This is a genomic window from Vibrio sp. ED002 (assembly GCF_023277445.1).
In the GTDB taxonomy this organism is placed as follows: Bacteria; Pseudomonadota; Gammaproteobacteria; order Enterobacterales; family Vibrionaceae; genus Vibrio; species Vibrio jasicida.
Genome location: NZ_CP080238.1, coordinates 3,171,931 through 3,287,273 on the forward strand (window position 1 = coordinate 3,171,931; position 115,343 = coordinate 3,287,273).

Annotated in this window: 110 protein-coding genes and 1 riboswitch (2 of these 111 only partly in view); of the genes, 69 read left to right on the forward strand and 41 right to left on the reverse strand. The window is 45.7% G+C overall.

The window, feature by feature from the left end:
- A protein-coding gene (locus ITG12_RS14760) for an NnrS family protein (protein ID WP_038879240.1) crosses the window boundary here: on the forward strand, nt 1–722 show its 3' portion. It extends 463 nt beyond the left edge of the window; the window shows 722 of its 1,185 coding nt (coding positions 464–1,185); the start codon falls outside the window, past its left edge; its stop codon occupies nt 720–722.
- Nucleotides 723–1,042: 320 nt separating this feature from the next.
- Here the strand turns inward: ITG12_RS14760 and mltC are convergent, their stop codons facing one another.
- The 5 genes from mltC to ITG12_RS14785 all read right to left on the reverse strand — a co-directional run bounded on the left by mltC (nt 1,043) and on the right by ITG12_RS14785 (nt 7,485).
- Nucleotides 1,043–2,155, reverse strand: coding sequence for a membrane-bound lytic murein transglycosylase MltC (gene mltC, locus ITG12_RS14765; RefSeq protein ID WP_038879054.1), 1,113 nt, complete (start codon nt 2,153–2,155; stop codon nt 1,043–1,045).
- Nucleotides 2,156–2,333: 178 nt separating this feature from the next.
- Nucleotides 2,334–3,893, reverse strand: a complete 1,560-nt coding sequence (gene glpD / locus ITG12_RS14770) for a glycerol-3-phosphate dehydrogenase (protein WP_038879056.1) — start codon at nt 3,891–3,893, stop codon at nt 2,334–2,336.
- Between the two features lie 179 nt (nt 3,894–4,072).
- A complete protein-coding gene (locus ITG12_RS14775; RefSeq protein ID WP_038879059.1) occupies nt 4,073–4,864 on the reverse strand; it encodes a DeoR/GlpR family transcriptional regulator in 792 nt (263 codons plus the stop codon).
- Nucleotides 4,865–5,054: 190 nt separating this feature from the next.
- Entirely contained in the window at nt 5,055–6,572 is a 1,518-nt protein-coding gene (gene glpK, locus ITG12_RS14780) for a glycerol kinase GlpK (RefSeq protein WP_038879061.1), read from the reverse strand.
- A 58-nt stretch (nt 6,573–6,630) separates the two neighbouring features.
- Complete coding sequence (locus ITG12_RS14785) at nt 6,631–7,485, reverse strand: MIP/aquaporin family protein (RefSeq protein WP_005436583.1); 855 nt, start codon at nt 7,483–7,485, stop codon at nt 6,631–6,633.
- A gap of 869 nt (nt 7,486–8,354) precedes the next feature.
- On the opposite strand from ITG12_RS14785, the gene glpT reads away from it, so the two are divergent.
- The 4 genes from glpT to ITG12_RS14805 all read left to right on the forward strand — a co-directional run bounded on the left by glpT (nt 8,355) and on the right by ITG12_RS14805 (nt 12,230).
- A complete protein-coding gene (gene glpT / locus ITG12_RS14790) occupies nt 8,355–9,722 on the forward strand; it encodes a glycerol-3-phosphate transporter (protein WP_038879065.1) in 1,368 nt (455 codons plus the stop codon).
- Between the two features lie 53 nt (nt 9,723–9,775).
- Nucleotides 9,776–10,831, forward strand: a complete 1,056-nt coding sequence (gene glpQ, locus ITG12_RS14795) for a glycerophosphodiester phosphodiesterase (RefSeq protein WP_248873172.1) — start codon at nt 9,776–9,778, stop codon at nt 10,829–10,831.
- A 484-nt stretch (nt 10,832–11,315) separates the two neighbouring features.
- Nucleotides 11,316–11,582, forward strand: coding sequence for a YqaE/Pmp3 family membrane protein (locus ITG12_RS14800; protein WP_038879070.1), 267 nt, complete (start codon nt 11,316–11,318; stop codon nt 11,580–11,582).
- On the forward strand, nt 11,583–12,230 hold the full coding sequence (locus ITG12_RS14805) for a hypothetical protein (protein ID WP_248873173.1): 648 nt from the start codon (nt 11,583–11,585) through the stop codon (nt 12,228–12,230).
- A 238-nt stretch (nt 12,231–12,468) separates the two neighbouring features.
- Here ITG12_RS14805 and dapD read toward each other — a convergent pair whose 3' ends face one another.
- The 5 genes from dapD to ITG12_RS14830 all read right to left on the reverse strand — a co-directional run bounded on the left by dapD (nt 12,469) and on the right by ITG12_RS14830 (nt 17,363).
- Nucleotides 12,469–13,500 carry a 2,3,4,5-tetrahydropyridine-2,6-dicarboxylate N-succinyltransferase gene (gene dapD / locus ITG12_RS14810; RefSeq protein ID WP_005391708.1) on the reverse strand — a complete coding sequence of 344 codons (1,032 nt, stop codon included), beginning with the start codon at nt 13,498–13,500 and terminating at the stop codon, nt 12,469–12,471.
- A gap of 289 nt (nt 13,501–13,789) precedes the next feature.
- The gene (locus tag ITG12_RS14815; RefSeq protein WP_038879079.1) at nt 13,790–14,773 is read right to left on the reverse strand and encodes a GGGtGRT protein; all 984 of its coding nucleotides are present in this window, start codon (nt 14,771–14,773) and stop codon (nt 13,790–13,792) included.
- A 23-nt stretch (nt 14,774–14,796) separates the two neighbouring features.
- Nucleotides 14,797–15,489 (reverse strand): iron-sulfur cluster assembly scaffold protein, encoded by a 693-nt coding sequence (locus ITG12_RS14820; protein ID WP_005386501.1) that lies wholly within the window; start codon nt 15,487–15,489, stop codon nt 14,797–14,799.
- Nucleotides 15,490–15,749: 260 nt separating this feature from the next.
- A riboswitch (Fluoride riboswitch) is annotated at nt 15,750–15,824 on the reverse strand.
- Between the two features lie 156 nt (nt 15,825–15,980).
- On the reverse strand, nt 15,981–16,280 hold the full coding sequence (locus ITG12_RS14825; RefSeq protein WP_038879081.1) for a YebG family protein: 300 nt from the start codon (nt 16,278–16,280) through the stop codon (nt 15,981–15,983).
- 165 nt (nt 16,281–16,445) lie between these two features.
- Nucleotides 16,446–17,363: a LysR family transcriptional regulator gene (locus ITG12_RS14830; protein WP_005427361.1), complete on the reverse strand. Its 918-nt coding sequence runs from the start codon at nt 17,361–17,363 to the stop codon at nt 16,446–16,448.
- Between the two features lie 112 nt (nt 17,364–17,475).
- Between ITG12_RS14830 and ITG12_RS14835 the strand changes: the two genes are divergently transcribed.
- The 8 genes from ITG12_RS14835 (at nt 17,476) to ITG12_RS14870 (ending at nt 30,064) form a co-directional block, all read left to right on the forward strand.
- Nucleotides 17,476–18,450, forward strand: coding sequence for a TDT family transporter (locus ITG12_RS14835; RefSeq protein WP_038879083.1), 975 nt, complete (start codon nt 17,476–17,478; stop codon nt 18,448–18,450).
- Nucleotides 18,451–18,798: 348 nt separating this feature from the next.
- On the forward strand, nt 18,799–19,047 hold the full coding sequence (locus tag ITG12_RS14840) for a GlsB/YeaQ/YmgE family stress response membrane protein (protein WP_005436595.1): 249 nt from the start codon (nt 18,799–18,801) through the stop codon (nt 19,045–19,047).
- 22 nt (nt 19,048–19,069) lie between these two features.
- Nucleotides 19,070–19,348, forward strand: coding sequence for a hypothetical protein (locus tag ITG12_RS14845; RefSeq protein WP_146075866.1), 279 nt, complete (start codon nt 19,070–19,072; stop codon nt 19,346–19,348).
- A gap of 232 nt (nt 19,349–19,580) precedes the next feature.
- On the forward strand, nt 19,581–23,054 hold the full coding sequence (gene recC / locus ITG12_RS14850) for an exodeoxyribonuclease V subunit gamma (protein WP_038879242.1): 3,474 nt from the start codon (nt 19,581–19,583) through the stop codon (nt 23,052–23,054).
- Nucleotides 23,055–23,344: 290 nt separating this feature from the next.
- On the forward strand, nt 23,345–26,983 hold the full coding sequence (recB, locus tag ITG12_RS14855; protein ID WP_248873174.1) for an exodeoxyribonuclease V subunit beta: 3,639 nt from the start codon (nt 23,345–23,347) through the stop codon (nt 26,981–26,983).
- The gene (gene recD, locus ITG12_RS14860) at nt 26,983–29,142 is read left to right on the forward strand and encodes an exodeoxyribonuclease V subunit alpha (RefSeq protein WP_039978117.1); all 2,160 of its coding nucleotides are present in this window, start codon (nt 26,983–26,985) and stop codon (nt 29,140–29,142) included. Before recB ends, recD begins: the two co-directional genes overlap by 1 nt.
- A 160-nt stretch (nt 29,143–29,302) precedes the next feature.
- Nucleotides 29,303–29,686 (forward strand): hypothetical protein, encoded by a 384-nt coding sequence (locus ITG12_RS14865; RefSeq protein ID WP_039976920.1) that lies wholly within the window; start codon nt 29,303–29,305, stop codon nt 29,684–29,686.
- Nucleotides 29,687–29,851: 165 nt separating this feature from the next.
- The gene (locus tag ITG12_RS14870; RefSeq protein ID WP_227742658.1) at nt 29,852–30,064 is read left to right on the forward strand and encodes a hypothetical protein; all 213 of its coding nucleotides are present in this window, start codon (nt 29,852–29,854) and stop codon (nt 30,062–30,064) included.
- 58 nt (nt 30,065–30,122) lie between these two features.
- On the opposite strand, the gene ITG12_RS14875 is transcribed toward ITG12_RS14870, so the two are convergent.
- Nucleotides 30,123–30,308, reverse strand: a complete 186-nt coding sequence (locus tag ITG12_RS14875) for a hypothetical protein (RefSeq protein WP_005427310.1) — start codon at nt 30,306–30,308, stop codon at nt 30,123–30,125.
- A gap of 253 nt (nt 30,309–30,561) precedes the next feature.
- On the reverse strand, nt 30,562–31,899 hold the full coding sequence (gene argA / locus ITG12_RS14880; protein WP_039976922.1) for an amino-acid N-acetyltransferase: 1,338 nt from the start codon (nt 31,897–31,899) through the stop codon (nt 30,562–30,564).
- A gap of 164 nt (nt 31,900–32,063) precedes the next feature.
- On the opposite strand from argA, the gene ITG12_RS14885 reads away from it, so the two are divergent.
- From ITG12_RS14885 to csdE, 4 genes are all read left to right on the forward strand, one after another.
- A complete protein-coding gene (locus ITG12_RS14885) occupies nt 32,064–32,519 on the forward strand; it encodes a DUF2850 domain-containing protein (RefSeq protein WP_038864621.1) in 456 nt (151 codons plus the stop codon).
- 283 nt (nt 32,520–32,802) lie between these two features.
- Nucleotides 32,803–33,915 (forward strand): murein transglycosylase A, encoded by a 1,113-nt coding sequence (gene mltA, locus ITG12_RS14890; RefSeq protein ID WP_039976925.1) that lies wholly within the window; start codon nt 32,803–32,805, stop codon nt 33,913–33,915.
- Nucleotides 33,916–34,017: 102 nt separating this feature from the next.
- Nucleotides 34,018–34,827, forward strand: coding sequence for a tRNA cyclic N6-threonylcarbamoyladenosine(37) synthase TcdA (gene tcdA, locus ITG12_RS14895; protein WP_005427322.1), 810 nt, complete (start codon nt 34,018–34,020; stop codon nt 34,825–34,827).
- Nucleotides 34,828–34,847: 20 nt separating this feature from the next.
- Complete coding sequence (gene csdE / locus ITG12_RS14900) at nt 34,848–35,276, forward strand: cysteine desulfurase sulfur acceptor subunit CsdE (protein ID WP_039976929.1); 429 nt, start codon at nt 34,848–34,850, stop codon at nt 35,274–35,276.
- A 95-nt stretch (nt 35,277–35,371) separates the two neighbouring features.
- Here csdE and csdA read toward each other — a convergent pair whose 3' ends face one another.
- The 4 genes from csdA to ITG12_RS14920 all read right to left on the reverse strand — a co-directional run bounded on the left by csdA (nt 35,372) and on the right by ITG12_RS14920 (nt 38,974).
- The gene (gene csdA, locus ITG12_RS14905) at nt 35,372–36,583 is read right to left on the reverse strand and encodes a cysteine desulfurase CsdA (protein ID WP_248873175.1); all 1,212 of its coding nucleotides are present in this window, start codon (nt 36,581–36,583) and stop codon (nt 35,372–35,374) included.
- Nucleotides 36,583–37,182: a DJ-1 family glyoxalase III gene (locus ITG12_RS14910; RefSeq protein WP_039976932.1), complete on the reverse strand. Its 600-nt coding sequence runs from the start codon at nt 37,180–37,182 to the stop codon at nt 36,583–36,585. Before ITG12_RS14910 ends, csdA begins: the two co-directional genes overlap by 1 nt.
- Complete coding sequence (gene panE / locus ITG12_RS14915; RefSeq protein WP_248873176.1) at nt 37,179–38,069, reverse strand: 2-dehydropantoate 2-reductase; 891 nt, start codon at nt 38,067–38,069, stop codon at nt 37,179–37,181. The genes ITG12_RS14910 and panE overlap by 4 nt, the downstream gene beginning before the upstream one ends.
- Nucleotides 38,070–38,176: 107 nt before the next feature.
- Nucleotides 38,177–38,974 carry an outer membrane protein OmpK gene (locus ITG12_RS14920; RefSeq protein WP_038864630.1) on the reverse strand — a complete coding sequence of 266 codons (798 nt, stop codon included), beginning with the start codon at nt 38,972–38,974 and terminating at the stop codon, nt 38,177–38,179.
- A 323-nt stretch (nt 38,975–39,297) separates the two neighbouring features.
- On the opposite strand from ITG12_RS14920, the gene ITG12_RS14925 reads away from it, so the two are divergent.
- Genes ITG12_RS14925 through ITG12_RS14940 form a run of 4 tightly spaced genes read left to right on the forward strand, consistent with a single transcriptional unit; the run spans nt 39,298 to nt 42,539 of the window.
- Nucleotides 39,298–39,894, forward strand: coding sequence for an LON peptidase substrate-binding domain-containing protein (locus ITG12_RS14925; protein WP_038864631.1), 597 nt, complete (start codon nt 39,298–39,300; stop codon nt 39,892–39,894).
- Nucleotides 39,891–41,249, forward strand: a complete 1,359-nt coding sequence (locus ITG12_RS14930) for a DUF4397 domain-containing protein (RefSeq protein ID WP_038864632.1) — start codon at nt 39,891–39,893, stop codon at nt 41,247–41,249. The genes ITG12_RS14925 and ITG12_RS14930 overlap by 4 nt, the downstream gene beginning before the upstream one ends.
- 46 nt (nt 41,250–41,295) lie before the next feature.
- Nucleotides 41,296–41,880, forward strand: coding sequence for an RNA polymerase sigma factor (locus ITG12_RS14935; protein WP_038864633.1), 585 nt, complete (start codon nt 41,296–41,298; stop codon nt 41,878–41,880).
- Nucleotides 41,877–42,539 (forward strand): ChrR family anti-sigma-E factor, encoded by a 663-nt coding sequence (locus tag ITG12_RS14940; RefSeq protein ID WP_038864634.1) that lies wholly within the window; start codon nt 41,877–41,879, stop codon nt 42,537–42,539. Before ITG12_RS14935 ends, ITG12_RS14940 begins: the two co-directional genes overlap by 4 nt.
- A gap of 63 nt (nt 42,540–42,602) precedes the next feature.
- Here the strand turns inward: ITG12_RS14940 and ITG12_RS14945 are convergent, their stop codons facing one another.
- The 4 genes from ITG12_RS14945 to ITG12_RS14960 form a co-directional block, all read right to left on the reverse strand.
- Nucleotides 42,603–43,955, reverse strand: a complete 1,353-nt coding sequence (locus ITG12_RS14945; RefSeq protein ID WP_038864637.1) for an MFS transporter — start codon at nt 43,953–43,955, stop codon at nt 42,603–42,605.
- A 71-nt stretch (nt 43,956–44,026) separates the two neighbouring features.
- The gene (locus ITG12_RS14950; protein ID WP_038864639.1) at nt 44,027–44,572 is read right to left on the reverse strand and encodes a peptidylprolyl isomerase; all 546 of its coding nucleotides are present in this window, start codon (nt 44,570–44,572) and stop codon (nt 44,027–44,029) included.
- Nucleotides 44,572–45,141, reverse strand: coding sequence for a YajG family lipoprotein (locus ITG12_RS14955; protein ID WP_038864641.1), 570 nt, complete (start codon nt 45,139–45,141; stop codon nt 44,572–44,574). The genes ITG12_RS14950 and ITG12_RS14955 overlap by 1 nt, the downstream gene beginning before the upstream one ends.
- 39 nt (nt 45,142–45,180) lie before the next feature.
- A complete protein-coding gene (locus ITG12_RS14960; protein ID WP_248873177.1) occupies nt 45,181–46,338 on the reverse strand; it encodes a methyltransferase in 1,158 nt (385 codons plus the stop codon).
- Nucleotides 46,339–46,542: 204 nt separating this feature from the next.
- Here ITG12_RS14960 and bolA point away from each other — a divergent pair, with 204 nt between their 5' ends.
- The 9 genes from bolA to nqrM all read left to right on the forward strand — a co-directional run bounded on the left by bolA (nt 46,543) and on the right by nqrM (nt 54,591).
- Nucleotides 46,543–46,851, forward strand: a complete 309-nt coding sequence (gene bolA, locus ITG12_RS14965) for a transcriptional regulator BolA (protein WP_005427328.1) — start codon at nt 46,543–46,545, stop codon at nt 46,849–46,851.
- Nucleotides 46,852–47,322: 471 nt separating this feature from the next.
- The gene (locus ITG12_RS14970; protein WP_038864644.1) at nt 47,323–48,663 is read left to right on the forward strand and encodes a Na(+)-translocating NADH-quinone reductase subunit A; all 1,341 of its coding nucleotides are present in this window, start codon (nt 47,323–47,325) and stop codon (nt 48,661–48,663) included.
- 3 nt (nt 48,664–48,666) lie between these two features.
- Entirely contained in the window at nt 48,667–49,908 is a 1,242-nt protein-coding gene (locus tag ITG12_RS14975) for an NADH:ubiquinone reductase (Na(+)-transporting) subunit B (protein WP_005436648.1), read from the forward strand.
- Entirely contained in the window at nt 49,898–50,683 is a 786-nt protein-coding gene (locus tag ITG12_RS14980; RefSeq protein ID WP_038864645.1) for a Na(+)-translocating NADH-quinone reductase subunit C, read from the forward strand. Before ITG12_RS14975 ends, ITG12_RS14980 begins: the two co-directional genes overlap by 11 nt.
- Nucleotides 50,683–51,315: an NADH:ubiquinone reductase (Na(+)-transporting) subunit D gene (locus ITG12_RS14985; protein ID WP_005436651.1), complete on the forward strand. Its 633-nt coding sequence runs from the start codon at nt 50,683–50,685 to the stop codon at nt 51,313–51,315. The genes ITG12_RS14980 and ITG12_RS14985 overlap by 1 nt, the downstream gene beginning before the upstream one ends.
- Before the next feature lie 7 nt (nt 51,316–51,322).
- A complete protein-coding gene (nqrE, locus tag ITG12_RS14990; protein WP_005436652.1) occupies nt 51,323–51,919 on the forward strand; it encodes an NADH:ubiquinone reductase (Na(+)-transporting) subunit E in 597 nt (198 codons plus the stop codon).
- Between the two features lie 33 nt (nt 51,920–51,952).
- Nucleotides 51,953–53,176 (forward strand): NADH:ubiquinone reductase (Na(+)-transporting) subunit F, encoded by a 1,224-nt coding sequence (nqrF, locus tag ITG12_RS14995; RefSeq protein ID WP_038864647.1) that lies wholly within the window; start codon nt 51,953–51,955, stop codon nt 53,174–53,176.
- A gap of 155 nt (nt 53,177–53,331) precedes the next feature.
- The gene (locus ITG12_RS15000; protein ID WP_038864649.1) at nt 53,332–54,336 is read left to right on the forward strand and encodes an FAD:protein FMN transferase; all 1,005 of its coding nucleotides are present in this window, start codon (nt 53,332–53,334) and stop codon (nt 54,334–54,336) included.
- 21 nt (nt 54,337–54,357) lie between these two features.
- Nucleotides 54,358–54,591 (forward strand): (Na+)-NQR maturation NqrM, encoded by a 234-nt coding sequence (nqrM, locus tag ITG12_RS15005; RefSeq protein ID WP_005427386.1) that lies wholly within the window; start codon nt 54,358–54,360, stop codon nt 54,589–54,591.
- Between the two features lie 69 nt (nt 54,592–54,660).
- Here the strand turns inward: nqrM and ITG12_RS15010 are convergent, their stop codons facing one another.
- Nucleotides 54,661–55,875 (reverse strand): diguanylate cyclase, encoded by a 1,215-nt coding sequence (locus tag ITG12_RS15010; RefSeq protein ID WP_038864651.1) that lies wholly within the window; start codon nt 55,873–55,875, stop codon nt 54,661–54,663.
- 197 nt (nt 55,876–56,072) lie between these two features.
- Between ITG12_RS15010 and dinB the strand changes: the two genes are divergently transcribed.
- The gene (gene dinB, locus ITG12_RS15015) at nt 56,073–57,101 is read left to right on the forward strand and encodes a DNA polymerase IV (protein ID WP_042603798.1); all 1,029 of its coding nucleotides are present in this window, start codon (nt 56,073–56,075) and stop codon (nt 57,099–57,101) included.
- On the opposite strand, the gene ITG12_RS15020 is transcribed toward dinB, so the two are convergent.
- The gene (locus ITG12_RS15020; protein WP_248873178.1) at nt 57,098–59,023 is read right to left on the reverse strand and encodes a RecQ family ATP-dependent DNA helicase; all 1,926 of its coding nucleotides are present in this window, start codon (nt 59,021–59,023) and stop codon (nt 57,098–57,100) included. The two genes, dinB and ITG12_RS15020, sit on opposite strands and share 4 nt — an antisense overlap.
- 91 nt (nt 59,024–59,114) lie before the next feature.
- Here ITG12_RS15020 and ITG12_RS15025 point away from each other — a divergent pair, with 91 nt between their 5' ends.
- Both ITG12_RS15025 and ITG12_RS15030 read left to right on the forward strand, forming a co-directional pair.
- The gene (locus tag ITG12_RS15025) at nt 59,115–59,594 is read left to right on the forward strand and encodes a GreA/GreB family elongation factor (protein WP_248873179.1); all 480 of its coding nucleotides are present in this window, start codon (nt 59,115–59,117) and stop codon (nt 59,592–59,594) included.
- Between the two features lie 59 nt (nt 59,595–59,653).
- Nucleotides 59,654–60,397 (forward strand): YggN family protein, encoded by a 744-nt coding sequence (locus tag ITG12_RS15030; RefSeq protein WP_038864657.1) that lies wholly within the window; start codon nt 59,654–59,656, stop codon nt 60,395–60,397.
- A 77-nt stretch (nt 60,398–60,474) separates the two neighbouring features.
- Here the strand turns inward: ITG12_RS15030 and ITG12_RS15035 are convergent, their stop codons facing one another.
- Nucleotides 60,475–63,015, reverse strand: a complete 2,541-nt coding sequence (locus tag ITG12_RS15035; RefSeq protein ID WP_248873180.1) for an Ig-like domain-containing protein — start codon at nt 63,013–63,015, stop codon at nt 60,475–60,477.
- Between the two features lie 359 nt (nt 63,016–63,374).
- Between ITG12_RS15035 and ITG12_RS15040 the strand changes: the two genes are divergently transcribed.
- A complete protein-coding gene (locus ITG12_RS15040; protein ID WP_248873181.1) occupies nt 63,375–64,739 on the forward strand; it encodes a sodium-dependent transporter in 1,365 nt (454 codons plus the stop codon).
- Between the two features lie 92 nt (nt 64,740–64,831).
- On the opposite strand, the gene ITG12_RS15045 is transcribed toward ITG12_RS15040, so the two are convergent.
- The 5 genes from ITG12_RS15045 to tsaA form a co-directional block, all read right to left on the reverse strand.
- Complete coding sequence (locus ITG12_RS15045) at nt 64,832–65,023, reverse strand: DUF4250 domain-containing protein (RefSeq protein WP_042600065.1); 192 nt, start codon at nt 65,021–65,023, stop codon at nt 64,832–64,834.
- Nucleotides 65,023–65,229 carry a YaeP family protein gene (locus tag ITG12_RS15050; protein WP_038864665.1) on the reverse strand — a complete coding sequence of 69 codons (207 nt, stop codon included), beginning with the start codon at nt 65,227–65,229 and terminating at the stop codon, nt 65,023–65,025. Before ITG12_RS15050 ends, ITG12_RS15045 begins: the two co-directional genes overlap by 1 nt.
- A gap of 113 nt (nt 65,230–65,342) precedes the next feature.
- The gene (locus ITG12_RS15055; RefSeq protein ID WP_248873182.1) at nt 65,343–66,011 is read right to left on the reverse strand and encodes a tellurite resistance TerB family protein; all 669 of its coding nucleotides are present in this window, start codon (nt 66,009–66,011) and stop codon (nt 65,343–65,345) included.
- 162 nt (nt 66,012–66,173) lie between these two features.
- Nucleotides 66,174–67,889 carry a proline--tRNA ligase gene (locus tag ITG12_RS15060; protein ID WP_063344108.1) on the reverse strand — a complete coding sequence of 572 codons (1,716 nt, stop codon included), beginning with the start codon at nt 67,887–67,889 and terminating at the stop codon, nt 66,174–66,176.
- Nucleotides 67,890–67,999: 110 nt separating this feature from the next.
- A complete protein-coding gene (tsaA, locus tag ITG12_RS15065; RefSeq protein ID WP_248873183.1) occupies nt 68,000–68,695 on the reverse strand; it encodes a tRNA (N6-threonylcarbamoyladenosine(37)-N6)-methyltransferase TrmO in 696 nt (231 codons plus the stop codon).
- Nucleotides 68,696–68,822: 127 nt separating this feature from the next.
- On the opposite strand from tsaA, the gene ITG12_RS15070 reads away from it, so the two are divergent.
- The 3 genes from ITG12_RS15070 to ITG12_RS15080 all read left to right on the forward strand — a co-directional run bounded on the left by ITG12_RS15070 (nt 68,823) and on the right by ITG12_RS15080 (nt 71,027).
- Entirely contained in the window at nt 68,823–69,083 is a 261-nt protein-coding gene (locus ITG12_RS15070) for a type B 50S ribosomal protein L31 (RefSeq protein WP_038864672.1), read from the forward strand.
- 3 nt (nt 69,084–69,086) lie between these two features.
- Nucleotides 69,087–69,212, forward strand: a complete 126-nt coding sequence (ykgO, locus tag ITG12_RS15075; RefSeq protein ID WP_005380299.1) for a type B 50S ribosomal protein L36 — start codon at nt 69,087–69,089, stop codon at nt 69,210–69,212.
- A 228-nt stretch (nt 69,213–69,440) separates the two neighbouring features.
- Nucleotides 69,441–71,027 carry an AbgT family transporter gene (locus ITG12_RS15080; protein ID WP_038864674.1) on the forward strand — a complete coding sequence of 529 codons (1,587 nt, stop codon included), beginning with the start codon at nt 69,441–69,443 and terminating at the stop codon, nt 71,025–71,027.
- Between the two features lie 55 nt (nt 71,028–71,082).
- Here the strand turns inward: ITG12_RS15080 and ITG12_RS15085 are convergent, their stop codons facing one another.
- The 3 genes from ITG12_RS15085 to ITG12_RS15095 form a co-directional block, all read right to left on the reverse strand.
- Complete coding sequence (locus ITG12_RS15085) at nt 71,083–71,808, reverse strand: MipA/OmpV family protein (RefSeq protein WP_248873184.1); 726 nt, start codon at nt 71,806–71,808, stop codon at nt 71,083–71,085.
- Nucleotides 71,809–71,900: 92 nt separating this feature from the next.
- Complete coding sequence (locus ITG12_RS15090) at nt 71,901–72,344, reverse strand: YaiI/YqxD family protein (RefSeq protein ID WP_038864678.1); 444 nt, start codon at nt 72,342–72,344, stop codon at nt 71,901–71,903.
- Entirely contained in the window at nt 72,341–72,634 is a 294-nt protein-coding gene (locus tag ITG12_RS15095) for a hypothetical protein (RefSeq protein ID WP_038864680.1), read from the reverse strand. The genes ITG12_RS15090 and ITG12_RS15095 overlap by 4 nt, the downstream gene beginning before the upstream one ends.
- A gap of 905 nt (nt 72,635–73,539) precedes the next feature.
- Between ITG12_RS15095 and ITG12_RS15100 the strand changes: the two genes are divergently transcribed.
- Nucleotides 73,540–74,025, forward strand: coding sequence for a GNAT family N-acetyltransferase (locus tag ITG12_RS15100; RefSeq protein ID WP_248873963.1), 486 nt, complete (start codon nt 73,540–73,542; stop codon nt 74,023–74,025).
- On the opposite strand, the gene ITG12_RS15105 is transcribed toward ITG12_RS15100, so the two are convergent.
- Nucleotides 73,985–74,284 carry a DUF3301 domain-containing protein gene (locus ITG12_RS15105; RefSeq protein ID WP_248873185.1) on the reverse strand — a complete coding sequence of 100 codons (300 nt, stop codon included), beginning with the start codon at nt 74,282–74,284 and terminating at the stop codon, nt 73,985–73,987. The two genes, ITG12_RS15100 and ITG12_RS15105, sit on opposite strands and share 41 nt — an antisense overlap.
- A gap of 13 nt (nt 74,285–74,297) precedes the next feature.
- Nucleotides 74,298–75,335 (reverse strand): DUF3549 family protein, encoded by a 1,038-nt coding sequence (locus tag ITG12_RS15110; protein ID WP_248873186.1) that lies wholly within the window; start codon nt 75,333–75,335, stop codon nt 74,298–74,300.
- A gap of 76 nt (nt 75,336–75,411) precedes the next feature.
- Here ITG12_RS15110 and ITG12_RS15115 point away from each other — a divergent pair, with 76 nt between their 5' ends.
- Nucleotides 75,412–75,726 (forward strand): YqcC family protein, encoded by a 315-nt coding sequence (locus tag ITG12_RS15115; protein ID WP_038864800.1) that lies wholly within the window; start codon nt 75,412–75,414, stop codon nt 75,724–75,726.
- Nucleotides 75,727–75,731: 5 nt separating this feature from the next.
- The gene (gene truC, locus ITG12_RS15120) at nt 75,732–76,499 is read left to right on the forward strand and encodes a tRNA pseudouridine(65) synthase TruC (RefSeq protein ID WP_038879143.1); all 768 of its coding nucleotides are present in this window, start codon (nt 75,732–75,734) and stop codon (nt 76,497–76,499) included.
- A gap of 94 nt (nt 76,500–76,593) precedes the next feature.
- On the opposite strand, the gene ITG12_RS15125 is transcribed toward truC, so the two are convergent.
- The 3 genes from ITG12_RS15125 to map all read right to left on the reverse strand — a co-directional run bounded on the left by ITG12_RS15125 (nt 76,594) and on the right by map (nt 80,730).
- Entirely contained in the window at nt 76,594–76,977 is a 384-nt protein-coding gene (locus tag ITG12_RS15125) for a DUF3461 family protein (RefSeq protein WP_038864687.1), read from the reverse strand.
- A 149-nt stretch (nt 76,978–77,126) separates the two neighbouring features.
- Complete coding sequence (gene glnD, locus ITG12_RS15130) at nt 77,127–79,751, reverse strand: bifunctional uridylyltransferase/uridylyl-removing protein GlnD (RefSeq protein WP_248873187.1); 2,625 nt, start codon at nt 79,749–79,751, stop codon at nt 77,127–77,129.
- Nucleotides 79,752–79,851: 100 nt separating this feature from the next.
- Entirely contained in the window at nt 79,852–80,730 is an 879-nt protein-coding gene (gene map / locus ITG12_RS15135; RefSeq protein ID WP_038864689.1) for a type I methionyl aminopeptidase, read from the reverse strand.
- A 395-nt stretch (nt 80,731–81,125) separates the two neighbouring features.
- Between map and rpsB the strand changes: the two genes are divergently transcribed.
- The 21 genes from rpsB (at nt 81,126) to ITG12_RS15240 (ending at nt 103,992) form a co-directional block, all read left to right on the forward strand.
- Complete coding sequence (gene rpsB / locus ITG12_RS15140) at nt 81,126–81,854, forward strand: 30S ribosomal protein S2 (protein WP_038864690.1); 729 nt, start codon at nt 81,126–81,128, stop codon at nt 81,852–81,854.
- Between the two features lie 131 nt (nt 81,855–81,985).
- Nucleotides 81,986–82,831, forward strand: a complete 846-nt coding sequence (gene tsf, locus ITG12_RS15145; RefSeq protein WP_038864691.1) for a translation elongation factor Ts — start codon at nt 81,986–81,988, stop codon at nt 82,829–82,831.
- 153 nt (nt 82,832–82,984) lie between these two features.
- Nucleotides 82,985–83,716, forward strand: coding sequence for a UMP kinase (gene pyrH, locus ITG12_RS15150; RefSeq protein ID WP_005436777.1), 732 nt, complete (start codon nt 82,985–82,987; stop codon nt 83,714–83,716).
- A 98-nt stretch (nt 83,717–83,814) separates the two neighbouring features.
- Nucleotides 83,815–84,372, forward strand: coding sequence for a ribosome recycling factor (gene frr, locus ITG12_RS15155; RefSeq protein WP_038864693.1), 558 nt, complete (start codon nt 83,815–83,817; stop codon nt 84,370–84,372).
- 96 nt (nt 84,373–84,468) lie between these two features.
- The gene (locus tag ITG12_RS15160) at nt 84,469–85,224 is read left to right on the forward strand and encodes an isoprenyl transferase (RefSeq protein ID WP_042600058.1); all 756 of its coding nucleotides are present in this window, start codon (nt 84,469–84,471) and stop codon (nt 85,222–85,224) included.
- Between the two features lie 12 nt (nt 85,225–85,236).
- Nucleotides 85,237–86,079 (forward strand): phosphatidate cytidylyltransferase, encoded by an 843-nt coding sequence (locus ITG12_RS15165; protein WP_042600057.1) that lies wholly within the window; start codon nt 85,237–85,239, stop codon nt 86,077–86,079.
- A 52-nt stretch (nt 86,080–86,131) separates the two neighbouring features.
- Complete coding sequence (gene ispC / locus ITG12_RS15170; protein WP_248873188.1) at nt 86,132–87,337, forward strand: 1-deoxy-D-xylulose-5-phosphate reductoisomerase; 1,206 nt, start codon at nt 86,132–86,134, stop codon at nt 87,335–87,337.
- Entirely contained in the window at nt 87,337–88,695 is a 1,359-nt protein-coding gene (gene rseP, locus ITG12_RS15175) for a sigma E protease regulator RseP (protein WP_039976966.1), read from the forward strand. The genes ispC and rseP overlap by 1 nt, the downstream gene beginning before the upstream one ends.
- A 44-nt stretch (nt 88,696–88,739) precedes the next feature.
- Entirely contained in the window at nt 88,740–91,154 is a 2,415-nt protein-coding gene (bamA, locus tag ITG12_RS15180; RefSeq protein WP_038864709.1) for an outer membrane protein assembly factor BamA, read from the forward strand.
- A gap of 13 nt (nt 91,155–91,167) precedes the next feature.
- The gene (locus ITG12_RS15185; protein WP_038864801.1) at nt 91,168–91,677 is read left to right on the forward strand and encodes an OmpH family outer membrane protein; all 510 of its coding nucleotides are present in this window, start codon (nt 91,168–91,170) and stop codon (nt 91,675–91,677) included.
- A 6-nt stretch (nt 91,678–91,683) separates the two neighbouring features.
- On the forward strand, nt 91,684–92,715 hold the full coding sequence (gene lpxD, locus ITG12_RS15190; protein WP_039976967.1) for a UDP-3-O-(3-hydroxymyristoyl)glucosamine N-acyltransferase: 1,032 nt from the start codon (nt 91,684–91,686) through the stop codon (nt 92,713–92,715).
- Nucleotides 92,716–92,889: 174 nt separating this feature from the next.
- Entirely contained in the window at nt 92,890–93,342 is a 453-nt protein-coding gene (fabZ, locus tag ITG12_RS15195) for a 3-hydroxyacyl-ACP dehydratase FabZ (RefSeq protein WP_009707417.1), read from the forward strand.
- A gap of 1 nt (nt 93,343) precedes the next feature.
- The gene (lpxA, locus tag ITG12_RS15200; protein ID WP_248873189.1) at nt 93,344–94,132 is read left to right on the forward strand and encodes an acyl-ACP--UDP-N-acetylglucosamine O-acyltransferase; all 789 of its coding nucleotides are present in this window, start codon (nt 93,344–93,346) and stop codon (nt 94,130–94,132) included.
- Between the two features lie 138 nt (nt 94,133–94,270).
- Entirely contained in the window at nt 94,271–95,410 is a 1,140-nt protein-coding gene (gene lpxB / locus ITG12_RS15205; RefSeq protein ID WP_038864715.1) for a lipid-A-disaccharide synthase, read from the forward strand.
- Nucleotides 95,411–95,419: 9 nt separating this feature from the next.
- Nucleotides 95,420–96,058 carry a ribonuclease HII gene (gene rnhB, locus ITG12_RS15210; RefSeq protein WP_038879157.1) on the forward strand — a complete coding sequence of 213 codons (639 nt, stop codon included), beginning with the start codon at nt 95,420–95,422 and terminating at the stop codon, nt 96,056–96,058.
- A gap of 76 nt (nt 96,059–96,134) precedes the next feature.
- The gene (gene dnaE / locus ITG12_RS15215) at nt 96,135–99,614 is read left to right on the forward strand and encodes a DNA polymerase III subunit alpha (RefSeq protein WP_038864719.1); all 3,480 of its coding nucleotides are present in this window, start codon (nt 96,135–96,137) and stop codon (nt 99,612–99,614) included.
- Nucleotides 99,615–99,660: 46 nt separating this feature from the next.
- Nucleotides 99,661–100,620, forward strand: a complete 960-nt coding sequence (gene accA, locus ITG12_RS15220) for an acetyl-CoA carboxylase carboxyl transferase subunit alpha (RefSeq protein ID WP_038864720.1) — start codon at nt 99,661–99,663, stop codon at nt 100,618–100,620.
- Nucleotides 100,621–100,725: 105 nt separating this feature from the next.
- Entirely contained in the window at nt 100,726–102,072 is a 1,347-nt protein-coding gene (tilS, locus tag ITG12_RS15225) for a tRNA lysidine(34) synthetase TilS (protein WP_248873190.1), read from the forward strand.
- Between the two features lie 64 nt (nt 102,073–102,136).
- Complete coding sequence (locus ITG12_RS15230; RefSeq protein WP_038879163.1) at nt 102,137–102,451, forward strand: cytochrome c; 315 nt, start codon at nt 102,137–102,139, stop codon at nt 102,449–102,451.
- A gap of 222 nt (nt 102,452–102,673) precedes the next feature.
- The gene (glnB, locus tag ITG12_RS15235; protein WP_005436810.1) at nt 102,674–103,012 is read left to right on the forward strand and encodes a nitrogen regulatory protein P-II; all 339 of its coding nucleotides are present in this window, start codon (nt 102,674–102,676) and stop codon (nt 103,010–103,012) included.
- Between the two features lie 134 nt (nt 103,013–103,146).
- Entirely contained in the window at nt 103,147–103,992 is an 846-nt protein-coding gene (locus ITG12_RS15240) for an endonuclease/exonuclease/phosphatase family protein (protein ID WP_248873191.1), read from the forward strand.
- A 17-nt stretch (nt 103,993–104,009) separates the two neighbouring features.
- On the opposite strand, the gene ITG12_RS15245 is transcribed toward ITG12_RS15240, so the two are convergent.
- The 3 genes from ITG12_RS15245 to gloB form a co-directional block, all read right to left on the reverse strand.
- Entirely contained in the window at nt 104,010–104,696 is a 687-nt protein-coding gene (locus ITG12_RS15245; RefSeq protein WP_038864728.1) for a YIP1 family protein, read from the reverse strand.
- Nucleotides 104,693–106,279: a LysM peptidoglycan-binding domain-containing protein gene (locus ITG12_RS15250; protein ID WP_248873192.1), complete on the reverse strand. Its 1,587-nt coding sequence runs from the start codon at nt 106,277–106,279 to the stop codon at nt 104,693–104,695. Before ITG12_RS15250 ends, ITG12_RS15245 begins: the two co-directional genes overlap by 4 nt.
- 252 nt (nt 106,280–106,531) lie before the next feature.
- Entirely contained in the window at nt 106,532–107,290 is a 759-nt protein-coding gene (gloB, locus tag ITG12_RS15255; protein WP_038864732.1) for a hydroxyacylglutathione hydrolase, read from the reverse strand.
- Between the two features lie 36 nt (nt 107,291–107,326).
- On the opposite strand from gloB, the gene ITG12_RS15260 reads away from it, so the two are divergent.
- Nucleotides 107,327–108,082, forward strand: coding sequence for a class I SAM-dependent methyltransferase (locus tag ITG12_RS15260; RefSeq protein WP_038864734.1), 756 nt, complete (start codon nt 107,327–107,329; stop codon nt 108,080–108,082).
- Here the strand turns inward: ITG12_RS15260 and rnhA are convergent.
- Nucleotides 108,079–108,543, reverse strand: a complete 465-nt coding sequence (gene rnhA, locus ITG12_RS15265; RefSeq protein WP_038864736.1) for a ribonuclease HI — start codon at nt 108,541–108,543, stop codon at nt 108,079–108,081. The genes ITG12_RS15260 and rnhA overlap by 4 nt on opposite strands.
- A 58-nt stretch (nt 108,544–108,601) precedes the next feature.
- Here rnhA and dnaQ point away from each other — a divergent pair, with 58 nt between their 5' ends.
- From dnaQ to ITG12_RS15300, 7 genes are all read left to right on the forward strand, one after another.
- A complete protein-coding gene (gene dnaQ, locus ITG12_RS15270) occupies nt 108,602–109,318 on the forward strand; it encodes a DNA polymerase III subunit epsilon (protein WP_038864738.1) in 717 nt (238 codons plus the stop codon).
- Between the two features lie 15 nt (nt 109,319–109,333).
- Complete coding sequence (locus ITG12_RS15275; protein ID WP_248873193.1) at nt 109,334–110,584, forward strand: TIGR03503 family protein; 1,251 nt, start codon at nt 109,334–109,336, stop codon at nt 110,582–110,584.
- A 221-nt stretch (nt 110,585–110,805) separates the two neighbouring features.
- The gene (locus ITG12_RS15280) at nt 110,806–111,420 is read left to right on the forward strand and encodes a hypothetical protein (RefSeq protein ID WP_248873194.1); all 615 of its coding nucleotides are present in this window, start codon (nt 110,806–110,808) and stop codon (nt 111,418–111,420) included.
- Between the two features lie 8 nt (nt 111,421–111,428).
- Nucleotides 111,429–111,869, forward strand: coding sequence for a DUF488 domain-containing protein (locus ITG12_RS15285; RefSeq protein WP_248873195.1), 441 nt, complete (start codon nt 111,429–111,431; stop codon nt 111,867–111,869).
- An 83-nt stretch (nt 111,870–111,952) separates the two neighbouring features.
- The gene (locus ITG12_RS15290; RefSeq protein ID WP_248873196.1) at nt 111,953–112,471 is read left to right on the forward strand and encodes a DUF4326 domain-containing protein; all 519 of its coding nucleotides are present in this window, start codon (nt 111,953–111,955) and stop codon (nt 112,469–112,471) included.
- Nucleotides 112,472–112,706: 235 nt separating this feature from the next.
- On the forward strand, nt 112,707–113,099 hold the full coding sequence (locus ITG12_RS15295; protein WP_248873197.1) for a DUF1353 domain-containing protein: 393 nt from the start codon (nt 112,707–112,709) through the stop codon (nt 113,097–113,099).
- A 343-nt stretch (nt 113,100–113,442) separates the two neighbouring features.
- Nucleotides 113,443–113,706, forward strand: a complete 264-nt coding sequence (locus ITG12_RS15300) for a DNA polymerase III subunit epsilon (protein WP_248873198.1) — start codon at nt 113,443–113,445, stop codon at nt 113,704–113,706.
- A gap of 105 nt (nt 113,707–113,811) precedes the next feature.
- Here ITG12_RS15300 and fadE read toward each other — a convergent pair whose 3' ends face one another.
- Nucleotides 113,812–115,343 carry the 3' portion of an acyl-CoA dehydrogenase FadE gene (gene fadE / locus ITG12_RS15305; protein ID WP_248873199.1) on the reverse strand. The gene runs 913 nt beyond the window's last position, so only the last 1,532 of its 2,445 coding nucleotides appear in the window; its start codon lies off the right edge, out of view; its stop codon occupies nt 113,812–113,814.

Here is a 115,343-nt window from a genome sequence, read left to right on the forward strand (position 1 = left end):
TCTTTGCTAACTTTGCCAGTTACGCAACGGTGAAAGGCATGCCGCCATTTACCTCGTCTGCAGTATGGCAAGCGATGCTTTGGTGGTTCACTCTGCTGCTTTCCGTCATGGGTGGACGAGTGATTCCATTTTTCACTGCTCGTCGATTTAACTTTGAAAAGGCTCAGCCGCTAATGTGGTTAGATTGGCTAGCAAACCTACCTTTGGTCATGTTGTTCGTGTTGAGCTTCTTCCCTGTGACGTTTGCGGAACTTGGTCAGCCACTTATGTTGTTTGCCGGTGTGGCGCAGTTGGTTCGATTCCTGCGCTGGAAGCCTTGGCTGACACTTAGCGAGCCGTTGGTGTGGTCTTTACATGCAGCTTACTTGTGCTTGCCTTTGAGTCTGATTCTACGTGGTAGTTGGGATAATGCGTTTGCTAATCATAACTTGATTCACCTATTTGCTATCGGAGCATTAGGAGGCTTGATCTTAGCAATGATTTCTCGAGTGACCATGGGGCACACCGGTCGCATGATTTACAAAGGCCCAAACATGAGTATCGCTTTTGCTGCCGTGATTGGCGCGGCTTTAGCAAGAAGCTTAGGCGTGATTTTTGACCCTGCAAACATGCTACTTTGGATTGATGTCAGTGCCGCCTTGTGGATTCTGGCTTTCGGTATGTTCGTATGGCGATTCGGAATGATGCTGTTGAAACCAAGAGTGGATGGTCATCCCGGATAATCACAGTTCAGAATTGATAAAAGAAGGGCTCAACCAATGGTATGAGCCCTTTTTATTTGAGCTTGCTTCCGCAAATGACCCACAATTAGTAAGGTAATTGTTAAGAATGTGAAAAACGTTGAATTCTATAGTGGGATTTGAGCGTGCTAGAAGGTGCGGACTCCGCTACTCTGTAGATGTTATTACTCGTATGCACACGAGTGATTAACTAGCCAATTGACGTTTAAGACCCATAGGAGTCTCTCGTGTAATTACATGGCCGCTTAGTTCTATCCCTCCGTGGAACTAAGCGGCGTTTTTCGTTCTGTGGCTAGATAAAATTAGATATTCCCTTCGCTAAAGTCTTTCTGGAAATACAGCACCTTTTGCAAGTAGCGTCTTGCTTCCCCTTTTGGATGTTGAGTGGTTAACGCATCATAAACCTGAGTCGGGTTAAGGCTGTTAAGCTCATTCATCGCGCGTTTTCGGTCACTATTGAAGGTAGAAAGCACGCCGCCAGTACCGCCGTTATAGGCGGAAATCATACTAAAATGCTTCGAGGTAGGGTGTTTCACATCGCGAAGATAACGGTTCTTCAAGATGTAGAAGTACGCCGCGCCTGTATCAATGTTATTGGCAGGATCGAACAAGTACTCTTTGGTTGGAATGCCCGGTTTGTTTTTCACCAAATTAAACACATCTGCCCCCGCTGTTTTGGGGATCACTTGCATCAAGCCGTAAGCACCGGCATGAGAAACCGCATAAGGATTAAAGCTACTTTCGGTTTTGATCACGGCAAAGATAAGGTCTTCTGGCAATCCATACCGTTTAGCAGCATCGCGAATCAAGCCTGCATATTGATACTCACGTTGCTCTAGGTGATCTTTCACCATATTGATTTCGACATAGTAAGCACTGCCGCGTTTGATGGCTTTCTTTTGTAGCTTATTCTCGATCAGGTAATCCGAATAACGGTTAGCACGCCATTCCCACTCTATTGGTTTACCATCTTGATCAAGCACTTGGCCAAGCAAGAAGGGTTTTCCACGCAGAGCCGCTTCTTTGTCACTAAACAATTCTGCATGAGCTGGATCGGCAGGCATGAGCAGAGTTTGAACGATGGCTTTTTGCAGCTTCTCCGTTGGGTGGTACTGAGAAATTGTCGAAACATAAATCTTACCCGTCTCGAAGTCGATGTGTGCTCGGGTGTTGTAACTGTCAAGGTACTTCACGTAACGGTGTTTGCCTGCTTCAACGAACTCATCTTCACCCCAGCGATCTTTGGCTTTTTGAGCGATGTAAGCCAGTAACTGTTTGATGTTGTCTTCGTTCGATGCGCTTGGCGGCTTTACATAAGGAGGAACGTAGTCATCACATGCGCATGGTGGTGTTTCTTCAGGAGCGACAGAACAACCACCGAGAAGGAGTAAGCTCAGGATTAGCGATTTCTTCATCGGATACCGATTAAATTAGAGGTGAGGGCAATTGCCGACTGAAGAAAATAATAAGTAAGAGTGCTAATCGCCTGAAATTAAAACTTTTTGTGCTTTCGATAGAAGCGTTTGATGCTGAGTATTCACCGGAAAAAGAAAAAGCCTGCGGGGTGCAGGCTTTGTATTAGGAGAGTCCAATTTAACTTACTTGTGAGAGGCTAACGACTTTCTGTTGCAGCTTCTCTTTTAGATATTCTGCCAGTGCGATTTTCTCCTCTTCGTTCATGTATAAACCAAGTTTTGTGCGACGCCATAAGATGTCTTCATCGGTTAGCGCCATTTCGTGATTCATCAAGTAATCAATTTCGCGTTGATATACGCCGCTTGCTTGCTCTGAGAAGCAATGACCAAGATCTTCTACGCTGCTAGTGTCTTCCATTAGGTCCCAAGTTTGTGTACCAAACTGAGTCACATAGCGCAGCAACATCGCTTCTGATGCCCATGAGTATTTCGCATGAATCATCTTCGCCAATTGCTCACGGCTACAACTGAAGTTACCGCCAGGAAGGGTTTGGTTTGCTGTCCAATCTTTACCCATTTCAGGTAGGAATGGGGCAAGTTTCTTCATTGCTGCTTCACCAAGCTTACGGTAAGTCGTGAGCTTGCCACCGAACACTGAAAGTAAAGGTGCGTGGTCGTATTCCGCGTCCAGTTCTAGTGTGTAGTCACGTGTGATCGCTTGCGGTGAGTCAGACTCATCATCACACAACGGACGTACACCACTGTAAGTCCATACCACATCTTCGCGGTTTAGCTGGTGGACAAAGTGTTGGTTAACGATATCGATCAAGTAATCGACTTCATCTTCGGAGATCGCGACTTCACGCGGATCGCCTTTGTATTCCACATCTGTGGTACCAATGATCGAGAACTTATCTAAGTAAGGGATCATAAATACGATGCGGTTATCTTTGTTTTGTAGGATGTAGGCTTGCGGCTCGTTGTGGATACGAGGAACAACGATGTGCGAGCCTTTTATCAAACGAATGTTGCGAGGGGAGGTTTGCTCTAATCCTTCATCAAAGAACTGTTTCACCCATGGGCCTGCAGCGTTAACCAGAGCTTTCGCTTTGCGTTCGAAACGTTGGTCTGTGGTGACGTCGTGAATAGTGACATGCCAAATGCCGCCTTCACGGTGTGCTTTTTCTACGCGACAGTAGTTGCGAACTTCTGCGTTATTCTCTTTTGCAGCCAGAACGTTCAACAACACCAAGCGTGCGTCATCTACCCAACAATCTGAGTATTCGAAACCGGTTTTCATTTCAGGTTTTAGTAGACCTGATTTTGCTAGGTTGACGGTTTTGCTGCTTGGAAGAGTGGTTCGTTTACCCAAGTTATCGTAAAGGAACAGGCCACAGCGGATCATCCAAGCTGGGCGTAAAAATGGACGATGAGGTAAACGGAAGCGCATTGGCAGAGCCACATGAGGCGCTTTACGTAAGATCACTTCACGCTCAGCGAGCGCTTCCGAAACCAAACGAAACTCATAGTGTTCAAGGTAACGTAATCCACCGTGGATCAGTTTTGAACTTGCAGAAGAGGTTGCCGATGCGAAGTCGTTAGCTTCGTACAAACCGACGCTTAAACCACGGCCAGCAGCATCTGCAGCAATACCTGCCCCGTTAATGCCGCCGCCGATCACGATCATGTCTAGAGTAGGGGATGAATTCGTCGTGGAAGCATTTTGTTGGATACTCATAAATTTGACCTCTTGGTGAGCGAACGAGCATTTTAGAATATGATTTTATCCTAGCTTAGGTTTCGTTTGTGGTCATTATTTATTTTCGTTTGTGAGCGTTTTGTGTGATTTGGGCACAAAAAAACCTCTGCCTAATTAAGACAGAGGTCATTTATGCGCGTAAATAGTGAGTGTAAACGCTATTCGGTTATGGCTCTTTCCATTTGCGTATCAACCACTTCGAGCGGAACTGCTGCTTCTTTTAGAATCGCGAGAATCTCTTCTGGTGGTTGTTTGTTGGTAAATACCATGTTCAATTGCGCGATATTGCCCAGTTTCACCATCGCATTACGACCAAACTTCGAATGGTCAACCGCAAGGAAAACGCTGCGGCTGTTATCGATAATCGCCTGTTTAACGCGAACTTCGTGGTAATCAAAGTCCAGCAGTGAGCCATCAAAATCGATACCACTGATACCCAAAATGCCAAAATCAAGGCGGAATTGCTTGACGAAATCGAGCGTCGCTTCTCCAACAATGCCGCCGTCACGGTTGCGAACTTCACCGCCCGCCAAAATCACTTTGATTTCTGGGTTTGGTAACAGAATGGTGGCAACATTAATATTGTTGGTCACCACGCGAAGCTGTTTGTGATTTTTATTGAGCGCACGAGCAACCGATTCTGGTGTCGTTCCGATATCAATAAACAGAGTTGCGCCATCGGGAATATGTTTAACCAACTCGTCAGCAATTACGTCCTTTTCGTTGAAGTTAAGTGCTTTGCGCGTGTTGTAGGAGGTATTCTCTGAACTAAGCGGAATCGTTGCGCCACCATGATATCGGCGTATTTTGTTTTCATCTGCTAGGTCGTTGAGATCGCGACGAATAGTTTGAGGGCTGACATTAAATTTTTCTACTAGCTCATCCGTGCTGACATAGCCTTGTTTTTTCACCAACTCAACAATCTGTTGGTGTCTTGGTATTTGCTTCACTTAGCACTCCCTTGTGCACTGGTAATCGCCAATGCTTCAAATTCGAATATAGAAACTCGCTCTATTGTGCTCGAATTGGCGCATTGTGAGAAGTCGTGGGAATAGGGAATCCGCGATCGAACGCAAAAAAAGAGCGCCAACTCGGCGCTCTTTACGATTAATCAGGGGGAAACTAATCGTTTATCAGAAATTAATCGTCTTCGTCGTGAAGCTCAGACCAGGTTTGAGCACACTTAACTGCGCGCTTCCAACCTTTGTAACGACGGTTACGTTTCTCTTCATCATCGTGTGGTTCGAATGTGCGATCGAGCACTGCTTTGTCTTGCAGTTCATCAATGCTATCCCAGAAACCAACCGCTAGACCAGCTAGGTAGGCTGCACCCAAAGCGGTCACTTCGGTCACTTGAGGACGATGAACTTCGGTATTAAGAACATCAGATTGGAACTGCATCAGGAAGTTGTTCGCCACTGCGCCGCCATCCACACGAAGATTCGCGAGTTTAATGCCCGAGTCTGCTTGCATTGCGTCTAGCACATCACGAGTTTGGTAAGCGATACCTTCCAAAGTTGCACGGATAATGTGGTTAGAGTTTACGCCACGAGTTAGACCGACAATCGTACCGCGAGCGTAAGCATCCCAATATGGTGCGCCCAGACCAGTAAACGCAGGTACAACGTAAACACCATTTGAAGTATCTACTTTGGTCGCAAAGTATTCTGAATCTTCAGCACCAGCCAGAATCTTCATTTCGTCACGTAGCCATTGAATTGAAGCACCACCCATGAATACTGCACCTTCAAGGGCGTAAGCTGGTTCACCTTTTGGACCACATGCTAGCGTAGTCAGCAGGCCATTTTTCGATGTGACCTTCTCTTGACCTGTGTTCATCAACAAGAAACAACCTGTACCGTAGGTGTTCTTCGCTTGGCCAGCTTCAACACACATCTGACCGTAAAGCGCGGCTTGTTGGTCACCTGCAATACCCGCGATTGGGATGCGAGTACCGCCTTTACCACCAATGTTAGTTTGACCGTAGATTTCTGATGAGCGTTTGACTTCTGGCATCATCGACACTGGAATACCTAATTCATCCAGCATTTTCTGATCCCAGCATAGGTCGTTAATGTTGAAAAGCATAGTGCGCGAAGCGTTGGTGTAATCGGTTACGTGAACGCGGCCTTGTGTCATTTTCCAAACCAGCCAAGTATCCACTGTACCGAATAACAACTTGCCCGCTTCCGCTTCTTCACGCGCGCCTTCAACGTTATCTAGAATCCACTTCACTTTTGTGCCAGAGAAGTAAGGGTCTAAAACCAGACCTGTATTGTCGCGAACGTAATCTTCTAGTCCGCGCGCTTTTAATTCTTCACAAATATCGGCAGTACGGCGACATTGCCACACGATCGCGTTGTAAACCGGCTTGCCTGTTTCTTTGTTCCATACAATTGTGGTTTCACGTTGGTTGGTAATACCGATACCAACAAGTTGGTCGCTACGGATACCGGTTTTTGCAAGTGCTTCAACCAAAGTAGAGCTTTGAGTTGCCCAGATTTCCATTGGGTCATGTTCAACCCAACCAGCCTCTGGATAAATCTGAGTAAATTCTCGCTGAGCGACGCTTACGATATTCGCGTCATGATCCAGAATGACAGCACGAGAGCTTGTCGTGCCTTGGTCTAGGGCAACAATGTATTTTTGCTCAGTCATGGTAAGAATCCTTTTGTTTCGTTATTTATATTTTAGTAAATGTTCGAATGAGTTGGTTTTAAGCTTGAGCTTGTTCTGCTTCTTCTTCGGTCTCGCACTGGTTAGGGATAGTACAGCCATGACCTTGTTGTGGCAGATATGCAGCAATCGCTTTCGGGTACAACCAACCACCGAAGCAAGCACCTGCGATAGGAGCAAGAATTGGAACAATAAAGTATGGGATTTCACGCGCACCGGTCAGTGCGTAATCCCAGCCGGCAAAGTAAGCAAACAGTTTAGGGCCGAAGTCACGAGCAGGGTTCATCGCAAAGCCAGTCAGTGGGCCTAAAGAACCACCGATAACCGCAATGAGAATACCGATAAGTAATGGGTTCATAGCGCCGCGAGGTGCACCGTTGTTCTCATCACCAAGAGCAAGAATGGCAAACATTAGCACTGCAGTAATCACGAATTCCACAGCAAAAGCGCCAAAGAAAGAGAGAGAAGCGTGTGGGTAAGTCGAGAAAATACCTGCTGTTGCTAATGCGTCTTGGCTGCTACGAACGAAATTGTGTGCGATTTCGTAATCAGTAAATAGGTTGCTGTACAAGCTGTAAACCAAAGCGGCAGAGCAAAATGCACCGAGCATTTGCGCAATGATATAAGGCACCACTTTCGCCTTATCGAATCCATGGAACATCGCCAGCGCGATGGTAACTGCAGGGTTGATGTGTGCACCGGATACGCCCGCAGTACAGTAAATTGCAATGGCGACGCCAAAGCCCCATACAATACTGATTTCCCATTGACCAAATTGAGCTCCGGTCAAAACGAGTGCAGCAACACAGCCTACGCCAAAAAAGATAAGTAATCCGGTACCGATAAACTCGGCCAAACATTCTCCGAGCAGTGAGGGGTGTTTGTTCGTTGTCATGTTAAGAGTCCTTTAATATTTATGCTTATCTAGCACGGTTCTATTGTGCATATATAAACGTTTGCGAAAACAAACGAGCGTTAAAAGTGAGCGTTTGAGCATAAATTTGTTAATCAAACTCTTCGTTTTTGTTAATTGACGCATCTTTTGCTCAAAAAGGAAACTCGATAAAACGATTCAGAAGCTTCTACTTCTATTTTTCGGCCTAAAACTACCGATGTGAAAATCAATGCACAAACTGGTAAGAGGAGTTTTGTGAAGCTGCTTCGCGAATGGTGGGAAATTACTCAGATTACTGGTTGAAAACTACCCCTAAAGAGCTAGCTGACACTAATGATGATAAGGGGGAGGCTGATATTGATGAGCTCGTTGCTCTGAGTTAAACCACCGTTAAGAATGAAGAAGTTTATTTGTGGTTGATACGACGTCTTTTACTAGAGATTTGTTTTGAATGCGCTTTGGGATTGGTTGGCTGATGTCGATGCTAATTGTTAACGAAGTGACATTGTTGCAACACGTCATGCTGGTCTTTAATTACTTAAATAGCGTGTTTTATCTCTTCAACCTCTACCTTTTATCCATTTATGTGGTCATTTGAGCGCTTGGTTTACTTAAGATAGCGATGATTTTGTTCGTTTGCGCACTTCATGCTCTATATAGACAGTAACGGAATGTGGGGGAAATGGAAGCACTGTCTAATTAAATGCTTCTAGTTTGCTGTATTTACTGAAATTTAATTCCTATGCAACATTTATCACAGAAATAAAAATTGTATTTCATAAAATGCATTAACTTTCGAACGAAACTCCTTTTTGCTCGTTCGCGATTTATTACTCCCTACCATCGCTCACATAATTAATGAGGTTCCTATGTTTGGAATATTCAAACCTAAGGCGCATATCGATCGCTTATCGTCCGATAAGATCGACGGCACCTATTCCCGCTTACGTTGGCAACTCTTCATCGGTATCTTCGTCGGTTACGCTGGCTATTATTTAGTGCGTAAAAACTTTAGCTTGGCGATGCCTTACCTTATTGAGCAAGGTTTTAGCCGTGGTGACTTAGGTGTTGCTTTAGCTGCAGTTTCCATTGCTTACGGTTTATCAAAATTCTTAATGGGCAGTGTTTCTGACCGCTCTAACCCTCGTTATTTCTTAAGTGGCGGTCTGTTAATGTCTGCGCTTGTGATGTTCTGCTTCGGCTTTATGCCTTGGGCTACGGGCAGCATTACCGCGATGTTTATTCTATTGTTCCTAAACGGTTGGTTCCAAGGTATGGGATGGCCTGCCTGTGGTCGAACCATGGTTCACTGGTGGTCACGTAAAGAACGTGGCGAGATCGTATCGGTTTGGAACGTGGCGCATAACGTAGGTGGTGGTTTAATTGGTCCACTATTTATTCTTGGTCTTTGGGCATTTAACGACGATTGGCGCACCGCTTTCTATGTTCCTGCATTTTTTGCCACGCTCGTAGCTGTCTTTATTTGGTTCACGGTAAGAGATACACCTCAATCTTGTGGTCTTCCGCCAATTGAAGAGTATAAAGACGACTACCCAGACGATTACGACAAGTCTCATGAGAAAGAAATGAGTGCGAAGGAGATTTTCTTCAAGTATGTCTTTTCTAATAAATTGTTGTGGTCAATTGCGATCGCGAACGCGTTTGTTTACCTGATCCGCTACGGTGTGTTGGACTGGGCTCCAGTGTATTTAAAAGAAGCAAAAGACTTCTCAGTAGATAAATCTTCTTGGGCTTACTTCCTATACGAGTGGGCTGGTATTCCTGGTACGTTATTGTGTGGTTGGATTTCTGACAAAGTGTTTAAAGGTCGCCGCGCCCCTGCTGGCATCTTATTTATGGTACTTGTCACGGTTGCGGTGCTTGTTTACTGGTTTAACCCAGCAGGTAATCCAGCAGTCGATATGATGGCGCTGGTGGCTATCGGTTTCTTGATTTACGGCCCAGTGATGTTGATTGGTTTGTATGCACTAGAGCTTGCTCCTAAAAAAGCGGCGGGTACTGCCGCTGGCTTGACCGGGTTATTCGGATACTTAGGTGGCGCTGTTGCTGCGAACGCTATTCTTGGTTACACCGTTGACCACTTCGGTTGGGATGGTGGGTTCATCATTCTTGTCGGGTCTTGTATTACCTCTATTATCTGCTTGATTTACGCTTTCTTGGGTGAACGCGCTCATCACGAACAAAAAGCACGTGAGAAAGAAGCATTGGCGTCATAAAACATTAAAGGGGCGGTGGAATACTGCTCCTTCAATAAGTTAAGGAAAGAACAATGAAAACAACGTCAATTTGCATGACGATTCTCGCTCTAGGTATTTCGGCTGGAGCGGTAGCACAACCGCTTGTTATCGCGCACCGAGGAGCATCGGGTTATCTGCCAGAACATACGTTAGAAGCAAAAGCTCTTGCGTACGCAATGAAGCCGGACTACATCGAGCAAGATGTGGTGATGACCAAAGATGATCAACTCGTCGTATTGCATGATCATTACCTCGATCGCGTGACCGATGTAGCTGAGCGATTCCCGGACCGTGCTCGTAAAGATGGTCGTTACTACGCGATTGATTTCACGTTGGCAGAAATCAAATCATTGCGAGTCACTGAAGGCTTTAACATCGATGATAAAGGTAACAAGGTTGCTGGTTATCCGACACGATTCCCAATGTGGAAGTCAGATTTTACCGTTCCTACTTTTGCGGAAGAGATTGAGTTGATCCAAGGTTTAAATAAAACACTGGGTTATGACATCGGCATCTACCCAGAAATCAAAGCGCCTTGGTTCCATCGCCATGAAGGTAAAGACATCTCAAAAGCGGTGCTTAACGTTTTAAAACAGTACGGTTACGATTCGCAAGATGACAAAGTGTACCTTCAGTGTTTTGATGCGAATGAACTTCAGCGCATCAACAGTGAACTCATGCCCGCAATGGACATGGATTTAAAGCTCGTTCAACTCATGGCTTACACCGATTGGAACGAGACCATGGAGTACAAAGGCGACAAGGCAACACCATACAGTTATGACTGGATGTTTGAAGCCAATGGTATGAAGAAGGTCGCGGAATACGCAGAAGGGATCGGTCCTTGGAAACCAATGTTGGTGGATGACAAATCAACCAAGGAAAACATCATCATCAAACCTTTGATGAAAGCGGCAAAAGACGCGGGCTTACAAGTACACCCTTATACTTTCCGAGCGGACCCTGGGCGTATTCCTGCTTACACCGACAGCTTCGATGGGATGATGGACATCTTCTACAATCAGGTGAAAGTGGATGGTTTGTTTACTGATTTCCCTGATAAAGCGGTGAACTTTTTGAACAAGTAAAGTTCTAAAAAACTGAGTGCTTGAAACGCTCAGTATTACGTCACACGCCATGTCGTAACAATAGGCTCTCATTGAGCAATCATTATCCCTCAACAGTGACTCTCCTGTTGGGGGATTTTTTATATGTATAGAACGCGAGAAACACCTTTTACTTCTCTTTCATTGCTCCCGCTGTGTATGCATTCCCATTGTTCTTGATTTGCAGATGCTAAATATTCACACCACCGATATGGTTACTATACAGGGGTATTGTAAATTGGTGCCCTTTGCTAATGCCATTGTGGAGAAGACTGTGTTCCAGTGGCTTAGTTTGCCCTTTCAGCTTGCCGCTTAAGTCTTGCTTCACATGTCGGTTCGTAGCTCCAAATTCTTAGGCGGCCTTTTCTTTTGAACAAAGCGATCCCGACGGCAATTCATTCGCTGATAAGCCGAGCATTAGTGCGCAATACGATCATGAATAATAAAAGACTTAATAGGACATGACATGAGACTAGTACTTGCCATTCTAATTCCTTGGCTGCAATTTTTTACTATTGGCCGTTATTGGGCGGGAGTAATCTGTTTGTTATTGCAGATTACTTTGGTTGGTTGGTTGCCCGCTGCCATTTGGTCTGTATACGCATTAGTTAATTACGAAACGGATAAAAAAATCGAGAAGCTAGCTGCAGAGAGAGATGGTCCAGAGGCGTTCTCAAATTACGCACGAAAAGCGCCAGCGTCTTCGGATCAAGATGGTGGTGGAGACGAGTAGGTGTTTCCGTCGAATAAAGGTAAGCCTTACTTCTCTTGGTGCTTACTTCTGAGTTGTTTTGGGTTTGCTTCTAGTGCACAAGCAGAGCTCACGATTCAAGAAGCGGTCGATTTGTGGATCTTGGATGGCGCAGAGTTCCGTCAGATGGTGAAATGCTCTCCGCAAGCGCAGTTGAACAACGGTGTGCAGCAAATCTATTACGACTCGTCATCTTGTGTATTGAGCGAACTGGCAACTTATGCGTTGGCAAAAGAGTGTTTTGGTGATGCGAAGGCTCAGCGCGTCAATATTCTGGATGCCGCGGATAAATCGAAAGTGATGTCTTTTGATATCAACGCTGCCAGCTGTTCATTATTAGAGAAAAAAACTGGTCAAAAGAAATCGAATCCAGCGCCACCACCAAAACCATCTCGACCATCGACATCAAACTCTAAGGCTTATGTTGTTCAGCTCTACTCTGGCGTTAAGCCTCCGAACAAGGTATTTGCACAATGTGCGACTGCACCTTTATATGAGCACCATATTCACGGCTCGTACTATTTGTTTAGTGACGTGTATTTCAAATACTCGGAAGCAAAGCAATTCATGGATCACTTAAAGTACGAATGCCCTGATTTATCGATGTGGATTCGTCCGATAAAGCGCTAGTTAAGACTGATAATTAAAAAATCCCCCAACAGTTTCCTGCTGGGGGATTTTTCGTAGGGCTAATTCACTGCAATACCCAAATGACTTCAAGATGCTCCCAAAGGGCTAGTTGTCTTGGCTTTCATGCTTTGTTAACGAGCTTTGATTTAGACTGACTAGATCTTCAACTCGTTGCCGCGTCTGTAAGCCAAGTCAGCCTCGCTGAATCAAGCATCTCGAGGTTATTTGGGTATTCTTATTAGTTGTTTTTATGCAGTTCGCTGTTCAGTTCAACCGCGCTCTTGTTTGCAAGACACTCGATTTGACCTGTTACAGAGTTACGACGGAACAGTAGGTCAGACACACCAGCAAGATCGCGTGCTTTCACTACTTCTACTTCTTGACCAGCAGAATCTAGCATGCGCACTTTAGAACCAGCAGTTACGTACAGACCTGATTCGATAGTACAACGGTCACCCATTGGGAAGCCAAGACCTGCGTTCGCGCCTAGTAGAGAGTTTTCACCGATAGAAACCACCACTTTGCCGCCGCCAGAAAGCGTACCCATGATAGATGCGCCGCCGCCGATGTCAGAGCCGTTACCAACCACTACGCCAGCAGAGATACGACCTTCAACCATGCTCACGCCAGTTGTACCTGCGTTGAAGTTGATGAAGCCTTCGTGCATTACCGTTGTGCCTTCGCCAACGTGTGCGCCAAGACGTACGCGAGAAGTGTCAGCGATACGAACGCCAGTTGGTACCACGTAGTCCACCATTTTAGGGAATTTGTCTACGCAATCTACGCTTAGTGCACGACCCGCTAGGCGAGCTTCGATTTGACGCTCTGCTAGTTCAGGTAGGTCGATTGGACCTTCGTTAGTCCATGCGATGTTGTGTAGTAGACCGAAGATGCCGTCTAGTACCGTGCCGTGTGGTTGAACTAGGCGGTTAGAGATAAGTTGAAGTTTTAGGAAACCTTCAGCAACGCTTTGTGGCTGCTCGTCAGTGGCAAGAATAACCAGTACAAGTGGTTGTGCTGATTCTGCTGCTTTTGCTGCGAATGATGCGTTTGCAGCATCGCCGTTTGCTTCAAATGCTGCTGCCAGTTCTGCGCTTTGTGCTGCAGAGATCTCGATAGCTTGGTTGCCTTGCTCGTAACCTGCTACTGCTGCTAGTGCGTTAACAAGCGCTTCGCTTGGGTTAAGAACTGGGTTTGGGAAAAACGCTTCGATGATTTTGCCGTCGCGGTTTTTAGTTGCCGTACCAAAGGCTAGAGAGAAGAAAGCCATAGTTGATCTCCATGTGTTGAGTCTTGTGTCCCGTCTGTTCACTGACAAGAAATAATTAAGTTGTCAGTCATCATAAAGAGAGTGTTCGGGAGTTTAAAGAGGGGAAATGGAGAAAGTCCGTAGATGGATACCTTTTGTCTTTTTAGAGATATGTTTGTCTGATGAGAAATGTGTCGCAAATCATTGATTAACTATCAAGGCAACAAAAATAAGGGGAGGACCGAAGTCACTCCCCCTACACTGGGTTTGTTGGATTTACTGGCTTTGGATAGTAAAGCGATAAATCGACTTAGAGGCTTAGCTCACCGACCTCTACTGCAAGTGCAACCGTTGCACCTACCATTGGATTGTTGCCCATACCGATGAAGCCCATCATCGCTACGTGTGCTGGTACTGAAGAGCTACCCGCGAATTGCGCATCGGCGTGCATGCGACCCATGGTATCGGTCATACCGTAGGATGCAGGACCTGCCGCCACATTATCTGGGTGTAGAGTACGACCAGTACCACCACCTGATGCCACAGAGAAGTAAGGCATGCCTTCACGGTTACGTTCCGCTTTGTAGATACCTGCTACAGGGTGTTGGAAGCGAGTCGGGTTGGTTGAGTTACCTGTGATGCTCACATCCACTTGTTCTTTATGCATGATAGCCACGCCTTCACGTACATCGTCTGCACCGTAGCAAAGGATCTCACCACGTGGACCTTGGGAGAAACGGCGACGTTCTATTTCCACTAACTCACCAGTTTGGTAGTTGTATTGAGTACGTACGTAAGTGAAACCATTGATGCGTGAGATTAGGTAAGCGGCGTCTTTACCCAAACCATTTAGGATCACTTTCAACGGATTTTTGCGTGATTTGTTCACGTTCAGTGCGATTTTGATTGCGCCCTCTGCCGCTGCGAATGACTCATGGCCCGCAAGGAAAGCGAAACAGCCACTTTCTTCATTCAATAGACGAGCCGCCAATTCACCGTGACCGATACCCACTTGGCGTTGCTCTGCCACGCTGCCTGGTTTTGTGCAGGCTTGAAGGCCTTCACCGATGATGTTTGCAGCTTCTTCCGCTGTTTTTGCACCGCGGAAAATCGCCAAAGCAGTGCCCAGTGTGTAGGCATCTGCAGCGCTTTCAAACGCGATAGGTTGAGTGTCCATCACCAGCGCTTTAGGGTCGATATCACGATCCATACAGTATTGATAAGCCTCTTCCAGAGAAGAAAGTTGCATTTCGTCTAATGTGCGACGTACAGATTCAGTAATTGGAGTGTTCATAATCTCTTTCCTCTAGGTGGCAATTATTGTTGGCGTGGGTTAATAGTAGTTACGGCTTCGTCAAAACGACCGTAAGTCCCCGTTGCTTTGTCTGCGGCTTCTGCAGCAGATACGCCTTCGTTGATGGCTTTCATCATCTTGCCTAGGTTGAGATATTGGTAACCAATCACTTCTTTGTTTTCGTCTAGCGCGAGTTTTGTTACGTAGCCTTCAGCTAACTCCATGTAACGCACGCCTTTTGCTTTAGTTGAGTAACTAGTACCCACTTGGCTACGTTGAGTTTGACCAAGGTCTTCCAGTGCCGCACCAATTTCCAAGCCGCCTTCAGAGAAAGCAGATTGAGTACGACCGTAGACAAATTGAAGGAAGATTTCGCGCATCGCGACGTTGATAGCATCACATACCAAATCGGTATTCAGTGCTTCAAGAATGGTTTTGCCAGTTAGGATTTCTGCGGCCATCGCGGCTGATTGAGTCATGCCTGAACAGCCGATCGTTTCGATCAAAGCTTCTTCGATGATGCCGTTTTTGACGTTAAGGGTCAGTTTTGCTGCGCCTTGTTGAGGAGCACAAGCACCAACACCGTGGCTAAGACCAGAAATCGCGATAACGTCTTTTGGATTGATCATTGCGCCTTCAACAGGGATCGGTGCAGATGCATGAAGATCGCCGCGTTGAATCGGGCACATTGATTGGATTTCGTGTGAGTATTGCATAATGTTTTCCCAGTGTACGATATCCGGCATATTGGTCAGACTCAACGGCGTTGACTGCTCTTATTCGCTCCATCAGATAGAAAAACTATGTTCAGGAGGCTCACGCGTTTGTCGCCTTGTTGAGTTAACAACTATTTTGGATATCTTTTTAATTTTTGAGAAAACAGGAGCGGGGTTGGAGAAGAGTTGAATTGCTCACTACAGAACTCTTGCTTTCACAATATAGGTGAAAGCATTTCCAACAGGGCTGACCTGTTTTCGTTTCTGTAGGAGTCATTAGCTTTAAAGCGGTTCGAATCTTTCGATTCCGGTGGCACCCCATCACCGTGCCCATTTAGATTAGATCTAAGTCACACTAATCTGCAACATGAAATTTAGAGCAATTTGGGATATTAAATCGGTTCTTTATATTCTCAGAGATATATAGCGATAAATGCAACGCATAAAAAAACGCCGCATTATGTGACGTTTTTTCTAAACAAGTGAGAGGCTTATGCAGCGTCTTCTTGCTCGCTATCTTCTTCAACAGCTTCAAGCTTCTTTGCTTTTTTTGGTGCAGGTTTACGTTTTGCACCTAGAGCGTAAAGCACTTCTTCTTTGTTTTGCGCAAGGTACATTGCAAGATCTTCTTGCTTACCTTCGTCTTCTAGAAGTTCACTCTTACTTAGCAGTGAGAATAACTCGTCCGCCATATCCAGCATTTTGTCGTATGCGTCAGCTTCCGCTTTAGAGGTAAAAGTCATTTTCTCTTCTCCATTGCGTTCTACCACGTACTTGACGATTACAGCCATGGTTGGTCCTCTAAGTTAATTTGTTAAATTTTATACTGGCTTTTTATACAGTTTTTGACCAGTTAAGTCTAGCGACAAGCCTCAGAATGAGAGCCGTGTACAACTAAGTGACCAGCATTTGAACTATCTGCATTGAACTATCTCCCGTGAACGACCCATCTCGAACTAGCCATCTTTAAGATGTGGGTTCTCTGGTCGCTCCCAATCTTGGCAGAATTCAATGAATGTACGCAGGAGCGGGTTTTGATACTTCTCTTTGTGGATCAAAAGCCAGAAGCGACGCTTCATGTCCAGTGGCATGTTGAGCATTTTCACACGACCATCGCGAATTGCAGGTTCAGCAGATAGGCGTGATAAACAACCTAGGCCAAGTCCGGCAGATACCGAATTGATCAGCGCTTCGGTGGTGTTTAGCTGAAAAGCCTCATGCCAGTGTTCTAGACGCGGAGCGATGGCGCGCATAAAGAACTCTCGAGAGCCAGAACCCGCCTCACGCAGAATCCATTCCGTGTCTTCGAGCTCGTTTAGGCTGATAGGTCCTTCATCGAAGTTAGGGTAGTCCGGCGGACAAATCACACACATTTCGTCTTCACTGAATTGCGTTGATTCCAACTCTGGGTGTATGGTCTTGCCCTCGATGAGCGCGATGTCGAGTTCGTACGCGATCAACATGTCACAAATCTGGGCAGAGTTAGAGATGAATAAACTCTGCGACTGGTGATTCGTTTCATCACGAAAATCACTTAACAGGTAAGGTGCAACTTGGTTGCCGATGGTGTCACTGGCACCGATGCGAAGCAGCCCTGATAAGGTTTGGTCGCCATCGAACACACTCTCAATATCCCGAGCTCGGTTGAGGAGTTCATCCGCGAGGGGCAAAAGTTTTTGTCCTTCTTGGTTGAGAATTAAGCGGTTGTTCACCCGATCAAATAGGTGATGACCAATTTGTTTCTCTAACTCAGACAGCGCCATACTCACGGCCGCCTTAGAAAGAAACAGGCTTTCAGAAGCCGCAGTTAGCGTTTTGTGTTGAGTGATCGTAGTAAAAACTTTCAGTTGTTTAAGAGAGATATGACTAGGCATGATATTCCGTTAAGTTTATCTGAACGTTAGTTTTAAATAATTAGATATATTGGAACGAAGTGCAAGAGTAATATACACCCCATAGAAAGTTAGCCTAGATTTTGAGGTCGTAATGATTCAAAGAACAAAAGCAAAAGTAATGGGAGCACCAACCCCAATGGCGGGTCTGGCTCTTGGTATTGCGAGCTTAGGTTGGAGTTGGGAAAACTTCGCCGAATTACATGGCTATGGACAGTGGATTAGCGCAGGTATTGCAAGCGTACTGCTAGCAATCTTGGCGACTAAATTTCTTTTTCACAATCATTTGTTGAGACAAGATCTTGCGCACCCTGTGGTGGGTAGTGTCGTTCCAACTTTCGCGATGGGAACCATGGTGGCTTCAAATTCTCTAGGGCACTTTTTCCCTGTTGCAGGTGACGTGCTTTGGTTAGTGGCGGTAGCTCTACATATTGTGTTCCTAGTGAGCTTCTTGTACCACCGCGCGAAAGACTTCGAACTACACCACATGGTGCCAAGCTGGTTCGTACCACCAGTGGGTATTATCGTTGCAGACGTGTCTTTCTCAGGTAACCCAGTGCTTGCACCTATTGCACACGGTGCGTTGATCTTCGGTATGGTGGCTTACGCGGTGATGTTGCCAATGATGATCTACCGTTTCATGTTCACTCATGAAATTCCAGATGCAGCAAAACCAACCATGGCAATCATGGCGGCACCAGCAAGCCTATCGTTAGCGGGTTACTTAACCGTAACGACAACACCTTCACCAGTGATTATTGCTCTGTTGTTTGGTATCGCAGTATTGATGACTGCCATCATCTACTTAGCCTTCTTTAAATTACTAAGACTGCCATTTAGCCCAGGTTATGCAGCGTTTACTTTCCCAATGGTGATTGGTGCAACGGCTCTATTCAAAACAGCAAATTGGATGGAAGCAAATGGTCTAGCAGCGCACTATGTACAACAAGTTCGCGGTCTAGCAGGTATCGAATTGATTGTGGCAACGATTGTGGTGATTTACGTAGGTTTGCAATACATCAATAACTTACTAATCCAACCACGCTTGATGACGACACATCACGCATAAGTCTTACTCGTAAAGCAAAGTCTCTTGGTCTCTCTCGCCAAGAGGCTTTTTTTGTATCGGTAGGGTGGGATCTAAAGCCAATCTGCAGATAAAAAAATGCCACCCCAAAAGGGTGGCGGAAAATTAGATACAATTTTAATACATCAAACTTTAGTAACCGCAGCCATTGTAGCGAGAGTTCTCATGCAGAAAATGGCAATTCGAAATTTACCTCTCTTCACTATGCCTACTCAAAGTCATAACCTTTGGCTGACTTAGGCACTCGCAAATGTATAAATTACCGAGTGCTAATGTATAAAAAATATAACTTTCTAGAATGTTAACTTTCTCAATAGGAAGGATTTTTACATGGCTATCATTGCTTGGGCGGTTTTAGGGTTAGTTGCTGGTGTATTGGCTCAATGGATATTGCCGACGAGAACTTCAAATAGTTGGCTAGCAACCATCATTCTTGGTGTGCTCGGTGCATTTGTCGGTGGCTACGTAGGTTCAATGTTTGGTTTTGGTGCTGTAGGTGTGTTGAGCGTTGAGGGGATTATTACTGCGACCATCGGCGCTGTCATTTTGCTTTTTGTGTTCCGATTGCTGCGCAAATAACATGCTCAGACACGGTATCAGCATGCAGTATTCTCTCGAAGAAATCTTACACTACTTAAACGACAACCATTTTAGAGCCAGTAATAAAGCGGTCGCTGAAATCCTAGGTGTCAGCGTTTGGTCACTTATCTATAAATTGGATAAGTGTCACCCAGCAGGCTCTTGGTTAGTTGATGACAAAACTGGGCTTCCTGTCGGCTACAGTTCAAAGAACTATCACCCTCATTTGTTCCAAAGGAGGGTGATATTGTCGAGTGTGTCTGTGTTAAGGCAACATTTACTTCATCAATATGCTCGCTAGGGGGGATACACTGGTGTGAGCTATCCCTTCCTTCCAACTCCGCTGTATTTTATATATCTACCTTGAGTACTCAGTGAGGAAGGGAAGTCATTGTCTACAGCCAGTTGATTACTTGTTCAAACTTTGTCTAATCTCTAACCTTTTGTTATTTAAGCTATCGAGATCGCTCTAGGAATAAATGCGGCTGTGCTAAGCTTGCTAGCAGTTTCCATTGGCATTCGGTGCACTTACTTTGTTTACTGTCTATCACTCCAATCAGGTCGATGTTCTCAAATCACTTCTTGTTGAATTGATTCGCATCAACCCATTAGAAAACCCATTCGAAAAAGAGCAAATTCTGGTGCAGAGCCCAGGTATGTCTCAGTGGTTAAAAATGGAATTGGCGAAAGAGTTTGGTGTTGCGGCAAACCTAGAGTTTCCGCTGCCAGCGACTTTCATTTGGGACATGTTCACCCAAGTATTGGCTGATGTGCCAAAACGCAGTGCCTTCAACAAAGAAGCCATGACGTGGAAGCTGATGCACTTGCTTCCGGGTTTGTTGAACGAAGCGTCATTCGAACCTTTGGCACGTTATCTTCAAGACGACAGTGACAACTCCAAGTTGTATCAATTGGCAGAGAAAATTGCCGATATCTTTGATGGCTATTTGGTGTACCGCCCAGAATGGATTGCAAGCTGGGAAGCCGGACAAACGGTGCCTGAGCTTGAAGACGAACACCCATGGCAGCCGGTTTTGTGGCAGGCATTGTACGATCACACGGTTACTCTTGGACAATCGCCTTATCATCGTGCCAATTTGTACGAACACTTCATTGATACGCTAGAAAACTTCAACGGCAATTTTGATCATCTGCCGAAGCGTTTGTTTGTGTTTGGTATCTCTTCACTGCCACCACGTTACATGGATGCGCTAAAAGCCATTGGTGAACACATTGATGTCCATCTAATGTTTACTAACCCCTGCCGTTATTATTGGGGTGAAGTACGCGACCGTAAATTCCTAGCTCGCTTAGCAGCAAAACATCGTCAGCACGTGGTGTGGCAAGAAGACCATTCTGAAGTGCAAGGTGAGACTGAGCAGTTAAAAGGTTCACTAGAAGAAAACGTGGTGGATGAGCTGCATACCGATGTGGTGGGTAACAGTTTGTTGGCTTCGATGGGCAAACTTGGACGCGATAACATGTATCTGTTGTCGCAGCTTGAATCCCATGAGATAGAAGCTTTTGTTGATGTCGAGCGAGACAGTCTGCTCCATCAACTTCAAGCCGACATTCTTAATTTAGAAGAACACCAAGACGACGAGCAAATCGACAGCAGCCAGCACAAACAAGTGGTGAGTTTGGGTGATAAATCCGTGAGCTTGCACTCTTGCCACAGCCCAATGCGAGAAGTGGAAGTGCTACACGATCAGCTTCTGGCGATGTTCGATGCCGATCCGACACTGAAACCGCGCGATATTATTGTCATGGTGGCAGACATCAATGCCTACAGCCCTGCGATTCAGGCGGTGTTCGGCAATGCGCCGGGTGAGCGATTTATTCCTTACTCGATTTCAGACCGAACGGCCGATCAAGAAAGCCCAATTTTGGCGGCTTTCATGCAACTTGTTAATTTACCGAATACACGTTGCTTGGCTTCTGAATTACTTGAGCTGTTAGAAACGCCGGCGATTTTGAAGCGATTCGATCTCAGCGAAGATGATTTCCTTCAAGCCAAACAATGGGTGGAAGAATCTGGCATTCGCTGGGGGCTAGATAGCCATACCGGCAGCGAATTTGAACTGCCAGAAACGCGCCAAAATACATGGCAATTTGGTATCCAGCGTATGTTGTTAGGTTACGCGATGCCAGAATCTGCCGGTTTGTTTGAAGCGCAAGAAGGTAGCCTCTCGCCCTACAATGAAGTGCAAGGCATGGGCGCAGAGCTTGCTGGTAAGTTAGCCCATTTTATTCAACAAATTAGCCAATATCGCCGCAAACTTTCCCATGTTCAGTCGATTGATGCATGGCGTGAAACCTTGGTGGCGATGTTGGATGACTTCTTCTCCGTTGAGCTAGAAGGGGAAATGGCGCTCAAGTCCATTCGAGATACCTTAAGTCAATTGAAAGAACAGCTAACCGATGCGGCATTTGATGATGCCTTGTCGCCTTCTATTGTTAGCCAGTATCTACAAAACAAGCTGTCAGGAACGCGGGTCAGCCAGCGCTTCCTTGCCGGACAAGTGAACTTCTGTACTCTGATGCCGATGCGCTCGATCCCATTTAGAACCGTGTGTCTACTTGGTATGAACGATGGTGTTTACCCGCGATCAATGCCACCAGAAGGTTTTGACTTAATGACAGGGCGCACTAAACCGGGTGACCGTTCACGCCGAGACGATGACCGTTACCTATTCTTAGAAGCCGTGCTGTCTGCACAGCAAAGTTTGTACATCAGTTACGTTGGACGTTCTATCCAAGACAACACTGAGCGCGTGCCGTCTGTGCTGGTGTCGGAGTTGATGGAATATTGCCATCAGAACTACTGCCTAGATGGCGATCAAGACCAGTCTGTCGATGACTCCGGAGATAAACTACTCAACGAGTTAGTGAACGTGCATGCCATGGTGCCATTTAGCCCAAGTGCATTTCAAGGTTCTCATTCAAGCTATGCCAAAGAGTGGATTCCGGCCGCGTTGACCCAAAGCAATCAATCGCAAGGTCATGCGCGTGGCGAGTTTAACCGCGCATTGGATGATTACTTGCTTGGCGCAACCTTCCCAATCGAGTTGGACTTGGTGGAATTACAACGCTTCTGGCGTTTACCAGTTCAGTATTTCTTTAACCGCCGTTTGAAAGTGATGTTCGAGCCGCCATTGCCTGTGATGGAAGACGATGAGCCCTTTATATTAGGCGGCTTAGAAAGCTATCAAATGCGCGATGAGTTACTAGAAACCTTGCTCGAAACCGCCATTAATCAACCGTCCGCAAAAGCAGACGTACTCAAGCACTTTATGAGTGAGCAACGCGCACAGGGCAAATTACCGGTTGGCGCATTTGGTGATATCGAGTTTGAAACCAATCGCGTGCAAGCGGAAGAGCTGGTGGATAAGTTGGCGTTTTTATCCGGTGCGCCGCAAGACGATTTAGAAATCGACCTGACCTTCGATGTACTTGGTGAAGGAAAGAATATCCGTCTAACCGGTTGGCTAACTCAATGCTATCAATCTGGGTTGATTCGCTACCGCAGTGGTAAAATTCGTGCGCAGGATTACCTTGCTGCATGGATCGATCATCTTGCTATGTCTGCCTCTGGTCACGCTAGAAAGACCCACGTTATCGGTTATGACCGCAAGGAAGGTGCGGTGCATTTAGTTTACCCAGCAATGGCAGACGCTGCGCAAGCGAAACAACTACTTGCTGAATTAGTACGTCTGTTTTTTGAAGGCATGACCAAGCCATTACCATATTTCCCGAAAACAGCACTGGCGTGTGTCGAGGCGGGCTTTAGTCGTGGCCACTGGGCTGATGACGAAGAGAAATCGCTGAAGAAAATGGCGGACGCATTTAATGATGGTTACATGAGCCCAGGCGAAGGAAATAATGCGTATATTTCGCGTATTTGGTCGGCTTGGAATGATGAGCTTGCAGCAGAAGTCCGCACGCTGACCGCATTGGTTCTTCAAGGCGCAAGATTGACGGCGATGGATGCCGATGATGAAAAGTAAGTTGGGATGATTAAGGATGAAAAAGAGTAGGGTGGCCGCCAGAAAATCATTATTTTTTGTAGGGCGTTCGCTGTACGGCCACAAGGTCAGAGGGACCATGATTCGTTTGAGTGTAGCTGCCTGAAAGGCTTGGCTTATCTCGTGAGGCGCATACTAGCGGTTGAAGATCAGGATAACCGTGAGTGAGATCCCACTAACCTCTAAATATTCCAACTTGTTAGACATATAAATAGAATTTTTAACGACAGATCACAGTTCGGTCAGTCGATAATCCGGAGAGATTCAGCGTTATGGCGCAAATGTCAGTTCCAACTCCACTGCAAACCATGACTTTTCCACTGCATGGTGCAAGGTTAATTGAAGCTTCTGCAGGTACGGGTAAAACCTTTACCATCGCAGGTTTATATCTGCGACTCCTACTAGGGCATGGTACTGCTGATACGAAGCACCGCGTGCCGTTGACCGTGGATCAAATTCTGGTGGTGACCTTTACCGAAGCCGCAACGGCGGAGCTGCGTGATCGTATTCGTGCGCGTATTCACGACGCGAGGATCGCATTCGCTCGTGGGAAAAGCTCAGATCCTGTGATTCAACCTTTATTGGAAGAAATTGAGGATCATAAACAAGCCGCTGAGATCCTCTTGCAAGCGGAACGCCAAATGGATGAAGCCGCGGTGTACACCATTCACGGTTTCTGCCAACGCATGCTGACGCAAAACGCATTCGAATCCGGTAGTCGCTTCAACAATGAGTTTGTAACGGACGAAAGCCATCTCAAAGCGCAAGTGGTTGCCGATTACTGGCGTCGTAATTTCTACCCTCTGCCATTCGCTTTGGCTGGAGAAGTACACCAACTCTGGGGCTCGCCATCGGATCTGTTGTATGACATCAGCAACTACCTCACAGGCGCGCCGCTAAGTCTCTCTGTTCCTGCAATGCAGGGTAGTCTTGCCGATTTGCATGAGCAAAACTTAAAGCAAATTGATGCTTTGAAAGCCCAATGGCGTGATAGCCAAGAGGACTTCCTCGCGCTGATTTCTGATTCCGACGTCAACAAACGCAGCTACACCAAAAAGTCTCTACCGACTTGGTTAGAAGCGGTCAACATATGGGCTTCGACAGAAACCACGGGTTATGACTATCCAGATAAGCTGGAGAAGTTCGCCCAGAATGTGTTGCTTGAGAAAACCCCGAAAGGCACTGCACCACAGCATCCTGTGTTTGAGGCGATAGAAGCCTTCCTTGCCAACCCAATCAGCTTAAAAGCGCCATTATTAGCGCATGCGATTGAGCATTGTCGTGTGATGCTGGCAAAAGCAAAAAATCAGAAGCAATGGTTGTCATTTGATGACTTGTTGACTCAGCTTTCTGCCTCGATTGATACCGATGAAACCGCACTACTGACAGAGCGTATTCGCACGCTTTATCCGGTTGCGATGATCGACGAATTCCAAGATACCGACCCACTGCAATACAGTATTTTCAGTCGCATTTATTTGAATAATCCTGAGTGCGGTTTGTTTATGATCGGTGACCCGAAACAGGCGATTTACGGTTTCCGTGGTGCGGACATCTTTACCTACATCAAGGCGCGTAACCAAGTTAGTGCTCACTACACGCTTGGCACCAACTGGCGCTCAAGTGCCGATATGGTATTGGCAGTGAACCAGATTTTTGCTCTGCCAGATAGCCCGTTTATTTATGACTCCGACATTCCATTCCACCCTGTGGATTACAGCCCAAGCGCTGACAAACGCGTTTGGACCATGGGTGGTCAAAAGCAACCTGCACTGACTTATTGGCTGCAAGAAGCGGAAGATAAACCATTGCCAAAAGGTGAATACCTCACCGCCATGGCAGAGGCGACAGCGAGCCAAATTCAAACCATTTTGACCGCAGCGCAACAAGGCCAAGCGTGCTTGGTTAATGGCGAAAAACAGAAGCCAGTGAAAGCGGGCGACATTGCAGTATTGGTGCGAACGGGTAGCGAAGGTCGCATGGTCAAACAGGCGTTAGCAGACCAAGGCATTGCCAGTGTGTACCTTTCTAACCGCGATAGCGTGTTTACTAGCTCTGTGGCGCAAGACTTACAGCGTTTGCTGCAAGCGGTATTAACACCAGAAAACGACAGAGCATTGCGCGCCAGCCTAGCATCAGAATTATTCGCTCTGGATGCAGCCAGTTTAGACGCCCTCAATAACGACGAAACCGTGTGGGAAAATGTGGTTAACGAGTTCAAAGAATACCGTAAGCTTTGGGTGCAACGTGGTGTGCTACCTATGCTGCGAGCAGTGATCAGTAAACGCCATATTGCTGAGCGTCTGCTAGAAGAAGAGGCGAGCTCACAAAGCGAAAACGGTGAGCGAGTACTTACCGATCTGATGCACATTGGTGAACTATTGCAGCAAGCGAGTAACGAATTAGACAGCGACCACGGTTTGCTGCGTTGGTTAGCGCAATCCATCAGCGATGCAGAACATGGGCTAGGTGGCAGCGATGACCAAATTCAGCGTTTGGAATCAGAGCGTAACTTGGTGCAAATCGTCACCATTCACAAATCCAAAGGTCTGGAATATGACTTGGTCTTTCTGCCATTTGTGTTTGGTTACCGAGAAGCAAGTGAAGCCAAATACTACGATGCTGAGAACGATCGCACCGTTCTTGATATCACGGGTAACGATGCGTCGTTAAAACAGGCAGATAAAGAACGCCTCGCTGAAGACTTGCGCCTTATCTACGTAGCGCTAACGCGTGCCGTGTATGCCTGCTTTATTGGTGCTTCACCACTGCGTAATGGTCGCTCAACCAAAGAGCCAACCGGTGTGCATCACAGTGCGATTGGTTACTTGGTGCAAAATGGTCAAGAGGGTGGCATCAACGACCTGTTTGTTGGGCTGAAAAAGCAGCAAGAGAATCTCGATAACGTGGTGATTTGTGATCCTCCAAAGCAACACGACGAGATGTATGTTGCGGAGCAAACCGAGTTGGAAGCGTTGACAGCTAAAGAGCTGCAAAACCCAATTGATAGAAACTGGCGAATCACCAGTTACTCGGGCTTGGTTAAACAAGGTTCTCATCATGCTGAGCATGACGCGACGATTGAAATTACCGGCTTTGATATCGATTCTTCAGAAGAGCAAGATGAGGCGGAATTGGTTGAGCCAGAACGCTCTATCTTCAACTTCCCGCGTGGCGCACGTCCGGGTACTTTTCTGCACAGCTTATTTGAGGAAGTTGAGTTTACTCAGCCCGCGACAACGGAAGAGAACACCCAAATCATCCTCGGCTTGATGGAAAGTGAACAGCTTGATGAAGAGTGGCTGCCAATCCTGCAACAGTTGATTGATACCGTGCTGGCAACGCCGTTGGATAGCAAAGCCCTGCTGCTCAATCAAAAAGGTCCGGCGCAACGTTTGGTTGAGATGGAATTCTTATTGCCGATTGAAGTGTTGTCTGCACCTGCATTGAACCGCGTGATTCAACGTCATGATCCGCTGTCTGCCAAAGCGGGCGATTTGGGTTTCCAAACCGTGCAAGGCATGTTGAAAGGCTTTATTGACTTGGTGTTTGAGCACCAAGGCAAATACTACGTCCTCGACTGGAAATCGAACCACTTAGGTGATGATGTATTCCATTACCATGGCGATGCGTTGAAGTCGGCGATGGCGGATCATCGCTACGATCTGCAATACCAAATCTACGCTTTGGCGCTGCATCGTTTCTTGCGTAGCAGATTGCCAAATTATGATTATGAACAGCACTTTGGCGGCGTTTATTACCTGTTCTTGCGTGGTATGGATGGGCAAAGTGATCATGGTGTTTTTTCTGCCAAGCCAACCTTTGAATTTTTACAAGAGATGGATCATTTGATTGATGGTCAAGCACCTGACACGCGATCCAGTGAATCGGGTCAGATGGAGTTAATTTGATGAAAACCAATGATCTTCTTTCTGAGCAAAGCAGCCCTGTAGCAACACGAAATCTATTGGCAACTTTAGAATCGTTAGCAAACAAAGGTGCGATTCGCCAATTGGATTTCCAGTTCGCGCGCTTTATCTATTCGCAAGTTGAGCAACAAGCGAACAGCCAAGAACTGGCATTAATTGCTGGCGTGGTCAGTAGTGAGTTAGGGAAAGGACACATCTGCTTGCCTCTGTTTGACAGCCAAGGGCAGCCAACAGACCTTGCCAGTAAGCTCGGTCTGTTTGGGGAGTCTGCGCTGACGCTTAATACTCAGCTGCAAGGCGTTAATTGGGTTGAGCTTCTGCAAGCGTCAGCCTTGGTTGGTACTCAAGGTGAAGCTTTGCCAATGATGTTTGATGGCGAGCGTCTCTACTTGCATCGTTACTGGCACTATGAAGTGACGTTGGCGGACAAACTCAATCAACTCAGTGCGGCTGTAAACCTTCAGCCTCAAGAGTTCACACGGTTGTCTGAGTTGCTGCATCATTTATTTGCTCGTCAGTATCACTTTTTGTTCAATGCATTAGCCAAAGCGACAGAGGCAGGAACTAGCAACCAAGTGCTACGCCAGCAACTAGTCTGTGACCATTTGGATGTGGTCACTGTAGACAGTCTCGATTGGTCAGCCATTGATGCGGCAGTATGCCAAGCGAAACAAGTTCACGATCTGCAAGTGCTGGACAAGCTGGTACCGTTGTCAGCTTGTGTCAACTGGCAGAAGGTCGCGGCAGCGGTAGCACTGACGCGTCGTTTTGCGGTGATTTCCGGTGGTCCGGGGACGGGTAAAACCACCACGGTAACCAAACTGCTAGCCGCGCTGATTGAGCAAGCAGGGCAAGAGAAAAACCTCACCATCAAGCTGGTGGCGCCAACAGGTAAAGCCGCAGCACGTTTGACGGAATCTATTGGTAAAGCGATTCAAGAGTTGCCAGTTGAGCCTGAGCTTAAAGCGAAAATTCCAACCGAGTCGAGCACTTTGCATCGCCTGTTGGGCGCGATCCCAAACAGTGCAGAGTTTCGTCACAACAAACAAAATCCGCTACACCTCGATATTTTAGTGGTGGATGAAGCCTCCATGGTCGATCTGCCGATGATGTACAAAGTCGTCGATGCGCTGCCCAAGCATGCGCGTTTGATTCTACTGGGAGATAAAGACCAATTGGCGTCGGTAGAAGCAGGTGCGGTGCTCGGTGATATCTGTTCGTTCCACGCATTTGGCTTTGGCAAAGAGCAGGCGTCTGCGGTCGCGAAGTTAACGGGTTTTGACACCTTGGCTTACAGCACCAACAGTAATGCTTCGATTGCCGATAGCTTATGTATGCTGCAAAAGAGTTACCGATTCGATGCCCGTTCTGGTATCGGTCAGCTAGCAAAAGCGGTTAATGCTGGCTCAGCCGCAAAAGTAGATGACGTTTGGAATCGTGATTTTGCTGATATCGAGCATTTCGCATTGAGTAGCCAAAACTACAATCAGATGATGCAGACTTTGGTTGCTGAATATGGTCGTTATCTAAAACGCATCGGACAGCAAGAGATTGACCAGAAGACTGGGGAACCAGAAACACTGACCCACAAAGCCAAAACAGTGCTGGATACCTTTAACCAATGCCGCTTGTTGTGTGCCATTCGTGAAGGTGATTTTGGTGTGAGCGGTTTAAACCAACGCATTGAAAAAGCACTAGCTGCACGTAAGTTGATTCAAACCCAAGACGAGCTTTGGTATCACGGCAGGCCAGTGATGGTCACGCGTAACGATCATGGCTTGGGGTTGTATAACGGCGATATTGGCATTTGTATGCGAGACGACAGCGAAGGTGAGCCGCGCCTTAAAGTGTTCTTCGAACTGCCAGATGGCAGCGTGAAGTCGGTACTGCCAAGCCGAGTCCCTGAGCATGAAACCGCATATGCGATGACCATTCATAAATCACAGGGCAGTGAGTTTGAATACACGCTAATGATTTTGCCGCCAGATTTCAGTCCAATCCTCACTCGCGAGCTGATCTACACAGGTATTACTCGTGCAAAGAAACGCCTTGCGATGTACGCCGAGATGAATGTTCTCAAGCGCGGTATTAAGGTGAAAACCACTCGAGCAAGTGGGTTGGTTGAGCGACTTAGGAACTGAGTTTATTCATTCAAAAACGAGAAGTTTTCATGAACTGAATATGTTTTTATGTGGCGGGTCGTAATCCCGCCATTTTTATGTCCGAGTAATTCGACCTGCATTGAACCCCATGCTTTTTCGACGATATTGTTTGAGCTTTGATGTCGCATGAGGTGTGACCGTGGATTTTTCCTGGCTTCTACATATCGCATTTATCGCTTTTTTTGTATCAGGCGCTGCGTTGTTTACTTGGTTTGTAGTGCTAGGTGCTTTTCTCGTCTTTTTTACACCCAAAAATATAAAGCAATACGCTTTCAATGAGCGACATTTTTCTGAAGTTGAGCTAGCAATCAGTTCCGGTTTTCATTTTGGCTCTCTTATCTATGGAGTTGGTTTGATCGCTAGCGTATGTTTCCCCCTGTTGGGAAGAAAGCGAGGGCTGGCAGATATTCGGAGTGTGTGCGGACGAGGGTTTATTTATGTGTGTGTGTTTTATACAACGGTAATGTTGCTTCTGATGTTTACAGTCATTATCTCAATGATTACATGGCTATCCATCTCTTAATTATCAAAGGTAGTTGGACTTATCATGTCTTTGGTAGAGCTATCGTTTGTCGTATTTTTTATAGCTGGTGGTCTGCTCATTTTTTGGTATCTGATTGTCGGTATAATTCTTACATGTGTCACTCCTGAAGAGGTTAAGCAATACGCTTATACACGGGAGCATTATATGGAAGTTGAGCTAGCCATCAGTTCCGGTTTTCATTTGGGCTCTCTTATCTATGGCACGGGCTTGCTTGCTGCCATCGCGTTTCCTCGACTTGGTCGAAAAAGAGGACTGAGCGATGTACGCAGTCTAAGTCCTCAATGGCTGATTAAGGTTAGCTTGGTTTATTGGTTGATACTGCTAATCATTCTATTCGTTATATTCTCGACGTTATAAATTATGGCCTTTTATTGAACATACATACAAAAAGACCGAGCGCGATGCTCGGTCTTCTTTAATTTTGTGTAAACGCATTGGTAAATGACACGCTGCGAATTTTGTATTGTTGCTGATAAGCCAAGATAAAATCTTTAATGGCGTCATTGACGGGAAATACGCAGTGGACGTCGAGCCCTTCGAGAAAATGGTTATCCGCCATATCCCAGAAGCTTTGAAGTGAGTTACAAATAATGGTTTTCATAACAGTGCTCATCTTATTCATTGTAAGAGTAACAACTGTCCTTGATGCGTCATGCAGAGCAGCCAAGCTTGCTCCGCACTTTAGGGTGATAGTTATTCACCTAGATCCATTTGCCGATTGTTTAAAATACGACCGTTTGTCGCGCAGAGTATAACCAACAGTATGTATATTGAAAAGGTTAAATTGCGACCAATGTCAATGTAAAGGTTTGCATAACTATTTAGGTTTAGGTTGAATTACGTTTCTTTAATTCTCACAGGTCTAATGCCAGAATTTTTGACTTACGCTGGAAGTTATACAGTCCTTGTTTTGCCCCCGGAAGATAATCAACGCTCACTTCATAAAAGCCTTGTTCTCTAAACCAATGAAGGCTGTGTGTGGTCAGCACAAAGATTTGATTGATGTTATCTGATTTTGAACGGTGCTTCATGTAATTGAGTAGCAATAATCCACGGTTACCATCGCGATAATCTTGGTGAATAGCCACGCAAGCCATTTCCGCTTTTTGCTCTTCAATATATGGGTACAAAGCCGCACAACCGATGATCAAGCCGTCTTTTTCGATGATGGTGAACTTATTAATTTCTTGCTCAAGTTGCTCGCGAGATCGCCTTACTAGCACACCTTGTTCTTCTAGTGGGCGAATAAGATCTAAAATACCGCCAATGTCATCGATATCCGCTTCACGCACCTGTTCGGCACTGGCCATTACAACCTGTGTACCGATACCATCGAAAGAGAACAATTCTTGGATGAGTGCGCCATCAACTTTGTAGCTAATAAGATGGCTTCTTGGCACACCTGCACGGCAAGCAGAAATCGAACCTTTGAGAAAACGTAATGTTCCAGAGTTATAGTCGGAATCTGGTGAGGTGTCTGCCATGAGTTTCGTGATGACATGCTCTGCTTCAATAGGGAACAATTCCGCGACGGCGTTACCGTTGTCATCAATAACCCCTTGCTCAGAGCAGAATCCAATCAATTTATCCGCACCAAGCTTAATCGCTAGTTGAGTCGCGACTTCTTCTGAGGGAAGGTTGAAGCATTCCCCTGTCACTGAGCTGGCGATTGGACCGAGTAACACAATTGAGCCTTGATCGAGTGTGCGGTGGATTGCATCGGTATCGATTCGACGAATGCGCCCGCTGTGGCAATAGTCGACGCCGTCATCAACACCGAGTGGTTGAGCAATGACAAAGTTGCCGCTCACAACGTTAAGTTGGGTACCCGCCATTGGCGTGTTGTTAAGACTCATGGATAAGCGCGCGGTAATCGCCAGTTGAAGCTGTCCTGCTGCTTGCATAACTACCGAAAGCGCGGCTTCATCTGTGATTCGAACGTTTTTGTGGTATGGCGTAGTAAGCTCTTGTTTCTCTAGTAGTTGGTTGATCTGCGGTCTTGCGCCGTAAACCACAACTACCTTAATGCCAAGGCTATGCATCAATGCAATATCATTGATAATGTTGCCAAAGTTTTTATCGGCAACGGCTTCGCCCCCAAGCATCAAAACCATGGTTTTTCCACGGTGTGCGTTAACATAGGGTGTGGATTGACGGAATCCTTTAACTAGAGCAGTACTACGAATTTTCACTACAGCCATTCCTTGTGTTTATTTATGCTTTAATATTGTCTTTTTATTCAATTGTTGGCAAGGTAATTTTTTGGAATAAAGCACAAACATCGTGAGCGTGATGCTTGGTTGTGTTTGGTTGATGAGGGTACAATGTTCCCGTCTAGTTCAAACACGTGAGCCTCATGTCTTCAGTTGTAAATAAGAATGCTGCGATCGCTGCTCAATCAGAGCAAAATATCTCTACAAAATCGCCACTTCGTAAATGGATTGAGCGTTCGCTTATGCTAACGGCGATCGTAGGTACGATAGTTGTATTTATGATGTATGGTGATTTGATTACTCGATATATAAACCCACCAATTTCTAAGTCAGTGATTTATGGCAAGTGGGTCGAGCAAGACGTGGCGCCATATGCTCGTGAAGAGTTTATTCTTAGTGAGCGTGGTGTAATGGTGAGAGGTTCAACCGTCGCAACGGATTTCGAATTTGATGGCGACACACTTTCTTATAAGGTTGGTTCTACAGTGCGTCGATTTGACTTTCTCGATCAGCATCACTCTGAAATGAAGTTGGATTCAAATGCCCACTATCTGCCTGTTTTTCACCTAGAAGGTCATTCGAACCTAGCTATTCGCTAGCGCTTCATATTCGTAAAATTCTTTCTGTAACTGCTCGCTGGGTCTCTGTGTGAGAGGGCCAGCGTTTTTGGGTATCTTAAAATTCCTGCCACTTCTATCAGACATTGTCCGGACAATCGTTTGATTACATTGCTGTTATTATCCAGCTTCTCTATTTTTATGGATGAATTGGCAGCAACTAAAGCCTTTGCCTTATCGCTGATACACTTTGTCGCAGCTTTTCAATTGCGTCGTTTGCATTTGTTTGCCATCCTTTTGCTATCTTCTATTACGGAAAAAACACGTGTTAAAAAAACTCCTTCCTATTGTTTCTTTGAGCCTGCTATTTGGCTGTGCCGCTGAGCCTGAACAGAACCTACTTGCTAAGCAAGATTACGATGGCGAGTTTTCGCATATCTTGAACAAAGCTGATGTCGTTGAATCCAACAAGCCGCAAGATTTCACTGAGTTCAACAAACAAGCTGAACAGGTTGTGATTAAGTCGCCTTCAATGGCAAAAATGTACCAGCCACTTTACGAGAAGTTGAGTGAATGGGCATTGCAGAGTGGTGACACGACTGCGCTCAGTGCTTACGGCATTCAAGCCGCGCAGCTTGGTGGTGGTGATAAGAAGGGCAACGTGTTGTTCACAGGCTATTTCTCTCCTGTGATGGAATTGCGTCATCAACCAAATGCAACCTATAAGTACCCGGTTTATGGCAAGCCAAATTGTGGTTCAAGCTGCCCAACACGTGCAGAAATTTATAACGGAGCGTTAGACGGTCAAGGTCTGGTATTGGGTTACGCACCAAACCGTATTGATCCGTTTATGATGGAAGTGCAAGGTAGTGGCTTTGTTCATTTCGAAGATGACGATACGCTGGAATACTTTGCTTACGCAGGCAAGAACAATAAAGCGTACGTGAGTATTGGCCGAGTTCTAATTGAGCGTGGTGAAGTGCCACGTGAAGAGATGTCACTCAAAGCCATCAAAGACTGGGTGATGAAGAATGATGAAGCAACGGTTCGTGAGTTACTAGAGCAAAACCCTTCTTATGTGTTCTTTGCTCCACAAGCAGATGCGCCAGTAACGGGCTCTGCAGGTATTCCACTATTACCAATGGCATCGGTAGCAGGCGATCGTTCGATTCTACCTATGGGTACGCCAATTTTGGCGGAAGTACCATTGCTTAATAAAGATGGTACATGGAGTGGGGCGCACCAGCTTCGTCTTCTAATTGTGTTAGACACTGGCGGCGCGGTGAAGCAAAACCATCTTGACCTATACCACGGTATGGGACCACGTGCCGGTACCGAAGCGGGTCACTACAAGCACTTTGGTCGAGTATGGAAGTTGGGTTTGGAAAACACGCCAACGCAAGCACCTTGGGCTTTGCCGCCAGAGAAGTTACAATAGCTGCCTAGCGAGAGGAATCACCTCTCATCATCTAGACATTTCCTCAAAGAGTGCGTATAAATCGCACTCTTTGTTTTTCTATCGATCATCTGGAACTTCAATATGCGTGAACTCGATACTCCGGCATCTGACAGCTATAACCAACGTTTTGGTGGCACTCGTCGTCTCTACGGCAATAGCGAAGTAGAAATCCTTCGCGCTGCACACGTGTGTGTGATTGGTATTGGTGGTGTTGGTTCATGGGCGGTAGAAGCGCTCGCACGTACTGGTATTGGTGAGTTGACGCTTATCGATATGGATGACGTGTGTGTGACCAACATTAACCGTCAAATTCATGCGATGACTGGCACGGTTGGTCAAAGCAAAATTGAAGTGATGGCAGAGCGCGTTAAGCTGATTAACCCAGAGTGTAAGGTGAATCTGATTGACGATTTCATCACACCAGATAACCAGCACGAGTACTTGAGCAAAGAGTTCGATTACGTGCTGGATGCGATCGATAGCGTAAAAGCAAAAGCCTCTCTACTGGCTTACTGTCGTAGTAACAAGATTAAAGTGATCACGACAGGCGGCGCTGGTGGTCAAATCGATCCAACCCAAATCATGGTGGCGGATCTGACCAAGACGATCCAAGATCCACTGGCGAAGAAGATCAAAGATACATTACGTCGTCATCATAACTTCCCAAAAAATCCAGCGCGTAAGTTTGGTATCGATTGTGTGTTCTCTACCGAGCAATTGAAGTACCCACAAGCCGATGGTTCAGTATGTGGCGTGAAATCGACAGCAGAAGGTCCAAAACGTATGGACTGTGCGAGTGGTTTTGGCGCGGCGACGGTTGTAACTGCAACGTTCGGTTTTGTTGCGGTATCACGCATCGTTGAAAAGCTGATTCAAAAGCATAAGAAGTAATTCAGAGAAGAGACCGCATCATGACTGATTTCCCTGTCTCGCCGTTTGGCACTGACATCACCAGTGAAGACATCGCCGCAACCATGCAGCAATTTAAAGGTTGGGAAGATCGCTACCGTCAGGTGATCCAATGGGGTAAAAAGCTGCCTCAAATGCCTGAAGAGCTTAAATCAGAGCAAGTTACGGTATCTGGCTGTGAAAGCTTAGTGTGGCTGGTAAGCAAAGAGCAAAATGGCGTTTGGCACTTTTGCGCCGATTCTGACGCGCGTATTGTGCGTGGTTTGATTGCATTGGTGATGGCGGCTTACGATGGCAAAACGGCAGAGCAAATCCAAGCGTTTGATATTGATGCTTACTTTGAAAAACTGGGTTTAATTGCTCACCTAAGCCCATCGCGTGGCAATGGTTTGAAAGCGATTGTTGAGCAGATCAAAGCACAAGCTCAGTAGTTGGCGTTAGTTAAAACCGCACTAAGAACAGAATAAAGAAAAGGGTTGAAGCCAAACGGTTTCAACCCTTTTCCTATAAATCTACGGTGGTATTGTTAAAGCATATCGACCGCTTTCTCGACTGCTGCAATCAGCTTCTCAACATCTTCTAACGTATTGTAGATACCAAAAGAAACACGCACCGTGCCTTTGACGTTAAGCGCATCCATCAGAGGATGAGCACAGTGATGTCCAGCGCGAACAGCGATACCTTGTTGATCAAGCAGCGTTGCAATGTCTTGGTGGTGAACGCCATCCATTATAAAAGTAAGCACTGAAGCATTCGGCTGATAACCGAGGATTTGAATGTCATCCAATTGGCTTAATGCCTGGTAAGCTTGGTCTTGCAGAGAATGCAGATGTGCCTCTACTGCGGTTTGGTCAAAGTCTTGGTACCAGTCGATAGCTTTCGCTAGAGCAATCGCGCCAGCGACGTTCGGTGTACCGGCTTCAAACTTACCTGGCAAGGCAGAGAAGGTGGTCTTCTCGAACGAGACTCTTTCAACCATTTTGCCGCCGCCGTGCCATGGTGGCATCGCTTCTAACAGTTCAAGCTTGCCATACAGTACGCCAATCCCAGCAGGTGCATACAGCTTGTGGCCAGAGAAGACATAAAAGTCGACATCGAGCTCTGCCAAGTTCAACTGTTCATGAACAATGCCCTGTGCACCATCGACAACGACAACTGCGCCTACCGCATGTGCCATGGCGATGACTTTCTCGATAGGTTGACGAGAGCCCGTCACATTGGTGATTTGTGCGCACGCTACGATTTTACAGCGCTCCGACAACAGTGCTTCAAATGCACTGATATCGAATTGGCAATCGGAGGTCATCGGAACTTTAACGATTTTCGCGCCCGTTTGCTCTGCGACAATTTGCCAAGGCACGATGTTGGCGTGATGTTCCATTTCACTGATCAGGATTTCATCACCCGCTTGGAGCGAGCTTCGAGCATAAGTTTGCGCGATGAGATTTAGCGCTTCGGTTGCGCCGCGAGTCCAAATGATTTCTTTGGAACTGCTTGCCCCAATGAACTTCGCAACGGTTTCACGAGCCGCTTCAAATTGACTGGTCGCGTTGGCTGTTAAGCTGTGACTGCCGCGGTGCACGTTAGCATTTTGTGCACTGTAGTAATGGCTAATCACATCGATCACGCACTGTGGCTTTTGTGTTGTTGCTGCGCTATCAAGGTAAACCAAAGGTGATTGGTTTACGTCTTGATTCAGGGCTGGGAACTGTTCGCGTACAGCGTTTACGTCAAACATTATTCGTCACCGAACTCGTGATAATGCAGTGTTGGGATGGTAACTAGCGGTTCTGCGACCATCCATCCATGCTCTTTACCAGAAAGTTTGATAATGATTTCCATCGCGAACTCAAGTGCGGTTCCTGGTCCCTGACTTGTCAGTAGGTTGTGATTCACATCCATGGTGACACGTTTAGCTCGCCATTTGTCTTCAGGAATATGAGATTGGAAGCTAGGATGGCATGTCATCAAGGCTTCAGGATAAAGGTTGTGATGTTGCAAAACCAAAGCTGGCGCTGCACAAATTGCCGCAACCAGCTTACCTTCGTACATGTGCTGTTTCAGGATTTCAATCATGATGGTGCTATCACGGAAGGTTTCTGCACCACCTACGCCACCAGACAGAACAATCGCATCAAACTCGTCATCGGCAATATCAACTAGCTTGCAATCCGCGGTTAGTGTCACGCCTCGAGACGCTTTCATAGTCAGTGCACCATCGAAATCTGCGCTTGCGATGGTTACGTCATAGCCTGCTCGAACCATTAAGTCGATAACGGTTACCGCTTCCATTTCTTCTGTGCCCGGCGCGATAGGTACTAAGATCTTTTTATTCATTGTTCTGTCCAGCTTTGTTCAATCTGTTTGATGCGTTGATAGAGTTTGGCGTTCTCTGGCGTACTAATGTGATGCTTTTCAGCAGCTTTCAGCAAATAACCGGTAATGAAATCGATTTCGGTGCGACGTTGGTGGAAAACATCTTGTCTCATTGAAGAGTAGTTGGCTGCTGTTGCGTTCACCACTTGCATAATGGTGGTGTGAAGAGAATCAAAATCGACCTTTATCTGTTCTGTATTCATTACCTCCACCAACTCATGGGTGATGTTCGCTAACTCGGAGGCAAATCCCGGATCGGCAAGCTCACCATTCTTACATTGATGAATGGCGGTCAGAGGGTTGATAGCACAGTTGATCGCAAGCTTGGTCCACAGTGCAGCGTTGATATTTGGGTTCCAATTCACCTCTGGCAAAGTGTGATTCATCACCTCCGCTAAGAAGCCACATTGAACACCTTTAGCATTAAAGCCACCCAGTTGAGTATTTCCCTGACCAGTGTGAAGCACCTGCTCTTTACTTGGTTTGTAAGCACCGTGTGTTGTTGTGGCAACGATTAACGGGTTATCAGCAAGTTTGGCTTCGATGAGTTGTGCGGTTCCCATTCCGTTGTGCATCAACATTATTATGGTGTCGATGCTGATATAAGGAAGAAGAGGCTCAATCGCGGTTTCCACTTGCCATGCTTTTACTGTCACAACAATCAGATCTGCATTTTGAACAGAAGGGATGTGCTGATTAGAAAATCTGATTGCTGAGTTGTCATCAAGTTGGAGCAACTGCTCGCTGTTTGAGCTTCTTCCCCATAAGGAAACATTGTGTCCAGCAAGTTTGAATTTAGTCGCCCAAAGTGAGCCAACGGCTCCTGGACCTAAGATGAGAATATTCACCAAACGCTCTCATTAAAAAGGTTTGCTGCAAGGATAATGAGGGAAAAAAGGAAAGCAAATAAAAATGGCGCCAAGAGGCGCCATTTTTGGGTAACTTATCGGTTCTATTAGAACTTGTAAGTTACAGCGAAGTAGTGACCGAAGCCAGTTGTTTTACCAGCTAGACCGTCATCTTTAAGACCGTACACGTCTTTGTAGCCTTTTAGACCGTAACCAACTGCGAAGCGATCTGAGTGCCAGTAGATACCGTTGAACATAGCACCACCGTTAGTAGTGTTAAGTGCACCGAAATCGTCATCCATACCAAATTGGTAATCGATGTAACCTTGGTAAGAAATGAATGAACCGTTCTCGAAGAAGTAGAATGGTTTGAACCAGTTAGTCGAGATTTGGAAGCCGTTCCAGTCTTTTTTGTTTGAATCGTAAGTACCGTAAAGGTTAAGACCGATTTTACCGAACCAAGGAACCATCACGTCAGAACCAAGACCCACTTTTTGAGTGTTCACGCCACCGTTTGAACCATCCCACTCCATAAGAGTAGCTACGTATAGCTCTTGAACTGGACCGAAAGATAGGTCTTTACCAGTTAGGCCATCTAGAGACATACGTGGGGCAAACTTCATGAAGATTTTTGAGTCTGCGTCAGCTTTGTCGCTGCCTGGATCAGAAGTTAGGTTGAATACATCAACGTAACCGTAAAGATCGAAGATGCCAGAGCGGCCGCCGAATTCCATTTCTAGGTAGTCGTGCGTTGATTCGCCAGGTAGTTCATCAACAGCAGCCATAAGGTTGAATTGCATCCACTTGTAATCGTTCTTGTGGATGTCGCCGTCTGAGTAGTCAGCAGCCATAACTGGAGCTGAAGTAGCCGCTAGAAGGCTAAGAGCTAAAAGTGATTTACGCATAAGGGGACTCTCTATGTTTGTAATGATTCAGAACACGCAATCTGTGCCGCGCTTTCCAATTGGCGGGAATAATAGCGATAAAAATCTCAAATGAAAGTGATAAAGGATGCAAAAATGAAGGTTTTTAGTGAGGCTTGTCACGAAATTCATTTATTTCACGGAACTTTTTGGTTGTTGCATTAGTTTGCAATAAATATGTGACGAGTGTCGTTTGCGTAAACGTTTTTATGACTTTTTAAGCCAGTCGATTAACCAACATAAATCGTTAGTGATCTGACTAATAGTCCGTTCGTATGAGTGTGGGAACCAAAGAGGACGTTTGAATGAAAGAAGTCATGTTATTCCCATTAACCTCAGTAGTTTTACCGGAAGGCAAAATGAATCTGCGTATTTTTGAGCCACGTTACACAAGAATGGTAAAAGAATGCAGCCTCCAAAACGTGGGTTTTGGTGTTTGTCTTGTCGGTAGTGAGGGGGACCCTAAAGCGGTGGGAAATGTGTCATCCATCGGAACTTTGGTCACCATCGTTGATTTTGAAACACTCAGTGATGGGCTTCTTGGTATCACCGTAGTCGGTGAAAAACGGTTTACGGTCAAGCGAATTAGAGCAGACTCAGATGGTTTGCGTCATGCAGAGGTTGAGTGGTTAGACAACTGGCAGCAGCCTTTGTCGTCACCAGACTTCATTTACCTAAGTCATCAACTCGCTCACGTGTACGAGCAGTTTCCTCAACTAGGGACACTTTACCAACATCGTTTTTATGATGACCCATCGTGGGTAGTGCAAAGATGGCTCGAGCTATTGCCATTGGACAGCGCTCTATTTGAACGATTGGTGAGTGCAGAGGACTGTCTTCCGGCACTCGATTTTCTTAATGATGCCATCGAAGCCCCACCTCAAAGAGAGACAAGGATATGAAAGGACTAACCAAAACTGCAGTAACGCTGGTTGCTGTGCTAGGGATTGCTGCCTGCGGCTCAGATAGCGACTCGATAGAATATTCAAACCTTCAAGCAGTACATGCTTCCGCTGACGCGCCGTTGGCTAACGTTTGGATAAATGATGGAGCGGCATTAACTGGCGTAGACTACGGCGTCGGGTCGGGATACGTGAAGTTACCTGAGGGCAGTAACTCTGTTCAAGTTGATGTACAGCTTCCAGGCGCTGAAACGGTAACTGTCGTACCGAAAACTTCATTAGATCTCGACTCGGACCTAAACTATACAGCATTTGTCGTGGGTGACGCTTCAGGAACACCAAATCCTGTTGAACCTTTAATTGTTACTCGTAGCGCGACTTCGATGGCGGATGCTAACAGCTTAGATGTTCAGGTGGTACATGCCGCCTCTGGCGTCCCAGCTGTAGACCTTTATGTGACTGCACCCGGTGCAGCCTTGGCAGATTCATCACCGATTACTAATCTCGCTTATAAGGCGTCAACGGATGTGCTGAATATTCCTGCAGGCGATTACCAAGTGAGATTGGCCGTGGGTGACACAGTAGCGTTTGATTCGGGAACCATTCCTCTCCCAGCCAATGCCAATTTGACCATTGCTGCTATTAAGACTGGTGATTCAAATAGCACCTCTCCGGTGAAGTTAGTGGTATTAGATGGTTCTGGCTCTTCTATACTTGAAGATATGGGAAGCCAAGCCGAAGTGCGAGTAGGGCACTTAGTTGACGGTGCTCCGGTTGTAGACGTCCACGTTGATGGCGCTGCGTTTGCTCCGCTTGCGGATTTGGAGTTTAAACAGATTCGAGGGTACTTGGACCTTGCGCCAAAAGCTTATGATATTGATGTGTTTGTCGATGGCACAACGACGGACCCAATTATCGATGTTGACGGTTTAGAAGTGAAAGGCGGTATGGATTATAGCGTTTATGCAGTTGGTGTTGTCACTCCTGCAATTGCAATCGAACCACTGGTCGTTGAAGACATGCGTCGTGCAGTTGCAACCAGCGCAACCTTGAACGTAACGCATGCAGCTGCGAATCCTGTGGCTGAAATGGTCGATATTTATCTCACTTCTAGCGCGGGAATCGAAGGAAGTGATCCAGCAATAGCTAATTTTGCGTATAAAGAAAGTGTACAAGGCGTATACGTGACGGAAGGGTCTTATTTTGTGACGGTGACGGTTGCCGGCGACCCATCTACAGTAGCCATAGATTCTGCACCTGTAACGGTAATGAATGGCGTCGTATACCAAGTAGTCGCTATCGATGATGGCAACAATGGTGGCTTCAACCTAATCGTTGATGACATCACAGACTAAGGACGAAGGGGGAGGAGGGCACTCCTCCCAATGATTAAGGCCGATTATGATGAGTGAAAGCCCGCAGAAACTTGGGCGTAGCGATTGGAATGAATACATGGACAAGGTGAAGGCGCGGGATAAAAATGCGTTCGAATTTGTCTTTCGTTTTTATGCGCCTAAGTTAAAACAGTTCGCCTACAAGCATGTTGGAAACGAGCAAGTTGCTTTGGAGATGGTACAAGAGACCATGGCAACCGTTTGGCAGAAAGCTCATTTGTACGATGGTACAAAGAGTGCTTTATCCACATGGATTTACACCATAATTCGTAATCTCTGTTTTGATTTGCTGAGAAAGCAGAAAGGCAAAGACTTACATATTCATTCTGACGACATTTGGCCTTCAGATTATTACCCGCCTGATTTGGTTGACCATTACTCACCAGAGCAAGATATGCTCAAAGATCAGGTAGTCAAATTTTTAGACATACTGCCGAAAAACCAAAGAGAAGTACTCCAAGCGGTGTACCTTCAAGAACTGCCGCACCAACAGGTCGCTGAATTGTTCGATATACCTTTGGGCACTGTGAAGTCTCGATTGAGGTTAGCGGTTGAAAAACTGAGGCATTCGATGCATACGGAGCAATTATGAACAAACATCCAGATAACAACTTGTTAGAGGCGTACGCTTCGGGAAGCATTGATGCAGTTTCTGGTTTGGTGGTTGCCACTCACCTAGAAACCTGTTCAAAATGTCGGGCGTATGTAAACCAGTTAGAAGCGGCGCAGGCCGACGTAGTAATAGAAAGCTCGGTGATGGAATATGACGTCGAATTTGACAGTATGTTCAATGACATCATCACGGCTGAGCCAAAATCAGACAGCATTATCATAAAAGATGTTGCGCGAGTTGCCGTGGCTGGTAAAGATTTTAAGTTGCCGAAAACGCTGAGTCGTTTTTCTGATCTAGTCGGTGAATGGAAGAGTTACGGTGGTAAAGTCTACAGCGCACAGATTGATTTGGGCGAAGATGCACGTGTCAATCTTATGTACATAAGTGAAGATGTGAGAATTCCTCAGCATACACACAAAGGGCAAGAGTCGACGCTGGTTTTGCACGGTGGATTTAGTGATGAAGATGGCCACTACGAAGTGGGTGATGTACTTGTCAGAGATGCGTCTGTTAAACACAGCCCATTTACTAAAGCAGGTGAAGACTGTTTATGTTTAACCGTACTCACCGAGCCGATGATATTTACACAAGGCGTAGCAAGAATCTTTAACTTGTTTGGTAAAGGCATGTACCCTTAAACATTGCGGCAGACAAAATCAAAAAACCACCGAATCTCGGTGGTTTTTTTCAAGCATTTTTCTTTAATCTCTTTGCCTTGCTTTCTCAAGTAGCTCAGTAAAGTAGTGTCTGAGTGAATAAAGCATGATCAAACTAGGCACAACCATCAATGCGGTTAGTATGAAGAAAGTCGTCCAATCATTGAGATAATCCACCAGTTCCCCGCTGAAAGAGGCGAGGGTAGTGCGACCAAAGTTGCCAAGAGATGCAAGCAAGGCATATTGAGTTGCCGAGAAGGCTTGTCCGGTTAAGATAGTCAAGAAGGACACAAATGCAACAGTCGAGAATGCCGTTGTAAAGTTGTCGACAATGATCGTTGCCAAGTAAAGATGCTCGTTTGGACCCACTTTCGCAATCCAAGCAAACATCAGGTTACTTGCTGCCATTGCGATACCACCTATCATTAAGCCGCGTACGATACCAAACTTCACATTAAACATACTGCCGACAAAGGTGAACAACATGGTTGCGCCCCAACCAATCAATTTGGAGTAATAGCCAATTTGTTCATTGCTAAATCCAATTTCTTTGTAGAAGGCAATCGACATTCGACCTAAGAAAGCTTCACCAATCTTAAATAAGAAAACAAACAGCAATAGCGTGATAGCGACGCGAACACCATTTCGGTTAAAGAAGTCTAAGAAGGGCTCTACAACCGTTACGGTAAACCAAGCTACTACTTTAGAACCCACCACTTCTTTATGGCGTTGCTCAGCTTCAGATTGAAGTTGCTCTCGTTGGGTTTTCGGTTCACCGACCAACAGCGTAAAAATCATCAGTAAAATGACAATAAACGCCATTCCGTAGTAGACACCATTCCAACCGATACTGTCTGCATTGATAAAGGCTAGATACCCAGGGAGTGAGTAACCCGTCCACCAACCAATCACCGCCATAGCAGAAGCTTGTGGCAGTTTAGATTCTTCTGTTTTTGGGAAGGTATCGATACGGAAAGCATCAATAGCAATATCTTGTGTCGCAGAAGCGGTCGCAATGCAGAGTGCTAGTAATGATGCCAACACAAGATTCTCGGCAGGGTTTACACCGGCAATAAACAGCGTCGCTACTAACACGATACTTTGGCAAAGGAATATCCAGCTTCGACGTTGCCCAAGCAAACGATGCAAAATGGGCAGTTTAAGTCGGTCTACCAGAGGAGCCCACATAAAATTGATCGCGTAAACCGCGAACACGCTACCAAAGTAACCGATAGCAGAGAGCGTCAGGCCCGCATCTTTTAGCCAGCCAGACATATTAGATCCGATAAGGACCCAAGGGAAACCACTGGAACAACCCAGCATGAAAACCCAAAGTAGGCGTTTATCGAGGTAACTTTTTACCGTTTCCAACCAAGTGATGGAAGGTAATGAAGACATAAATCAATCCGTTAAAATAGAGCCACTAAAAGAGAAAGCCCTTCGAATATTCAAAGGGCTTATGGTTTTGGCTACTTGAGTAGAGTTGCTTTGGTAATGACGATTTGCGTCTCTGGGACATCGCGCATGCGACCGATAGACTTGGTTGGCTGCTTCGCCATATTCTGAATGACGTCAAAACCTTCCGTCACTTCTCCAAATACCGCATAACCAGGTGGGCGAGCACCATAGTTTAAGAAGTCATTGTCGACGAGGTTAATAAAGAACTGACGTGTTGCAGAATCAGGTGCGTTTGTACGAGCCATAGCGATCGTTGCTCGGTCGTTGTTCAAACCGTTGTTACCCTCGTTCTTGATTGGCGCGTAAGTTTTTTGCATCTGCATGTCTTGGTTGAAGCCGCCACCTTGCGCCATAAAACCAGGGATAACACGGTGGAAAATGGTACCTTCGTAACTGCCATCTTCCACGTATTTAAGGAAGTTAGCGACAGTAATAGGTGCTTTCTCTTCATTAAGCTCAACAGTAAAGTTACCTAGTGTTGTTTCAAACGCCACTTTAGGGCCTGCAAAAACACTGCAACTTAATAGTGCCAAAGAAAGAATCGCTTTGCGTAACATTAGAATCGCTCCTGCATGTATTGACGAAGCTCAGGATCGTTTGCGATTTCCTTCAGAGTTAAAGCCACGACATCATTCAATGTTTGTTCAATGTCTGAGTCTGAAGCGCTAAGTGTGCCTGAGCGTTTAGCTGTACCAGTATAGGTCTTAACTAACTTGCCTTGCGGAGTTTCTGCGGTGATTTCAAGAATCACTTTCGCGTCCATCTCGTTTTCCATCACAGAATGTTTAACGTTGACTAGCGCTTCTTGTACTTCTAATTGAATAGAATTATCGCTGTTTAAATCCGAGTGAAAACCTTGAGAAGAGAACTGTTTCTCTAGCGCCTCTTCTAGCGAAATACGTAGGTTTTGCTTGGCATGGATTGGCAGAATGTTAGAGCGTCCGTTATCGACAAGTGCAACGTATTGCGCTGCACGAACGTCTTTACTGGTTAAGCTGTACGTCTTGCCTTGCACGATCGGGTTAGTGCTTAGTGTCGATTCAGCCTGTAGGTTCAGTTGTGGTTGTTGTGGCGCTGAACATGCAGCAAGCAAGGCAACCGAAGCCGCGAGTACCAGTTTTCTCATTTTATTATTCCTTTTAAACATGTTGCTAAAGTCAGGACTTTATTGCTTTGCGCCTAATTTAGCAGGATCTTTTGTTGCCTGTAAAATCACGAACTTACTGTTAGAAGCGACTAGTTTCACATTTTTATCGCCAAACAGACGTTTTAGCTTCGCATCGTAACCAAGGTGACGGTTACCTATGACTAGTAATTTGCCACCTTTGTTCAAAATTTGTTTAGAGTCGCAGAACATCTGCCAAGCGATATGGTCGGTTACTGCTTGTTGTTGGTGGAATGGCGGGTTACACATCACCATGTCAGCACTATCAGGGTTAAAACCATCTAAACAGTTATTTGCAATGCATTGAATGTCGTAAGGTTCGCCTAGGTTATCAACTAAGTTTTGTTTAGCTGACTCGATAGCCATAAAGCTTTCATCCACACTCGTTAGGCGGGCTTGAGGGTTTAATTGGCCCATTTTCACTGATAGCACACCGTTGCCACAGCCGAGGTCTATGATGTGTTTCAACGTTGGATCTTGAGGTAGGTGTTGAAGCATAAAACGTGCACCTAAGTCCAGACTTTCGCCTGAGTAAACATTTGGTAGGTTTTTCAGTTGAATGTTTTCTCCATCTACTCCCCAAACGGTCATCGGATCGACTTCTATGACTGGCAGTGCATTAGCATTAGAAAGCACCAAACGATGTTTTTTCCACGCGAGAGACGTTTTTGTCTCACCTAAGTGTTTTTCAAACAATTTAAGTGTTGAAGTGTGAATCTCTTTTGCTTTGTTGACGGCAATAATTGGGCAAGAGTCAGGTAGCGTTTTACGTAGTTGACTTAATAACCAAACTAGGTGGCGATTACTTTTTGGCAATTGCATCAAGACCAAGTCTGTATTCTCAGGGATATCGTCCATCGTAGTGAGAAAGGCGACTGGCTTACATTGGTTATCTTCGAGGTTTTGCTGTGCACCCTTGTGTGAGATGAAGGAGTCACTCATGAGGGTGACATTGTGATTGTCCGAAAACCAACATGCCAAAGCGCCGAAGCTATCGTTAATAACAACAATGTTTTGGTTATCTGGTATTGCTAACTCTTCCACGTGATTGATGAGGTACTCATCCCCCGCATCCCATGCTTGAAGAGTCTCGTTAGAGCGCTTAGGGAAACGATGAAGCGATAGGCTTCTCTCGTGAAGATTCAGTTCGGTTTTCATAGCTAAACGTAAGTCAATTTGGAAATAAGTGATTATTGTCGCAAATGATGAGAGCTCAAGATACAAAAAGCTGTCAAATTTACTGATTTTCACAGGCTTTTGCTAAATCATGGCACATTGAAAGAGAGGGGAATATGAGTTCGCTTATTTAATTTGCCAATCGAGAGTATATACTTAGCGAATTGGCATCGATGAGGATGAAATATGATCCAAGAAATCATAGAAAAGAAACTGCATAGTGAGTTGCAACCTAATTATTTGAAAGTGATCAATGAGAGTTACATGCACAACGTTCCACCGGGTTCAGAAAGTCACTTTAAAGTGATAGTGGTCAGTGATGCATTCGCTGGTCAGCGCCTCATTGGGCGTCACCGTCAAGTACACACTGTACTGGCTGATGAACTTGATAATCACATTCACGCATTGGCGATTCACACCTACACCAATGAAGAATGGAAACAAGAGCAAGACGGTGCACCAGATAGTCCGATGTGTATGGGTGGCGGTCGTTAGAGTGTGATTAAAACACTGATTTAGAAAGATGGTTTCGACCATCTTTTTTTGTTTTACATCTTTACGGGATTAAAATGTGGCACAAATGAAGGTTAAAAAATGTGTTAACAGTGTTTCAACAAATGAATGAAAATTAACGCATGTTTCAAAGCGTGAATGTTTTATTTCCTTAGCAGATGCAAGGGATTTGGCATTTGTGCGATGGGTCAAAGTTATGACTATTCTTTAACCTTTTACACTCGATTCTACCGAAATAAACCCTCCTTTCCTAAGATTGGTCATGGCATCAAGTTCCTAAAAAATGCTAGACTACCGCACCTGATAAATCTCGCCTAATATTTGTGACGAGATAATTAATAGGATGTTGCGATTTTGATGTTTTAAACAGCATCGAAACCGGACACTGATGTCGTGTCTAAAAGTTACGCAATCAAAAGAATCTTTTTCCCGATAAAAGTAGTGCAAGTGCGTATGATTACAATAAAGAAGGGCTTGGATCTTCCTATCGCAGGAACTCCATCCCAGGTGATTAATGATGGTAAGACCATCAAAAAAGTCGCCTTGCTTGGCGAAGAGTACGTTGGCATGCGTCCTACCATGCATGTCCGCGTTGGTGATGAAGTGAAAAAAGCGCAAGTTCTTTTTGAAGACAAAAAGAACCCTGGCGTTAAGTTCACAGCACCAGCAGCCGGTAAAGTGATCGAAGTTAACCGTGGCGCTAAGCGTGTTCTTCAATCTGTAGTGATTGAAGTGGCAGGCGAAGAGCAGGTAACATTTGATAAGTTCGAAGCAGCTCAACTAGCAAATCTAGATCGTGAAGCGATCAAGACTCAACTGGTTGATTCTGGCCTTTGGACCGCTTTACGTACTCGTCCGTTTAGCAAGGTTCCAGCAATCGATTCAAATTCTAAGGCTATCTTTGTAACTGCAATGGATACTAATCCACTAGCAGCTCAGCCTGAGTTGATCATCAATGAACAACAAGAAGCATTCGTTGCAGGTCTAGACATTCTTTCAGCCCTGACAGAAGACAAGGTTTACGTATGTAAATCTGGCACTAGTTTGCCACGCTCTTCTCAGTCTAACGTAGAAGAACACGTCTTCGATGGCCCTCACCCAGCAGGTCTTGCTGGCACCCACATGCATTTCCTATACCCAGTAAATGCACAAAACGTGGCTTGGAGCATCAACTACCAAGACGTTATTGCGTTCGGTAAGTTATTCCTTACTGGTGAGCTATACACAGATCGTGTTGTATCTCTTGCTGGTCCTGTAGTGAATAACCCACGTCTTCTTCGTACTGTTGTAGGTGCTTCTCTTGAAGACCTAACTGACAGCGAATTGATGCCAGGTGAAGTTCGTGTGATTTCAGGCTCTGTACTTTCAGGTACTCACGCGTCTGGTCCACATGCTTACCTTGGTCGTTACCATCAGCAGGTTTCTGTCCTGCGTGAAGGTCGTGAGAAAGAACTGTTTGGCTGGGCTGTTCCTGGTAAAAACAAATTCTCAATCACGAAATCTTTCCTTGGTCACATCTTTAAAGGTCAGTTGTTCAATATGACAACAACGACTAACGGTAGTGATCGTGCAATGGTTCCAATTGGCAACTACGAACGTGTAATGCCACTTGATATGGAGCCTACTTTGCTGCTTCGTGATCTATGTGCAGGCGATACTGACAGTGCTCAAACACTGGGTGCGCTTGAACTGGATGAAGAAGATCTAGCATTGTGCACCTTTGTATGTCCTGGTAAATACGAGTACGGTCTGCTACTTCGTGAATGCCTAGATACCATTGTGAAGGAAGGGTAATCCATGCTTAAGAAATTCATAGAGGATATCGAGCATCATTTTGAACCAGGCGGCAAACACGAAAAATGGTTTGCACTGTACGAAGCAGCGGCAACGCTTTTCTACACGCCAGGTCTAGTAACAAAACGTAGCTCGCACGTCCGTGATAGCGTTGACTTAAAACGTATCATGATCATGGTTTGGTTCGCGGTATTCCCAGCAATGTTCTGGGGTATGTACAACGCGGGTGGCCAAGCTATCGCAGCACTTAACCACATGTACGCTGGTGATCAACTAGCGACAGTTATCTCTGGTAACTGGCACTACTGGCTAACAGAAATGCTTGGCGGCACCATAGGTGCTGAAGCAGGTGTTGGCAGTAAAATGCTACTAGGTGCGACTTACTTCCTACCAATCTACGCAACAGTATTTATTGTTGGTGGTTTCTGGGAAGTGCTTTTCTGTATGGTGCGTAAGCACGAAGTTAACGAAGGTTTCTTTGTAACTTCTATTCTATTCGCACTTATCGTTCCACCAACGCTACCTCTATGGCAAGCGGCACTAGGTATCACATTTGGTGTTGTTGTAGCTAAAGAGATCTTCGGTGGTACTGGTCGTAACTTCCTTAACCCTGCACTTGCAGGCCGTGCGTTCCTATTCTTCGCTTACCCAGCTCAAATCTCGGGTGACGTAGTATGGACAGCAGCTGACGGCTTCTCTGGTGCAACTGCTCTTAGCCAATGGGCTCACGGCGGTAGCGGCGCGTTGATCAACAACATCACTGGCGCTCCTATCACTTGGATGGATGCTTTCATCGGTAACATCCCAGGTTCAATTGGTGAAGTATCGACTCTAGCTCTAATGATTGGTGCAGCGATGATCGTATACATGCGAATCGCTTCATGGCGCATCATTGCGGGTGTAATGATCGGTATGATTGCAGTGTCTACGTTGTTCAACGTGATTGGCTCTGACACCAACCCAATGTTCAACATGCCTTGGCATTGGCACCTAGTTCTAGGTGGTTTTGCATTCGGTATGTTCTTCATGGCGACGGACCCAGTATCAGCTTCATTTACCAACGGTGGTAAGTGGTGGTACGGCATCCTTATCGGTGCAATGTGTGTGATGATCCGTGTAGTTAACCCAGCATACCCAGAAGGTATGATGCTGGCGATTCTATTCGCGAACCTATTCGCACCTCTGTTCGACCATGTAGTTATCGAGAAGAACATCAAGCGGAGACTAGCACGCTATGGCAAGTAATAACGACAGCATTAAAAAGACGCTGGGTGTTGTTATCGGGTTGAGCCTTGTTTGTTCAATCATCGTATCAACAGCGGCAGTAGGCCTGCGTGATAAGCAAAAAGCTAACGCTGTCCTAGATAAGCAATCAAAGATTGTAGAAGTTGCTGGCATTGAAGCTGACGGTAAAAAAGTACCTGAGCTATTTGCTGAGTACATTGAACCTCGTCTAGTTGACTTCAAAACAGGTGATTTTGTCGAGACTGCAGAAGACGGTTCTACAGCAGCTAACTATGACCAACGTAAAGCAGCGAAAGATCCAGCAGAGTCTATCAAGCTAACAGCTGATGAAGACAAAGCTAAGATCCTACGTCGTGCTAATACAGGTATCGTTTACCTAGTGAAAAGCGGTGATGAAGTATCTAAAGTTATCATCCCTGTTCACGGTACAGGTCTTTGGTCAATGATGTACGCATTCGTTGCGGTTGAAACTGACGGTGACACTGTGTCTGGTATCACTTACTACGAGCAAGGTGAAACTCCTGGACTTGGTGGTGAAGTAGAGAACCCAGCATGGCGTGCTCAATTCGTTGGCAAGAAACTATTCGACGAGAACCACAAACCAGCAATCAAGATTGTTAAAGGTGGTGCTCCAGAAGGTTCTGAACACGGCGTTGACGGCCTATCTGGTGCGACACTAACTGGTAACGGTGTTCAAGGTACATTCGACTTCTGGTTAGGTGACATGGGCTTTGGTCCATTCCTAGCAAAAGTTCGTGACGGAGGTCTGAACTAATGTCTAGCGCACAAAACATTAAAAAGAGCATTATGGCACCGGTGTTGGATAACAACCCGATCGCGTTGCAGGTTCTTGGTGTATGTTCTGCTCTTGCAGTAACAACTAAACTAGAAACAGCATTTGTAATGACACTAGCGGTAACATTCGTAACCGCACTGTCGAACTTCTCTGTTTCTTTAATCCGTAACCACATTCCTAACAGTGTGCGTATCATCGTTCAAATGGCGATCATCGCATCTCTAGTAATCGTGGTAGACCAAGTGCTTAAAGCATACCTATACGATATCTCTAAACAGCTATCTGTATTCGTAGGTCTGATCATTACGAACTGTATCGTAATGGGTCGTGCTGAAGCATTTGCGATGAAGTCTGCGCCAATCCCATCTCTAATTGATGGTATCGGTAACGGTCTTGGTTACGGTTTCGTTCTTATCACTGTTGGTTTCTTCCGCGAGCTGTTTGGCTCAGGCAAACTATTTGGCCTAGAAGTACTACCTCTAGTGAGCAACGGTGGTTGGTACCAGCCAAACGGCCTGATGCTACTTGCACCATCAGCATTCTTCTTAATCGGTTTCATGATCTGGGCTATCCGCATTATCAGACCTGAACAAATCGAAGCGAAGGAGTAAGGACGTCATGGAACATTACATCAGTCTGCTAGTTAAATCGATTTTCATCGAAAACATGGCACTGTCTTTCTTCCTAGGTATGTGTACTTTCCTTGCCGTATCTAAGAAAGTTAAGACCTCTTTTGGTCTGGGTGTTGCAGTAGTGGTAGTACTTACTATCGCGGTTCCTGTGAACAACCTAGTTTACAACCTAGTTCTAAAAGAGAACGCGTTAGTTGAGGGCGTAGACCTTAGCTTCCTAAACTTCATCACCTTTATCGGTGTAATTGCGGCACTTGTACAGATTCTAGAGATGGTTCTTGACCGTTTCTTCCCACCTTTGTACAACGCGCTTGGCATCTTCCTACCGCTGATCACAGTAAACTGTGCGATCTTCGGTGGTGTATCTTTCATGGTACAACGTGACTACAACTTTGCTGAATCTGTTGTTTACGGCTTCGGTTCTGGTGTGGGCTGGATGCTAGCAATCGTTGCTCTTGCAGGTATCCGTGAGAAGATGAAGTATTCAGACGTACCTCCTGGTCTACGTGGTCTTGGTATCACGTTCATCACTGTAGGTCTGATGGCGTTAGGCTTCATGTCTTTCTCTGGTGTTCAACTGTAAGTCGGGTAAACCGCATTAATTAAGGAATAGTCAATGGACATTATTCTTGGTGTAGTGATGTTTACTCTGATCGTACTTGCGCTAGTACTAGTGATTCTTTTCGCTAAGTCTAAGCTTGTACCAACAGGTGACATTACAATTTCTGTGAACGATGACCCTTCACTGGCGATCGTTACACAACCAGGTGGTAAGCTACTATCTGCGTTAGCTGGTGCTGGCGTATTCGTATCTTCTGCTTGTGGTGGCGGTGGCTCATGTGGTCAGTGTCGCGTAAAAGTTAAATCAGGTGGTGGCGACATCCTACCTACCGAGCTTGACCATATTACTAAAGGTGAAGCACGTGAAGGTGAGCGTCTAGCATGTCAAGTTGCAATGAAAACTGACATGGACATCGAGCTTCCTGAAGAAATCTTCGGCGTTAAGAAGTGGGAATGTTCAGTTATCTCTAACGATAACAAAGCAACATTCATCAAAGAGCTTAAGCTACAAATCCCAGATGGCGAATCAGTACCTTTCCGTGCTGGTGGTTACATCCAGATTGAAGCGCCAGCTCACCACGTTAAATACGCTGACTTCGATGTACCTGAAGAGTACCGTGGTGATTGGGATAAATTTAACCTGTTCCGCTACGAGTCTAAGGTAAACGAAGAAACGATCCGTGCGTACTCTATGGCTAACTACCCAGAAGAACACGGTATCATCATGCTTAACGTTCGTATCGCGACTCCGCCGCCGAACAACCCAGACGTACCACCTGGTATCATGTCATCGTTCATCTGGTCTCTAAAAGAAGGCGACAAGTGTACGATTTCTGGTCCATTCGGTGAGTTCTTCGCGAAAGACACTGACGCTGAAATGGTATTCGTTGGTGGTGGTGCAGGTATGGCTCCAATGCGTTCTCATATCTTCGACCAGCTAAAACGTCTGCACTCTAAGCGTAAGATGTCATTCTGGTATGGTGCACGTTCTAAGCGTGAAATGTTCTACGTAGAAGACTTTGATGGCCTAGCGGCTGACAACGATAACTTCGTATGGCACTGCGCTCTGTCTGACCCTATGCCAGAAGATAACTGGGATGGTTACACAGGCTTCATTCACAATGTTCTTTACGAGAACTACTTACGTGATCACGAAGCACCAGAAGATTGTGAATACTACATGTGTGGTCCACCTATGATGAACGCTGCTGTAATCGGCATGCTAAAAGATCTAGGTGTAGAGGATGAAAACATCCTACTAGATGACTTCGGTGGTTAATCCCTCTAAGTGATTGAATCTATGGCTAGCTCTGTAAGAGCTAGCCATTCTTTTTTGTAAAATACAAAATGATATTCAACAGTTGCTATAGGAAATCGGTTTATCTCAAGAGAACCCATTTTCCATATCAATTTAACAACAATAGGAGTAAACAAGTGAGTAAATGGCTTGTTGCATTCGCTTCTCTATTGGTTTTAGCTGGCTGTGACCAACCAGCAGATCAAATTCATCTAAGTGGCCCAACAATGGGTACGACTTATAACATCAAATACATCGAGCAAGATGGTTTACCAAAACCAGATGTCTTGCAGGCAGAGATTGATCGCTTACTTGAAGAAGTGAACGATCAAATGTCGACATACCGTGAAGATTCAGAGCTGAGTCGATTTAATCAGCATCAAACCAGTGAACCGTTTGAAGTCTCGCCACAAACCGCTACGGTAGTGAAAGAAGCGATTCGTCTTAACGGTCTTACTTTAGGCGCACTTGATGTAACGGTAGGACCATTGGTTAATCTTTGGGGGTTTGGCCCTGAAGCGCGCCCTGATGTGGTGCCTTCAGATGAAGAACTGGCGGCACGCAAAGCGAATACTGGCATTCATCATCTTTCCGTTGAAGGTAACAAGATGTCAAAAGACATCCCGAACCTATACGTGGACCTATCGACTATTGCCAAAGGTTGGGGGGTGGATGTAGTAGCCGATTACTTGCACTCTCAAGGCATTCACAACTATATGGTGGAAGTTGGTGGTGAGATGCGCTTGAAAGGCCTTAACCGCGAAGGTGTGCCATGGCGCATCGCGATTGAAAAGCCAACTGTTGATGAGCGCTCAATCCAAGAAATTATTGAGCCTGGTGATATGGCAATTGCAACAAGCGGTGACTATCGTAATTACTTTGAGAGCAATGGTGTGCGATACTCTCATATCATCAATCCTCAAACAGGCAAACCTATTCATCATAAGGTAGTGTCTGTAACGGTACTGGATAAGTCGTCGATGACAGCTGATGGCCTTGCTACTGGTATTATGGTGCTAGGTGAAGACAAAGGCATGGAAATCGCGAATGAAAATAACATCCCAGTTTTCATGATTGTGAAAACGGACGATGGTTTTAAAGAACTGGCTTCGGAAGCATACAAGCCGTTCATGAAGAAATAACAACTTAGTGAGCATGTCCCAATGAGTACATTTCTAATTACTTTTGCTGTCTTTGTTGCGGTGATTGCCGCGATGGCAGTTGGCTACATCTTCCAGAAGAAGGTAGTGAAAGGCAGTTGTGGTGGTCTTGGTGCGGTAGGCATCGAGAAGGTATGTAACTGTCCTGAACCATGTGATGCACGTAAAAAGCGTGAAGCTCGTGAAGCACTACGTGCTGAAAAACTTGCTGCATGGGAAAAAGATCGCATTGCTTAATATGTGAATCCTAGACAGAAAAACCCAGCTTCGCGCTGGGTTTTATTTTTTCTGAGCAGTGAATGTTCGTTACTGGTAAATGGTCTGATTTCGGCCATTCCCTTTTGCTTGATACAGCCGGTCGTCCGCTACCTTAATCTGTTGGTCAAGGTTGCCGTCGATGTTTGATACTCCAACGCTAATCGTTACTTGAATACTCTCGTCCTGATAAGGTACGGGTGTTTTCTCTACACGTTGACGCATTTGTTCCAGTCGATTGACGAATTCATCATAACTGCCACAAGATTGTATACAGAACTCTTCACCACCAAAGCGTGCAATCACGTCTTCTGGGAAATAGATCTTCAGGATATTCGCTACCATCACCAAGGCTGCATCCCCGCCGTCATGCCCGTAATTATCATTCACCTTTTTGAAGAAATCGATATCTAGCATCGCGATGTTGCGCTGTTCACATCCGCAACAAGCTTGACCAAATAAAAATCGACGATTCCATAAGCCAGTTAATGAATCTTGGTTGGCCATCCGGAACAATTCGGTAGTCGCTTCTTTCATGTCTAAGATTTGATGGACACGACAGAAAAATTCCTCTTGGTTGAAGGGTTTATATAAAAAGTCGTTAGCGCCAGCCTTCAGAAAGCGTGCGGTCATGGTGTGGTCGTCACTGCCAGAGATGCCTAGGATAGCCAGTTGGTTTTTATCCAGCTTTTGGCGCAGTTCTCGGATCATAGTGATGCCGTCTTTTACCGGCATGTCATGATCTGTCAAAACCAAGGTGATGTCGGGATTTTGCTCGATGAGCTCAATGGCTTTTTGTCCATTTTCGGCTTGAAGCGTTTGAATGTATTGATGTTCTAATAGCTGAACAACATGGTGACGAACGGTCATCGAATCATCAACAACTAAACATTTGTGGTGCTGGTTATTGGTCAAGCGCTTAAGCAATGGCAGAAGATAAGAGACAGATGCCATGCTGTCTTTCAGGATGTAGTCCAATACACCTTTTGCCAACATTTGCTCTCGAATATCTTCCTGAAACATGGCTGTCAGCACAATGACCTTATGTTTACAAGCAAGGAGGAGGTCGATGATCTCTCCATCCTGTGCGTCCGGCAAACAATAGTCGAGAACGGCACATAATAAGTCATGTTCATTCATCAAAAAGGATTTAGCTTCTTCAAAACTCTCTACGGCAAGCACTTCATAACCAGCTTGGCTTAAGATTTGATGCAAATAATTTCTGAAGGCGCGACTGTCTTCGACAACCAGTATTTTCTTACTCAAAGAAGTGTCCCTACTTTTAGTGTTACTTGCATCAATAATAACGAAATGTGAATACAGTGCTATCAATAATTCAGATTATTGACTCCAGATAACACTATTTTCAAAGCGGCTATTTATGGCTATACTGTTTTTTTAAACAGTATTTGTTTTGTGTGTAGATCGTGCTTGAAAGAATAAGAAAAATAATTCACGTTGATATGGATTGTTTCTATGCTGCCGTTGAGATGCGCGATAACCCAAATTATCGGGGAGTCGCCCTTGCGGTTGGTGGGCATGAAAAGCAGAGAGGCGTTATCAGCACGTGCAATTACGAAGCACGTAAGTTTGGTGTACGCAGTGCAATGCCAACCGCAAGAGCATTACAACTATGTCCGAACCTGCTTGTGGTTCCGGGGCGCATGCACGTGTATAAACAAGTTTCTCAGCAGATTCGTGCCATCTTTGAGCGTTACACGCAAATCATCGAGCCTCTCTCTTTAGACGAAGCTTATCTCGATGTCACGGACTCATCAGCATGTCGAGGCTCTGCAACTTTAATTGCCGAATCGATTCGCCACGATATACATGTTGAACTGGGATTGACCGCATCAGCGGGCATCGCACCGATTAAGTTTCTTGCCAAAGTAGCCTCTGATATGAATAAGCCAAACGGTCAGTTTGTGATCCCGCCCGATAAAGTTCAGGAGGTGGTGGACAAACTTCCACTCGAAAAAATTCCTGGAGTAGGCAAAGTCAGTTTGGAGAAGCTTCATCAAGCTGGGTTCTACTTATGTGAAGATATTAAAAACAGTGACTATCGTGAACTGCTGCGTCAGTTCGGGCGTCAAGGTGCTTCGTTATGGAAACGCAGTCACGGTATTGACGATCGTGAAGTAGTGGTAGAGCGTGAACGTAAATCAGTTGGTGTTGAGCGTACGTTTAGCGAGAACATCTCGACTTACGATGAATGCTGGAAAGTAATAGAAGAAAAACTCTACCCAGAATTAGAAAAACGGCTAGAGAAAGCCAATCCAGATAAATCGATCATCAAGCAAGGCATCAAGCTCAAGTTTGCTGACTTTCAACTTACGACGATTGAGCACATTCATCCCCAGTTGGAACTAGAGGATTTCAAGGTGCTGCTGCGTGATATTCTTAAACGCCAAAATGGTCGAGAAATTCGTTTGCTGGGCTTGAGTGTGATGCTCAAGCCCGAAGCACAAGCTCGTCAATTGAGCTTTTTCTAGGATCGAGCGATTTCCACTTGTTTCAATACTTGCTCGAAAGAGACATTCGCCATTGCTCCATAACCTTGCAATTTGCTCGCTTTTAACTGAGTGATAAGTGGCGTACTAATGCCACATAAAAAGCGAGAAACCGCTGCATTACTGACGGCGGTAGGTGATAGTTGGATGAATTCGTTAATCCATGCTGATAGGTGAGTGAGTTCAGGTATTTCATTTTGAGAGCTTGGAAACGTAGCGACGTGCCCGCGACATACTGAGCAGTGACCACATTGCGTGGGTGCATTGTGATCAGCGAAGTAATGGGCCAGTTGATGACTCAAGCAATCTTCAGATTGGAATAAATTCAGCATGGTATGGATACGTTCAATATCCTTGCGTTCTTTGGATTGAAATAATTCAACCAAATGCTGAGCGAGTCCGTCTTGGCTTTGAGTTTCTGGAAGGACAGAATACACATCTGTTAGTTGTTTGCTTTCCAGCTCAATCCAGCCGTTTTGATGGAAGTAATCCAAAGCCGCAACCACTCGACTTCTCTCCGATTGGTAATGCATCCACAGCGCTTCCAAATCAACCTGACACCAAACTTTGGCCCTTGTCGAACAGGTAAAAATAGCCTCAATAAACTGGCGACGTTCACCGTGAAATTGGTTGAGAATGAATTGCTGATCTTGCAAAAACTTGAAGCGATATTCAGCAAAATAACTGTATTTTGCGGTAATAACTTGGGCGAGTTCCAAATAAACTAGCAGTGTCTTTAATGGCAATTGACGAATGTTACTGTCTCGAGATAAACGCAAAGCCATTACTTCCCATTGAGGAGCATGCTCGCGAATTTGCTCCAACACATAATGAATTGAGCTCGGTTCTGGGGTATCACCAAACACAAAGTTTTCTAGGACGGTTAAGCCCGAAGTATTCCCAAGTAAAATGCATTCTGAATGCTCGCCATCACGCCCTGCACGTCCAATTTCTTGCGCGTAGTTCTCGATTGACTTAGGTAAGTCAAAGTGAATTACTCGGCGAATGTCGGATTTATCGACTCCCATACCAAACGCGATGGTCGCGACAATGCAGTCAATTTGTGACGCCATAAATTGATGTTGAATCTGTTCGCGGATTTCGCTTTTCATGCCAGCGTGGTAAGCATGTGCATTGACGCCTAAATGGATCAAAGACTTTGCCACTTGCTCGGCGGTTTGCTGCTGTGTCACGTAGACGATGGTCGGAAGTTTTGGTGCAGCCGTAATAAGATCGCCAAGTTGAGTGGGCTTATTCGCTTCTTCACAAGGAATAACGGAGATATTAAGGTTAGGGCGATAAAAGCCAGTCACTGTAATGTGTTCACTCGCGATATTGAACTTCTTCTGCATATCTTCAATAACCGCAGGGGTTGCAGTGGCGGTTAACAATAGAGATTGTTTGATGTTGAGGTCTTGCTGATATTGCGGAAGTTTGAGGTAATCAGGGCGGAAGTTGTGGCCCCATTCAGATATACAGTGCGCTTCATCGACCACCATTAAAGAGATAGGAACTTGACGAATAAACTCTCGAAAGCGCTCGTTCTTCAAGCGTTCAACCGAGATCATCAAGATTTTAATCTTGCCACTTTTTACGCCCGCCATTACTTGTTGAGTTTCTTCGCGACTTTGGCTGCTGTCCACTGATGCCGCAGGAATCCCTCGACTTTGTAAAAAGCTTAATTGGTCTTTCATTAAAGCCAAAAGCGGCGAGATCACTAACGTTAGATTGGGTAGCAAAGTCGCGGGCAGTTGGTAACACAGTGATTTACCTGAGCCAGTCGGAAAGATTGCGGCAGCGGAATGACCACTCATCACAGCTTCAATGACGGGTTGCTGTCCTGATCGTAAAGAATCAAAACCAAACACAGACTGAAGTGTTTGCTGAAGTGGGTCACTTTGCATAATAGGGAAACCTCTATTTGATGGTAAACTGTCGCAGAAAACGATTCTTTAAATTACCACATTCTAAATGCTTAATGCGCGCCCTAAAAGTATGAACAAAGCTGACTTAGTCCAAATTATCATTCAACACTTAGAAGAGAAGCTGCAAGTTGCTCACGCCTCTACACAGCGAGCTATTGACGCTGCGACAGATGAAGAAACTGTCCCTGAGCATAAATACGATACGCTAGCACTTGAGGCATCTTATCTTGCGCATGGACAGGCAATGCGCGTGCAAGAAAGTGAAGAAGAGCTTCGCCAGTACCGCACTCTTGTGTTGCGTGATTTTGTTGATGCTCGTATCGCGGTTGGTGCTTATGTGGAATTAGTGGACGAGAACGATGTTGAAAAAGCCTTCTTTATCGGCCCTCGCTCTGGCGGACTGACTGTCGAATGGCAAGGCAAAGAGGTGTTTGTACTTACCCCTAAATCCCCTCTTGGTCGTGCTTTGATGGGTAAAGAAGAAGGGGAGGACGTAGAGATGAAAATTGGCAATAAAACAACTTGTTATGAAGTCGTGACGATTTGCTGACATCCCACCCATAGGTGGCTGTTATAGTTAAACAGAATAATCATGAAAAAGAGAAAGTAATGAAGAAACTGCTCACGCTCTCCTTGTTGACTATCAGTGCCAGTGGCTACGCAGCCCAGTGTCGCGTTGATATTAACAACGAAGTTCGTATGGATGGTCAGAACTTAGAAATCGTACATGCCAATGGTGAAAAAGCGGTCGTCGATGAAGACAATAACTTGTTCATCAAAGGTGAAATGATCGAGCTAGACGATGATCAAAAAGCGGCAATTGAAAGTTACCGCGAGAAGATGAATGCTTATATTCCGCAAGCGAAACAGCTGGCGAGTGATGGCTTAGCCCTAGCAAATGACATCATCGATGATATCGCAGTAAGCCTTGATGCGCCTGATTCGTTTGATAACGTTAAGGTTGCGGTAAAGGATTTCTTTGCCGATGTAGAAGCCCGTTACTACAAAGACGGTGATTTTATTCTGCCTGCTGACAGTTTTGACTCGATGACAGAATCATGGTCACAAGACTTCGAAAAGGCACAAGAAATCTTTAACAAAGAATTCCTAACCAGCGCATTTGACGCTTTGTCTGCCAAGATGAAAGAAGACGGTGGTTTGAACTTGACTGCGCTGTCTGAAAGCATGACGGAACTGCAAGCCAAGGTACAAGAACGCTTAGCTGAGCATTCGAAAGACGTCGAAAAACAAGCGGAAGATTTGTGTGAATCACTGGATGATATGGCAGGTGAAGAGCAAGATCTGCTGAAGAAGATCCCAGCGTTAAAAGATTACCAAGTCTTCACGATTTAATTCGCGAAACACAAATAACAAAGAGCGCCTGCTATCGGCGCTCTTTTTACATGGGTACTATTCAGTATCTATACGAGTTATTCCGCATTCATCTGAGTTAACTTATCGCCTACTGGTTTTGAGAAGTTAAAGCCATCGTGTTCATCCCAATTGATTGACCATGTCATCACACCAGCGTAGTTCGGGTAGTTGAATGCTGGTTTCACTGTGCCACATGAAGTGCCTTTGGTTAAGCAATCTAATGCGTCTAGGATGTTCTGTGTTGGCGCCTGACCTGAGTTAGCTGAACTTGGACCCGACGGCAAGCCAATCGCGACTTGGTCATCACGCAGTGGCTCAAACATGGTGCCGTCTGCTAATTCAAAGCCTTCAATCAACATCTTAGATTGCGCCACCATCATATCCACTGAGCCTTCTGGTGCCGAGCCAGACATGTATGGGTTTGGCAGGCCGCCGTTGTTGTATAACTGAACATGTAGTAGGTCGAGTGTACTGCGTGTCTCGTTAATCACAGGAATGTATGCGCCCCAAATACCGCTATAAGCAATGTAGCCACCTTGTACGTAAGGGTGCTCAGGTGCCATGGTTAGGTACATATCGCCGCCCATGTTCTGCTCGATTTGCAACAACGCACCACCTAAACGAGCTTGGATTTGCGAACCATGCAGCAGGTTAGATCCACTTTCTAGATCCACATCTAAACCATCAAAACCCCACTCAGCAATCAATCCGGTCAGGCTCGATACGAAGTTTGCTTCATCTTGGTCTGTGTTGAGCGTGATTGTGCCTTCTGCGCCACCAAGAGACAGAACAAACTTCTTACCTTTAGCTTGCAGAGCGGCCATGTCTTGCTTGAATTGAGTTGGGTCTAGCGCAGGACAATCACTATAGATGTCACCAGAGTACAGGTTGAAGTGCACGGTACCATCGCTGTTACGGTCGTTTTCTGCAAAGGCAATATCAATCACATCCCATGCATCAGACATGTCAGCGAGGCGGATAGGACAGCCTGCACCGTTCACGAAGTTGTGCCAGTAGCCAATCAACTTATGACGTTTCTCAGTTTGTTCAACAACCGTAATCGATGCCGCATCAGAAAGCGCTGTTGTACCTGCAAGGTCGGTAGCTTGAGCGCTTACCGTAAAGCTACCAATCGCGGCAGGTGTCCAGTTCGCCGAGTAAGGTGCCGTCGTGTCGGTTGCGACAATTGCACCGTTCACCATAAAGTCGACGTGTTTCACGGCAGAGGTTAGTGAGGTTGCATCTGCGCTTAGAACGAGATTCTTACCTAAACCGACGGTTTGACCTGCACTCGGTGACGTCAATGAAATCACCAAATCTTGGTCACTCACAGTCACGTTAACGACAGACTCGGAGGTATTGTTATCGTTGTCTGTGGCAACGGCTTTTAGTTGATTGGTACCAATCAGCGTTGCACTCCACAAGACTGAGTATGGTGCTTGAGCAACCACACCTAAACTGGTGCCATTGGCGAAGAACTCCACTTGAGTCACGTTACCGTCTGCATCATTGGCATCCGCCGAGACTTCAACACTGTCACCTGCGAGCAAGACTTGTCCTTCGCTTGGTGCGGTAATAGCGACTTGAGGCGGTGTCGAACAAGCACCTAGCCCAGTCCACGCATCCTGCCAGTACAAACCTTCACCCGGCTCATAAGCCCAGGCTGCATCAGAAGAACACCAGCCTGCAACATCACAGCGATATTTCTGGTTGAGATTAGAGACGAGTGCACCTGCTTCATAGCGGTTACCTGCCACATAAGGCACGGCGTCTGCACAACCGCCAGAACTAGAGTCGCTGACGACGAGCGAGACTTCTTGGCTCATGGTTGACAGGTTCGAATCATCGGTTGCTTGCGCTTTGAAGGTATGAGTACCGACTGCCGCCGTCCAGACATATTCATATGGAGCCGCAGTATCGACAGCCACGGATTGGTTGTTTACGAAGAACTCAACTTGGGTGACTAAACCATCGCTGTCTGCTGCATCGGCCGTTACCGAAATAGTGTCACCTACACTTGGTGTTTCTGTACCTGTTGGGCTCGTTAGAGAAACGGTTGGAGGTGGCAATTCGGTTTGTGGTTGAACGAAGATAGAAACATTGGTTGTGGTTCCCGCACCTTCGTTGTCGGTGGCGATTGCCGTTAACTGAGATACACCCTCTACTGCTGTCCAGTTAGCTTGGAAAGGGGCTTGGCTTACCATTGCAACAGTTTGATTCCCAGCAAGGAACTCTACTTGAGCCACTTGCCCATCTTCATCAGCAGCATTGGCTAATAGCGTTATTACGCTGCCTTCTGGTATCTGTGCGTTATCGGTTGGAGAAGAGAATGAGACTGTTGGAGGTAGGTTTGTACCGCCATCATCACATTGCCCAAGGCCTTTCCAAGCCTCCCATGGTCCCGAGTTGTTTACCGGATTATTGCCTTGGGTCCAATAGGCCGCTTCATAAGCTGCGCCTTGGGTCCGTACTTGATCGCCAGAGTTATAAACGGTGGTACCATCCCATGCTGATAAATTTTGGCAGTTATAAGCTTGAGCTTGGTAGCTGACACTGAGTGCCGCGATGACCGCACCATGCAGTAGCGTGACCTTCATTTTTCTCTCCTTGAGTTACAAGATGTTCTGTTGAACTAATTAGATAACTAGTTGATAAATAGACATCAGGAGAGAAATTCGAAGCGTTATGTTTCACTTTTCAACACGAAATCACGTTGAACTATTCGTACTTTACAACTCGGCTCATTATTTTTCGGCTCACTTCACGCTGATTTATAAATTCATCAAAAAGACAAAAAACGATACTTGGCGAATATGAGATGTACGTGGAAATTTACAAACTGAATGTCTGCTAATTGATCTGATTGTCGAGTAATTAACCTAATGACTCTTGTTGAGTAGAAGATATTGCTATACTGTACTAGTTAGCTAGTTCATTGATATTTTGTGTGAGTGGTATGACACAACAAACTTCTTCTCAGCCTCGTGAGCATTTTGGCTCACGCCTTGGATTCATCTTAGCGGCAGCAGGTGCTGCAGTGGGTCTAGGTAACATTTGGGGCTTTCCTACCCAAGCAGCAAGTAACGGCGGTGGTGCCTTCTTGTTGGTGTACTTGGTGATGATTCTTATCGTTGCATTCCCAATGCTGGTGGTTGAAATGGCGATCGGTCGTCATGGTCAAGCAAACCCAGTAGACAGTATGCGTTCTCTAACAGACAACCCTGTGGGCAAGAAGCTTGGCGGCTTAGTTGGTTGGATTGGCCTGAGTGTGCCAAGTGCGGTTTTGGCGTTTTACTCGATTGTAGGCGGCTGGTTGATCTGCTTTATGTTGGGTGCAGTGACCGACATCATGGGCATGGAAGCGGCGACACAATGGTTGAAAGGCTTCAGCGTTGAACGCAACTTGTTTGGTACGATTACATTTTATGTATTAACCATTTTGATCGTACAAGGCGGCGTGAAGCAGGGCATTGAGAAGTGGTCGACACGTTTAATGCCAGCACTGTTTGTTCTGTTCGGTTTGCTGTTCATCTACATCATGACGCAAGACGGTGCGATGGAAGGTTTGAAGCACTACCTAGTGCCTGATTTCGAGAAAGTATGGGATCGCAAACTTATCCTTGCCGCAATGGGGCAAGGCTTCTTCTCACTGACCATCGGTGGCTGTTCGATGCTTATCTATGGCTCTTACCTAAGTAAGAAAGAGAACCTGCCGAAGATGGCGATGAACGTGACTATGGTCGATACCGCAGTTGCCTTTATTGCTGGTCTAGTGGTGATGCCAGCAATGTTCGTTGCGATGCAAAAAGGCGTTCAAATCTATGCAGAAGATGGTTCGCTATTAAGTTCAGATACATTGGTATTTACAGTTCTACCGCTGATGTTTGATAGCTTAGGTTTGCTTGGCCAACTGTTCTCAATCGTGTTCTTCTTACTGCTGACGATTGCAGCACTGACGTCATCTATCTCGATGCTTGAATGTCCGGTTGCTCTGGTTGGTGAGCGATTCAACACTAAACGCAGCACGACAAGCTGGGTATTGGGTGGCCTGATTGCGCTGTTCAGTGTGGTTATCGTATTTAACTTCGGCGCACTATTTGGCATGGTTGCGACTATCGCGACGCAATATTTACAACCGATGGCAGCACTGTTGTTCTGTCTGTTTGGTGGTTGGGTATGGAATCGTCACTCGAAAATCAAAGAGCTTGAACAAGGTTGTCCTGAGTTCACCCAAGGTTGGTTTGGTAAGTTGTGGCCTGCATACGTGAAGTTTGTTTGTCCGATTCTCGTGGCGACTGTTATCTGGGCTTCGTTCGGCTAATAAGCTGACTCAAAACATAAAAGAAAAGGGCTTGATGAATGCATCAAGCCCTTTTTTCTATTCGTGTTTTTGCTATCCGTCTCGGCTCACGATTAACGGAACTGACCTGCATCAGGTAAGAAATCGAAACCTGCCGTCGCTAGCTTTGCTTCAAGCGCAGCACGGTCGATATCAAAAAATACGACCAACTTATCCAGATCACCGCCAAAGTCGTCACGCAGCTTCATATTGACGATGCTCATTAACATGATTGGATCCATGGACTCAAAATTTGCCAGATTCATTACTTATCCTCAAAATCTGAAATCAGCAGGTTTGCTGCTGCAAACGCGGCTTTTTCACGAGCTTCTTTTGGTAGGGATTCGTCGGCAGCGATGTCGTTTAACGCTTTTACTGCACACGAGATCGCTTGAGGAATGTAGCCTTGATCGCCACTACCGATTTGAGCGTAAAGCTCACGAACTAATTCACAACAGCCGTATACTTGCATGGCTAAATCCTTAAGAAATGATAACTGCTCTCAAATATACACATAGCCGTTTTGAAACTCAAAGCAGAGAATTGTTTTGGCTCAAGTTAACACGCAACTTGAGCAAACATTCATCACTGTAATTGTGCTTCTAACTGATAAGTGACCTCTGGAGAAAGGTTGAGTTGCTTCGCAAGCTCCTGCAAATACGTTTTCTCCATAAAGTTTTGCTCATCGGCCACAATCAACGACGCCAGATAAATTTCTGATGCCTGTTGTGGCGACGTTGCTAAACGCGCGATTTCTGCTGGATCGAGCGGCTTGTGCAGTTCTTGATGAACCAACTGTCTTACATGATCATCTGCGCCCATTTCTGTCAGTGCTTGTTCGATGCGAGCCATTTCTTGTTCATCGACGTGGCCATCGGCTTTGGCTGCACCAATCATGGCTTTAAGGATCAGTTTTGCATGTTTGTTGTCATCAGGATCGAAGGTTTCGTTGACGCCCTGCGTACCCTGCTTCGCTTGCCAATCATTGTAGACTTTGTAAGCCAGAGCACCTAATGCCGCTGCGCCACCGACTTTGAGTGCGCCTGTACCGACTTTCTTGGCCATCTTTTTGCTCTTTTTAGAGCCCATTAACATGCCGATAAGACCGCCACCAATCGCGCCGGCACCAAGTGTTTTCAGTTGGCTAGAGCTTGATGAGGATTTGATATTGCTGGTTTGTTTACCAATCGCATCGGTACCTTGCTTGATTAGGTCTGATTTGAGCGCTTGGTTAAGAAGACTTTTTAGATCCATGAATGACCTCCTTACTAGATTGAATCCAGTGTAAGGTGATGAGTCTGAACCAAAGATTAACAGCGCCAATATTAGGTAGGGCCAAAAGGCTTAAAAAACAGACGTAAAAAAGGGCTGACCGAAGCCAACCCTTTTTATCACTCTGTATTCAGCACAATGTGCTTATTGCAGTTGAGCTTTAATGTGTTCAACGATGTCTGCCATAGCAATCGCTGTTTTCTCACCAGAGCGGCGGTTCTTGTACTCGAAGTTGCCTTCTTTCATTGAACGATCACCGATCACGATAGTGTGAGGAATGCCGATAAGTTCCATATCAGAGAACATCACGCCTGGGCGCTCTTTACGGTCATCGAATAGTACTTCGATACCCATAGCCGTCAGTTCAGCGTACAGCTTCTCAGCCGCTTCTTTCACTTCTTCAGACTTGTGCATGTTCATTGGCACGATAGCCACTTGGAAAGGCGCTAGTGCGTCTGGCCAAATGATGCCGTATTTGTCGTGGTTTTGCTCGATTGCAGAAGCAACAACACGAGATACACCGATACCGTAACAACCCATTTCTAGGATAACGTTTTTACCGTCAGGACCAAGAACGCCACAGTTCATCGCTTGAGAGTAAACATTACCTAGTTGGAAGATGTGACCAACTTCGATACCACGTTTAAGCATTAGCGTACCTTGACCACATGGGCTTGGATCGCCTTCTACTACGTTACGTAGATCTTCAACTTGGCCTAATTCAACGTCACGGCCCCAGTTGATACCGAAGTAGTGTTTGCCGTCGATGTTTGCACCTGCGCCGAAGTCGCTCATTACAGCAACAGAGCGGTCAACGATGAATGGCAGTTCAAGACCAACAGGGCCTAGAGAACCAGCGCCAGCACCGATCAGTGCACGCATTTCCTCTTCTGATGCCATCTCTAATGGAGAAGCAACTTGAGGTAGGTTTTCTGCTTTCACTTCGTTTAGCTCGTGGTCACCACGAACGATAAGAGCAATGATGTCAGCATCTACTTCATCAGAGGCTTTAACGAATAGAGTTTTTACTGTCTTCTCGATTGCTAGACCGTGTTGCTCTACAAGCTCCGCGATTGTTTTCGCGTTTGGCGTATCAACCAACGTCATCTCTTGAGTTGGCTCAGCGCGCTCACCTGCAGGTGCTGCCGCTTCTGCTTTTTCGATGTTCGCTGCGTAATCAGACTCAGTAGAGAATGCGATTAGGTCTTCGCCGCTTTCAGCAAGTACGTGGAACTCTTGAGAACCACTACCACCGATAGCGCCAGAGTCAGCAAGTACTGGACGGTACTCAAGACCCATGCGATCGAATGCTTTACAGTAAGCGTCGTGCATCGCTTGGTAAGATTTCTCTAGACCTTCTTTGTCGATGTCGAAGCTGTATGCATCCATCATGCAGAATTCACGTGCACGCATTACGCCGAAACGTGGACGACGTTCATCACGGAATTTAGTCTGGATTTGGTACAGGTTTAGCGGAAGCTGTTTGTAAGAGCTCACTTCGTTACGCACAAGGCTAGTGATCACTTCTTCAGCTGTAGGGCTAAGAACAAACGGACGAGTATGACGGTCAGTAAAGCGAAGTAGCTCAGGACCCATCTTCTCAGAACGACCTGTCTCTTCCCATAGTTCAAACGGCTGAACAACGGGCATCAAAGTTTCGACTGCACCTGCATTGTCGATTTCTTGACGAACGATGTTTTCGACTTTACGCAGCACACGTAGACCAGTAGGCAGCCAGGTGTATAGACCTGAAGCCAGCTTACGGATCATACCCGCGCGTAGCATGAGCTGGTGGCTCACTACTTCTGCGTCGTTTGGAGTCTCCTTCAGAGTAGAAAGAAGATAATTACTGGTACGCATTAAATTTATCCGTTTATTAAAGTTAGATACTCAAGCCAGAATGGACAGGAGCATGAGGTCCCACAAAGGGAAAATTGTTAGCCGCTTATAATATCAGCCAAATGCCTTTGTCAAAAGCTTTCAATCGCAGTAACTGTTATTAAGTTATCGCTAACCGTGAACTTAACGTTCAGATCGAACAAATTTACCGCATATTCCTTACTGTCAGGCTTGTTTTTCTTGTAAGCCGGACGAGGATCTTGTGCCAGAACTTGCTCGATCACTGTTCTGACATACTCAGTATCGCTACGCTTTTTGAGTGCCGCCAGTGCAGCTGAAGAAAAGCCGATCTGAGATGTTTCGGGTTCGTCTTCTGCGTAGCCACCTTGTGCCTCTGTAATAGAATCTGAGTAGGGGATGTATGGTTTGATATCAACAATTGGCGTGCCATCGACCAAGTCTACGTTACCAAGATCCAAATAGATCTGATCGCCTTTCTTGCTAATACCTTTGACTTCCACTGCCGACATGCCAATGCCATTGGGACGGAAAGTAGAACGTGACGCAAAGACGCCAACACGTTCATTGCCTCCTAAACGAGGCGGGCGCACGGTGGGTTTCCATCCCGCTTCTAAGTTCTGATCAAACAAAAACAGTAGCCATACATGAGAAAACTGCTCTAAACCACGAAGGGCTTCTGGACTGTTTGCTGCGCCTTGAAGTTTGACACGTGAATGCGCCGCAGGCACCAAGCGAGGTTGGCGAGGGACCGCAAACTTCTCTTTATATGGGCTTTCAATTACGCCAATAGGCTCAATGGAATACATGAATATGGTGTCTTATACATGGAAGATGAAAACTAAAGTACCACAAAATTCCGCTTGCTTTTTTGTTGAGAATGATTCCTAATTGATATGTTATATTATAACAATTCTTCAAGAGGGAAATTTTAATATGAAACCAGGCATTCACCCTGAATACCGTCCTGTAGTATTTCATGACACCAGCGTAGACGAATACTTTGTTGTTGGTTCGACACTACAGACTGATCGCACCATTGAATGGAAAGACGGCAAGACTTACCCATATTTCACACTGGATGTGTCATCTGCCTCTCACCCGTTTTACACAGGCAAGCAACGTGTCGTACAAGCTGAAGGTCGTATTGCGAACTTCAATCGCCGCTTTGGTCAATTCAATAAAGATAAGGAGTAAAAAATGAAGGTTGTTAAGTCATTAAAGAGCGCAAAAAGCCGTCACCCAGATTGTCAGATCGTAAAAAGAAGAGGGCGTTTATACGTTATTTGCAAAACGAACCCACGCTTTAAGGCGGTGCAGAAATAACCATAAATATCGTGTCGATTTATGGGATGGTGTGACTTATAATTCTGATTTATGATCTATATGTGGGTGATATAACTATATTTTTATCGATAATAGGTCATAAATCCGCCTTTGAGTTACATTCTGTAACGTTTTGAACTTTCACTTAACCCTTGTGTCGAGTACCCTGCGCAAGCTTTATGACATTTTTGTCACAAATGCGCAGGAATAAATACAAGGAGGGAACAGATGAGTTCATCTGCTTCAATGAAACAAAACTCACCAAAGAAGCCGCTGTTCACGCGTTTTCTAGATACAGTTGAATATTTGGGGAACCTTTTACCCCACCCAATCACACTTTTCGCCATTTTCTGTCTTGCAATCCTAGTTATGTCGGGTATCGCTGGTTACTTTGAAGTTTCCGTTGTCGATCCGCGCCCAGAGGGTGCGCCTGGCCGTGCTGCTGATGGTATGATTCAAGTCGTAAGCTTGCTAAATGCTGAAGGCTTACAGCTGATTGTTACAAATCTAGTGAAAAACTTTGTTGGCTTCGCACCGTTAGGTACCGTCTTGGTTGCGATGCTTGGTGTTGCCATTGCAGAACATTCTGGTCTACTTTCTGCTGCAATGCGTGGCCTAGTAATGGGCGCTTCTCAGCGCATGGTTACTGTAACCGTTGTTTTCGCTGGTATCATTTCAAACACGGCTTCTGAGCTTGGTTACGTGGTACTGATTCCACTGGCAGCAATGTTGTTCCACTCATTAGGTCGTCATCCACTAGCTGGCCTTGCCGCTGCATTTGCTGGTGTATCGGGCGGCTACTCTGCAAACCTACTTATCGGTACGGTTGATCCACTGCTATCAGGCATCACTGAAACAGCAGCACAGATGATTGACCCAACTTACTCTGTTGGTCCAGAAGTAAACTGGTACTTCATGTTTGTTTCTACCTTCTTCATCGCGATTACCGGTGCATTTGTTACTGAGAAAATCGTTGAACCAAAACTTGGTAAATATAATGACGAAGAAGCGGCTGAAGACTTGTCTCAAGACAAGATGGGCGGTCTAACTGACGTAGAGAAAAAAGGCCTTAAGCTTGCGGGTATCGCAGTATTGGCAGTGTCTGCACTACTAGCATGGACTATTGTTCCTGCTGATGGTGTTCTACGTTCTGACGCTGGCACAGTAGCGGGCTCTCCATTCTTGAAGAGTATCGTCGCGTTTATCTTTGTTTTCTTCGCGGTACCGGGTTTTGTGTACGGTCGCGTAGTTGGTACGATGAAGAATGACCGTGATGTCATTGATGCCATGTCGAAGTCAATGTCTTCAATGGGCATGTACATCGTACTGGTATTCTTCGCGGCGCAATTTGTTGCTTTCTTTAAGTGGACGAATTTTGGCCAAGTGTTTGCAGTAGCAGGCGCAAGCTTCCTTCAAGAAATTGGTCTAACTGGTCCAATGCTGTTCTTCGCCTTCATCCTAATGTGTGGCTTCATCAACTTGATGATTGGTTCAGCATCAGCACAGTGGGCAGTAACAGCACCAATCTTTGTACCAATGTTAATGCTAGTCGGTTACGCTCCTGAAACCATTCAAGCGGCTTACCGTATCGGTGACTCAACGACGAACATCATCACACCAATGATGAGCTACTTCGGTCTTATCCTTGCGGTAGCAACGCGCTACATGAAGAATCTAGGTATCGGTACGCTGATCGCGACCATGTTGCCTTACTCGATTGTCTTCCTTGTTGGTTGGAGTGTACTGTTCTACCTGTGGGTATTCGTATTCGGTCTACCAGTAGGTCCAGGTGCAGCGACATACTACACGCCTTAATAGGCAACCTCACTCAGTTCAATCAAAGCCTGCGTTTATCGCAGGCTTTTTTCGTTCAAAGACCTGCGAAACGATAGGTTAGACCGACTTCTAACGACCAACCTATATCACGCTGTATCAATGTGCTGTCACTGTCATGATGAATAAATTCTGCTTTGGTGATTGCAATCCAAGATGGTGTGACTTCATAAAGACCAATAAGTCCTGCTTGGTAAACAAAAGTAGAATTGGCTTTAAATTCTCTTAGCCCTGATGCTGCCGCTTCTCGCGCAGAGACACTGTACAGATGGTTAGAGAGTTTTTTATCTCGGTAATCGACTTCTAGAAAGGGGGTGAGGGTAAACGGTGGTAACCAAGTCTCTAGTGTCCGGCCGAGATGCAGTTGAACTTCGTAACCATTGTGATCTGAGGTGACATCATGCAGATAAGTCAATCTTGCGCCAACAGTGCCCAAAGTAATACCAAGTTCACCATTGCCATCGCGATCGGTGATGCCATTTGGTAAATCGACAAAGGTGTTGGAGACTTCCGCAAAGCGCCAATTAGCCGATAGGCCAAAATAAGTTAATGCTTGCCAGTTGGCTAAGCTGCCATCGACAAAGCCAATAGGGCCGGAATAGAACAAGTTAGGTGTCGCACCCAACTGAGGTGTGTCTTTGACGGAAAAAGCGCTTTCGCCAGAGGTGATACTACCGCCAACAATGCCAAAGGGTTCTTGGCTGGCAAGCAACGTCGTAGAAAAGAAAAATAATGAAAAGGGGACGACGATCCGTGCGTTCATAAATAAAACTCCATTCTTGTTATAACAACAAAGAACGGAGTTTTGAGGTTCTCATTTCACTGGCGACGATTTTCGTGGGTAAAAATGAATGCCTAACGTTTTGCGAGGATTCTGTCGAGGTGATTGGCGAACTCGCGACGTTCCGTTTGAGACAGCGCTGCTGGCCCTCCCGTTTGAATACCGCTTGATCGCATGGTATCCATAAAGTCACGAATATTGAGTCGCGCTTTGATAGTATCTTTCGTGTAAAGCTCGCCTCGTGAACTTAGCGCCAATGCGCCTTTGCTAATGACTTCATCTGCAAGTGGAATATCTGATGTGATCACCAGATCATTGGCTTCGACACGACGAACAATTTCGTTATCCGCAATATCAAAACCGGCAGGCACTTGCAGAGAGTGAATATTGGCACGCTTGGGTACAGGAACTACGTGGTTTGCAACAAAGGTACACTCAACACCGGTTCGTTCTGCCGCACGTACGATAGTCTCACGAATGACTTTCGGACAAGCATCTGCATCTACCCATAATTTCATGCTGTTTTCTCATTTAGTTTGGCTTCAAGCTCTTCAACACGAGCCACCAGTTTAGCTACTGTGTTTTCCAGAATGGTGATGCGATCTTCTTCTTTCGGTGTTTGTACCGCAACTTCAACTTTAGGAATGCGATTCGCGCTTTTCCAACTTTTGATGGTTGCGATTAATGCTGGCATAGGCACAGGCGTTTTCATTCGAGCTTTGACCAGAGCAACGGTTGGCTCTTTACCTTGCTGTTGCAACTGCTCCATCACGGCTTCCAGCTCTTTAGTGACGTCTTGAGTTAACATATTTTGTCCCTACTAAAATGACTTCTGTCATCATACGTTGAGGCGCTGAAATTAGCGAATGGCAATTTCGGCAGACCCTTGTGCGAGATCTCTCACAGAGGTTGTGAGAGAAAACGATTTCGTCGTCAGAACAAAAGAAATTAGTTGTCATAAGATTATGAAAAATAACGATTTAACATATTTTTAACTAAGTTTTCAAACAAAAGAATATCTTGGGCTGATTGTGATTTACAAGGAAAAGCGTAAATTAAACCTTGTCGGCAGGAAGCAGACATGGAACAGGAAAGCACCAAGGATTTGGTCATCGTCAGGACGACGATTTGATTATTCAGGATGAGTGATCAAGCACGGAGCGCAGGACATTGTAAGGACACAATCATCAATAGGATGTTGATGACTAAGGATAGACAATGGACCCCTCTTAGGATTGAGGTAAGGACAGCATCAGGAAGATGCAATGGACACCGCTCAAGGAACAAGTGATGCGCGCTAACGAGGATTGTTAGCTATCAGGATGATAAGGACACCGCTAGGACGGCGACGTAAGGACTAAGCTGACGGAATCAGCCACTATTATGGATGATGCATGGAGCACTATTTAGTAGCCGGACTGCTGCGAGTAAGACTATGACCCCGATACGCTAGTGTCGGGGTCTTTCTTATTTTGCACTTTCATAATTTCAGATAATTAAAAGTGTCAATATCACATAATTTATAAATTCCTCATAACACTGAATAAAAAACAATCCAGATCAATATTCTTTCCAATCAGTTGGTTTAACTTTCGGCTTCTCTAAAAGGCGTTATGTACCGCATAACAAATGAATAGCTCTTGAGCTTCTGCTATGCGGATAAATTAAGTTTGCTGTAATCAAGGAACAGATGTGACCATAGTAACCAGAAGAATGCTTCTTCTACCCTACAATGAGTCGTTGCAACTAGAGTTCGTGATGTTAAATTGCTGCGCTAAGAATCGCGCAGAGATGAATGGACCACATACCGTGTCTTCTGCGAAACAGTTGTTTGAGAAGATTCTGGATGATGAGAATGTCTACAGTATGGCGGTACTTGAAAGTACCAGCCGTGACTATATGGGACACGTGTTCATTTCGAATCTGGAGCATGAACCAGAGCTGGGATTTATCTTTGATAAAGCTTATTGGGGTAAAGGATTAGCAACAGAAGCGCTAAAGGCGTTTTTCCCGAAGACGTGCCGTGAGCTTGGACTACACAAAGTCAAAGCAAATGTGAATAGTCATCACAAAGCATCCATGGCAGTACTGGAAAAACTTGGATTTACAAAGACAAGAGAAAGCAAGGACCTATACGGCCCTTACTTTGAAATGGAATTTACAAGCGATGTAGCGGTAGGTGAAAGTTCAGCGGCCTAAACCCGATCATCGTCAATTCTCCTTGGTAGCAATCGTCACCAAGAGATGAGAACTCAAATTGATACACTGTATGCCAACGCCAGGTTCCGTCTGGCGTTTTCATTTTATGTGCACCAAATGCGATGCTGACCAATTGCAGATCAAGTTGCTCGCATTTGCGTGTAATAGCCGCTTTCGCTAATTCTGATTGGCGTCTTTGTTGCCAAAACAAAAAGCAGAAAAAGCACAGTCCTAAAATGGCTAGTAAGTCACCAATCATCCCTAATCCTTTATTATCCCTTGGTCGCTTGCTGCAATTTGACTAATGCCGTCGCTAGCTCTTCCGATGGGCTAGAGTGTAATAGAGGTAGCAGAACCATTCTTAGTTCTGGCAGCATCACTAAGTCGGCAAATAATTGGTTGAAGAGTGCTTGGTTGCCTGTTTGAGCAAGGCGCAGTAAAAACTGCTCAGCGACATTTGCATTAGCCAATAAGTGCCAAGTGCGGCCTGCGATACCAATTAAGACCTCTTGATGACTTAAACGTGGGCTTTGTAAAATTGTGTTTAACACTGGCAGTGAAATTTCCGACGATGCGCCTGCGAGAGCACGGATTAAGGCAGATAATAGGAACAGATCAGGCTCATCACTTTCAATCTCTTTCTGTGCTTGTTCTGCAATACGCTGTGCTAGGCGCTCTTGCAGTTCTACATGTTCTAGGGCACCAAGCAGAGCGTAGCGTGGTTCGTTTGGTAGATGGTTTAAGGCCTTACGTAGTGTCACTGCATTTTGCTCTTGGCCAAGGCGTGCGGCCATATCCGTAATACCTTGTAGACCAACGGTTTGCCAGTTTTCCCAACCGAGACCACCAGTGAAATAGTGCTGAGTATGTTCGTAATACTGGCTGGTGGGTAAATCTAAACTAGCGCGAACTCGGCTATGAAATACCGCCATCTTCTCTTCAGCGGGTTTGAAAGTATATGGGTTGTTAGAAAGCTTTTGTTGTTGCTCTTCCGACATTTCCTCATTCAGACGAGTTCCCATCGCCTCTACAACGTATTTAATGAAGTTACCGATATCGGATTGCTTTAGCAAACCACGTTCATCCAGCTCAAATTTTAGAAACCAAATCCAAGGCTGCTTTTGCTCGTTCCAGTACGCGATCGCGAGGTGCGCTTTACGCTGCATTGGGAATGGGTAAGGGCACTGGCCTTTTTCCACATCCGCAAACACTTGTGCATCGATGGTTTTGATACGACGACCAAGGTCGAAGATTTGATATTCACAATGGCTGTTATTTAACAGCTGAGTGAGGGTTTGAATGTTTTCCATTAAATACGACATCCTAATGTTCTTTTCACAAGAAATGGTATCATTCTCGGCTAATTCAAGGTTCGAGACGGAATTAATGGCAACAAACATCCAATTGGTCGACTTACTTCAACAACTTGAAGCGCAATTACAGCACTATGAGCTGTGGCAACAAACCATGCCTACGACAGAAGCGTTACAGAGCACAGAACCTTTCGCGATTGATACGCTGCATCCCCACGAGTGGTTACAATGGATTTTTATTGCACGTATGCGCGCGTTAGTGGAAAGTAACCAGCCTTTGCCGCGTGGCTTTTCTATCGAACCGTATTTCGCGGAAGCTTGGAAGCAAGAACCACATTATGCTGAGCTACTTGTAACCATCCGAACCATCGACGAACTATGTAAGTAATCTCAATGTCAGAACAAGAAACATCACAAGTTGTTACTCCAGTGGAATTGGAGATCGTTTATCAGGATGAGTACTTTGTTGCAGTAAATAAGCCTGCAGGTATGTTGGTGCACCGCAGCTGGTTAGATAAACACGAAACAGTTTTCGTGATGCAAACGCTGCGCGACCAAATTGGCCAACATGTGTTTCCTTTGCACCGTCTGGATCGTCCGACGTCTGGTGTGCTTGTGTTTGCATTGTCGAGTGAAGTTGCATCGCAAGTGATGCCGATGTTTGCTGAACATAAGATGGAGAAAACCTATCACGCGATCGTTCGCGGCTGGATCGAAGAAGAAGGTGTTCTCGATTACGCGCTAAAAGTTGAGCTGGATAAAATTGCCGATAAGTTCGCTTCGCAAGAGAAAGAAGCGCAGGATGCAGTGACAGCCTACAAACCGTTAGCGAAAGTTGAGGTGCCGTATTCAACAGGTAAGTTCCCAACCACTCGCTATTGCTTGATGGAAATGCAGCCAAAGACAGGGCGTAAGCATCAGCTGCGTCGCCACATGGCCCACCTACGTCATCCTATCGTCGGTGACACCAGCCATGGTGATGGTAAACATAACAAGTTGTATCGTACAGAGTTTGATTCTCACCGTTTGTTGCTGCACGCGTCGGAGTTACGTTTTGTCCACCCATTTACCGAGCAAGAAATCGTAATGAAAGCGGGTATTGATGAAACGTGGCAAAAATTGTTTGCACGATTCGAGTGGGATGAATCATTGGTGCAATAAGCCGTTAGTTTGATGAGCTCCGCTTTGATTCAATCAAAAAGAAAGGGGGTGGTATCTATACCAACCCCTTTTAAATTGTTTAGTTCTTAACGTTTTATTTCAGTTTTTCTAGATCCGCTTCGATCTCGGCGATTTTACTCGAAACCACTTTTTCCAGATGACGAAGATCGGACAGAATCTTCTGCTTCACGTCCACTTCTGCGGTTTTTACCGGTTTAGTTATCTTGTTTAATTCGTCGATGACTAGAGTTAAGTTACGATTGATTTCAGTAATTTCTTTGTACTTATGGCTGCCGCTGTCGACCAAGACGTTCTTTACTTGGCGTGGATATTTGAATTTAACGCTTTTGGCAAAGAATTCGCCTTTTTGTTTGTGGAAGTATATTTTGAGGACGTCTTTGTGTGCTTCTTGGCGTAGGGAGTAACGTTCAATTTGTTTTGGTTCGTGGATACCCAAACCAGTGAGGTGGGGATACATAGGCTACCTCTGTCTCATAACTAGAATAAGTTTTCCGTATAACTGTAGCAGCCCATTTATGAGCTAGATAGCTGATATTTAGTCAAATTGCTCAACTTGTGGGCAAGATCGCTCTGGTTCTTGCCCACGGTTTTATTGCTTAATCGCTTTTACGCAGAAACAGAATCGGACAACTTTTCAATCAGCTTCTCGCGCAATTCGTCTTGTTGTTCATCACTCAAACGACCACCAGCATCACTTGTGAGGATAAACAAATCTTCTGCACGTTCTCCAATTGTGGTGATCTTAGCGGCGTGTAAGTTAATGCCTAAGTCTGCAAACGTACGCCCCACTTTGGCGAGAAGCCCAGGCGTATCAAGTGCCACGAACTCCATTAAAGTGCGTTTCTTGCTCTTAGTTGGTAGGAAGTCGACCTTGGTTTTGACGTTAAAGTGCTGAAGTTTATTTGGTGTACGACGTGTTTTGATTTTTGTCGGACGACCATCTTCCAATACGTGAGTAATGTGCTTGGTGACAGCGCCATGACGACCTTCTTCAATTGCTTTACCGTGTTGATCTAGCACCATAAAGGTATCGAGTACATAGCCATCTTTACTGGTCATGATCTGCGCGTCATGAACGTTAAAATTACGACGATCGAGCTCTGCAACCACCGTCGCGAATAGGGCTGGTTGGTCTGGGCAGTAGACGAACACTTCGGTACCACCACGCGTGGCTTTTTTGCTGATCAGAACCAGTGGTTTACTTGCGTCTTCCATACGCAGCAAGTTCTCACAATGCCAAGCAATTTGTTTATGGGTATGACGCAAAAAGTAGTCGGCTTTAAAGCGTTGCCAAAGCACCTCGATCTCGCGTGCCGAGAAACCCTCTTTACGCAGTAGCGCTGACGCCATTTGCTGGTTGTGGCGTATACGTTCACGAACATCCACAGGGTTCTCCAAGCCGCGACGCAACGCGCGCTGAGTTGAGTAGAACAACTCCGCGAGCAGGGTACGCTTCCAGCTATTCCAAAGCTCTGGGTTAGTCGCACAGATATCGGCAACAGTCAGGCATACGAGGTACTCAAGATACTCTTCATCACGTACTTGTTTCGCAAACTCAGTGATGACGTCTGGATCGTATATATCGCGTCGCTGAGCGGTCACAGACATCAGTAAGTGATGCCTTACTAGCCAACTTACCAATTTCGCTTCAGGTTTAGATAGGCCGTGCTCAATACAAAAATCATACGCTTCACCTTCACCAATAACGGAGTGATCGCCACCACGCCCTTTACCGATATCATGGAAAATCGCGGCCAGAATCAGCAATTCTTTCTTTTGAATACGAGGGTAAACTTCACAACAAATCGGGTGCTTGCTGTGGTTTTCTGCGTAGCTAAAAGTATTGATGTGTTTGAGTAGGCGAATGCTGTGTTCATCCACGGTATAAACATGGAACAAATCAAATTGCATCTGACCGACAATTTGGCTCCATTGCGGAAGATACGCCGCCAGTACACCAAGTTTGTGCATCAGACTGAACGCCTTATGCAGCGCATTTGGATGACGACACAGTGCCATAAACTTTTCACGCGCTTCAGGAATAGTGTGCAAGAACTTGTTTAAGCGACGACGCGCAGTACGCAACTGACGCAACGTAGGAGGGCTCACGCCTTCGATGCTCGAATCATTGGCGATGTGCAGGAACATATCCAAAATGGTTTCAGGACGAGCTTGGAACAGCGCGGGTTTGCGAGCCTCGATCAGTGAACCACGGCGTTGGAAATCCTCATCAATGATTTCGGCATCTGCAGAGGCACCACCGTTGATGATCGCTTGATCAAACAGCTTGAGAAGCATTTTATTAAGCTCTGCTACACGTCTAAGCGTACGGTAGAACTCTTTCATCATCATTTCGACGCCGCGGTTACCTTCGCCGACATAGCCCAAATGTTCAGCCACTTGTGCTTGATGTCCGAACGTTAAACGGTTGTCATAACGGCGTAGTTCAATATGCAGAGCAAAACGGACTCGCCATAAGAAATCCTGACACTCAACCAACTCACGGTATTCTGCGTCGGTAAGAAAGCCATAGCGGCTCATTTCCAGCAATGAAGTCGCACCAAAGTGACGACGTGCTACCCAACTTAAAGTGTGAATATCCCGTAGACCGCCTGGGGTTGACTTGATGTCAGGTTCAAGGTTGTAGGTGGTGTCATGGTAACGAGCATGGCGCTCACGTTGTTCTTGAATCTTGGCGCGGTAAAAGGTTTCACTTGGCCAGAAAGAGTCGGATAGCACCACTTTCTTCAACGCTTGGAAAGTGTCTTCACTACCACACAACAAACGAGCTTCCTGTAGGTTGGTTGCAACAGTTAAATCCGCTCGGCCAATTTCCGCACATTCAGCAACAGTTCGAACGGCATGACCGACTTCGAGGCGCAAATCCCAAAGTAGGGTAATGAATTCACTGATTTTAGCTTCAAGGGCGTTCGGTAATTTGTTGTTCGACAAAATCAAAATGTCGATATCAGAAAGGGGGTGTAACTCACCACGGCCATAACCACCTACTGCAACCAGCGATATATTATGGATGTCTTTGAAGCCAAAGTGTTGCCACAAACGGCTGAGGAGTAAGTCCATGTACTCAGCGCGTGACAACACCAAATTGGTGACCGGATGGTGGTTAAGAAATTCTTGTTTTTGGAATGAACTGAATTTTTCGAGTTCTTGCTTAAGTTCAGCGATGTTGATCTGTTCATCGGTAAACGAAAGAGGGGACTGAAGAGTCATATTTGCTATCCGTGCAACTTGCTACTGTAAGCAATCTAACAAATTTGAAGCAGATAAAAAATATCCCCGCATGGGCGGGGATAAGGAAAGTGATATGCGATTATGCGTTTTTCATTAAACGAGGAATCGTGTCGTCGCTACGAAGCGTCAGCACTTCACAACCGTCTTTCGTCACCACAATGGTGTGTTCCCACTGTGCCGAGTTTTTACCATCGCCAGTGTATACCGTCCAATCGTCTTGTGCGTCGACTGTACAGCCAAACTTACCTGCGTTGATCATTGGCTCGATAGTAAAACACATGCCTTCTTTTAGTACGCGACGGTCTTTGTTCTTGTAGTGAACCACTTGTGGCTCTTCGTGGAACTCATCACCGATGCCGTGACCGCAGAAGTCTTTCACGATAGAGAACTTGTTGCGTGGGTTGTTCTTGTTGTTCTCTTTGATGTACTTCTCGATTGCTGTACCGATATCACCAACTGTTGCACCAGGCTTAACTTGACGCATACCAATGTACAGAGACTCTTGAGCAACCATACACAAACGTTTGTTTGCTGGAGATACATCACCAACTAGGAACATCTTAGAAGTGTCGCCGTGGTAGCCTTGTGGACGAACGCTTAGATCTGCGTTTTCATCGTTAGGCACGATAACCGTGATATCAACGTTAATGATGTCACCATCTTTAAGTACCGCTGGCTTCATTTGGCCATTTGCACCTTTTTCATCTTCTGTCGCAGGGATGCCGTGACAAACGATGTGGTTGATTGACGTACAGATTGATTTAGGGAATCCATGGTAATCAAGCGGTGCAGAGTAAGCGCCTCGCTCTAGAGCGTAATCGTGACAGATTTTGTTTAATTCTTCTGTCGTCACACCCGCCTTGATGTGCGGTTCGATCATTTCTAGAGTGTCTGCGGCTAGCTTGCCCGCAATACGCATGCGTTCGATTTCTTCAGCAGTTTTAATCTTGATTGACATTGGCTTTCTCTACTTATTCGTAAGCACGTAAACGTGCGAATGCGCGCATTCTATCAGACAACCCTTGCTTAACCCAAGCCAGTTAAGAATATGAGTCATTCTTACTTAAAGTGTAGTGATGGAATTTGGTGAAGAGTAGGGTGGTCATGCAATGGGGGTAAGAAGTGTAAGAAACAATTTTTACTAGCCATCTTAGGCTAAAATATGGTATAAAGCGCGCCGGAATCGAGGACTGTTCTCTTTACTTTCCATTAGAAGAGTAGCGAAGCAAGCTTCTTCCAATTAACTTTTATCTTTAAATCACACACATTCCGTCACATGTTCCGGGGTGCTGAGCAGAAGCTTGGTCGGAATTATGGGGGATGTGGAGGCCTAACCCCATAGAGGATTTTAAAATGGCAACTGTATCAATGCGCGATATGCTGAAAGCTGGTGTTCACTTCGGTCACCAAACTCGTTACTGGAACCCAAAAATGAAGCCATTCATCTTTGGTGCTCGTAACCGCGTTCACATCATCAACCTAGAAAAAACTGTACCAATGTTCAACGAAGCTCTAGCTGAACTAGCTAAAGTTGGCGAGAAGAAAGGTAAAGTTCTATTCGTAGGTACTAAGCGCGCTGCATCTGAAGCTGTTAAAGAAGCTGCAATCGCAAGCAACCAATACTACGTTAACAACCGTTGGTTGGGCGGCATGCTAACGAACTACAAAACAGTTCGTCAGTCTATCAAGCGTCTAAAAGATTTCGAAGCACAAGCACAAGACGGTACTTTCGAAAAACTAACTAAGAAAGAAGCTCTAATGCGTACTCGTGAAATGGAGAAGCTAGAGAAATCTCTTGGTGGTATCAAAGATATGGGCGGCCTACCAGACGCTCTATTCGTAATCGACGCTGATCACGAGCACATTGCAATTAAAGAAGCTAACAACCTAGGTATTCCAGTATACGCTGTGGTAGATACTAACTCTAACCCAGACGGCGTTGACTACATCATCCCAGGTAACGACGACGCGATCCGCGCAGTTCAACTATACCTAAACGCTGTTGCATCTGCAGTAACTGAAGGTCGCAACAAAGACGTTGCAGTAGTTGCTGAAAAAGACGGTTTCGTAGAAGCTGAATAATAGCGGCTCTGCGTCACACTTAGTCTATGTGAAACCTTGTTGTAGCATAGACTGAGTTATAGTTAGCAATGGGGGCCGACAATGTAGGCCCCTGTTTTTTACCTTATTTCGAATCAAACGAGGAATAGAGAATGGCAACTGTAACTGCTGCTCTAGTTAAAGAACTTCGCGAGCGCACTGGCGCTGGCATGATGGAATGTAAGAAAGCGCTTGTAGAAGCAAACGCTGACATCGAACTAGCAATTGAAAACATGCGTAAATCTGGCGCAGCGAAAGCAGCTAAAAAAGCTGGTAACGTTGCAGCTGAAGGCGCAATCATCATCAAAGAAGAAAACGGCGTAGCTGTTCTTCTTGAAGTTAACTGTCAAACTGACTTCGTAGCAAAAGACGCTAGCTTTACTGCATTCGCTGAAGACGTTGCAGTTGCAGCACTAGCTTCTAAAGCTTCTGTTGAAGAGCTTCAAGCTCAATTCGAAGAAACTCGCGTTGCACTAGTTGCAAAAATCGGTGAAAACATCAACATCCGTCGCGTTGCTTACGTTCAAGGTAATGCAATCGCTTCTTACCGTCACGGTGAGAAAATCGGTGTTGTTGTTGCTGGTGAAGGCGATGCTGAAACTCTTAAGCACGTTTCTATGCACGTTGCTGCTTCTCGTCCTGAGTTCGTTAACCCAGAAGACGTACCAGCTGACGTAGTTGCTAAAGAGAAAGAAGTTCAAGTTGAAATCGCTATGAACGAAGGCAAGCCTCAAGAGATCGCTGAGAAGATGGTTATTGGCCGCATGAAGAAATTCACTGGCGAGATCTCTCTAACTGGTCAAGCATTCATCATGGAACCTAAGAAAACTGTAGGTGAAATGCTGAAAGAAAAAGGTGCATCTGTATCTACTTTCGTTCGTCTAGAAGTAGGTGAAGGCATCGAAAAAGCTGCAGAAATGAGCTTTGCTGAAGAAGTTGCTGCGGTACAAAAAGGTTAATCCTTAGCGTATAGAGCAAATATTAGACCGTAGCCTTGGCTGCGGTCTTTTTACGAAAAGAGCGGCGAAACTTAGCCGTGATGAATAGCTATAAGTCATCTTGTGTCTATTCATGACTGTTAATCAACAACTCTCTTTTGGAAGGTAAACTCCATGACTACGAACCCTAAACCAGCGTATCAACGTATTCTATTAAAACTGAGTGGTGAAGCTCTTCAAGGCGAAGAAGGTTTCGGTATTGACCCTGCGGTTCTTGACCGTATGGCTCAAGAAGTTAAGGAGCTGGTTGAACTGGGTGTTCAAGTTGGTGTGGTAATCGGTGGTGGTAACCTATTCCGTGGTGCTGGTCTGGCTGAAGCGGGCATGAACCGCGTTGTGGGTGACCACATGGGTATGCTAGCAACAGTAATGAACGGTCTAGCAATGCGTGACGCACTTCACCGCGCATACGTAAATGCTCGCGTAATGTCTGCAATTCCTCTAAAGGGTGTGTGTGACGATTACAATTGGGCAGACGCTATCCGTGAACTTCGCCAAGGCCGTGTAGTAATCTTCTCGGCAGGTACAGGTAACCCATTCTTCACAACAGATTCAGCGGCTTGTCTACGTGGTATCGAAATCGAAGCTGACGTAGTTCTAAAAGCGACAAAAGTTGATGGTGTATTTACTGCTGACCCAGTAGCAAACCCAGACGCAGAGCTGTATGATAAGCTATCTTACACTGAAATTCTGGATAAAGAATTGAAAGTGATGGACTTGGCTGCGTTCACACTTGCTCGTGACCACAAAATGCCAATCCGCGTATTTAACATGAATAAGCCAGGCGCACTACGTCGCGTGGTAATGGGCGAAGCTGAAGGCACGTTGATCTGCGCTGACGCGTAAATCTCAGCGCCATTCAACAAGAGACATTGGATGGCGTTTGGCTTTGCTTAAGCCCTTTAAGCTTTCTTCATGAAAGATGACATTTTTAAGGTGAAACCGTGATTAACGAAATCAATAAAGACGCGCAAGAGCGCATGGACAAAAGCGTTGAAGCGCTAAAGAACAACCTTTCAAAAGTTCGTACTGGCCGCGCACACCCAAGCCTACTATCTGGCATCTCTGTAGAATACTACGGCGCAGCTACTCCTCTTAACCAAATCGCTAACGTTGTTGCTGAAGACGCTCGTACTCTAGCAATCACAGTTTTCGACAAAGAACTAACTCAAAAAGTTGAAAAAGCGATCATGATGTCTGACCTTGGCCTAAACCCAATGTCTGCTGGCACAATCATCCGCGTTCCACTTCCACCGCTAACAGAAGAGCGTCGTAAAGACCTAGTTAAGATCGTTCGTGGTGAAGCTGAAGGCGCACGTGTTGCTGTTCGTAACATTCGTCGTGACGCAAACAGCGACCTAAAAGGTCTTCTAAAAGATAAAGAAATCTCTGAAGACGAAGATCGTAAAGCACAAGACGAAATTCAAAAATTGACTGATGTAGCAGTTAAGAAGATCGACGACGTTCTTGCTGCAAAAGAAAAAGAGTTGATGGAAGTTTAATACTCCCATCCACATCACTGTTGGAAAACGCTGTGCTCACAGCTCAGCGTTTTTTTGTGTTAGTCTATCCAACTGATGGAACTCAATTAACTCCCTATGCAAAATTCTCAAGCCTTCTCTGATTCCCTTCCTAAACATATTGCCATCATTATGGACGGTAATGGTCGTTGGGCTAAGTCCAAAGGAAAGCCTCGTGTATTCGGTCATAAAAAGGGCGTAAACGCCGTTCGTAAGACCGTTGCAGCCGCTTCCAAGCTTGGCATCAAAGCCATGACTTTGTTCGCTTTCAGCAGCGAAAACTGGCGTCGTCCAGAAGAAGAAGTCGGCCTTTTAATGGAGCTGTTCATTTCTGTCTTATCGAGTGAAGTGAAAAAGCTGCACAAAAACAACTTACGCCTACGTGTCATTGGCGATACCAGCCGTTTTAGTGAACGCTTACAAGGTAAAATTCTTGAAGCGGAAGCTCTAACTGCCAGCAACACGGGGATGGTGATTAACATTGCAGCCAACTATGGTGGCAAGTGGGACATCACAGAGGCGGCCAAATCGTTAGCGTTAAAAGCGCGTAACGGTGAGATCCGTGTAGAGGATATCAATGAGCAGTTGATTACCCAGCATCTGACTATGGCTGATCTACCAGAAGTCGATCTATTGATTCGTACTAGTGGTGAGTGTCGCATCAGTAACTTCATGCTGTGGCAAATGGCTTATGCTGAAATGTACTTTACTCCTGAGTACTGGCCTGAATTCGATGAAGACAGCTTAGTAGAGGCTGTGACTTGGTTTATCAACCGAGAGCGTCGTTTTGGTTGTACTGGTGAACAAGTGAAGGCATTGATGGCTGCTCAATAAGGACTAGTTAGTTTGAAACAGAGAATAATAACAGCACTAATTTTAGCTCCCCTGGTTATTTTAGGTATTTTTAAGTTACCACTAATGGGCTTTATCATCGCATTGACCGCGATAACCCTATTAGGTTTTTGGGAGTGGACTCAGTTTACAGAAAGCAAATCTCGCATTGCTGCCCTTGTTCCGGCTGCCGTTGTTACCGGACTTAGTTTTCTATTCATTTCGCCTGATGCAGCAAGCCTTAACCAACTGGCAGCTCCGCATTACACCGTTTTAGCACTCGGTTTTGCTTGGTGGATTATCGCAAGTGGAATGGCAATTACTTACCCTAAAACCATTAATTTATGGCAAAGCAGTAAAGTGTTGCGCCATGTATTTGGTTTCCTTACGTTGATCCCTTTCTTGTGGAGTGTGATCATTCTTAGGGCTTCTGATTTTGCAGTAGATCCATACCACGGCGCAAAACTTGTGCTGTATGTTTGCTTCTTGGTATGGGCTGCTGATAGCGGTGCTTACTTTGCTGGTAAAAGCATGGGTAAGCGAAAAATGGCGCCTCATGTGAGCCCAAACAAGACGATAGAAGGCTTGATTGGCGGCATTATCGCAGCATTGATTGTTGGCTGGTTGTTCGCCGGTTGGTTTGATATCCAATTTACTAGTCCAATTCACATGGTGGTTATCACATTGGTTACTGTCGTGATTTCTGTGCTTGGTGATTTGGTTGAAAGCATGTTCAAACGTGTGTCAGGCATCAAAGACAGCAGCAACATCATTCCAGGTCACGGCGGTATCCTAGATCGTGTCGATAGCCTTACCGCTGCATTCCCAGTATTTGCTCTTCTTTACTACGTATTCTAATTTAATCGGGAGCGGCATCGTCGTTCCTGAGTTTTTCTAACGGTCTTACATCATGCAAAAGTTAACGATTCTTGGTGCAACAGGCTCAATCGGTGCAAGCACACTAAAAGTGGTTGAACAAAATCCTGAGCTGTTTTCTATCGTCGCATTAGCGGCCAGCACTAACGTTGAAAAGATGGTCGCACTTTGCCGCAAATGGCAACCAAAATACGCTGTTATGGCGGATAAGGCTGCGGCAGTGGCATTAAGCGCTGAGCTAGCTTCAATCTCGCCAAAGACTGAAGTATTAGGTGGTGTTGATGCACTTTGTCATGTTTCTGCACTGGAAGAAGTCGATAGCGTAATGGCGGCAATAGTGGGTGCTGCAGGTCTGTTGCCAACAATGGCAGCGGTAAAAGCGGGCAAGCGTGTGCTACTGGCAAACAAAGAAGCACTTGTGATGTCTGGTCAACTGTTCATTGACGCAGTTGAAGAACATGGCGCAGAGTTACTTCCTGTAGACAGTGAGCACAATGCGATTTTCCAGTGCCTACCACAACAAGTTCAAACTAATCTAGGCCGTTGCAACTTAGAAGAGCATGGCATTTCCTCGATCCTGCTGACTGGTTCTGGTGGTCCATTCCGCTATACCGACATTGCAGAGTTAGATAAAGTGACACCAGCACAAGCGATTGCTCATCCTAACTGGTCAATGGGGCCAAAAATCTCGGTTGATTCTGCAACCATGATGAACAAAGGCCTTGAGTACATTGAAGCAAAATGGCTATTTAACGCCGCTCGTGAACAACTGAAAGTGATCATTCACCCTCAGTCTGTCATTCATTCCATGGTTCAATACCGCGATGGTTCTGTACTGGCGCAAATGGGAGAGCCAGATATGGCAACCCCGATTGCATTAACCATGTCATATCCATCCCGTGTGGATGCGGGAGTGAAACCGTTAGATTTTACTCAAGTAGGTGAATTGACATTCCTTCAGCCAGATTTTGCACGCTATCCGTGTTTGAAGCTGGCTATCGATGCGTGCTACGAAGGCCAACATGCCACAACGGCTCTGAATGCAGCGAACGAAGTTGCCGTTGATGCTTTCCTAAATAATCGACTTGGTTTCACAGATATCGCTCGCATCAATGAGTCAGTTTTGAACAAAATAACTGCAAGCCATAAAAGTGAGAATGTGAATAGCTTGGAAAGCTTGATAGAGCTAGATAGAATGGCACGAACTATCGCCTTAGAATTTTTACGCGAGCGTAGCTAATGACTGGTATTTTGTGGAATTTGGTTTCTTTTATCGTTGCATTGGGCATCTTGGTGGCTGTGCACGAATTTGGTCACTTTTGGGTTGCTCGCCGTTGTGGTGTCAAGGTTGAGAAATTCTCAATCGGTTTTGGTAAGTCTATCTGGAGCAAGGTAGGCAAAGATGGCACTGAGTACAGCATTTCAATGATCCCATTGGGTGGCTACGTCAAAATGGTGGATAGCCGTGTTGATGAAGTACCTGAAAACGAAAAGCACATGGCGTTTGATCAAAAGCCGTTGTGGAAGCGCACATCAATTGTTGCGGCGGGTCCTATTTTCAACTTCCTGTTCGCGATCGTTGCGTATTGGTTAGTTTTCCTGATTGGTGTGCCAGCGGTTAAACCTGTAATTGGTGAAGTTACGCCCAATTCAATCGTTGCTCAGGCAGGAATTGAAACAGGGATGGAACTAAAATCTATCTCAGGCATCAAAACTCCGGATTGGGAATCAGTCAACATGGGTTTAATCTCTCATATTGGCGATGATTCAATGACAGTGACCTTAACTTCATCGAATGAAGTGGGCTCTGAAGTGACCAAAACCCTTGATATCCGTGATTGGAAATTTGATCCCGAAACTCAATCAGCAATGCATTCACTTGGTTTTACGCCGTTCACTCCAGAGATATACACGGAGTTAGCGCAAGTAAGTGAAGGCGCTGCGGGTGAAAAGGCGGGTTTACTGGCTGGTGACAAGATTGTCGCGATCAACGGCAAAAAGATTTCTAACTGGAATGAAGTGGTTGAAGCCATTCGTTCTAACCCAGAAACGCCAATTGACCTGACGGTGTTACGTCAGGGTGATGAGCAATCATTGACGTTGACTCCAGGTCGCCGTGAGCTAGCTAACAAACAAGTGGTTGGTTTTGCGGGTATCGCACCTGAAGTCGCAGAATGGCCAGAAAGTTATCGCTTCGAATTACAGTTTGGTGTATTCGAGTCTATTGGCAAAGCGATTGACAAAACTGGTCAAGTTATTGGACTTACAATCAGCATGCTTAAGAAACTGATTGTAGGTGATGTTGGTCTGAACAATCTGAGTGGGCCAATTTCAATCGCCAAAGGAGCAGGGGCGACGGCAGACTACGGTCTGGTTTACTTTTTAGGTTTTCTCGCACTAATTAGTGTTAACCTAGGTATTATCAACCTCGTTCCTTTACCAATGTTGGATGGTGGTCATTTGCTATTTTTTGCAATCGAAGCCGTTATCCGACGCCCAGTACCTGAAAAGGTACAGGAAATGGGTTATCGAATTGGTGGTGCGATTATCTTCTCGCTCATGGCGTTAGCGCTATTTAATGATTTTACTCGTCTGTGATAGTTCAGAGACAAAAGCAGTAGCAAGGAATAATTAGAACAAGTATGGCGATTAAGCGAATTCTGTTTGCAAGTTTACTGGCGACCAGTGTATCTGCAAACGGAGCACAGAACTTTGTAGTTCAAGATATTGAGATCGATGGATTGCAACGTGTGGCACTGGGTGCTGCGTTGCTGAAGATGCCTGTACGTGTCGGCGATACTGTTGACCAAGGCGATGTTGCTGAGATCATTCGTGCACTGTACGCATCGGGTAACTTTGAAGATGTAAAAGTACTGCGCAACGGTGATGTGTTGGTTGTTCAAGTGAAAGAACGCCCAACGATTGCTAGCATCTCATTCTCAGGCAACAAAGCAATCAAGGATGAGCAGCTACAAGAAAACCTGAACGCTTCTGGTGTTCGCGAAGGTGAAGCGCTTGACCGTACTACGCTAAGCAACATCGAAAAAGGTTTGGAAGACTTTTACTACAGCGTTGGTAAATACAACGCGACCGTAAAAGCGGTTGTTACTCCATTGCCTCGTAACCGTTCCGATCTGAAATTTGTCTTCACCGAAGGTGTATCGGCAAAAATTCAGCAAATCAACTTTATCGGCAATGAAGTCTTTTCTGATGAAGACCTTCTTTCTCGTTTCAACCTAAACGTAGACGTGCCATGGTGGAACTTCCTAGCGGACGAAAAATACCAAAAGCAAGTACTTGCTGGTGATATCGAAGCGCTGAAGTCTTACTACCTTGACCGCGGTTATCTGAAATTTAACGTTGATTCGACACAAGTGGCGATTTCTCCTGACAAAAAAGGCGTATACATTACGCTTGGTCTTGAAGAAGGCGACGTGTACACCGTGAAGGACGTGAAATTCCGTGGTGATTTGATCGGTGAAGAAGCAACGTTCGAAAAGCTGGTTCCATTTGAAGACAACGAGACGTACAACGGTTCTCGTGTGACTTCGATGGAAGAAGGTATCAAACGTGTGCTTGGTGAATCTGGTTACGCTTACCCGCAAGTTAACACCATTCCTGAGTTCGACGACGAAAACAAACAAGTATCACTTGTTGTGAACGTAGAACCAGGCAACCGCATCTACGTACGCGATATTCGTTTCACGGGTAACAACTCTACGAAAGACGAAGTACTGCGTCGTGAGATGCGTCAGATGGAAGGCAGCTGGTTAAACTCGAAATCGATTGAAACGGGTAAAACGCGTCTAAACCGTCTGGGTTACTTCGAAAACGTAGAAGTACAAACTGTACGTGTACCTGGCAGCGATGACCAAGTAGACCTAGTTTACTCAGTTAAAGAGGCAAACTCAGGCAGCGTTAACTTTGGTGTCGGCTACGGTACTGAATCAGGCGTCAGCTTCCAAGTTGGTCTACAACAAGACAACTTTATCGGTAGTGGTAATCGCGTTGGTATTAACGCGATGATGAACGACTACCAGAAAAACGTGAGTTTGGACTACCGCGACCCTTACTGGAACCTAGATGGTGTAAGTTTGGGTGGTAAGATCTTCTATGATGAGTTTGAAGCATCTGAAGCGGGTATCGTTGACTATACCAACCAAAGTTACGGTGCAAGTTTGACATGGGGTTTCCCATTCGACGAATTGAACCGTTTTGAGTTTGGTGTTGGTTATACCCACAACAAGATCGGTAACTTGTCGCCTTACTTACAGGTAGAACAGTTCCTACAAGCGCAAGCGGACAATATCGACTCTAGCGGCGCATTGAATACAAACGATTTTGACTTCAACATCTCATGGACACGTAACAACCTAAACCGTGGCTACTTCCCAACAGCGGGTAACCACCAACGTGCATTCTATAAGATGACCGTACCTGGCTCTGACGTTCAATACTTCAAGATGCAGTATGATGTTCGTCAATACGTGCCACTGACTAAGAAGCATGAATTCACGCTCTTGTTCCGTGGTCGTCTAGGTTATGGTAACGGTTATGGTCAAACGGATGGTAACGATAACTTGTTCCCATTCTACGAAAACTACTACGCAGGTGGTTTTACAACACTACGTGGTTTCGGCTCTAACTCTGTAGGTCCAAAAGCGGTTTACCGTGATTACTCAGGCTCAAATAACGGTGCGGACACCGCAACAGATGATTCTGTTGGTGGTAACGCGGTAGCGCTGGCGAGTATCGAGTTGATCGTACCAACACCATTTGCTTCGGATGAAGTTCGTAACCAGATTCGTACCAGTATCTTCTTCGATATGGCGAGTATTTGGGATACCGAATTTGATTACCGTAGCTCAGGTGCTGAATACGGCGACCGTTACTACTACGATTACTCAGATCCAACCAACTACCGTTCATCTTACGGTGCGGCGTTGCAATGGATGTCTCCTATGGGGCCACTAGTCTTCTCACTAGCGAAACCAATTAAGAAATATGATGGCGACGATGAAGAGTTCTTCACGTTCACTATCGGTAGAACCTTCTAAAGAGGAAAATATTTTGAATAAAATGATCAAAGCGGCTGGGATTGGCCTTCTTGTACTTAGCTCTTCAATGTTTGCAAACGCGGCTGAAGCTGCTCAGAAAATTGCCTACGTAAACACGGCTCAGGTTTTCCAATCTCTTCCTCAGCGCGAAGTGGTTCTACAAAAAATGCAGAAAGACTTCAAGAGCAAGGCAGACGAGCTGAAGTCTATCCAAGCAAAAGCGAAGACTAAGATTGAAAAGCTACAGCGTGATGGCCAACTTCTAGGCCAAGACGAAGTTGAAAAGCTACGTATCGACATCGCTAAACTAGACAGCGAGTACAAAGTAAAAGCTCAAGCTCTAGAGAAAGCAAGCGCACGTCGTGAAGCTGAAGAAAAAGCGAAGCTATTCAAAACGATTCAAGATGCTGTGAAGAAAGTAGCAACGAAGAAAGGTTACGATATGGTAATCGATATTTCTTCTCTTCAGTACGGTAAGCCAGAATACAACATCTCTGAAGACGTAATTAAAGCTCTAAAATAAGAAGTTATGAAGACATTAACATTAGCCGAGTTGGCGACAATTACCGGGGGAGAGCTGTTTGGTGACGAGTCACTCGTCGTAAGCCGTGTAGCTCCAATGGATAAAGCACAAGAAGGTGACGTTACCTTTTTGTCTAACCCAAAATACGCAAAGCACCTTGCTGAATGTCTCGCGACAGTCGTGATGGTGAAGGAAGAGCACAAAGAGCAGTGTACAGGCAATGCGCTTGTTGTCGCTGACCCTTATGTAGCTTTTGCTCGTGTGGTTCAAGCTATGGATACCACACCGAAGCCTGCTGAAGACATTGCACCTAGTGCCGTGATTGCAGCAGACGTGAAGATGGGTGCAAACGTAGCAGTCGGTGCAAATGCAGTGATTGAAACGGGTGTAGAGCTTGGCGACAACGTTATTGTTGGTGCGGGCTGTTTTATCGGTAAAAACGCAAAGTTAGGCAACAACACCAAGCTTTGGGCTAATGTTACTATCTATCATGAAGTGTCACTTGGCGATGACTGTCTGGTTCAATCTGGCACAGTCATCGGCTCAGACGGTTTCGGTTACGCGAACGATAAAGGCGAGTGGATCAAAATTCCTCAGCTTGGTTCAGTGCGCATCGGTAATCGTGTTGAGATTGGTGCATGTACCACGATTGACCGTGGTGCACTTGAAGACACCATCATTGAAGACAACGTGATTCTTGATAACCAGCTTCAAATCGCTCATAACGTGCAGATCGGATATGGTACCGTGATGCCAGGTGGTACTATTGTCGCTGGCAGTACCAAAATTGGTAAATACTGCCAGATCGGCGGCGCGTCGGTTCTTAACGGACATATTACGATTGCAGATGGCGTAGCTATCACCGGTATGGGCATGGTTATGCGCAGTATCGAAGAGAAAGGCTTGTATTCGTCAGGTATTCCACTGCAAACGAACCGAGAGTGGCGTAAGACTGCAACTCGAGTTCATCGCATTGACGATATGAACAAACGCCTGAAAGCTGTTGAGAAGCAGCTGGAACCGAAAGAAGAATCTTAGTTCCATAATTCTGAACAAAGACTCGCGAAATGCGGGTCTTTTTCTTCTATAATGACGCGCTATAAGTAGATTTATCACCAAGCTGGTATACACTTTGCAGGTATTTCCTGATTAAGTGGCTTTTGCCGCTGCCTTGCCATCTTGGTTGTTGAGTATTGATATAGGAAGACGACTTTGACTACTGAAAAGAAAACGATGAACATCTCTGAAATTCAAGAGCTACTACCTCATCGCTACCCATTCTTACTGATCGACCGAGTGATTGACTTCCAAGAAGAGAAGTACCTTCACGCGATTAAAAACGTGTCGGTTAACGAACCTCAGTTCACAGGTCACTTTCCACAATTGCCAGTCTTCCCAGGTGTTCTTATTCTGGAAGCGATGGCGCAGGCGACAGGCTTACTTGCATTTAAATCATTTGGTGCGCCAACTGAAAATGAGCTGTACTACTTCGCAAGTGTTGACGGTGCAAAATTCCGTAAACCAGTAGTACCAGGCGACCAAATGATTATTGAAGTAGAATTTTTGAAAGAGCGTCGCGGCATTGCTGCATTCAAAGGTGTAGCGAAGGTTGACGGCGAAGTAGTATGTTCAGCAGAGCTGAAGTGTGCTCGTCGAGAGTTTTAATATGATTCATGATACCGCTAAAATCCACCCAGCTGCGGTGGTAGAAGAAGGCGCGAAAATTGGCGCTAACGTGACTGTTGGTCCATTCACTTACATCACCTCAACGGTAGAGATCGGTGAAGGTACGGAAGTGATGTCTCACGTAGTGATCAAAGGTCACACCACAATTGGTAAAGACAACCGCATTTTCCCACATGCTGTCATTGGTGAAGAAAACCAAGATAAGAAGTACGGTGGCGAAGATACAACAGTGGTTATCGGTGACCGCAACGTGATTCGTGAAGCGGTTCAGGTTCATCGTGGCACTGTCCAAGACAAAGCAACCACTGTGATTGGTGATGATAACTTGCTGTGTGTTAACGCGCACATTGCTCACGATGTTATCGTTGGTAACCATACTCACATTGGCAACAACGCGATTCTTGGCGGTCACGTAACGGTTGATGACCATGCCGGCGTTATGGCACTTTCTGCGATTCACCCATTCTGTACGGTAGGTGCTTACGCTTACGTTGGCGGCTGTTCTGCAGTTGTTCAGGATGTACCAGCTTACGTACTTGCACAAGGTAACCATGCGACACCATTTGGTTTGAACTTGGTTGGTTTGAAGCGTAACGGTTTTGAAAAACCAGAAATCCGTGCATTGCAAAAAGCGTACAAAGAGCTTTACCGCTCAGGTAAAACGCTAGAAGAAGTGAAACCGATCCTTGCTGAAATGGCACAAGAGTGGCCAGCAGTAAAACGTTTCTCAGACATTCTGGAAACAACGGAACGTGGCATCATTCGTTAATTTACGAATGTGCGGTTAATGAGAAAAGATCGCGCCCAATTGGGCTGCGGTCTTTTTGTGTTTTATGGATAGGGTAAAATAGCAAGATCCTCGGATATTACTCTCTATCCATAGCGCATAGGAAAAAGCGAAAGAAAGATGGAAAGACCACTACGTATTGGCATCATTGCCGGAGAACTGTCAGGCGATACTCTTGGCGAAGGCTTCATCAAAGCAGTTAAAGAACAATACCCAGATGCAGAATTTGTCGGTATTGGCGGCCCTAAAATGATCGCGCAAGGCTGTGAGTCACTGTTTGAAATGGAAGAGTTGGCTGTGATGGGCTTGGTTGAAGTTCTGGGTCGCTTACCAAGATTATTAAAAGTGAAAGCAGAGCTGATTAAGTATTTCACTGCAAATCCGCCGGATGTCTTTGTAGGGATCGATGCACCAGACTTTAACCTACGTGTTGAGTTAGATTTAAAAAACGCAGGAATCAAAACGGTACACTACGTGAGCCCTTCTGTTTGGGCTTGGCGTCAAAAACGTATCTTCAAGATTGAAGCGGCAACCAACCTAGTATTGGCTTTCTTACCTTTCGAAAAAGCGTTTTACGACAAATTCAATGTGCCTTGTGAATTCATTGGTCACACATTGGCAGATGCCATTCCTCTGCATTCAGACAAGGCTCCTGCACGTGAGTTACTAGGTTTAAAACATGATAAACAATGGTTAGCGGTGCTTCCGGGGAGTCGTGGCAGTGAGTTGAAAATGCTCTCTCAACCGTTTATTGAAACCTGTAAAAAACTGCATCAGAAGTTCCCTGATCTTGGCTTTGTTGTTGCGTTAGTAAATCAGAAACGTCGCGAGCAATTCGAGCAAGCGTGGAAAGAGTATGCGCCAGAGTTGGATTTCAAACTGGTAGACGATACCGCTCGTAATGTGATTACGGCGTCTGATGCCGTGATGTTGGCGTCTGGTACGGTCGCGCTTGAGTGTATGTTGTTAAAACGACCAATGGTTGTAGGGTACCGTGTTAACGCGGTTACCGCCTTCTTAGCCAAGCGCCTGCTGAAAACCAAATACGTGTCATTACCAAACATTTTGTCGGATAGCGAGTTAGTAAAAGAATACCTGCAAGAAGAGTGCACTCCAGAAAACTTATTCACTGAAGTGTCTCGCTTACTAGAGAGCGATAACCAACAGATGTTGGATAAGTTTACGGAAATGCATCACTGGATACGCAAAGACGCGGACCAACAGGCTGCAAATGCGGTTCTAAAACTGATTGAAAAATAGAGATTTACCATGGCTGTAAAACCAAAAACGACCAAAGCGAAAGTAGAGCTCCCACCGTTTGAATACCCACAAGGTTACCAATTGGTTGCGGGTGTAGATGAAGTAGGGCGTGGGCCTCTTGTCGGCGACGTTGTTACCGCTGCGGTTATCTTAGATCCAAATAACCCAATTGAGGGTTTGAACGACTCGAAAAAGCTGAGCGAGAAAAAACGTCTCGCACTTCTGCCCGAAATTAAAGAGAAAGCCTTAGCTTGGGCGGTCGGTCGCTGTTCTCCTGAAGAAATTGACGAGCTTAACATATTGCAAGCCACCATGGTTGCCATGCAACGTGCAGTTGCCGGTTTGAAAGTGCAGCCAGACCTCGCACTTATCGATGGCAACCGCTGTCCGCAGTTGCCAATGGATTCCCAAGCGGTGGTGAAGGGTGATTTGCGAGTTGCGGAAATCAGCGCGGCTTCAATCATTGCAAAAGTGGTTCGTGACCAAGAAATGGAAGAATTGGACAAGCAATACCCACAGTTTGGTTTTGCAAAGCACAAAGGTTACCCAACCAAAGCGCACTTTGAAGCGATTGAAGAGCACGGCGTGATCAGTGAACATCGCAAGAGCTTCAAGCCAGTGAAGAAAGCGCTTGGTATTGAAGAATAATTAGCGGCTGCTTGGTGTTATAAGCCAGCCCTTAGGTTAGAATTCCCAACAAGATTTAGTTTTACGGTACCTGTTAATGTCAGATCCCAAGTTCATTCACCTTCGTGTCCATAGTGACTTCTCGATGGTGGATGGTATCAACAAAGTTCCACCGCTCGTTAAGAAAGTCGCCGAACTCGGCATGCCAGCAATGGCACTGACCGATTTCACCAACTTATGTGGTTTGGTGAAATATTACGGCACAGCTCACGGTAGTGGTGTTAAGCCAATCATTGGTGCAGACTTTAAAATGCAATCCGATGAGTTTGGCGAGGAACTGACACAACTGACCGTATTGGCGGCGGACAACACCGGTTATAAAAACCTAACATTGTTGATTTCCAAAGCGTATTTACGTGGTCACGTTCAACATCAGCCTGTTATCGATAAAGCATGGTTAGCGGAACTGTCAGAAGGACTTATCATTCTTTCTGGTGCGAAGAACGGTGAAATCGGTAAGGCATTGCTAAAAGGCAACCGTAAAGTTGTCGACAGCTGCGTCGAGTTTTATAACCAATACTTCCCTGACCGCTTCTATCTAGAATTGGTTCGAACCGGTCGCCCAGATGAAGAAACCTACCTTCACTTTGCGATTGAATTGGCAGAAGAGGTAGAACTGCCAGTTGTTGCAACTAACGAAGTGGTGTTCATCAGCGAAGACTTGTTTGATGCTCATGAAATCCGCGTTGCGATCCACGATGGTTACACCCTAGAGGATCCACGACGTCCAAAGAACTACAGTCCAGAGCAGTATTTGCGTACGGAAGAGGAAATGTGCGAGCTGTTTGCCGACATTCCTGAAGCGCTGGAAAACAGTGTCGAAATCGCTAAACGCTGTAATGTAACGGTTCGTCTCGGTGAATATTTCCTGCCAGCCTTCCCAACCGAAGGGATGGAAGAAACCGAATTCTTGGTGATGAAATCTCGTGAAGGCCTGGAAGAACGTCTTGAGTTCCTATTCCCAGACGAAGCCGAGCGTAAAGAGCGTCGACCAGAATACGACGATCGCCTTCAAATCGAACTCGACGTAATCAACCAAATGGGATTCCCGGGTTACTTCTTGATCGTAATGGAGTTCATCCAGTGGTCGAAGGACAATGCGATTCCAGTAGGCCCAGGTCGTGGTTCGGGTGCTGGTTCTTTGGTGGCATACGCACTGAAGATCACCGACCTTGACCCGTTGGAATATGACCTTCTTTTCGAACGTTTCTTGAACCCAGAACGTGTCTCTATGCCCGATTTCGACGTCGACTTCTGTATGGACAAACGTGACCAAGTTATTGACCACGTAGCAGAAATGTACGGTCGTGATGCGGTATCGCAGATCATCACGTTTGGTACCATGGCGGCAAAAGCGGTAATCCGCGACGTTGGCCGTGTATTGGGCCACCCATTTGGTTTCGTTGACCGTATCTCGAAACTGGTTCCGCCTGACCCAGGTATGACGCTAGAGAAAGCGTTTAAAGCTGAGCCAGCGCTACCAGAGCTTTACGACGCCGATGAAGAAGTCAAAGAGCTGATCGATAAGTGTCGTATCCTAGAGGGTTGTACACGAAATGCCGGTAAGCACGCGGGTGGTGTTGTAATTTCACCTACCACGATCACCGACTTTGCGCCGATTTATGCTGATGCGGAAGGCCACTTTCCCGTTACTCAGTTCGATAAGAACGACGTTGAAACCGCTGGCTTAGTTAAGTTTGACTTCTTGGGTCTGCGTACCTTAACCATCATCGACTGGGCACTGGGCCTGATTAACCCACGTTTAGAACGTGAGGGTAAAGAATCCGTTCAAATTGAATCGATCCCGCTGGTGGATCCGGCGTCTTTCCGACTATTACAAAACTCAGAAACTACTGCGGTATTCCAGCTGGAATCGCGTGGTATGAAAGAACTGATCAAACGTCTTCAGCCGGATTGTTTCGAAGACATCATCGCACTGGTAGCCCTCTTCCGTCCCGGTCCGCTACAGTCGGGCATGGTAGATAACTTTATCGACCGTAAACACGGCCGAGAAGCGATCTCTTATCCAGATGAAAAGTGGCAACACGAATCACTTAAAGAGATTCTGGATCCCACTTACGGCATCATCCTGTATCAAGAACAGGTAATGCAGATTGCACAGGTACTGTCTGGCTACACCCTTGGTGGTGCGGACATGCTTCGTCGTGCGATGGGTAAGAAAAAGCCAGAAGAGATGGCGAAGCAGCGTGCCACCTTTGAAGAAGGCGCGATTGCTAACGGCGTCGATGGCGAGTTGGCGATGAAAATCTTCGACTTGGTAGAAAAGTTTGCAGGTTACGGTTTTAACAAATCGCACTCGGCAGCTTATGCGTTGGTTTCTTACCAAACGCTATGGCTAAAGACGCACTTCCCAGCAGAGTTCATGGCAGCGGTAATGACCGCCGATATGGACAACACGGAAAAAGTCGTTGGCCTTGTAGACGAATGTTTCCGCATGAAACTGACCGTCTTACCGCCAGACATTAACTCCGGTTTATACCGCTTTAACGTGGATGAAAACGGCGCGATTGTTTACGGTATTGGCGCAATTAAAGGTGTGGGTGAAGGCCCAATTGATGCGATTTTAGAAGCGCGGAATAAAGGCGGTCACTTCATTGATCTGTTTGACTTCTGTGCGCGCATCGATCTGAAAAAGGTCAACAAACGCGTTATCGAAAAACTGATTTACGCGGGCGCACTTGACCGACTTGGTCCACATCGTGCGGCGTTGATGGCATCGTTGAATGACGCGGTCAAAGCGGCCAGCCAACATCACCAAGCTGAAGCATTTGGTCAGACTGATATGTTCGGCGTATTGACCGATGCTCCGGAAGAAGTGGAACACAAATACACCCAAGTTCCGGCGTGGCCAGAGAAAGTATGGTTAGAGGGTGAGCGTGAGACGCTAGGTTTGTATTTGACAGGCCACCCAGTAAACGCATACATAAAGGAACTAAATAAGTACGTTAGTTGTCGACTAAAAGATGCGACACCAACTCGACGTGATCAATCTGTGACCGTTGCGGGCTTGGTTATTGCAGCTCGTGTGATGACAACGAAGCGCGGAACACGCATCGGTTTGATGACTTTGGATGACAGAAGTGGTCGAATGGAAGTGATGTTGTTCTCGGATGCGCTCGATAGATATGCAGAACTTCTCGAAAAAGACAAAATTTTGGTCGTTTCTGGACAGGTCAGCTTTGATGACTTCAATGGTGGCCTTAAAATGTCGGCGCGTGAGGTCATGGATCTTGGTAGTGCACGTGAAAAATATGCACGTGGTTTGTCAGTATCCATCGATGCGAGCCAAATTAACGATAAATTCTTTGAGCAATTTACGCGTATTTTAGAACCGTACAAAGCCGGAACCGTACCTGTCAATGTATACTACCAGCGTGCCGACGCCAGAGCGCGGTTAACATTGGGCACCGAATGGCGAGTAACGCCAAGTGATACATTGCTAGACGATTTAAAACAGTTACTTGGCAAAGGCCAAGTAGAACTCGAATTTAACTAAAAATTCAGCGCAATATGTTAGACGCTGAGTCAAAAAGGATTCATAGATGAGCCTAAACTTTCTTGAATTTGAAAAGCCGATTGCAGAACTAGAAGCGAAAATTGAAGCGCTACGTGACGTATCTCGTCACGGTGGTGATTCTGCAGTTGACCTTGATAAAGAAATCGAACAGCTTGAGAAAAAGAGCCTAGAACTTAAGAAGAAAACCTTCAGCAACCTAGGCGCATGGGAAACAGCTCAACTGGCTCGTCACCCTTTACGTCCATACACATTGGATTACATCCAGCACGCGTTTGAAGAGTTTGACGAATTGGCGGGTGACCGTGCGTTCGCAGACGACCAAGCTATTGTTGGTGGTATCGCACGTCTTGAAGGCCGTCCAGTGATGATCATTGGTCACCAAAAAGGTCGTGAAACCAAAGAGAAAGTGAAGCGTAACTTTGGTATGCCTAAACCAGAAGGTTACCGTAAAGCACTGCGTCTGATGGAAATGGCTGAGCGTTTCAACATGCCTATTATCACTTTCATCGACACAGCTGGCGCATACCCAGGTGTTGGCGCGGAAGAGCGCGGTCAATCTGAAGCAATCGCAAAAAACCTAAAAGTGATGTCTGGTCTTAAAGTACCAGTAATCTGTAACGTGGTGGGCGAAGGTGGTTCAGGTGGTGCACTTGCTATTGGTGTAGGCGACTACGTGAACATGCTTCAGTACTCAACGTACTCAGTAATCTCTCCAGAAGGTTGTGCTTCAATCCTATGGCGTGATTCAGACAAAGCACCTCAAGCAGCAGACGCAATGGGTCTAACTGCTCCTCGTCTAAAAGAGCTTGAGCTTATCGACGAAATCATCGAAGAGCCATTAGGTGGTGCACATCGTGACCACGTTCAAATGGCGGCGAATATGAAAGCAAATCTGCTTCGTCAGCTAGAAGACCTAGAACAGCTGGATCACGAAACGCTACTTGAGCGCCGTTACCAGCGTCTAATGAACTACGGTTACTGCTAAATTACGGTCACTGTTAAGCGCTAGCTGATCTCTCTTGAGATAACAGATAAAATAGAAAGGGTTGGGCATGTGTCCAGCCCTTTTTTTGTTTCTACCGGATTGCTTATGGAATCGCTTTACTCAAATTTTGCTCAAGTTCTCGACCGCTATCATCAACCAAACACTAAGATCGTTTTGGCGTTCAGTGGTGGGGTGGATTCGCGTCTGTTGCTTGAGCTGTTGAGTCGTTACCAACAAGCGCGTTCAGCAGACGGTAGCTCTGCAGATTCCCAACTAATAAACTGTCATGCTGTGTATGTTCATCATGGGTTGAGTGTGAATGCTGATGATTGGGCACAAAAGTGCAAGCAATGGGCACAGCAAGCGGGAATCTCATGCTCGGTTGAGCACGTGAACTTAGACATCAATAGTGGTGAAAGCATTGAGTTGCTGGCACGTGAAGCTCGTTACCAAGCCTTAGAAAAGCATATCCAAATGGGTGACTTATTGCTGACAGGGCAACATGCCGATGACCAAGTGGAAACCTTCTTGTTAGCACTTAAACGGGGCAGTGGACCAAAGGGGTTATCATCAATGGCTGAAAGCATGCCGTTTGCTGGTGGCACATTAGTTCGCCCATTACTGACCATTAAGCGAGAGCAAATCGAAGCGGCAGCCAGAGAGCAAAAACTGGATTGGGTAGAAGACGAAAGTAACCAAGATATTCGTTACGATCGTAACTTCCTCCGTCATCGCATTGTGCCTGAGCTATCTGAACGTTGGCCGAGTATCCACCAAGCGGTGCAACGCAGTGCGACTTTGTGTGCCCAGCAAGAGACCTTGCTAGATGAGTTGCTCGAAGCGGCATTCAATCAGGCGATGCAGCCGGATTTGAGTTTGAGTATTGACGTTTTAACGGCACACAGTGAGTTGGCGCGCGCACGTTTGATTCGGATGTGGCTGGCAAAACTCAATGCCAATATGCCGTCTCAGGTGCAGTTGAACCTGATTTGGGATGAAGTGGCGCGGGCTCAACAGGACGCCAACCCAAAATTGAAGATCAAGCAAGGTGAAGTGCGCCGCTTTCAACATCGACTCTACTGGGTCACTGAAACTTCAGATGTGACCTCGTGGCAAGCCGAGTGCCCTTTGAATACGCCTCTAAAGCTTCCTGAGCCGTTAGGGGAGCTTGAGTTGAGTACCAAGTCATGTGAGCTAAGTATTACCCTACCTGCGCACCCAGAGCGACTTAGAATTACATTTAACCCTGAAGGCTTGTCTGCACACCCGACGACTCGTCACCACAGTCGTAAGCTGAAAAAACTCTTTCAGGAATACAATGTGCCGAGCTGGCAACGTCGTCAAATTCCAATTCTAATGTATGAAGATAAAGTGGTTGCCGTCGCTGGCCTGTTCGTTGATCAAGCCTTTAGTGGTCAAGACTGTGAACTGATCTGGCGCAAGATGTTGTAATTCATGCAACAATATCGGTTATAAAACAAAAATATCTTTAAATAATAATCGATTAGGTGAAGCAATGAAGAAAATAATCATGGGCGCAGGAATCGCGCTAGCCATGTTAAGTGGGCAGGCAATGGCGGCAGGCGATGTGGCTGCTGGCCAAGCAAAAGCTGGCGTTTGTGCTGCTTGTCATGGACCAGATGGAATTGCTGTGATTCCTGGCTACCCAAACTTAAAAGGTCAAAATGAGCAGTACATTGCTAGCTCAATTAAGGCATACAAAGCAGGCCAGCGCACTGGTGGTTTAGCGGCGGTGATGCAGGCACAAGCAAGTTTGCTGTCTGATGAGGACATTGCTAACTTGGCGGCATACTATGCGAGCTTGAAGTAAGCGTTAGCCTCAAATTAACGCTCACTAAAACACATACCAAGCCAGACTTATGCTCTGGCTTTTTCATTGGTGGCATGATTGAGAATGGCGACTTTGTTACATTCGCCCGCAAATAAATCCCACCAATGTCAGGATTTTCAGGTGCTTGGTCACAACAAGGATTGAATGTTGTGAGGCGCTAACCGATAATATGCGCAAACGATTGAAGCTTAAGGGATGAACATGAAAAAGATTGAAGCGATTATCAAGCCATTCAAATTGGATGATGTTCGAGAAGCATTGGCTGAAGTAGGCATTACAGGGATGACCGTCTCTGAAGTGAAAGGCTTTGGTCGTCAGAAAGGTCACACAGAATTGTACCGCGGTGCAGAGTACATGGTGGATTTCCTTCCTAAAGTGAAGCTAGAAATCGTAGTGACGGAAGACGTTGCAGACAAGTGTGTAGAAACCATCATCGAAACGGCGCAAACCGGTAAGATCGGTGACGGTAAGATCTTCGTAACAGACGTCGAACGCGTAGTGCGTATCCGTACTGGTGAAGAAGACGAAGATGCGATCTAATCTGTTATCCAGATAGATATAAGATTTCACTACAGCATATGGTGAAAATTTGAGTAAGCTAAGAGGGAGCCGACTGGGGCTCCTTTTTTATTATGCGCATTTTATGCGTGCCATTTTTGTATTTAGGTAAGCCTATGTATCCGCGTTTAGCTTTTGCGTTAGTTTTTCTTATTATTACTGCGGTGGTGAGCTTTCAGGTGATTTTTACCGTGCCAGAGCAACCACAAATTATTACTCAAACAGGGGCGAACATTAAGCAAGATATCCGCTGCATGGAGTTTGATAAGCCGCAAGTGCTAGATAAGGATGGCGAGCTAAATGTCTTAGTGTGGAACATTTACAAACAAAACCGAGACAACTGGAAGCAAGCGTTGGATACATTCTCCGTTAATAAACAGTTGCTCTTGTTACAAGAAGCAAGCTTAACGGACGACTTCAAAAGCTGGCTGGTGGAAGGGCATTGGGTCAGTAATCAAGTCAGTGCGTTTAAAGCATTAGGAAGTGGTGCTGGTGTGATCAGCATTGCGCAAAAAGAGCCCATTCTCGCTTGTGCGTACACATCGAAAGAACCGTGGTTGCGCTTGCCGAAATCGGCACTGTATAGCAAATACAGGCTTAGCAATGGTGAAACCTTAGCGGTGGTGAACATTCACGCGATCAACTTTACCGTTGGTACCGAGGAATACACTTCGCAATTGTCTGCGTTAGAAAGGGTATTGAAAGAGCACAAAGGCCCGATTTTGTTTGCGGGGGATTTCAATAGTTGGAGTGAAGAGCGCGTGATGGCAATGAAGAAAGCACTCCAAAAAGCCAATCTAAAAGAAGCAAAGTTCAGCCAAGACAATCGAACTCAGTTCATTACAGGCTTGCCGCTTGATCATGTGTTTTATCGCGAGTTAACCCTCAAAAATGCGAAAGCGCCGCAGAGCGACGCTTCCGATCATAATCCACTGTTGGTGTCGTTTACGTTAAGCGACTAACGGATTACCTTGGTCCATCAAGCGATAACGATGTACAACGCCCAAATTACGTAAAACGCAACCCAAGGCAGGCTCGCAATCACAAGAGCCTGTCCGCGTTCGAACTCTGTCCAAGTCAAAACTACACCATAGCCAAGCACGATGTACCATGGCAATAGCAATGGTAATGAGCTTGCAAAGTGTGACCAATCACTGGTCAAAGGTAACTTTAGCAACCCGTTTAGGCTATTCAAATCGGCAGCGTAAGTCATCACCTGACCATGCTTCAGCAATAAGCTCGCGTAGCTTGCAATATCGCCCAACACGGCTGGGAATAAAATCGCACTCGCAGCAGCGAACCATTTCCAGTAACCGTATTGCTGTTTACTTGCTTTGGTTGCAAGAAAGAACCACAGCGCTAATAGCAACAGTGTTGCAAAACGATTGAATACGTCATTGATGATCGCACTTGCCATCAGCGTGTTTGGCTCCAGCAACTCGATTTGCTTTGGATCGATCTGTTGGAACTGAGCGGTCAGTTGATCACTTAACCAAGTAAAATCCACATTCGAGAAGTAAGCGCCCCAGAATAGGAATGGGCTGAGCATCAAAATGATGAACGGCTGCCACCCCCAACCTCCGCGCTGATACAGCGCTAAGAAGCAAGATGTTGGCGATCGGAAGATATCCAACAACATGATAAGTGGGTTACTCGACGGGTTCATACACTTACCTTAGTTACATCAACATACAACTTAAGCTTCTGACCTGGTTTCAGGTACTTCTGCTTTTGAAGAGAATTCCATTTCACGATGTCGTTACCCTTCACCTTAAACTTGGTTGCAATACCACTGATGGTGTCGCCAGAACGTACGTTGTAGAACACGGTACGAATCACTGCGCCTTTATCAGAGTTCTTCCAAATCACCAGTTTTTGGCCAACGCGCAAGGTGTCTTTTGGTCCCATGCCGTTCCATTTTGCCAAAGACTTATGAGAAACCTTGTTCTCTTTTGCGATTGACCACAAGCTCTCGCCTGATTGCACAACGTGAGTCAGTTTGAATTGACCGCGAGATTGAGATTGCGTTTTGTTCAGGCGATTTTCAGCAGTTAAGGCGTACTTTGTATCGTCTTTTGTCGACGTTGGGATCATTAGGTACTGACCAACGCGGATATTGTTGTTCGATAGGCCGTTAGCACGTTGGATAACTTTCGTTGTCGTACCGTACTTCTGAGCCAATACGCTGAGAGAGTCACCAGACTTCACTTTATAGCGTGCGACCTTCATGCCTTTACCACGGTTCTTCTTCACTTGAGCAAGGAACTGATCCTTTTTCTCGATAGGAATAAGAAGTTGGTGTGGGCCGTCAGGTGCAGTAGACCATTGGTTATATGCTGGGTTGTAACCTTGCAGCTCCTTAACACCAATTCCGGCGTAGTCTGCCGCAATTGCTAGGTCTAGTTGTTCTTTTGGATCAACCTGAGTCAGAACTGGCTTGTTCGGGATCGGCGGAATGTCGATGCTGTACTTATCTTGGTTCGCAATGATGTCCGCTAGTGCAAGCAGTTTAGGAACGTAACTGCTGGTCTCTTTTGGAAGATCCAAAGAGAAGAAGTCCGTTGGTTTGCCTAGCTTTTTGTTCTTACGAATTGCGCTCGATACACGGCCACCACCACTGTTGTAAGCCGCAATCGCTTGATCCCAGTTGCCGTCAAAACGCTTGCTTTGCTGCTCTAGGTAATCCAGTGCTGCATCGGTAGAAGCATAAACATCACGGCGACCGTCGTACCAGTAGTTCTGATCTAGACCCATCATTTTGCCGGTGCCTGGAACGAACTGCCACAAACCTGCTGCACTGCCGTGCGAGTAGGCAAAAGCATCAAATGAGCTTTCTACGATCGGTAGCAGCGCCAATTCCATCGGAAGGCCACGTTCTTCGATACGGGTGGTAATCATGTACAAAAACGGCTGTGCACGTTCAGATACTGTGCGCAGGTGGTTAGGATGCTTTAAATACCAAGTGCGGTAGTAAGCCACTTTCTTGTTGTCAGGAATGTCCATTTCAAGTTGCATGCCGATACGTCGCCACACATCGTCTTGTTCCTGAGGGGAAAGGGCTTTTGGCGTCTCTTTAGCAGGTTTCTTTGCTATCGATTGCTTTTTCTCGGAGTCAGCCTGAGCTGTTTTTTGCTTAACAGCTTGTTCTGACTTATTGGTTTCTGGTGTTGGAGTGCTTGCAGAATCTGACTGTGTCAATTGACAGCCAGATAATAGTAACGCCAACGCCCAACTGTACTTCAAACGCATGGTTTCAGCCTATTTAGGGCCTGTTTATCTTCTCCTGCCTGTCGCGCAACAAAGTACGTGGCAGTCGCAAGATAATAGACATCTTGTAACACTAACTAAGGGTAGAGGCGGTTTTGCCGCTACTTTATGCGTTTGGGTGAAATACAAACAGATTTATATCAGCCCCAAACGCAATAGAAGCGCCAGAGGCGCTTCTATGAAAATCAGCTCACGATAATACTTGCGTCTAGCAAAGTTACAAGCAGAAAATGGTTAAAATTCGTTCTTCCACTCACGTAAAGCTGTAAAAACCGAGCATGGGTCGCTATTTTGGATACGGTTTGTTACAGATTTTATGACCTCTGCGTTCGTTGCACGCAGGAATGGGTTAATTAACTTCTCTTTGCGTAACGTCGTAGGAAGGGTAGGAATATTTAATCCGCGTAGACGGTTTACATCATCACGGTATTGACGCAAATGTTCATTGTCCGGCTCAACCGCCAGTGCAAATGCTACATTACTTGCCGTGTATTCATGTGCGCAGAACACTTCTGTCTCTTCCGGCAGTTTCATTATTTTGCTTAGTGACTCAAACATCTGCTCTGGTGTGCCTTCAAAGATTCGGCCACAACCCGCCGAGAACAGCACGTCACCACAGAACAACTTACCGTCACCAACATAGCCAATGTGACCTAATGTGTGGCCAGGCAGCCCCAGTACCATGAAGATTTCGCCAAACAGTTCTAGCTTGTCGCCTTCTTCCATTGCGTTGGTTAAGGTTGGAATTGGCTCTGCTTTCGGACCAACCACTGCAACATGAGGAAACGCATGAACTAAATCTGGAACGCCACCAATGTGATCGTTGTGGTGGTGTGTAATTAAGATCGCTTCTAAAGTTAACTCGTTAGCCTGCAAATATTCCAACACTGGCTTAGCATCGCCCGGATCAACCACGGCGCATCGCTTATCGCTATTTTGAATCAGCCAGATGTAATTATCATTAAATGCGGGTATGCTTTTGATCTCTAACACGTTCGTTCTCCGTCACCCTTTTAAGTCAGGTGGTTAATGAAACCAGCACTCAGCAACAAAACTTTACAGCACCCGTCGACCTGGTCAGAAATGAATAACGGCCCGTGGGTACTTGAGTCAATCCAAACCCGACTCGACGAGTGGTGTCCGAAATTGTTCGGTTACCACATGCTTAAATTGGGCGGGTTGAGCTGTGAGCTAACCAGCTGTAGTTGTAACATTCAACACCAAGTCAACGTAGATATCCAGAACCCGTTGCATAATGTCATTGCAGATGGTTACGAATTACCCTTTTTAGAGAAAAGCTTTGATGTTGCGGTCCTCGCCCATCAGCTTGACTATGCAAGTGATCCCCATCGATTGCTGCGAGAAGTCGATCGCGTCATGATGGACGACGGTTATCTTATTATTACGGGATTCAACCCCATCAGTTTCACTGGACTTGCGAGTTTGTTGCCTTGGCGCAGAAATAATTTGCCTTGGAGTGGACGAATGTTCACCGCGAACCGGATTAAAGACTGGTTAGGTGTATTGAACTATCAGGTGATTCATTGCGAGCGTTATGCTCTGTTTCCGATGACACGTTACAAAACCATGTGGACATGGTTGGAAAACAGCTTGGGGGATTGGGCATCGCCGGCGGGGAGTTTGTATTACATCGTCGCTCGTAAGCGAACTTACCCTCTCAAACCTATCAAGCCACATTGGCGCTTGAAGAGAAAGTTAACACCACTGGGCGTGATGAACAGAGAGGGCAGTGCGGTAGAAAAGGTATCAAGCAGTAAAAACTAAGACGCTTGGTAACCGGTATCTTCTTCGGTTGGGTTTTCTGCGGCTGTGCGTGCTAATTCATCACACATTTCGTTTTCACGATGACCCGCGTGGCCTTTGACCCAGCGCCAATCCACTTGGTGGCGAGCAGTCTCTTTATCCAATGCCTGCCATAAATCGGCATTTTTCACAGGTTTTTTATCTGACGTTTTCCAACCGCGTTTCTTCCAGTTGTGGATCCATTGCGTAATGCCTTGGCGCACGTACTGACTATCGGTAGTCAACGTCACTTGGCACGGCTCTTTTAGCGTTTGTAACGCCACAACAGCGGCCAACATTTCCATACGGTTGTTTGTGGTGAGCGTGTAACCTTTGGCGAGGGTCTTTTCTGTTTGCTTATAACGCAAGACAATGCCGTAACCGCCAGGGCCTGGATTTCCTAAACAAGATCCGTCTGTGAAAATCTCAACGTGTTTGGTCATATTTTTGGTACTATTAGCCGAAACATTTAATAAAGCATAGTCTGACACACATAACCTTATGAATACCAGCAGCAATTCTGAACATAATCGTATTGTCGTTCTCGATACCGAAACCACGGGTATGAACCTAGAAGGTGGTCCTCACTACATGGGTCACCGCATCATCGAAATTGGTGCCGTGGAGATCATCAACCGTAAGCTGACTGGTCGTCACTTTCACGTTTACCTAAAACCTGACCGTGAAATCCAACCAGACGCGATTGAAGTCCACGGTATTACCGATGACTTCTTGGTCGACAAGCCAGATTACTCAGCCGTACACCAAGAGTTTCTCGACTTTATCAAAGGTGCCGAGCTGGTTGCCCACAACGCGCCCTTCGATACCGGCTTCATGGACTATGAGTTTGAAATGCTCAATCCAAGCATTGGTAAGACGGATGACTACTGTAAGGTGACCGATACCCTTGCCATGGCGAAGAAAATCTTCCCGGGCAAGCGAAACAACCTCGACGTCTTGTGTGAACGTTACGGCATTGATAACTCACACCGTACTCTCCACGGGGCATTGCTCGATGCGGAGATTCTAGCTGACGTTTACCTCCTAATGACGGGTGGTCAAACGAGTCTAGAATTCAACGCCAACAAAAAAGACGGTGAAGCGGAAGGCATTCGTCGTGTTGAAGGAAGAAAAGCGCTAAAGGTTTTGCGTGCAACTGCCGATGAAGTAGAAGCACACCAGAAAAGACTCGAACTGGTGAACGACAGTATTTGGTAGTTATTAGGAGAGACTATGTTGAGGGCTTTGTCAGTCGCTATTTTAGCGTTCTGGAGTTGTTTCGCGTTTGCTGCGAGCGAGTCCGCCATGTCTTTGTTAGATAACCGCTTTCGTGTCGATCCCACCATCGAACAGATTACTTTTTTGGTTTATCGTGAACAGAGCTCTCAGCCCGTCGTCCTTGTCCGCCCCGATGGTAAAAAATATTACGCTTGGGGCACCTACGACAACGTTCGTTGGTATCAAGAATCTTCCCTCGACATCATCTCGATAGATAAACCCATGCCGGGTCCTTGGCAGGCCGTCGGCAAAGTTACCCCGAAAAACAACATCCGTCTGATTTCGCACCTCAAGCTCAGCACCGATGTGTTTCCAAACCGCCTTTACAATAGCGAAGCTCTAAAATTTACCGCACGTTTGACCTCAGACGATAAGCCGCTTGTACTGCGTGATTTCCTAGACCGGGTAAACCTGCGTGTGACTTTTACTAAGTTTGTTGAGAACGAAGACGAACTGATCAAAGAAGCGCGCCCTGTACCAATGGTGATTGGCGAATTTGCCGATGATGGCCGTGGGCTAGATGAAAAAGCAGGCGACGGTGTGTTTACTGTTCAACTACCAATTGATGTCGAACCGGGTAAATACCGCGCGCGCATTACTTCTGGCAACGGCGTGTTCCTGCGAGCACAAGAGCAAGTGGTACTGGTATACCCATCTCCAATCTCACGTACCTTCATTCAATCTCGTCATGCAGACCAACCTCATCAGCTGGTGGTTAGTGGTGAGCAAGGCATGATCACGCCCGGAACCATTGCCGTAAACGTTGAGCAAGAAGCACCAGACGGCTTTATCAGTTACAGCCAAGGTCAGGTGTCGGCTGATGGTTCTAAAACCACATTGAAGATGGATAACGATTCTGAACTTGGCAAATATTCATGGCACGGTGAAGTCTTTGCTACCGACTTGTCTACCAAGCGCTCATTGGTGTTCCCAATTAAAGAGCAGACGTTCAGTGTGGTCGACGAAGTGGATCTAGAAGCCGCACGTCTTGCTAAAGAAGCAGAGCTTGCCGAGCAACGCCGCATCGAAATGGAAAAACGCATCATCGCCGAGCGCGAAGCCGAACGTAAGCGTAGCATGATCATCATCGCCATCGGCAACGTGATTGCACTGATATTGGTGATTCTATTCTGGATCATCTGGAGCAAGCTCAAGGCCAAACGCCAAGCCATACCAGAGATGCAGTTAGAAGTGCCGAAGAAGTAGGGCGGAAGAATTTAAATTGAAAACGGAGCCGATTGGCTCCGTTTTTTTATTCAAAAGGCGTATTTTTAATATTCAGTTGATACAAATCCGGCGCATAGCATTTGGTTTCTTATGCATAATTGATCTTTTTCAAGTTGTGCCATTAATGATGGTGATATAACTCCTTAACTAACAGAGGTTTGCTTAGTTTTTAAACCATTCTGGTTTTGCAAGGAGAACATATGCCTCAATCTGTAATCGTGGTACTGGCCAATTCTATAAAGCATCGTCAACATTGTGTTGCGGGAAAATGTGTTAATACGGGTAGATGGATTAGACCAGTCTCAAATCTACAAGGAGGTGAGCTTAGTCATCAACAAGCTAGAGTCCGAAATCCACATGGAACTTTCAATGTTAAGCCTCTTCAAAAAGCTCGTGTAGGACTAGCACATCATGCCCCGCTCCCTCATCAACCAGAGAACTATTTAATTGATAATACAGCTTGGATACAAAATTACTCAATTGATATTGGGCAACTGAATACTTTAGTGGAAGTACCCGCAGATCTTTGGGGTACTGGTAATCGAGTGGAATATGCTTCAATCGTAGATCGAACTTATCATGTCTCTCAGTCTCTTTATCTAGTACGAGTTGAAGATCTCAGGCTTTATCACAATGCTGATGGTAAAAGAAGAGCTTCATTTACCTATGAGAACATTGAGTACGACCTTGCTGCTACAGATCCTCGCTTTGATGATATTGTAGAGAATCACTTACCAACATCTGGAATCCTATGCATTAGTTTAGGAGAGCCATATCAAGGCTACTGTTATAAGCTTGTAGCTACAATCTTTTGAGAGGTATTATGAACATTTACACAATTGGGTTTACTCAGAAAAAAGCAGAAACGTTTTTTCAATTCCTCAAGCAATCCGAGGTAAAAACACTTATTGATGTACGTCTAAATAATGTTTCTCAGTTGGCTGGTTTTGCGAAGCGTGATGATTTGAAGTTCTTCTTACGTGAGCTTTGTAGCGCAGAGTACGTTCATATGCCGGAGTTGGCTCCGACTAAAGAAATCCTCAACCCTTATAAGAAAGGTGACATGAGTTGGGAGAAGTATGAAGATCAGTTCATGAACTTGATGGCAAAACGTAATATTGAGCGCTTGGTAAATCCGTCAGTATTAGATCACGGTTGCTTACTTTGTAGTGAACATGAGCCACATTTATGCCATAGGCGTTTAGTGGTAGAGTATTTAAATGACAATGCTGACTTTGACTTAAAGGTTAAACACTTATTCTGATGGCAAAGATATTAGTTTTATACCCTCTGCTCTTTAACTGCTATTCAAAATTTGCGAGGAAGGTGAGTAAGATAACGTCAAGTTTGAATGACGTAGAGTTGGTCTTTCCTGAGGATCCGAATAAGCTTATAGAAAAATTTTGTACTGAAAACATATCTTCAGTGAAGTCTACAATCTTTTCTGATTGGTCACCTGAGGACGTCACACATGCGATTATTTTTGATGATGGTGAAGAATTTGACACTGAACTCGAGTCATTAAAGCATGCCAAAGTTCCTTTCAGATTAATACGCATTAGTATCACGAGAGTTATCAATATAAAATCTGACAAAAGCTATCAAGCTGAAAAAGATTCTCCTCATTATGAATACATTGGTCGGGGCTCCTACTGGGGAAATCCATACTCAATGTTTGAGGATGGTGATCGAGACGAAGTCATCAGGAAATTTAAGTATGATTTTGATTACGACAAATTTTTAAATGTCGATAAGTCAAAGGTTTATGCTTTGTCTGGTAAGCGATTGGGCTGTTTTTGCAAACCGCAAGCTTGTCATGGTGATGTTTTGGCGGATTTCTTAAACTCTTGGGATGATGGTAAATAAGTTTAAGCTTCTTTGTCAATTATCTGTCTTGTTAAAAGGAAGGCTCCTGAGTTCTTCCTTTTTTAATTTCGACTTTAACCATTCCGTAATGGTGTATTTGTTGATAGCACTATTTGATTGTGTTTAATGGCTGATTCGTGACAACAGTGAGTTGGCAAAAAACTACCTAAAGAAACTAGCAGACAGGCTCTAGGTATAGTGTCGCCGTACCCGCTCGGTGATAGGGAGGTCTCTGATGAAGTACAAAAAACGTCGGACGTACAAATATAACCTTCATTCCGAAGTACAGATTGAAACCGGTATCACCCCCGCGCAGCCTTTCGATAGTCCGTTTCTGAGTCTATCTGAGCAAGGTTTGTTGACGATTAAGAAAGGCTATTCATGGGATGGGGCGAGTGGTCCGGCGATTGATACTAAGAACATTCTTAAAGCTTCTTTGGTTCATGACGCGTTATACCAGTTGATGAGAGAAGAAGTGCTAACTCAAAGCAGTCGAGAACAAGCGGATAGGCTTCTGCGTCAAATATGCCTTAAACATGGTATGTCGAATTTTAGAGCGACGTACATCTATTACGGAGTCAGAGTATTTGGCAGATTTTTTTCTAAACCGGATCTTTTGTCTGCCTAGTTAAGCTCTCTTGGTGAGTAGATTCTGAATCATGTTCGTTCCTCACTGTTCAGAGTGACGGAGATCTAGGAACACTGTGCGTGTAGTCACTTGATAACTCAAAGTAAACCGTCATTCTAGCGAGCTCCAGCGAGACTAAGAATCTATTGTTAGCGCGCTGGGGCGTTTGTTTCTTCACCCTCTACAGAGTACTCGGTAGTAGGTTCTAGTACGTGCACTCAATCACTTCGCTGTTCCTTTACATATCTATGCTAGACTCACGCCATCAGCTATATGAATGACTTCTCATTTGTTTACCTGAGGGCAGCAATTGGGCTGCTGTATTCTTATTAAAGGCATAAAAATGAGCAAATTAACTTCAGCTGAACGTAAAGCACGTGACAACGAACGTTTCTCGCAACGCGTGAATGAACGTCGTGAAAAAGGTGAAGATGTCGTTGCGTACGCATTAGCGAACAAAAAGGCTGTGAAGTTCCTGACCAAGTCAGAGAAGAAAGGTTTGAACGAACGTAAAGCGACGCTTCAAGAAGAACTTAAGCTGAAAGAGCAGGAAGAACTGCGCAGAATTGAACAGTCGTTTATCGTTGAAGACAATAACGAACAATAAACGCTTCTTTGCTAACACCGTGTTGTGCGAAGCAGAGATTCAACAAAAAACGGGAGCCTCGGCTCCCGTTTTGCTTTCTTATTTATCGTTTAAGTCATCATTCGCTTAAGCGACGTTTTCCATCTGAGGGTAAAGCGGCTTTGCGGCCAATAGCTCTGGCTCAAAATCGTCTACGTTGATAGTGTCTAGGCGATGCTGTTCCGCTTCTCTTAGCAGATCTGCTTCTTCCTGAGTGATTACGCCTTGTTCTAGACCTTCTTGAGCAATCACATCCAAACGCATGAATGGACGGCGTTTGCCTTGCGCTTTACAGATTTTGTCGAACACAGGCTCAGCTTGAAGAATCACAGACAGTGCCAACTCAATCTTACCTGCTGCGTTGTGTTCCGTTGGTTCTAGGTACTGACCACGACCAATACGTGAACGTGTTGCACTTGGCGTTTGTAGAATACGCGCCACTTTACTGTCTAGCTTATCGCTTGGTGCTTTGCGCACTCGGCCAAATGGCATGATCAATACACGCAGTGCGCGACCAATCACTTTGTTCGGGAAGTTTGCTAGGAACTCATCAATGGCAGCTTCGCTTTGTTTTAAGCTGTCTTGCAAGCCCCAATGTACCAATGGCAAGTCTTCAACAGGGCGGCCATCCTGCTCGAAGCGTTTCAATGTTGCAGAGCTCAAGTATAGCTGACTTAAAATGTCACCAAGACGGGCAGACAGACGCTCTTTACGCTTCAACGAACCACCTAGTACTGCCATCGAGATATCCGATAGAAGAGCAAGGTTTGCGCTGTAACGATTCAATTGTTGGTAGTAACGCTTGGTTGCGTCTTTGGTTGGTGACGTTGAACCTAGACCATCACTTAGACCAAACCAGATGCTGCGAATTAGGTTACTCATGGTAAAGCTCACGTGACCCGCTAGTGCTTTGTCAAACTTCTCAACGGCGTCACCAGTCTCCGAGTATGCGGCATTCATCTCTTCAAGAACGTAAGGGTGACAACGAATCGCGCCCTGACCGAAGATGATCATTGAACGAGTCAGGATGTTCGCACCCTCTACGGTTACCGCGATTGGCGCGCCTTGGTAACCACGCGCTAGGAAGTTAGAAGGACCCATACAGATGCCTTTACCACCTACGATATCCATCGCGTCGATGATGCTTTGTTGGCCACGATGCGTACAGTGGTACTTCACGATAGCCGAGATAACAGAAGGTTTTTCACCTAGGTCGATACCTGCCACGGTTAGGTTGCTTGCTGCATCCATCACGTAGGCATTACCACCTAGACGTGCTAATGGTTCTTCTACGCCTTCCATGTGACCGATAGGTTGTTTGAACTGACGACGAATGCGTGAGTACGCGCCTGTTGCCATCGCAGCGGTTTTGATGCCGCCCGTTGAGTTAGAAGGTAGCGTGATACCACGACCGACTGATAGACACTCAACCAGCATACGCCAGCCTTGACCAGCCATTTTCTCGCCACCGATGATGAAGTCCATTGGTACAAACACATCTTTTGCGCGAGTCGGACCATTTTGGAATGGTACGTTAAGTGGGAAATGACGGTTACCAATCTCAACACCTTTAAGGTTTGTTGGGATTAGGGCACAAGTGATACCAAGATCCTCTTGAT

Coding starts and splice junctions, on each gene's coding strand:
- mltC (WP_038879054.1), bottom strand. CDS start 2,155: ATGAAGAAATCGCTAATCCTGAGCTTACTCCTTCTCGGTGGTTGTTCT.
- glpD (WP_038879056.1), bottom strand. CDS start 3,893: ATGAGTATCCAACAAAATGCTTCCACGACGAATTCATCCCCTACTCTA.
- glpK (WP_038879061.1), bottom strand. CDS start 6,572: ATGACTGAGCAAAAATACATTGTTGCCCTAGACCAAGGCACGACAAGC.
- ITG12_RS14785 (WP_005436583.1), bottom strand. CDS start 7,485: ATGACAACGAACAAACACCCCTCACTGCTCGGAGAATGTTTGGCCGAG.
- glpT (WP_038879065.1), top strand. CDS start 8,355: ATGTTTGGAATATTCAAACCTAAGGCGCATATCGATCGCTTATCGTCC.
- glpQ (WP_248873172.1), top strand. CDS start 9,776: ATGAAAACAACGTCAATTTGCATGACGATTCTCGCTCTAGGTATTTCG.
- ITG12_RS14800 (WP_038879070.1), top strand. CDS start 11,316: ATGAGACTAGTACTTGCCATTCTAATTCCTTGGCTGCAATTTTTTACT.
- dapD (WP_005391708.1), bottom strand. CDS start 13,500: ATGGCTTTCTTCTCTCTAGCCTTTGGTACGGCAACTAAAAACCGCGAC.
- ITG12_RS14815 (WP_038879079.1), bottom strand. CDS start 14,773: ATGAACACTCCAATTACTGAATCTGTACGTCGCACATTAGACGAAATG.
- ITG12_RS14820 (WP_005386501.1), bottom strand. CDS start 15,489: ATGCAATACTCACACGAAATCCAATCAATGTGCCCGATTCAACGCGGC.
- ITG12_RS14825 (WP_038879081.1), bottom strand. CDS start 16,280: ATGGCTGTAATCGTCAAGTACGTGGTAGAACGCAATGGAGAAGAGAAA.
- ITG12_RS14830 (WP_005427361.1), bottom strand. CDS start 17,363: ATGCCTAGTCATATCTCTCTTAAACAACTGAAAGTTTTTACTACGATC.
- ITG12_RS14835 (WP_038879083.1), top strand. CDS start 17,476: ATGATTCAAAGAACAAAAGCAAAAGTAATGGGAGCACCAACCCCAATG.
- ITG12_RS14840 (WP_005436595.1), top strand. CDS start 18,799: ATGGCTATCATTGCTTGGGCGGTTTTAGGGTTAGTTGCTGGTGTATTG.
- ITG12_RS14845 (WP_146075866.1), top strand. CDS start 19,070: ATGCAGTATTCTCTCGAAGAAATCTTACACTACTTAAACGACAACCAT.
- recB (WP_248873174.1), top strand. CDS start 23,345: ATGGCGCAAATGTCAGTTCCAACTCCACTGCAAACCATGACTTTTCCA.
- recD (WP_039978117.1), top strand. CDS start 26,983: ATGAAAACCAATGATCTTCTTTCTGAGCAAAGCAGCCCTGTAGCAACA.
- ITG12_RS14870 (WP_227742658.1), top strand. CDS start 29,852: ATGGAAGTTGAGCTAGCCATCAGTTCCGGTTTTCATTTGGGCTCTCTT.
- ITG12_RS14875 (WP_005427310.1), bottom strand. CDS start 30,308: ATGAAAACCATTATTTGTAACTCACTTCAAAGCTTCTGGGATATGGCG.
- ITG12_RS14885 (WP_038864621.1), top strand. CDS start 32,064: ATGTCTTCAGTTGTAAATAAGAATGCTGCGATCGCTGCTCAATCAGAG.
- tcdA (WP_005427322.1), top strand. CDS start 34,018: ATGCGTGAACTCGATACTCCGGCATCTGACAGCTATAACCAACGTTTT.
- csdE (WP_039976929.1), top strand. CDS start 34,848: ATGACTGATTTCCCTGTCTCGCCGTTTGGCACTGACATCACCAGTGAA.
- csdA (WP_248873175.1), bottom strand. CDS start 36,583: ATGTTTGACGTAAACGCTGTACGCGAACAGTTCCCAGCCCTGAATCAA.
- ITG12_RS14910 (WP_039976932.1), bottom strand. CDS start 37,182: ATGAATAAAAAGATCTTAGTACCTATCGCGCCGGGCACAGAAGAAATG.
- ITG12_RS14920 (WP_038864630.1), bottom strand. CDS start 38,974: ATGCGTAAATCACTTTTAGCTCTTAGCCTTCTAGCGGCTACTTCAGCT.
- ITG12_RS14925 (WP_038864631.1), top strand. CDS start 39,298: ATGAAAGAAGTCATGTTATTCCCATTAACCTCAGTAGTTTTACCGGAA.
- ITG12_RS14930 (WP_038864632.1), top strand. CDS start 39,891: ATGAAAGGACTAACCAAAACTGCAGTAACGCTGGTTGCTGTGCTAGGG.
- ITG12_RS14935 (WP_038864633.1), top strand. CDS start 41,296: ATGATGAGTGAAAGCCCGCAGAAACTTGGGCGTAGCGATTGGAATGAA.
- ITG12_RS14940 (WP_038864634.1), top strand. CDS start 41,877: ATGAACAAACATCCAGATAACAACTTGTTAGAGGCGTACGCTTCGGGA.
- ITG12_RS14945 (WP_038864637.1), bottom strand. CDS start 43,955: ATGTCTTCATTACCTTCCATCACTTGGTTGGAAACGGTAAAAAGTTAC.
- ITG12_RS14950 (WP_038864639.1), bottom strand. CDS start 44,572: ATGTTACGCAAAGCGATTCTTTCTTTGGCACTATTAAGTTGCAGTGTT.
- ITG12_RS14955 (WP_038864641.1), bottom strand. CDS start 45,141: ATGAGAAAACTGGTACTCGCGGCTTCGGTTGCCTTGCTTGCTGCATGT.
- ITG12_RS14960 (WP_248873177.1), bottom strand. CDS start 46,338: ATGAAAACCGAACTGAATCTTCACGAGAGAAGCCTATCGCTTCATCGT.
- bolA (WP_005427328.1), top strand. CDS start 46,543: ATGATCCAAGAAATCATAGAAAAGAAACTGCATAGTGAGTTGCAACCT.
- ITG12_RS14970 (WP_038864644.1), top strand. CDS start 47,323: ATGATTACAATAAAGAAGGGCTTGGATCTTCCTATCGCAGGAACTCCA.
- ITG12_RS14975 (WP_005436648.1), top strand. CDS start 48,667: ATGCTTAAGAAATTCATAGAGGATATCGAGCATCATTTTGAACCAGGC.
- ITG12_RS14980 (WP_038864645.1), top strand. CDS start 49,898: ATGGCAAGTAATAACGACAGCATTAAAAAGACGCTGGGTGTTGTTATC.
- ITG12_RS14985 (WP_005436651.1), top strand. CDS start 50,683: ATGTCTAGCGCACAAAACATTAAAAAGAGCATTATGGCACCGGTGTTG.
- nqrE (WP_005436652.1), top strand. CDS start 51,323: ATGGAACATTACATCAGTCTGCTAGTTAAATCGATTTTCATCGAAAAC.
- nqrF (WP_038864647.1), top strand. CDS start 51,953: ATGGACATTATTCTTGGTGTAGTGATGTTTACTCTGATCGTACTTGCG.
- nqrM (WP_005427386.1), top strand. CDS start 54,358: ATGAGTACATTTCTAATTACTTTTGCTGTCTTTGTTGCGGTGATTGCC.
- dinB (WP_042603798.1), top strand. CDS start 56,073: ATGGATTGTTTCTATGCTGCCGTTGAGATGCGCGATAACCCAAATTAT.
- ITG12_RS15020 (WP_248873178.1), bottom strand. CDS start 59,023: ATGCAAAGTGACCCACTTCAGCAAACACTTCAGTCTGTGTTTGGTTTT.
- ITG12_RS15025 (WP_248873179.1), top strand. CDS start 59,115: ATGAACAAAGCTGACTTAGTCCAAATTATCATTCAACACTTAGAAGAG.
- ITG12_RS15030 (WP_038864657.1), top strand. CDS start 59,654: ATGAAGAAACTGCTCACGCTCTCCTTGTTGACTATCAGTGCCAGTGGC.
- ITG12_RS15035 (WP_248873180.1), bottom strand. CDS start 63,015: ATGAAGGTCACGCTACTGCATGGTGCGGTCATCGCGGCACTCAGTGTC.
- ITG12_RS15040 (WP_248873181.1), top strand. CDS start 63,375: ATGACACAACAAACTTCTTCTCAGCCTCGTGAGCATTTTGGCTCACGC.
- ITG12_RS15045 (WP_042600065.1), bottom strand. CDS start 65,023: ATGAATCTGGCAAATTTTGAGTCCATGGATCCAATCATGTTAATGAGC.
- ITG12_RS15050 (WP_038864665.1), bottom strand. CDS start 65,229: ATGCAAGTATACGGCTGTTGTGAATTAGTTCGTGAGCTTTACGCTCAA.
- ITG12_RS15055 (WP_248873182.1), bottom strand. CDS start 66,011: ATGGATCTAAAAAGTCTTCTTAACCAAGCGCTCAAATCAGACCTAATC.
- ITG12_RS15060 (WP_063344108.1), bottom strand. CDS start 67,889: ATGCGTACCAGTAATTATCTTCTTTCTACTCTGAAGGAGACTCCAAAC.
- tsaA (WP_248873183.1), bottom strand. CDS start 68,695: ATGTATTCCATTGAGCCTATTGGCGTAATTGAAAGCCCATATAAAGAG.
- ITG12_RS15070 (WP_038864672.1), top strand. CDS start 68,823: ATGAAACCAGGCATTCACCCTGAATACCGTCCTGTAGTATTTCATGAC.
- ykgO (WP_005380299.1), top strand. CDS start 69,087: ATGAAGGTTGTTAAGTCATTAAAGAGCGCAAAAAGCCGTCACCCAGAT.
- ITG12_RS15080 (WP_038864674.1), top strand. CDS start 69,441: ATGAGTTCATCTGCTTCAATGAAACAAAACTCACCAAAGAAGCCGCTG.
- ITG12_RS15085 (WP_248873184.1), bottom strand. CDS start 71,808: ATGAACGCACGGATCGTCGTCCCCTTTTCATTATTTTTCTTTTCTACG.
- ITG12_RS15090 (WP_038864678.1), bottom strand. CDS start 72,344: ATGAAATTATGGGTAGATGCAGATGCTTGTCCGAAAGTCATTCGTGAG.
- ITG12_RS15095 (WP_038864680.1), bottom strand. CDS start 72,634: ATGTTAACTCAAGACGTCACTAAAGAGCTGGAAGCCGTGATGGAGCAG.
- ITG12_RS15100 (WP_248873963.1), top strand. CDS start 73,540: ATGCTTCTTCTACCCTACAATGAGTCGTTGCAACTAGAGTTCGTGATG.
- ITG12_RS15105 (WP_248873185.1), bottom strand. CDS start 74,284: ATGATTGGTGACTTACTAGCCATTTTAGGACTGTGCTTTTTCTGCTTT.
- ITG12_RS15110 (WP_248873186.1), bottom strand. CDS start 75,335: ATGGAAAACATTCAAACCCTCACTCAGCTGTTAAATAACAGCCATTGT.
- ITG12_RS15115 (WP_038864800.1), top strand. CDS start 75,412: ATGGCAACAAACATCCAATTGGTCGACTTACTTCAACAACTTGAAGCG.
- truC (WP_038879143.1), top strand. CDS start 75,732: ATGTCAGAACAAGAAACATCACAAGTTGTTACTCCAGTGGAATTGGAG.
- ITG12_RS15125 (WP_038864687.1), bottom strand. CDS start 76,977: ATGTATCCCCACCTCACTGGTTTGGGTATCCACGAACCAAAACAAATT.
- glnD (WP_248873187.1), bottom strand. CDS start 79,751: ATGACTCTTCAGTCCCCTCTTTCGTTTACCGATGAACAGATCAACATC.
- map (WP_038864689.1), bottom strand. CDS start 80,730: ATGTCAATCAAGATTAAAACTGCTGAAGAAATCGAACGCATGCGTATT.
- rpsB (WP_038864690.1), top strand. CDS start 81,126: ATGGCAACTGTATCAATGCGCGATATGCTGAAAGCTGGTGTTCACTTC.
- tsf (WP_038864691.1), top strand. CDS start 81,986: ATGGCAACTGTAACTGCTGCTCTAGTTAAAGAACTTCGCGAGCGCACT.
- pyrH (WP_005436777.1), top strand. CDS start 82,985: ATGACTACGAACCCTAAACCAGCGTATCAACGTATTCTATTAAAACTG.
- ITG12_RS15160 (WP_042600058.1), top strand. CDS start 84,469: ATGCAAAATTCTCAAGCCTTCTCTGATTCCCTTCCTAAACATATTGCC.
- ispC (WP_248873188.1), top strand. CDS start 86,132: ATGCAAAAGTTAACGATTCTTGGTGCAACAGGCTCAATCGGTGCAAGC.
- rseP (WP_039976966.1), top strand. CDS start 87,337: ATGACTGGTATTTTGTGGAATTTGGTTTCTTTTATCGTTGCATTGGGC.
- bamA (WP_038864709.1), top strand. CDS start 88,740: ATGGCGATTAAGCGAATTCTGTTTGCAAGTTTACTGGCGACCAGTGTA.
- lpxD (WP_039976967.1), top strand. CDS start 91,684: ATGAAGACATTAACATTAGCCGAGTTGGCGACAATTACCGGGGGAGAG.
- lpxA (WP_248873189.1), top strand. CDS start 93,344: ATGATTCATGATACCGCTAAAATCCACCCAGCTGCGGTGGTAGAAGAA.
- lpxB (WP_038864715.1), top strand. CDS start 94,271: ATGGAAAGACCACTACGTATTGGCATCATTGCCGGAGAACTGTCAGGC.
- rnhB (WP_038879157.1), top strand. CDS start 95,420: ATGGCTGTAAAACCAAAAACGACCAAAGCGAAAGTAGAGCTCCCACCG.
- dnaE (WP_038864719.1), top strand. CDS start 96,135: ATGTCAGATCCCAAGTTCATTCACCTTCGTGTCCATAGTGACTTCTCG.
- accA (WP_038864720.1), top strand. CDS start 99,661: ATGAGCCTAAACTTTCTTGAATTTGAAAAGCCGATTGCAGAACTAGAA.
- tilS (WP_248873190.1), top strand. CDS start 100,726: ATGGAATCGCTTTACTCAAATTTTGCTCAAGTTCTCGACCGCTATCAT.
- ITG12_RS15230 (WP_038879163.1), top strand. CDS start 102,137: ATGAAGAAAATAATCATGGGCGCAGGAATCGCGCTAGCCATGTTAAGT.
- glnB (WP_005436810.1), top strand. CDS start 102,674: ATGAAAAAGATTGAAGCGATTATCAAGCCATTCAAATTGGATGATGTT.
- ITG12_RS15240 (WP_248873191.1), top strand. CDS start 103,147: ATGTATCCGCGTTTAGCTTTTGCGTTAGTTTTTCTTATTATTACTGCG.
- ITG12_RS15245 (WP_038864728.1), bottom strand. CDS start 104,696: ATGAACCCGTCGAGTAACCCACTTATCATGTTGTTGGATATCTTCCGA.
- ITG12_RS15250 (WP_248873192.1), bottom strand. CDS start 106,279: ATGCGTTTGAAGTACAGTTGGGCGTTGGCGTTACTATTATCTGGCTGT.
- ITG12_RS15260 (WP_038864734.1), top strand. CDS start 107,327: ATGAAACCAGCACTCAGCAACAAAACTTTACAGCACCCGTCGACCTGG.
- rnhA (WP_038864736.1), bottom strand. CDS start 108,543: ATGACCAAACACGTTGAGATTTTCACAGACGGATCTTGTTTAGGAAAT.
- dnaQ (WP_038864738.1), top strand. CDS start 108,602: ATGAATACCAGCAGCAATTCTGAACATAATCGTATTGTCGTTCTCGAT.
- ITG12_RS15275 (WP_248873193.1), top strand. CDS start 109,334: ATGTTGAGGGCTTTGTCAGTCGCTATTTTAGCGTTCTGGAGTTGTTTC.
- ITG12_RS15280 (WP_248873194.1), top strand. CDS start 110,806: ATGCCTCAATCTGTAATCGTGGTACTGGCCAATTCTATAAAGCATCGT.
- ITG12_RS15285 (WP_248873195.1), top strand. CDS start 111,429: ATGAACATTTACACAATTGGGTTTACTCAGAAAAAAGCAGAAACGTTT.
- ITG12_RS15295 (WP_248873197.1), top strand. CDS start 112,707: ATGAAGTACAAAAAACGTCGGACGTACAAATATAACCTTCATTCCGAA.
- ITG12_RS15300 (WP_248873198.1), top strand. CDS start 113,443: ATGAGCAAATTAACTTCAGCTGAACGTAAAGCACGTGACAACGAACGT.